This is a genomic window from Geodermatophilus sp. SMS 5-13 (assembly GCF_059428245.1).
Genome location: NZ_CP165729.1, coordinates 5,717,812 through 5,830,174, shown reverse-complemented (window position 1 = coordinate 5,830,174; position 112,363 = coordinate 5,717,812). Strand labels below are relative to the sequence as shown.

Annotated in this window: 111 protein-coding genes, 1 tRNA gene and 1 riboswitch (2 of these 113 running past the window's edge); of the genes, 46 read left to right on the top strand and 66 right to left on the bottom strand. The window is 74.8% G+C overall.

All coding sequences use genetic code 11. The features are described 5' to 3' along the window. Positions 1-493 carry the 3' end of a hydantoinase/oxoprolinase family protein gene (locus AB3388_RS28255; protein WP_495408666.1) on the top strand. The gene continues 1,586 nt to the left of window position 1, outside the view, so the window shows 493 of its 2,079 coding nt (coding positions 1,587-2,079); its start codon lies beyond the left edge, outside the window; it ends in the stop codon at positions 491-493. Beyond that, positions 490-2,367, top strand: a complete 1,878-nt coding sequence (locus AB3388_RS28250) for a hydantoinase B/oxoprolinase family protein (RefSeq protein ID WP_495408665.1) — start codon at positions 490-492, stop codon at positions 2,365-2,367. Before AB3388_RS28255 ends, AB3388_RS28250 begins: the two co-directional genes overlap by 4 nt. A gap of 195 nt (positions 2,368-2,562) precedes the next feature. Here AB3388_RS28250 and AB3388_RS28245 read toward each other — a convergent pair whose 3' ends face one another. Both AB3388_RS28245 and AB3388_RS28240 read right to left on the bottom strand, forming a co-directional pair. After that, positions 2,563-3,045, bottom strand: coding sequence for a DnaJ family domain-containing protein (locus AB3388_RS28245; protein WP_495408664.1), 483 nt, complete (start codon positions 3,043-3,045; stop codon positions 2,563-2,565). Between the two features lie 20 nt (positions 3,046-3,065). Then, entirely contained in the window at positions 3,066-3,203 is a 138-nt protein-coding gene (locus tag AB3388_RS28240) for a hypothetical protein (RefSeq protein ID WP_495408663.1), read from the bottom strand. A 279-nt stretch (positions 3,204-3,482) separates the two neighbouring features. Here AB3388_RS28240 and AB3388_RS28235 point away from each other — a divergent pair, with 279 nt between their 5' ends. After that, positions 3,483-4,496, top strand: a complete 1,014-nt coding sequence (locus tag AB3388_RS28235; RefSeq protein WP_495408662.1) for an ATP-dependent DNA ligase — start codon at positions 3,483-3,485, stop codon at positions 4,494-4,496. A gap of 49 nt (positions 4,497-4,545) precedes the next feature. On the opposite strand, the gene AB3388_RS28230 is transcribed toward AB3388_RS28235, so the two are convergent. The 7 genes from AB3388_RS28230 to AB3388_RS28200 all read right to left on the bottom strand — a co-directional run bounded on the left by AB3388_RS28230 (position 4,546) and on the right by AB3388_RS28200 (position 10,820). After that, positions 4,546-5,454 (bottom strand): ABC transporter permease, encoded by a 909-nt coding sequence (locus AB3388_RS28230; RefSeq protein WP_495408661.1) that lies wholly within the window; start codon positions 5,452-5,454, stop codon positions 4,546-4,548. After that, a complete protein-coding gene (locus AB3388_RS28225; RefSeq protein ID WP_495411486.1) occupies positions 5,444-6,166 on the bottom strand; it encodes an ABC transporter ATP-binding protein in 723 nt (240 codons plus the stop codon). Before AB3388_RS28225 ends, AB3388_RS28230 begins: the two co-directional genes overlap by 11 nt. A gap of 82 nt (positions 6,167-6,248) precedes the next feature. Continuing rightward, positions 6,249-7,322, bottom strand: coding sequence for an ABC transporter substrate-binding protein (locus AB3388_RS28220; RefSeq protein WP_495408660.1), 1,074 nt, complete (start codon positions 7,320-7,322; stop codon positions 6,249-6,251). Positions 7,323-7,637: 315 nt separating this feature from the next. Continuing rightward, entirely contained in the window at positions 7,638-8,150 is a 513-nt protein-coding gene (locus AB3388_RS28215; RefSeq protein WP_495408659.1) for a MarR family winged helix-turn-helix transcriptional regulator, read from the bottom strand. After that, positions 8,147-8,989 carry an SDR family oxidoreductase gene (locus AB3388_RS28210; RefSeq protein WP_495408658.1) on the bottom strand — a complete coding sequence of 281 codons (843 nt, stop codon included), beginning with the start codon at positions 8,987-8,989 and terminating at the stop codon, positions 8,147-8,149. The genes AB3388_RS28215 and AB3388_RS28210 overlap by 4 nt, the downstream gene beginning before the upstream one ends. 51 nt (positions 8,990-9,040) lie before the next feature. Further along, on the bottom strand, positions 9,041-10,060 hold the full coding sequence (locus AB3388_RS28205; RefSeq protein WP_495408657.1) for an anti-sigma factor RsbA family regulatory protein: 1,020 nt from the start codon (positions 10,058-10,060) through the stop codon (positions 9,041-9,043). A 112-nt stretch (positions 10,061-10,172) separates the two neighbouring features. Next, a complete protein-coding gene (locus tag AB3388_RS28200) occupies positions 10,173-10,820 on the bottom strand; it encodes a DUF5701 family protein (protein ID WP_495408656.1) in 648 nt (215 codons plus the stop codon). 180 nt (positions 10,821-11,000) lie between these two features. Between AB3388_RS28200 and AB3388_RS28195 the strand changes: the two genes are divergently transcribed. After that, positions 11,001-11,267 carry a hypothetical protein gene (locus AB3388_RS28195; protein WP_495408655.1) on the top strand — a complete coding sequence of 89 codons (267 nt, stop codon included), beginning with the start codon at positions 11,001-11,003 and terminating at the stop codon, positions 11,265-11,267. Continuing rightward, positions 11,264-11,581 (top strand): hydroxyisourate hydrolase, encoded by a 318-nt coding sequence (uraH, locus tag AB3388_RS28190; protein ID WP_495408654.1) that lies wholly within the window; start codon positions 11,264-11,266, stop codon positions 11,579-11,581. The genes AB3388_RS28195 and uraH overlap by 4 nt, the downstream gene beginning before the upstream one ends. Before the next feature lie 11 nt (positions 11,582-11,592). On the opposite strand, the gene AB3388_RS28185 is transcribed toward uraH, so the two are convergent. Further along, entirely contained in the window at positions 11,593-12,057 is a 465-nt protein-coding gene (locus AB3388_RS28185) for a hypothetical protein (protein WP_495408653.1), read from the bottom strand. A gap of 65 nt (positions 12,058-12,122) precedes the next feature. Between AB3388_RS28185 and AB3388_RS28180 the strand changes: the two genes are divergently transcribed. Further along, entirely contained in the window at positions 12,123-12,605 is a 483-nt protein-coding gene (locus AB3388_RS28180) for a phosphoribosyltransferase (RefSeq protein WP_495408652.1), read from the top strand. Between the two features lie 23 nt (positions 12,606-12,628). On the opposite strand, the gene AB3388_RS28175 is transcribed toward AB3388_RS28180, so the two are convergent. The 3 genes from AB3388_RS28175 to msrA all read right to left on the bottom strand — a co-directional run bounded on the left by AB3388_RS28175 (position 12,629) and on the right by msrA (position 16,125). After that, positions 12,629-14,212, bottom strand: a complete 1,584-nt coding sequence (locus tag AB3388_RS28175; protein WP_495408651.1) for a methyl-accepting chemotaxis protein — start codon at positions 14,210-14,212, stop codon at positions 12,629-12,631. 98 nt (positions 14,213-14,310) lie between these two features. Then, a complete protein-coding gene (locus AB3388_RS28170; protein ID WP_495408650.1) occupies positions 14,311-15,456 on the bottom strand; it encodes a class I SAM-dependent methyltransferase in 1,146 nt (381 codons plus the stop codon). Positions 15,457-15,471: 15 nt separating this feature from the next. After that, a complete protein-coding gene (gene msrA, locus AB3388_RS28165) occupies positions 15,472-16,125 on the bottom strand; it encodes a peptide-methionine (S)-S-oxide reductase MsrA (RefSeq protein WP_495408649.1) in 654 nt (217 codons plus the stop codon). A gap of 98 nt (positions 16,126-16,223) precedes the next feature. Between msrA and AB3388_RS28160 the strand changes: the two genes are divergently transcribed. Together AB3388_RS28160 and AB3388_RS28155 are read left to right on the top strand one after the other, a co-directional pair. Further along, complete coding sequence (locus tag AB3388_RS28160; RefSeq protein WP_495408648.1) at positions 16,224-17,240, top strand: NADP-dependent oxidoreductase; 1,017 nt, start codon at positions 16,224-16,226, stop codon at positions 17,238-17,240. 182 nt (positions 17,241-17,422) lie between these two features. Further along, positions 17,423-18,700: a class I SAM-dependent methyltransferase gene (locus AB3388_RS28155; protein ID WP_495408647.1), complete on the top strand. Its 1,278-nt coding sequence runs from the start codon at positions 17,423-17,425 to the stop codon at positions 18,698-18,700. Positions 18,701-18,736: 36 nt separating this feature from the next. On the opposite strand, the gene AB3388_RS28150 is transcribed toward AB3388_RS28155, so the two are convergent. Both AB3388_RS28150 and AB3388_RS28145 read right to left on the bottom strand, forming a co-directional pair. Continuing rightward, positions 18,737-19,756 (bottom strand): 1-aminocyclopropane-1-carboxylate deaminase, encoded by a 1,020-nt coding sequence (locus tag AB3388_RS28150; protein ID WP_495408646.1) that lies wholly within the window; start codon positions 19,754-19,756, stop codon positions 18,737-18,739. Beyond that, a complete protein-coding gene (locus AB3388_RS28145; protein WP_495408645.1) occupies positions 19,743-20,405 on the bottom strand; it encodes a GntR family transcriptional regulator in 663 nt (220 codons plus the stop codon). Before AB3388_RS28145 ends, AB3388_RS28150 begins: the two co-directional genes overlap by 14 nt. 112 nt (positions 20,406-20,517) lie before the next feature. On the opposite strand from AB3388_RS28145, the gene AB3388_RS28140 reads away from it, so the two are divergent. After that, positions 20,518-20,955 (top strand): rhodanese-like domain-containing protein, encoded by a 438-nt coding sequence (locus tag AB3388_RS28140; RefSeq protein ID WP_495408644.1) that lies wholly within the window; start codon positions 20,518-20,520, stop codon positions 20,953-20,955. A 6-nt stretch (positions 20,956-20,961) separates the two neighbouring features. On the opposite strand, the gene AB3388_RS28135 is transcribed toward AB3388_RS28140, so the two are convergent. Further along, on the bottom strand, positions 20,962-21,303 hold the full coding sequence (locus AB3388_RS28135) for a winged helix-turn-helix transcriptional regulator (RefSeq protein ID WP_495408643.1): 342 nt from the start codon (positions 21,301-21,303) through the stop codon (positions 20,962-20,964). Between the two features lie 98 nt (positions 21,304-21,401). Here AB3388_RS28135 and AB3388_RS28130 point away from each other — a divergent pair, with 98 nt between their 5' ends. Further along, on the top strand, positions 21,402-22,058 hold the full coding sequence (locus tag AB3388_RS28130; RefSeq protein ID WP_495408642.1) for an FMN-dependent NADH-azoreductase: 657 nt from the start codon (positions 21,402-21,404) through the stop codon (positions 22,056-22,058). Between the two features lie 20 nt (positions 22,059-22,078). Here AB3388_RS28130 and AB3388_RS28125 read toward each other — a convergent pair whose 3' ends face one another. Beyond that, on the bottom strand, positions 22,079-22,627 hold the full coding sequence (locus AB3388_RS28125) for a GNAT family N-acetyltransferase (RefSeq protein WP_495408641.1): 549 nt from the start codon (positions 22,625-22,627) through the stop codon (positions 22,079-22,081). 83 nt (positions 22,628-22,710) lie between these two features. On the opposite strand from AB3388_RS28125, the gene AB3388_RS28120 reads away from it, so the two are divergent. Both AB3388_RS28120 and AB3388_RS28115 read left to right on the top strand, forming a co-directional pair. Next, on the top strand, positions 22,711-25,140 hold the full coding sequence (locus tag AB3388_RS28120) for a molybdopterin oxidoreductase family protein (RefSeq protein WP_495408640.1): 2,430 nt from the start codon (positions 22,711-22,713) through the stop codon (positions 25,138-25,140). Then, positions 25,137-25,619: a hypothetical protein gene (locus tag AB3388_RS28115; protein WP_495408639.1), complete on the top strand. Its 483-nt coding sequence runs from the start codon at positions 25,137-25,139 to the stop codon at positions 25,617-25,619. Before AB3388_RS28120 ends, AB3388_RS28115 begins: the two co-directional genes overlap by 4 nt. Here the strand turns inward: AB3388_RS28115 and AB3388_RS28110 are convergent. After that, entirely contained in the window at positions 25,612-26,130 is a 519-nt protein-coding gene (locus AB3388_RS28110; protein WP_495408638.1) for a VOC family protein, read from the bottom strand. The genes AB3388_RS28115 and AB3388_RS28110 overlap by 8 nt on opposite strands. A gap of 94 nt (positions 26,131-26,224) precedes the next feature. On the opposite strand from AB3388_RS28110, the gene AB3388_RS28105 reads away from it, so the two are divergent. Beyond that, positions 26,225-26,929 carry a Mut7-C RNAse domain-containing protein gene (locus AB3388_RS28105; RefSeq protein WP_495408637.1) on the top strand — a complete coding sequence of 235 codons (705 nt, stop codon included), beginning with the start codon at positions 26,225-26,227 and terminating at the stop codon, positions 26,927-26,929. Here AB3388_RS28105 and argG read toward each other — a convergent pair. After that, the gene (argG, locus tag AB3388_RS28100) at positions 26,926-28,374 is read right to left on the bottom strand and encodes an argininosuccinate synthase (RefSeq protein WP_495408636.1); all 1,449 of its coding nucleotides are present in this window, start codon (positions 28,372-28,374) and stop codon (positions 26,926-26,928) included. The genes AB3388_RS28105 and argG overlap by 4 nt on opposite strands. A gap of 122 nt (positions 28,375-28,496) precedes the next feature. Between argG and AB3388_RS28095 the strand changes: the two genes are divergently transcribed. Beyond that, complete coding sequence (locus AB3388_RS28095; protein ID WP_495408635.1) at positions 28,497-29,786, top strand: Nramp family divalent metal transporter; 1,290 nt, start codon at positions 28,497-28,499, stop codon at positions 29,784-29,786. A gap of 48 nt (positions 29,787-29,834) precedes the next feature. Here AB3388_RS28095 and AB3388_RS28090 read toward each other — a convergent pair whose 3' ends face one another. Next, positions 29,835-30,731 (bottom strand): alpha/beta fold hydrolase, encoded by an 897-nt coding sequence (locus AB3388_RS28090; RefSeq protein WP_495408634.1) that lies wholly within the window; start codon positions 30,729-30,731, stop codon positions 29,835-29,837. Between the two features lie 69 nt (positions 30,732-30,800). Between AB3388_RS28090 and AB3388_RS28085 the strand changes: the two genes are divergently transcribed. The 6 genes from AB3388_RS28085 (at position 30,801) to AB3388_RS28060 (ending at position 35,565) form a co-directional block, all read left to right on the top strand. Then, a complete protein-coding gene (locus tag AB3388_RS28085) occupies positions 30,801-31,421 on the top strand; it encodes a TetR/AcrR family transcriptional regulator (protein ID WP_495408633.1) in 621 nt (206 codons plus the stop codon). A gap of 18 nt (positions 31,422-31,439) precedes the next feature. After that, a riboswitch (TPP riboswitch) is annotated at positions 31,440-31,542 on the top strand. Then, on the top strand, positions 31,540-32,151 hold the full coding sequence (locus AB3388_RS28080; protein WP_495408632.1) for an ECF transporter S component: 612 nt from the start codon (positions 31,540-31,542) through the stop codon (positions 32,149-32,151). It overlaps the preceding riboswitch by 3 nt. Positions 32,152-32,240: 89 nt before the next feature. After that, positions 32,241-33,617, top strand: coding sequence for an ABC transporter ATP-binding protein (locus AB3388_RS28075; protein WP_495408631.1), 1,377 nt, complete (start codon positions 32,241-32,243; stop codon positions 33,615-33,617). Beyond that, positions 33,614-34,375, top strand: a complete 762-nt coding sequence (locus tag AB3388_RS28070; protein WP_495408630.1) for an energy-coupling factor transporter transmembrane component T family protein — start codon at positions 33,614-33,616, stop codon at positions 34,373-34,375. Before AB3388_RS28075 ends, AB3388_RS28070 begins: the two co-directional genes overlap by 4 nt. A gap of 17 nt (positions 34,376-34,392) precedes the next feature. Further along, positions 34,393-34,929: a DUF1697 domain-containing protein gene (locus tag AB3388_RS28065; RefSeq protein ID WP_495408629.1), complete on the top strand. Its 537-nt coding sequence runs from the start codon at positions 34,393-34,395 to the stop codon at positions 34,927-34,929. A 186-nt stretch (positions 34,930-35,115) separates the two neighbouring features. Continuing rightward, positions 35,116-35,565, top strand: coding sequence for an ATP-binding protein (locus AB3388_RS28060; RefSeq protein ID WP_495408628.1), 450 nt, complete (start codon positions 35,116-35,118; stop codon positions 35,563-35,565). A gap of 6 nt (positions 35,566-35,571) precedes the next feature. Here AB3388_RS28060 and AB3388_RS28055 read toward each other — a convergent pair whose 3' ends face one another. After that, positions 35,572-38,118 carry a SpoIIE family protein phosphatase gene (locus AB3388_RS28055; RefSeq protein ID WP_495408627.1) on the bottom strand — a complete coding sequence of 849 codons (2,547 nt, stop codon included), beginning with the start codon at positions 38,116-38,118 and terminating at the stop codon, positions 35,572-35,574. 160 nt (positions 38,119-38,278) lie between these two features. Further along, positions 38,279-40,090, bottom strand: a complete 1,812-nt coding sequence (locus AB3388_RS28050; RefSeq protein WP_495408626.1) for a gamma-glutamyltransferase family protein — start codon at positions 40,088-40,090, stop codon at positions 38,279-38,281. 993 nt (positions 40,091-41,083) lie between these two features. Between AB3388_RS28050 and AB3388_RS28045 the strand changes: the two genes are divergently transcribed. Both AB3388_RS28045 and AB3388_RS28040 read left to right on the top strand, forming a co-directional pair. Beyond that, positions 41,084-41,407 carry an ArsR/SmtB family transcription factor gene (locus tag AB3388_RS28045; protein WP_495408625.1) on the top strand — a complete coding sequence of 108 codons (324 nt, stop codon included), beginning with the start codon at positions 41,084-41,086 and terminating at the stop codon, positions 41,405-41,407. Continuing rightward, the gene (locus tag AB3388_RS28040) at positions 41,404-41,766 is read left to right on the top strand and encodes a VOC family protein (protein WP_495408624.1); all 363 of its coding nucleotides are present in this window, start codon (positions 41,404-41,406) and stop codon (positions 41,764-41,766) included. Before AB3388_RS28045 ends, AB3388_RS28040 begins: the two co-directional genes overlap by 4 nt. A 4-nt stretch (positions 41,767-41,770) precedes the next feature. On the opposite strand, the gene AB3388_RS28035 is transcribed toward AB3388_RS28040, so the two are convergent. Next, positions 41,771-42,637, bottom strand: coding sequence for an ATP-grasp domain-containing protein (locus AB3388_RS28035; RefSeq protein WP_495408623.1), 867 nt, complete (start codon positions 42,635-42,637; stop codon positions 41,771-41,773). Between the two features lie 45 nt (positions 42,638-42,682). On the opposite strand from AB3388_RS28035, the gene AB3388_RS28030 reads away from it, so the two are divergent. Both AB3388_RS28030 and AB3388_RS28025 read left to right on the top strand, forming a co-directional pair. Then, on the top strand, positions 42,683-43,378 hold the full coding sequence (locus AB3388_RS28030) for a head GIN domain-containing protein (protein ID WP_495408622.1): 696 nt from the start codon (positions 42,683-42,685) through the stop codon (positions 43,376-43,378). A gap of 35 nt (positions 43,379-43,413) precedes the next feature. Further along, positions 43,414-44,358, top strand: a complete 945-nt coding sequence (locus AB3388_RS28025) for a nucleoside hydrolase (protein ID WP_495408621.1) — start codon at positions 43,414-43,416, stop codon at positions 44,356-44,358. 4 nt (positions 44,359-44,362) lie between these two features. On the opposite strand, the gene AB3388_RS28020 is transcribed toward AB3388_RS28025, so the two are convergent. Together AB3388_RS28020 and AB3388_RS28015 are read right to left on the bottom strand one after the other, a co-directional pair. Continuing rightward, entirely contained in the window at positions 44,363-45,385 is a 1,023-nt protein-coding gene (locus AB3388_RS28020; protein WP_495408620.1) for a fatty acid desaturase family protein, read from the bottom strand. 160 nt (positions 45,386-45,545) lie between these two features. Further along, positions 45,546-46,229, bottom strand: a complete 684-nt coding sequence (locus AB3388_RS28015) for a GAF and ANTAR domain-containing protein (RefSeq protein WP_495408619.1) — start codon at positions 46,227-46,229, stop codon at positions 45,546-45,548. Positions 46,230-46,427: 198 nt separating this feature from the next. Between AB3388_RS28015 and AB3388_RS28010 the strand changes: the two genes are divergently transcribed. Further along, entirely contained in the window at positions 46,428-46,889 is a 462-nt protein-coding gene (locus tag AB3388_RS28010; RefSeq protein WP_495408618.1) for an ATP-binding protein, read from the top strand. A gap of 2 nt (positions 46,890-46,891) precedes the next feature. On the opposite strand, the gene AB3388_RS28005 is transcribed toward AB3388_RS28010, so the two are convergent. Next, on the bottom strand, positions 46,892-47,533 hold the full coding sequence (locus tag AB3388_RS28005; protein ID WP_495408617.1) for a flagellar brake protein: 642 nt from the start codon (positions 47,531-47,533) through the stop codon (positions 46,892-46,894). A gap of 321 nt (positions 47,534-47,854) precedes the next feature. On the opposite strand from AB3388_RS28005, the gene AB3388_RS28000 reads away from it, so the two are divergent. Further along, entirely contained in the window at positions 47,855-49,636 is a 1,782-nt protein-coding gene (locus tag AB3388_RS28000; protein ID WP_495408616.1) for a putative bifunctional diguanylate cyclase/phosphodiesterase, read from the top strand. A gap of 26 nt (positions 49,637-49,662) precedes the next feature. Then, positions 49,663-50,109, top strand: coding sequence for a YdeI/OmpD-associated family protein (locus AB3388_RS27995; protein WP_495408615.1), 447 nt, complete (start codon positions 49,663-49,665; stop codon positions 50,107-50,109). A 41-nt stretch (positions 50,110-50,150) separates the two neighbouring features. Here AB3388_RS27995 and AB3388_RS27990 read toward each other — a convergent pair whose 3' ends face one another. Then, the gene (locus tag AB3388_RS27990; protein ID WP_495408614.1) at positions 50,151-50,387 is read right to left on the bottom strand and encodes a metallothionein; all 237 of its coding nucleotides are present in this window, start codon (positions 50,385-50,387) and stop codon (positions 50,151-50,153) included. A 128-nt stretch (positions 50,388-50,515) separates the two neighbouring features. Between AB3388_RS27990 and AB3388_RS27985 the strand changes: the two genes are divergently transcribed. Then, positions 50,516-51,766: a GGDEF domain-containing protein gene (locus tag AB3388_RS27985; RefSeq protein ID WP_495408613.1), complete on the top strand. Its 1,251-nt coding sequence runs from the start codon at positions 50,516-50,518 to the stop codon at positions 51,764-51,766. 25 nt (positions 51,767-51,791) lie between these two features. On the opposite strand, the gene AB3388_RS27980 is transcribed toward AB3388_RS27985, so the two are convergent. The 6 genes from AB3388_RS27980 to AB3388_RS27955 all read right to left on the bottom strand — a co-directional run bounded on the left by AB3388_RS27980 (position 51,792) and on the right by AB3388_RS27955 (position 61,571). Further along, positions 51,792-52,610, bottom strand: coding sequence for an NYN domain-containing protein (locus AB3388_RS27980; protein WP_495408612.1), 819 nt, complete (start codon positions 52,608-52,610; stop codon positions 51,792-51,794). After that, positions 52,607-54,700: a putative bifunctional diguanylate cyclase/phosphodiesterase gene (locus AB3388_RS27975; RefSeq protein WP_495408611.1), complete on the bottom strand. Its 2,094-nt coding sequence runs from the start codon at positions 54,698-54,700 to the stop codon at positions 52,607-52,609. The genes AB3388_RS27980 and AB3388_RS27975 overlap by 4 nt, the downstream gene beginning before the upstream one ends. A gap of 137 nt (positions 54,701-54,837) precedes the next feature. After that, the gene (locus tag AB3388_RS27970) at positions 54,838-56,457 is read right to left on the bottom strand and encodes an acyl-CoA dehydrogenase family protein (protein WP_495408610.1); all 1,620 of its coding nucleotides are present in this window, start codon (positions 56,455-56,457) and stop codon (positions 54,838-54,840) included. A gap of 384 nt (positions 56,458-56,841) precedes the next feature. Then, entirely contained in the window at positions 56,842-58,914 is a 2,073-nt protein-coding gene (locus AB3388_RS27965) for a hypothetical protein (RefSeq protein WP_495408609.1), read from the bottom strand. Positions 58,915-58,974: 60 nt separating this feature from the next. Next, positions 58,975-60,183, bottom strand: a complete 1,209-nt coding sequence (locus AB3388_RS27960) for an HNH endonuclease signature motif containing protein (RefSeq protein WP_495408608.1) — start codon at positions 60,181-60,183, stop codon at positions 58,975-58,977. A gap of 110 nt (positions 60,184-60,293) precedes the next feature. Further along, the gene (locus AB3388_RS27955; RefSeq protein ID WP_495411485.1) at positions 60,294-61,571 is read right to left on the bottom strand and encodes a competence/damage-inducible protein A; all 1,278 of its coding nucleotides are present in this window, start codon (positions 61,569-61,571) and stop codon (positions 60,294-60,296) included. A 166-nt stretch (positions 61,572-61,737) separates the two neighbouring features. Between AB3388_RS27955 and AB3388_RS27950 the strand changes: the two genes are divergently transcribed. Further along, positions 61,738-62,259: a hypothetical protein gene (locus AB3388_RS27950; RefSeq protein ID WP_495408607.1), complete on the top strand. Its 522-nt coding sequence runs from the start codon at positions 61,738-61,740 to the stop codon at positions 62,257-62,259. A 244-nt stretch (positions 62,260-62,503) separates the two neighbouring features. Then, positions 62,504-63,040, top strand: coding sequence for a cupredoxin domain-containing protein (locus AB3388_RS27945; RefSeq protein WP_495408606.1), 537 nt, complete (start codon positions 62,504-62,506; stop codon positions 63,038-63,040). Positions 63,041-63,068: 28 nt separating this feature from the next. Here the strand turns inward: AB3388_RS27945 and AB3388_RS27940 are convergent, their stop codons facing one another. The 5 genes from AB3388_RS27940 to efeU form a co-directional block, all read right to left on the bottom strand. Continuing rightward, positions 63,069-64,544, bottom strand: coding sequence for a protein kinase domain-containing protein (locus AB3388_RS27940; RefSeq protein ID WP_495408605.1), 1,476 nt, complete (start codon positions 64,542-64,544; stop codon positions 63,069-63,071). A gap of 89 nt (positions 64,545-64,633) precedes the next feature. Beyond that, complete coding sequence (locus AB3388_RS27935; RefSeq protein WP_495408604.1) at positions 64,634-66,289, bottom strand: protein kinase domain-containing protein; 1,656 nt, start codon at positions 66,287-66,289, stop codon at positions 64,634-64,636. A 176-nt stretch (positions 66,290-66,465) separates the two neighbouring features. Continuing rightward, positions 66,466-67,770 carry an iron uptake transporter deferrochelatase/peroxidase subunit gene (gene efeB, locus AB3388_RS27930; RefSeq protein ID WP_495408603.1) on the bottom strand — a complete coding sequence of 435 codons (1,305 nt, stop codon included), beginning with the start codon at positions 67,768-67,770 and terminating at the stop codon, positions 66,466-66,468. A gap of 7 nt (positions 67,771-67,777) precedes the next feature. Continuing rightward, complete coding sequence (efeO, locus tag AB3388_RS27925) at positions 67,778-68,917, bottom strand: iron uptake system protein EfeO (RefSeq protein ID WP_495408602.1); 1,140 nt, start codon at positions 68,915-68,917, stop codon at positions 67,778-67,780. Then, complete coding sequence (gene efeU / locus AB3388_RS27920) at positions 68,910-69,806, bottom strand: iron uptake transporter permease EfeU (protein WP_495408601.1); 897 nt, start codon at positions 69,804-69,806, stop codon at positions 68,910-68,912. Before efeU ends, efeO begins: the two co-directional genes overlap by 8 nt. Before the next feature lie 199 nt (positions 69,807-70,005). Between efeU and AB3388_RS27915 the strand changes: the two genes are divergently transcribed. From AB3388_RS27915 to AB3388_RS27905, 3 genes are all read left to right on the top strand, one after another. Further along, the gene (locus AB3388_RS27915) at positions 70,006-70,968 is read left to right on the top strand and encodes a cyclase family protein (protein ID WP_495408600.1); all 963 of its coding nucleotides are present in this window, start codon (positions 70,006-70,008) and stop codon (positions 70,966-70,968) included. A 116-nt stretch (positions 70,969-71,084) separates the two neighbouring features. Beyond that, complete coding sequence (locus AB3388_RS27910) at positions 71,085-71,861, top strand: enoyl-CoA hydratase-related protein (protein WP_495408599.1); 777 nt, start codon at positions 71,085-71,087, stop codon at positions 71,859-71,861. Between the two features lie 135 nt (positions 71,862-71,996). Next, entirely contained in the window at positions 71,997-72,596 is a 600-nt protein-coding gene (locus AB3388_RS27905) for a hypothetical protein (RefSeq protein WP_495408598.1), read from the top strand. Here the strand turns inward: AB3388_RS27905 and AB3388_RS27900 are convergent. From AB3388_RS27900 to AB3388_RS27890, 3 genes are all read right to left on the bottom strand, one after another. After that, a complete protein-coding gene (locus tag AB3388_RS27900; RefSeq protein ID WP_495408597.1) occupies positions 72,570-74,072 on the bottom strand; it encodes a dynamin family protein in 1,503 nt (500 codons plus the stop codon). The genes AB3388_RS27905 and AB3388_RS27900 overlap by 27 nt on opposite strands. After that, complete coding sequence (locus AB3388_RS27895; protein ID WP_495408596.1) at positions 74,069-75,919, bottom strand: dynamin family protein; 1,851 nt, start codon at positions 75,917-75,919, stop codon at positions 74,069-74,071. Before AB3388_RS27895 ends, AB3388_RS27900 begins: the two co-directional genes overlap by 4 nt. 127 nt (positions 75,920-76,046) lie before the next feature. Further along, the gene (locus tag AB3388_RS27890) at positions 76,047-77,354 is read right to left on the bottom strand and encodes an IniB N-terminal domain-containing protein (protein WP_495408595.1); all 1,308 of its coding nucleotides are present in this window, start codon (positions 77,352-77,354) and stop codon (positions 76,047-76,049) included. A gap of 295 nt (positions 77,355-77,649) precedes the next feature. Between AB3388_RS27890 and AB3388_RS27885 the strand changes: the two genes are divergently transcribed. Next, positions 77,650-79,491 carry an Hsp70 family protein gene (locus AB3388_RS27885; protein WP_495408594.1) on the top strand — a complete coding sequence of 614 codons (1,842 nt, stop codon included), beginning with the start codon at positions 77,650-77,652 and terminating at the stop codon, positions 79,489-79,491. Next, positions 79,488-82,061, top strand: coding sequence for a helix-turn-helix transcriptional regulator (locus AB3388_RS27880; protein ID WP_495408593.1), 2,574 nt, complete (start codon positions 79,488-79,490; stop codon positions 82,059-82,061). The genes AB3388_RS27885 and AB3388_RS27880 overlap by 4 nt, the downstream gene beginning before the upstream one ends. A gap of 107 nt (positions 82,062-82,168) precedes the next feature. Here the strand turns inward: AB3388_RS27880 and AB3388_RS27875 are convergent, their stop codons facing one another. Continuing rightward, positions 82,169-82,423 carry a hypothetical protein gene (locus tag AB3388_RS27875; RefSeq protein WP_495408592.1) on the bottom strand — a complete coding sequence of 85 codons (255 nt, stop codon included), beginning with the start codon at positions 82,421-82,423 and terminating at the stop codon, positions 82,169-82,171. A gap of 117 nt (positions 82,424-82,540) precedes the next feature. Between AB3388_RS27875 and AB3388_RS27870 the strand changes: the two genes are divergently transcribed. Further along, on the top strand, positions 82,541-83,179 hold the full coding sequence (locus AB3388_RS27870) for an MBL fold metallo-hydrolase (protein ID WP_495408591.1): 639 nt from the start codon (positions 82,541-82,543) through the stop codon (positions 83,177-83,179). 22 nt (positions 83,180-83,201) lie between these two features. Here AB3388_RS27870 and AB3388_RS27865 read toward each other — a convergent pair whose 3' ends face one another. The 3 genes from AB3388_RS27865 to AB3388_RS27855 form a co-directional block, all read right to left on the bottom strand. Next, entirely contained in the window at positions 83,202-83,480 is a 279-nt protein-coding gene (locus AB3388_RS27865) for a GlsB/YeaQ/YmgE family stress response membrane protein (protein WP_495408590.1), read from the bottom strand. 135 nt (positions 83,481-83,615) lie between these two features. Then, positions 83,616-84,083: an SRPBCC family protein gene (locus AB3388_RS27860; RefSeq protein WP_495408589.1), complete on the bottom strand. Its 468-nt coding sequence runs from the start codon at positions 84,081-84,083 to the stop codon at positions 83,616-83,618. Then, positions 84,080-84,820 (bottom strand): GntR family transcriptional regulator, encoded by a 741-nt coding sequence (locus AB3388_RS27855; protein WP_495408588.1) that lies wholly within the window; start codon positions 84,818-84,820, stop codon positions 84,080-84,082. Before AB3388_RS27855 ends, AB3388_RS27860 begins: the two co-directional genes overlap by 4 nt. 162 nt (positions 84,821-84,982) lie before the next feature. Between AB3388_RS27855 and AB3388_RS27850 the strand changes: the two genes are divergently transcribed. Both AB3388_RS27850 and AB3388_RS27845 read left to right on the top strand, forming a co-directional pair. Further along, on the top strand, positions 84,983-86,011 hold the full coding sequence (locus AB3388_RS27850; protein WP_495408587.1) for an ATP-dependent 6-phosphofructokinase: 1,029 nt from the start codon (positions 84,983-84,985) through the stop codon (positions 86,009-86,011). Between the two features lie 160 nt (positions 86,012-86,171). Beyond that, positions 86,172-86,753 (top strand): TetR/AcrR family transcriptional regulator, encoded by a 582-nt coding sequence (locus AB3388_RS27845; protein ID WP_495408586.1) that lies wholly within the window; start codon positions 86,172-86,174, stop codon positions 86,751-86,753. Between the two features lie 98 nt (positions 86,754-86,851). Here the strand turns inward: AB3388_RS27845 and AB3388_RS27840 are convergent, their stop codons facing one another. Continuing rightward, on the bottom strand, positions 86,852-88,120 hold the full coding sequence (locus AB3388_RS27840) for a metallophosphoesterase (RefSeq protein WP_495408585.1): 1,269 nt from the start codon (positions 88,118-88,120) through the stop codon (positions 86,852-86,854). Continuing rightward, on the bottom strand, positions 88,069-89,607 hold the full coding sequence (locus AB3388_RS27835) for a CYTH and CHAD domain-containing protein (RefSeq protein ID WP_495408584.1): 1,539 nt from the start codon (positions 89,605-89,607) through the stop codon (positions 88,069-88,071). The genes AB3388_RS27840 and AB3388_RS27835 overlap by 52 nt, the downstream gene beginning before the upstream one ends. Before the next feature lie 153 nt (positions 89,608-89,760). On the opposite strand from AB3388_RS27835, the gene AB3388_RS27830 reads away from it, so the two are divergent. Then, a complete protein-coding gene (locus tag AB3388_RS27830) occupies positions 89,761-90,666 on the top strand; it encodes a DUF2382 domain-containing protein (RefSeq protein ID WP_495408583.1) in 906 nt (301 codons plus the stop codon). Positions 90,667-90,729: 63 nt separating this feature from the next. After that, the gene (locus AB3388_RS27825) at positions 90,730-91,947 is read left to right on the top strand and encodes an acyl-CoA dehydrogenase family protein (RefSeq protein WP_495408582.1); all 1,218 of its coding nucleotides are present in this window, start codon (positions 90,730-90,732) and stop codon (positions 91,945-91,947) included. 49 nt (positions 91,948-91,996) lie between these two features. Here the strand turns inward: AB3388_RS27825 and AB3388_RS27820 are convergent, their stop codons facing one another. From AB3388_RS27820 to AB3388_RS27755, 14 genes are all read right to left on the bottom strand, one after another. Beyond that, a complete protein-coding gene (locus tag AB3388_RS27820) occupies positions 91,997-92,686 on the bottom strand; it encodes a M23 family metallopeptidase (RefSeq protein WP_495408581.1) in 690 nt (229 codons plus the stop codon). 307 nt (positions 92,687-92,993) lie between these two features. Further along, complete coding sequence (locus AB3388_RS27815; RefSeq protein ID WP_495408580.1) at positions 92,994-93,755, bottom strand: nitrilase-related carbon-nitrogen hydrolase; 762 nt, start codon at positions 93,753-93,755, stop codon at positions 92,994-92,996. Further along, a complete protein-coding gene (locus AB3388_RS27810) occupies positions 93,752-94,945 on the bottom strand; it encodes a pyridoxal phosphate-dependent aminotransferase (protein ID WP_495408579.1) in 1,194 nt (397 codons plus the stop codon). Before AB3388_RS27810 ends, AB3388_RS27815 begins: the two co-directional genes overlap by 4 nt. Continuing rightward, positions 94,942-96,387: an RNB domain-containing ribonuclease gene (locus AB3388_RS27805; protein ID WP_495408578.1), complete on the bottom strand. Its 1,446-nt coding sequence runs from the start codon at positions 96,385-96,387 to the stop codon at positions 94,942-94,944. The genes AB3388_RS27810 and AB3388_RS27805 overlap by 4 nt, the downstream gene beginning before the upstream one ends. 80 nt (positions 96,388-96,467) lie before the next feature. Beyond that, positions 96,468-98,132, bottom strand: a complete 1,665-nt coding sequence (locus AB3388_RS27800) for a class I adenylate-forming enzyme family protein (RefSeq protein WP_495408577.1) — start codon at positions 98,130-98,132, stop codon at positions 96,468-96,470. A gap of 74 nt (positions 98,133-98,206) precedes the next feature. Further along, positions 98,207-98,422 (bottom strand): RNA-binding S4 domain-containing protein, encoded by a 216-nt coding sequence (locus AB3388_RS27795; protein ID WP_495408576.1) that lies wholly within the window; start codon positions 98,420-98,422, stop codon positions 98,207-98,209. 5 nt (positions 98,423-98,427) lie between these two features. Next, the gene (locus AB3388_RS27790; RefSeq protein ID WP_495408575.1) at positions 98,428-99,138 is read right to left on the bottom strand and encodes an MOSC domain-containing protein; all 711 of its coding nucleotides are present in this window, start codon (positions 99,136-99,138) and stop codon (positions 98,428-98,430) included. Between the two features lies 1 nt (position 99,139). Then, positions 99,140-100,075: an aldose 1-epimerase family protein gene (locus AB3388_RS27785; protein ID WP_495408574.1), complete on the bottom strand. Its 936-nt coding sequence runs from the start codon at positions 100,073-100,075 to the stop codon at positions 99,140-99,142. Between the two features lie 5 nt (positions 100,076-100,080). Next, a complete protein-coding gene (locus AB3388_RS27780; protein ID WP_495408573.1) occupies positions 100,081-100,497 on the bottom strand; it encodes a DUF3224 domain-containing protein in 417 nt (138 codons plus the stop codon). 54 nt (positions 100,498-100,551) lie between these two features. After that, positions 100,552-101,133, bottom strand: a complete 582-nt coding sequence (locus AB3388_RS27775; RefSeq protein ID WP_495408572.1) for a TMEM175 family protein — start codon at positions 101,131-101,133, stop codon at positions 100,552-100,554. A gap of 59 nt (positions 101,134-101,192) precedes the next feature. Beyond that, positions 101,193-102,206, bottom strand: coding sequence for a hypothetical protein (locus tag AB3388_RS27770; protein WP_495408571.1), 1,014 nt, complete (start codon positions 102,204-102,206; stop codon positions 101,193-101,195). Next, positions 102,203-102,763 carry an RNA polymerase sigma factor gene (locus tag AB3388_RS27765; RefSeq protein WP_495408570.1) on the bottom strand — a complete coding sequence of 187 codons (561 nt, stop codon included), beginning with the start codon at positions 102,761-102,763 and terminating at the stop codon, positions 102,203-102,205. Before AB3388_RS27765 ends, AB3388_RS27770 begins: the two co-directional genes overlap by 4 nt. A gap of 70 nt (positions 102,764-102,833) precedes the next feature. Then, entirely contained in the window at positions 102,834-103,298 is a 465-nt protein-coding gene (locus AB3388_RS27760; RefSeq protein ID WP_495408569.1) for a GNAT family N-acetyltransferase, read from the bottom strand. Further along, positions 103,295-103,891, bottom strand: coding sequence for a TetR/AcrR family transcriptional regulator (locus tag AB3388_RS27755; RefSeq protein ID WP_495408568.1), 597 nt, complete (start codon positions 103,889-103,891; stop codon positions 103,295-103,297). The genes AB3388_RS27760 and AB3388_RS27755 overlap by 4 nt, the downstream gene beginning before the upstream one ends. 92 nt (positions 103,892-103,983) lie before the next feature. On the opposite strand from AB3388_RS27755, the gene AB3388_RS27750 reads away from it, so the two are divergent. From AB3388_RS27750 to AB3388_RS27740, 3 genes are all read left to right on the top strand, one after another. Then, entirely contained in the window at positions 103,984-105,147 is a 1,164-nt protein-coding gene (locus AB3388_RS27750) for an acyl-CoA dehydrogenase family protein (RefSeq protein WP_495408567.1), read from the top strand. A 116-nt stretch (positions 105,148-105,263) separates the two neighbouring features. Continuing rightward, on the top strand, positions 105,264-106,715 hold the full coding sequence (locus AB3388_RS27745) for an HNH endonuclease signature motif containing protein (protein ID WP_495408566.1): 1,452 nt from the start codon (positions 105,264-105,266) through the stop codon (positions 106,713-106,715). Next, positions 106,628-107,095, top strand: a complete 468-nt coding sequence (locus AB3388_RS27740; RefSeq protein ID WP_495408565.1) for a DUF1707 SHOCT-like domain-containing protein — start codon at positions 106,628-106,630, stop codon at positions 107,093-107,095. Before AB3388_RS27745 ends, AB3388_RS27740 begins: the two co-directional genes overlap by 88 nt. Before the next feature lie 51 nt (positions 107,096-107,146). Here AB3388_RS27740 and AB3388_RS27735 read toward each other — a convergent pair whose 3' ends face one another. The 4 genes from AB3388_RS27735 to AB3388_RS27720 all read right to left on the bottom strand — a co-directional run bounded on the left by AB3388_RS27735 (position 107,147) and on the right by AB3388_RS27720 (position 110,855). Continuing rightward, positions 107,147-107,398, bottom strand: a complete 252-nt coding sequence (locus AB3388_RS27735) for a DUF4242 domain-containing protein (RefSeq protein WP_495408564.1) — start codon at positions 107,396-107,398, stop codon at positions 107,147-107,149. 133 nt (positions 107,399-107,531) lie between these two features. Continuing rightward, positions 107,532-107,732 carry a hypothetical protein gene (locus AB3388_RS27730; protein ID WP_495408563.1) on the bottom strand — a complete coding sequence of 67 codons (201 nt, stop codon included), beginning with the start codon at positions 107,730-107,732 and terminating at the stop codon, positions 107,532-107,534. A gap of 129 nt (positions 107,733-107,861) precedes the next feature. Beyond that, positions 107,862-110,450 (bottom strand): AAA family ATPase, encoded by a 2,589-nt coding sequence (locus AB3388_RS27725; RefSeq protein ID WP_495408562.1) that lies wholly within the window; start codon positions 110,448-110,450, stop codon positions 107,862-107,864. A 54-nt stretch (positions 110,451-110,504) separates the two neighbouring features. Then, on the bottom strand, positions 110,505-110,855 hold the full coding sequence (locus AB3388_RS27720; RefSeq protein WP_495408561.1) for a hypothetical protein: 351 nt from the start codon (positions 110,853-110,855) through the stop codon (positions 110,505-110,507). Between AB3388_RS27720 and AB3388_RS27715 the strand changes: the two genes are divergently transcribed. Beyond that, a complete protein-coding gene (locus tag AB3388_RS27715; protein WP_495408560.1) occupies positions 110,854-111,030 on the top strand; it encodes a hypothetical protein in 177 nt (58 codons plus the stop codon). The two genes, AB3388_RS27720 and AB3388_RS27715, sit on opposite strands and share 2 nt — an antisense overlap. A 58-nt stretch (positions 111,031-111,088) precedes the next feature. Here the strand turns inward: AB3388_RS27715 and AB3388_RS27710 are convergent. Beyond that, positions 111,089-111,174: transfer RNA gene (locus AB3388_RS27710), tRNA-Leu, on the bottom strand. Between the two features lie 168 nt (positions 111,175-111,342). Between AB3388_RS27710 and AB3388_RS27705 the strand changes: the two genes are divergently transcribed. Next, positions 111,343-112,164 (top strand): FHA domain-containing protein, encoded by an 822-nt coding sequence (locus AB3388_RS27705; RefSeq protein WP_495408559.1) that lies wholly within the window; start codon positions 111,343-111,345, stop codon positions 112,162-112,164. Between the two features lie 46 nt (positions 112,165-112,210). Beyond that, a protein-coding gene (locus AB3388_RS27700; RefSeq protein ID WP_448626219.1) for an FHA domain-containing protein FhaB/FipA crosses the window boundary here: on the top strand, positions 112,211-112,363 show its start. 309 nt of this gene lie beyond the right edge of the window; only the first 153 of its 462 coding nucleotides appear in the window; its start codon is at positions 112,211-112,213; its stop codon lies beyond the right edge, outside the window.

The following is a 112,363-nucleotide window of genomic DNA, read 5'->3' as shown; positions in this document are numbered from 1 at the left end:
CGAGGGCTTCGGCCGCGACGTGCAGCGCATGCAGCGCACCGCCGACCTGCGCTACGTCGGCCAGGCCTTCGAGGTGCGGGTGCCGGTCGCGGACGGCGCGCTCGACCGCGGTGCCGCCGAGGAGGTCGCCCAGGCGTTCCACGCGGCGCACCGGCAGCTCTACGGCTACGACTTCGCCGACGACCCGCGCCAGGCCGTCGAGTGGGTGAACCTCCGGGTCAGCGGGATCGGGCCGATCCGCCGTCCCGACATGGTGGAGCTCACCCCGAAGGACGGCGGGACGGACCGGGCCGTCACGGGCACCCGGCGGGTGTTCTTCGACGACTGGGTGGACACCCCCACCTACAACCGGCCCGACCTCGGCCCCGGCGACGTGGTCCGCGGCCCGGCGATCATCGAGGAGTTCGGCTCGACCGTGCCCGTGCACCCCGGCTTCCGCGCCACCGTCGACGCCCACGGCAACCTGCTGCTGACCAAGGAGGACGGCCAGTGACCTCGAACGGCCAGAAGGTCGAGGCCGACCCGGTCCTCGTCGAGATCGTCGCGGGCACGCTGGCGGCCATCGAGAAGGAGGTCGAGACGTCGATCGGGCGGACGTCGCGGTCGCCGATGATCCGCGACGCGCACGACTTCCGCGCCGGCATCCACGACCGCAAGCTGCGCAAGCTCACCGGCCGGTCGTACTCGGCGCTGGTGCACCCCGTCGTCCGGGACTACCCGATCGAGACGATGAACGTCGGCGACGTCTTCTTCCACAACGACGTCTACCTCTCCGAGGGCGGGATCGGCCACCTGCCCGACCTGTGCGTGACGGTTCCGGTGTTCGCGCACGACCCCGACACGGGCGAGGTGCGGGTGGTCGCGTTCATCCAGGCGTTCGGCCACCACGACGACATCGGCGGTGCCGTGCCGGGCTCGATGCCGTCGGCGGCCACGTCGGTGTACGAGGAGGGCCTCATGGTCCCCCCGATCAGGCTGTGGGACCGCGGCGTGCCCAACGAGAGCGCGCTGAAGATCATGACCCGCAACTCGCGGATGCCCGACTCGCTGGCCGCCGACCTCGACGCGGAGTGCTCGGCCTGCCTGGCCGGTGCCCGGCGGCTGGGCGAGCTGTTCGACCGGTACGGCGTCGCCGCGGTGGAGGCGTGCTTCGAGGCGATCCTGGCCAACTCCACCGAGGTCTACCGGCGGGAGATCCTGTCGCAGATCCCCGACGGGACCTACGTCTGGGAGGACTACGCCGAGCACGACGGCGTCGAGGAGCCGATGCTGCACCGGCAGCGGATCACGCTGACCATGGACTCCTCGGCCGAGGTGCCCCTGGTCATCGACTTCACCGGCACCGGCCCGCAGGCGAAGGGCCCGATCAACCACTGCGGCGACTACGCCGACGGCAACTTCCTCAAGAAGTGGCTGGCGCCGATCCTGCGCAACCTGGCCGAGACGCCGGAGCGCATGGCGCAGCTGGACGTCAACGAGGGCGTCGTCCCGCTGATCGAGATGCGCTTCCCCGAGAAGGGGACGCTGCTGACGCCGATCTTCCCTGCGCCGACCAACGCGCGGACGTTCGTCATCCTGCGGCTGCTCGGCGTCCTGGCCGGGGTGCTGGCCAAGGCCACCGGCGGCCGGATGCCGGCCGACCAGGAGACGATCCGCTACACCGGCGTCTACGGCACCGACTTCGACGGCCAGCCCTACCTCATGCGCGAGGTGCTCGGCGGCGGGTCGGGCGGCCGGTACTACGCCGACGGCGAGGACACCATCCACGTCGTCCCGGACTCGCGGAACCTGCCGACCGAGTTCACCGAGGGCCGCTTCCCGCTGCGGGTGGAGCGGCTCGGGCTGGCCATCGACTCGGGCGGCCCGGGGCGCTACCGCGGCGGCTGCGGGTACGAGAAGCACATCCGGGTGCTGCGCGACGCGCACTTCATGTCGATCGCCGACCGCTCGATCCTGGCCTGCTGGGGCGTGAAGGTCGGCAAGGCGGGCCGGCCGTTCCAGATCACCGTCGACCCGGGCGGCCCGGACGAGCACGACGTGGACGCGCTGGCCGACGCCGAGCCGCTGACGGCCGGCACGGTCGTCCGGATCCGGACGACGGGCGGCGGTGGCTGGGGTGACCCGCTGGACCGGCCGGTGGACGAGGTGCTGCGCGACATCGCGTGGCGCAAGGTCTCCGTGGCCGGCGCCCGCGACGACTACGGCGTGGTGGTGCTGGAGTCCGGCGAGGCGGACGTCGCCGCGACCGAGGCCCTGCGCGGTGAGATGCGGGCGGCGCGGACCGGAGAGGAGCCGTTCTTCGACCGCGGCCCCGGCTACGCCCAGCTCTCCGGCGGCGCCGCGTTCAACGAGTTCGACGTCCTGTAGCAGTTCCTCTCGGCGCGCTTGTGCTCTGCCCAGCCTGGTGGGCAGAGCACAAGCGTCGCCAGGGAAAGGGTCAGGGGCCCTCGACCCGCCATTCGCCGGGCGCCCGGGGCCAGGTCGATCTCCTTCATCGCGCCGCCCCAATAGCGCAGGATGCGGCCGAGCATCGCATCGGCTCAGTCTGCCGGGTCCGGCCCCTCAGCCGCGGCGCCGCCGCCACCAGCGCGGACGCCGGGCCGGCGGCATCGCGGCGCGCTCGGCCACCGCCGGCTCCGCCGGCCGGACGTCCCGCCAGTGGGCGAGCAGCGCGTCGACGTCGGCCATGCCCGGGACGGCGTCCGCGCGGTCGGCCGGACGGCGCCAGTGCCCGGCCACCCGGGCGTTGAAGTCCTCGACGAGCGCGCGGACCGCCGCCTCCGACGGCAGGTGGACGACGACGTCGGGCAGCCGCTCGCGCTCCTTCCGCAGCGCCAGCCCGGGCGGCAGCATCCCGTCGGTGCCGCCGTTCTCCCGCCGCGCCCACTCCAGGGCCCAGTCGTAGCTGCTCTGCTCGCGGTCTCGGTGGGGCAACGGCTGCCCGGCGCCGGCCAGCCCCTCGAACGCGCCCCTCTCCTGGGCCCGGGCGATCTGCTGATCGACCCAGGTCTCGAAGGACATGCCCGGGGGCTTGCGCTCGGTCATCGCCCCCGTGTGTACCCCGCTCAGGCGGCGGTGCGAAGTGAACGCAGCGCGGGCGTCACGCGGGCCAGCTCGTCGAGCATCGCCTTGGCGCCGGCCTCGAGCTCGACGTTCGGCTCGAACTCGTCGTCCCCGGTGAGGAACTGGGCGAAGAACGGCACGGACACCGCCTCGACGAGGTCGACGAGCTCGACGTCGAAGCCGGCGTGCTGCTCGGCCAGCCGCTGCTCTCAAAGTGGCGTGGCTGATCGATTCCCCGCTCACCCGGAGTGATCGGTCCGGAGTCACGGCTGGGCAACGATCGCCCGTCCCGAGTTGACCGGACGGCCCGCTCCTGCCGCCCGCCGGGACATTCGCGCAGCGTAGGGACCTGCCACGATGGGGTGACCCGACAGCGGAAGGACCAGCCAGGCCCGTAACAGTCCGTGCACGCTGTCCGGGTGCCGTCGTTCGTCCCGGGATTGCCGGACCTGCCGCCGGACCTCGCCGGGCCGGTCGCGGTGGAGCTGTCCAAGCCGGTGCGCGCGATCCCGTCGGCGAACGCGCTCCCGGGCGGCTGCCGGTACGAGCCCAAGTGGGACGGCTACCGGCTGGTGATCGTCCGCGGCGCCGCCTCGACCCGGCTGTGGTCCAAACAGGGCCGCGACCTCACCGACCGCTTCCCCGACATCGCCGCGGCGGCGCTGGCCCAGGTGCCGGCCGGCAGCGTGGTGGACGGCGAGGTCGTCGTGTGGAACGGCTCGCGACTGGACTTCGGCCTGCTGCAGCAGCGCATGGCGACCGCGCCCGGCCGGATGGCCGCCCTCGCGGCCGCGGCGCCGGCGTCCTACGTCGCCTTCGACCTGCTCGCCGCAGGCGGCACGGACCTGCGCCGGCGCACCTTCCGCGCCCGCCGCGAGGAGCTCGAGGCGGTGGCCGCCCGCTGGGCTCCCCCGCTGCAGCTCTCCCCGATCACCGCCGACGTCGAGGAGGCGCGGCAGTGGTTCACCGACTTCCGGCCCGCGGGCGTCGAGGGCCTGGTCGTCAAGGGTGCGTCCACCCGGTACGCGCCCGGCCGCCGGGAGTGGCTGAAGGTCAAGTCCTGGGAGACGACGGAGATCATCGCCGGCGGCGTCATCGGGTCGATCGAGCGGCCGAGCCAGCTCGTCGCGGGGCTCGTGCGCGACGGCGATCTGGTCGTGGTGGGACGGACCAGTCCGCTCTCGCCGCGGCAGGCCGCTGAGCTGGCCGCCGTCCTCACCCCCGCGGGGCACGACCACCCGTGGCCGGACCGGATCGGCACCGGCCGCTTCGGCGGCGGCCGGCTGTCGGTGCCGCTGACCAAGGTCACGCCGGACGTCGTCGTCGAGGTCAGCGCGGACGCCGCGCTGCAGGCCGGCGTCTTCCGCCACCCGATGCGCTACGTCCGCGTCCGACCCGACCTGCGCCCCGCCGACCTCCCCGAGCTCCCCTAGGGACTTTTTCGGGCTCAAGTCCGCGGACTTCAGCCCGAAAAGGTCCCGTTCAGCGGGCGGTGGTGAGGCCGCGGCGGTTGAGGACGCCGCGCTCCAGCGGCGCGAACACCAGCAGCTCGATCGCCACGCCGACCACCAGGATCAGCGCGATCGACGTGATCACCAGCGACATCTGCGAGAGCTCGCGGCCGATGTTGAGCAGCTGCCCCAGGCCCTGGCCCAGCGACGGCGAGTAGGTGATCAGCTCGGCGGCCATGAGCGAGCGCCAGGCGAACGCCCAGCCCTGCCGCAGCCCGCCCAGGTAGCCCGGCAGCGCAGCGGGCAGCAGCACGTGCCGCACCCGGCCCCAGGCCGAGAGCCCCAGCACGCGGCCCACCCGGTCGAACAGCGGCGGCACCTGCTTCATCCCGGAGAGCAGGCCGTTGGCGATCGACGGCACCGCCCCGAGCAGGACGACGGTGTAGATCGCGGCGTCGGTCAGCTGGAACCAGATGATCGCCGCGGGCACCCAGGCCACCGAGGGGAGGCTCTGCAGGCCGCTGACGATCGGCCCGATCGCGGCGCGCAGCCAGCGGCTGCTCCACATGGCCAGGCCGAGCAGCGTGCCGATGACCAGCGACAGCGCGAAGCCGACGGCGCCGCGCGAGACGCTGGTCCAGACCGCCTCGGCCGCCCGCCCGTCCTGCACGGTCTCCCAGAACACCTCGGCCACGTCAGCCGGCCCGGGCAGGGCGTACGAGGGCTTGAGCTTCGCGAGGTAGGCCAGCTGCCAGATCCCGACCAGCGCGACCAGGAAGACGATCGGCGGCAGCACCGACCGGACGAACCGGCGGCCCAGCCCGGGGGGCGCGGGCGGCGCGACCGCGGTCTCCAGCTCGTCGAGGCCGGCGACGACGGCACGGTCCCCGGCCACGTTCGCCGAGCCGCCCCGGAGGTCGCGCTGCAGGTCAGTGGCCATGGCGGCTGATCTCCCGGTGCAGCTCGGTGGTGATCTCGGCGGCCAGCGCGCTGACGGCGGGCGACTCGATGGTGCGCGGATGGCTGATGTCGATCTGCCACTCGCGGACGATCCGGCCGGGGCGCGAGCCCATCAGCACGACCCGCTGGCCCAGCCGTACCGCCTCGCGCACGTTGTGCGTCACGAAGACGATCGAGAGGCCGCGCTCCGCCCACACCCGCGCCAGCTCCTGGTGCAGGACGTCACGGGTGATCGCATCGAGCGCGGCGAACGGCTCGTCCATGAGCAGCACCGAGCTGTCCTGGGCCAGCGCCCGAGCCAGCGCCACGCGCTGGCGCATGCCGCCGGAGAGCTCGTGCACCCGCTTGCCGCCCTGGCCGCCGAGGTCGACCACCTCGAGCAGCCGCGCCGCCTCGGTGCGCCGCTCGGCCCGCCGGACCCCGCGGGCCTGCAGCGCGAGCTCCACGTTGCGCGCCGCGGTCAGCCACGGCAGCAGCGCCGGCTCCTGGAACATCAGCGCCGGCCGCTCGACCGAGACCTCGATGCGGCCCGCCGTCGGCTCCAGCAGCCCGGCGACCAGGTTGAGCAGCGTCGACTTCCCGCAGCCGGAGGCGCCGAGCAGGCAGACGAACTCCCCCGGCGCCACGGTGAGGTCCACGCCCTCCAGCACGGCCGGGGCCCCGCGGCTGAAGACCTGCGAGACCCCCTCCACGCGGACCGCCGCCGGGCCGGCTGCCGCGACTGCGGCCCCCGACCCGGCTGCGACCAGATCCGTCGTCCGGACGCTCACGGCGTCATTCCTCCCCCAGCCCGCCGGCCGAGACCGGCTCCAGGTCCTGGTCCTTCAAGATCGCGTTGAGCGGCCGCAGGTCGTAGATGCCGGCGAGGTCGACCTCCTCCTCGGAGGTGCCGGCGGTGACGGCGTTCTTCGCCGACTGCTCCAGCGCGCTGGCGATCGGGTCGTAGGTGACGGTCAGCTCGCCCCAGGCCCGCTCGAGCACGGCGTCGTCCAGCGACTTGCCGCCGGCGGCGTCGAGGCCGGCGTTGACCGCCTGCTTGGCGCCGTCCGGGTCGTTCTGCGCGAACTCGACGGCCTCGACGTGCCCGCGCAGCAGTGCGGCGACGGTGTCCGGGTACTGCTCCAGGAACTCGGTGCGCACGATCAGGTGGGTCGTGACGAACTCGCCGTTCGGCCACAGGTCCTTCTCGTTGACCAGCACGTGGGCGTTGTGCTCGAGGACGAGCAGGGAGGCGTTCGGCTCGGGCACCCATGCCCCGTCGAGGTCACCGGAGTCGAACAGATTGGGGACGTCGCTGTTCGGCGTCGGCGCGATGGTCACGTCGCCGCCGCCGTCGACGCTGTTCTCCAGCCCCTGGCCGGTCAGCCAGGTGCGCAGCGCGACGTCCTGGGTGTTGCCGAGCTGCGGGCTGGCCAGGGTGGTGCCCTTGAGGTCCTCGGGCGAGTCGATGCCGTCCCGGACGACGAGCTGTGCGCCGCCGGACGCCGCGCCGGCGATGATGCGGATCGCGTCGCCGTCGCTCTGCCCGTAGGCGTTGACCGTCGGGCTGGGACCGATGTACGCGGCGTCCAGGCCGCCGGCGAACAGCGCCTCGACCTCGTCGGGGCCGGCGTTGAACACCTGGGTCTTCAGCTCGGTGTCGCCGAGCTCGTCGGCGAAGAAGCCCTGCTGGACGCCGATCAGTGCCGGGGCGTGCGTGACGTTGGCGAAGTAGCCGAGCCGCAGTTCGGAGGGGGCGCCGGAGGCCTCCTCGTCGGCGGAGCTGGAGCCGCCGCAGGCGGCCAGGCCCAGCGCGAGGGGGACGGCGGCCAGCGCCGCGAGCGAGCGGCGGAGGGCGGTGCGGGACATGGGTGGGGCTCCTCTGGAGGGGCAGAGGGCGCTCGGCGCTCGTGGACGGCGAGGTGTCGGGGCACGCGTCGACGACGCACCGCGCGCCAGGGGATGGAGGTGTGGCGTGCGGTCAGGCGCCCGGACAGAGGGTGCTGCTCAGCCGACCGTGGTCGAGGTGGCGGCAGGCCACGAGCAGCAGCAGAGGCACGCGGGCACAGTAACCGACACTTTCTTCACCGGAAAGGTCGGGTTTGTTACGGCAGTGTGACGCCGCTCACGCCCGAGGACCCGAGCCCGGAGAAGTCCCCGTACTTGATCGCGAGAAAGTCCCGCTCAGGGCGCCTGGGGGAGGCGGCCGAGGGAGACCAGCAGCCGGCGGAGCAGGTCGGCCAGCACGTCCCGGTCGCCGTCGGAGAGCCCATCCAGCAGCCGGCGCTCGGTCTCGAGGTGGTCCGGCAGCGCCGCGTCCAGGGCGGCCCGCCCGGCGTCGGTGAGGGTGACGACGACGGCGCGCCCGTCGGCCTCGCTGCGCTCGCGGGTGATCAGCCCCTTCTCCTCCAGCCGGTCCAGCCGCTGGGTGATCGCTCCGGAGGTGACCAGCGCCGTACGCATCAGCGCGGTGGGGGTCAGCTGGTAGGGGGCGCCGGCGCGGCGCAGCGCGGCCAGGACGTCGAAGGCCGGCGCGTCGAGGCCGTGCCGGGCGAAGGTGGCCCGCTGGGCGAGGTGCACCTCGCGCTGCAGCTGGCTGATCCGGCCGATGATGCCCATGGGCGAGCAGTCGAGGTCGGGGCGTTCCCGGGACCACTGCTCGAGGATCAGGTCGACGGCGTCCCTCCCTTCGCTCACCGCGGCTCGGTTCCGAGCGGCACGTCGGCGAGGTGCTCGGCGAAGGTCCGGGGCGGGCGGCCGAGCAGCGCGGTGAGCACCCGCGGGCTCCCGGCGAATCCGTGCGCCCGGTAGTGGTCGAACATCGTCCGCAGGCAGCGCCCCCGGTAGGACGTCGGCATGTCGCCCTGGGGGACGACGTCCTCGGCGCGCACCTCCCGCCCCAGCCGCTCCCCCATGAGCTCGGCCAGCCGCGGCGCGGTCAGCGCCTCCGGACCGGCGGCCTCGAACGTGCCGCCGTCCAGGCCGTCCTCGGTCAGCAGCACCGCGGCGGCCTCGGCGACGTCGCGCAGGTCGACCAGCGACTGCCCCTGCCGCAGCCCCCACTGGCTGCGCAGCACGCCGCTGCTGGCGGCCTCGGCCAGCGCGGCGTCGAAGTTGTCGGCGTACGCGCAGGGCTGCAGGACGCGCCAGGGGACCCCGCCGGCGTCGAGGGCCTCCTCGGCGCGGTCCTTGGCCGCGTGGTGCGGCATCGAGCGCACCTGGGGGCGCAGCACCGAGTGGTAGACCAGCCGGGGCAGTTCCGCGCGGCGCGCCTCGGCGAACAGGGCCGGTGCGCCCTCGGCCTCGTCGGGGTCGAAGTTGGGCCAGATGAGGTACATCGCGTCGGCGCCGGCGAGCAGGTCGCGCCAGGGCTGCGGCTGGGTCAGCTCGCCGCGCACGACCTCGGCACCGAGCTCCTCCAGCTCCGGCCGGGGGACGCGGCGGGAGACGACGGCCCGGACCGCGTGGCCGCGATCGCGCAGCGCCCGGACGATCGCGGTCCCCGTCGGGCCCCCGGCCGCCGTCACCACGATCACAGCGGATACCTCAGCAGTGAGACATCTGGGGCGTCAAGCGAGCGGCGCCCGTCAGTGCAGCGTGGTGGTCAGCCGGACGGTGAATCCGTGCGCGCCCGGCAGCAGGTCGACGTGGTCGAACAGCTTGCGGGCCAGCCACAGGCCCATACCGCCGCGGCCGAGGTCGAAGCCGTGCGCGGGGAGGAAGCCGGCCAGCGGGTTGTCGAACGACGTCCCGCTGTCGGTGATCTCGCAGACCAGCTTCCGGACGTCGGCCCACAGCCGCGCCGACACCGGCCGCGTGCCGTGCCGGAACGCGTTGGCGGCCACCTCGCTGATGCCCAGCCGCAGGTCCTCGAGCTGCTCCTCGTCGCGGACCAGGGCCGGCAGGGCACCGGTGAGACGGTGGCGGAGGTCGGGGAGCGAGGGCGCATCGATGATGGTGACGACCGGCCGGGCGTCCTCCACCGGCTCACGCGGGGTCGGCAGCCCGCGGACGTAGGCGGCGGGGTCGAGGAACGCCCGGTTCGACGACCACGCCGAGCCGGACACCAGGTGCGGGTGGGTGCGCACCGCGCTCTCGACCAGCTCCGAGGGCAGCCGGCGGCTGTCGTAGACGCAGAGGTTCGTGACCGGCAGCTCCGCCATGGCGTGGTTGGCGGCGGCCTCGATGCGCATCTCCTCGCGCACCTGCCGCGGGTCGTCGGTCGCCGGCACCTCGGCCAGCACCCGAAGCCGGCCGGTGCCGTTGCGGGTCGCCCGGTGCGCGTACTGGCGCAGATGGGTGAAGACGTCCGGCGGACGGGTGTCCTGGGGGATCAGCCCGGGGTCCGACTCGAGGTCGCGTGCAGCGGCGCCGAGCTCGCGGCGGATCAGGTCGGCGGTCTCGGGACTGCAGGCCAGGACGGTGAGCTCACCGACGGCCAGCCCCTCCTCCAGGTAGGGCAGCGCCAGCTCGAGCAGCGCGCTCTCGGAGGCGACGACCGCGGCTCCGTGGTGGAAGTAGCCGGTTCCGCTGAGCGCGGCGGCGTCGAGCGCCGGGCCGGTCGCGGGAACGGTCGAGGGACCGGAGTCCTCAGTCGTCCCGTTCACAGGCCCCTCGACGTCTCCTGGGCGGCAGATTCCGACCGCCGGTGTTCCGTGTTGCTCGCCATTGTCGGCGCATCCGCCCCGAACCTTGACACCGGGGCGGGTGGCCTGCACCTCAAATCCGCGGTGGGGGGACCTCCAGCCGCCCCGCGCAGGACGCCGAGCCGAGCCAGGAGTGCGGTGCTCCCTGGTAGCACCAGCCCAGCCGCGGCCGCCGCGCGCTCACCCAGAGCGCCGGCACGCGCTTGTCGCCGGCGCGCGAACCCAGCAGCGAGAAGCAGTTGCGGGTGCGCAGGATCCCGGGCTCGGAGACGAGGACGGACAGCCCCTCGGCGACGGTCAGCGGGGTGCGGCCGGTGGCGGCGATCTTCTCGGCCGCCTGCGTCGGGGGCATTCCCAGGGTGTCGGGGCCGGTGTCGACGTCGAGCAGCAGGTACGGCGTCGCCGGCACGTCGAGCTCCGGCAGCGGGCGGAACCGGTCGAGGTCGTCGTCCTCCATCGTGGTGAACCCGGTGCCGCCCACCATCTGCACGGTCTCCAACACGTCGGCCACGGGCACGGCGGGGACGACGACCACGAACGGGATGCCGGCGCTCTCCGGCAGCGTGGGGAGCAGGTCCCGCAGCGGCTCCAGCCAGGCGCGGAAGCACTCGTCGGACAGCTCCCGCCAGGCGGGCAGCCCCGCGGTGACCAGGGCGTCGACCTGCCGGTCGAACTCCAGGTCGGCCTCGGTGCGGACGGCGGCCGGCTGCAGAGCGGTCATCAGTTCCCTCTCGTCCGGGGGCGGCACCGCGCCGGTGCGGTGCGGCCGAACAGCGACGATCAGCGGCGCGCCCGGCTCCCCGGGCGCCGGCCGGCCAGCTTAACCATCTCAACTGTGGGCACCGCCTGTCACGGCCCTGACCTCGTTCTCTGCGAGTGCTCCGGCTGGCATCCTCTGACCGTGGCCGCTCTCGACGACTTCAACGCCGAGGCGGCCGACCGGGCGGCCGAGGCGCTGCACGCGTGCAACGCCGCACCGCGGTTCGCCGCCGAGCTCGTGGCGGGCCGGCCGTACCGCGACGTCGACACGCTGGTGGCGCGCGCCGAGGACGACGTCCGGGCCGAGCTGCGCCGCCGGCTGGGCAACGACGAGGCGGCCGAGCGCGCGGAGGTCACCGAGCAGCCGGCCCAGATCACCGCGCTGCGGGTGAGGGGGATGGTGACGTGAGCATTTCCACGCACGTGCTGGACTCGGTGACCGGCCGGGCCGCGGCGGGCATGGTGGTGCGGCTCTACGAGGGCGAGGAACTGCTCGCCGAGGGGCTCACCGACGCCGACGGCCGGGTCCGGCTGGCCGACGGGGCGACGGCGGCCGGCCAGCACCGGCTGGTGTTCGCCACCGGGCCGTGGTTCGCGACGCAGAACCGGGAGACGTTCTACCCGGTCGTGAGCATCACCTTCGCCGTCCACGAGCCCGAGGACCACCACCACGTGCCGCTGCTGCTCGCTCCCTTCGGCTACTCCACCTACCGCGGCAGCTGAGCCGGAGCCGATCAGCCCGCCTCGACGCCGATCCCGCCCATCACCGCCACCGCGTGCACCCGCAGGTCGGCGGCGTGCTGGTCGTGGGTCCGGGTCAGGCCGCCGTCCGTGCCGACCCCGCCGAGCCCGCGGAAGTGGCACCACACCCGCCAGTCCGCGGGCACCTTCACGGCCAGCCCGCCCATGACCGCGCGCACCGTGAGGTCGATGCCTGCGGTCTCCGGGATGGCGGTCAGGTCGATCTCGCCGCCGGCCATGCCGAGGTCCAGGTCGATGCGGGACAGCGCCGGGTTGGTCGGCCGCAGCTCCAGGCCGCCGAGGGTGAGCACCCGCCGGATCTGCGGGGCACCCTCGTCGCCCTCGTCCAGGCGGCGGGCCAGCAGCCGGCCGGCGATCGCCAGGACCCCCTGGAACGCCAGCCACCCGGCCAGCCACGGGAGCAACCGCCTCGCCGTCCGCAGGATCCGCTCAGCCATCCCGCCAGAGTGCCGCGCCCCGGCCCGGCTGCCCAGGGGCCGGACGCCCCTGCCACGATTTCCCGGTGACGGAGCCGCGGGAGACGCTGACCTACGAGGCCTTCGGCACCGCGAGCCGCGAGCTGGCGCAGCTGGTCGCCGACGACGGGTTCGAGCCGGACCTGATCCTGTCGATCGCCCGGGGTGGCCTGTTCCTCGGCGGCGCCCTGGGCTACGCGCTGGACGTGAAGAACCTGTTCGTGATGAACGTGGAGTTCTACACCGGCGTCGACGAGCGCCTCGACCTACCGGTGGTGCTGCCGCCGACGCTCGACGCCGTCGACCTCACCGGCGCGAACGTGCTCGTGGCCGACGACGTCGCCGACACCGGCAAGACGCTGGAGCTGGTCCGCGACTTCTGCGCCGGGTACGTCGCCGCCGTCCGGACGGCGGTGATCTACGAGAAGCCGCGGTCGCTGGTGCGGTGCGACTACGTGTGGCGCCGGACCGACCGCTGGATCGACTTCCCCTGGTCGACGCTGCCGCCGGTGGTCTCGCGGCCGCGGTAGTGGCACCGCCCTCCCGGTTCCCCTCAGTACCGGAAGCGGGAGACCGAGGTGTGCAGCGCGGACGCCATCCGCGCCACCTGCTCGATCGCGGTCTGCGCGTCGCCCATGGCCTGCGTCGTCTCGCCGGTGGCCGAGGCGACGGCGGTGATGTTCTCGGCGATCCGGTCGGAGGACTCGGCGGCCTCGGCGACGTTGCGGTTCATCTCCGTGGTGGTCGCGGTCTGCTCCTCGACCGCGGCGGCGATCGTGGTCTGCGAGTCGTTGATCACGCCGATGATCGAGGAGATCTCCCCGATCGCCCGCACCGCGCCGTCGGTGTCGGTCTGGATGGCCTCGACCCGCCTCGAGATGTCCTCGGTCGCCTTGGCGGTCTCCTGGGCCAGCTCCTTGACCTCGTTGGCGACGACCGCGAAGCCCTTGCCCGCCTCGCCGGCCCGCGCCGCCTCGATCGTGGCGTTGAGAGCCAGCAGGTTGGTCTGCTCGGCGATGCTCGTGATGACCTTGACGACGTCGGCGATCTCGAGCGAGGACTCCCCGAGCTTGGCGACCGTGGCGGTGGTGGCGTCGGCCACGGTGACCGCCTGGGCGGCCACCCGGGCGACCTCCGAGGCGTTCTGCGCGATCTCCCGGATCGAGGCGCCCATCTGCTCGGAGCCGGCGGCCACGGTCTGCACGTTGGTCGACACCTGGCCGGCCGCGGTGGCCACGATCCCGCTCTGGCGGGAGGACTCGCCGGCCAGCCGGGCCATGTCCTGGGCGCTGGCGGAGAGCTCCTCGGTCGCCGACGCCAGCGTGGTGGAGCTGTCCCCGATCGCGGCGACGACCGTGCGCATGTTCGCCATCGAGGTCTCCAGCGCCGCGGCCATCCGGCCGACCTCGTCCCGGCTGGTGACGCCCGTGGCGCCGCGCAGGTCGCCGTCCGCCATGGCCGCCACGACCGTCCCGACCCGGCGCAGCGGGCGGACGACGGACCGGGTGATGACCCAGCCCAGGACGGCGAGCAGCGCGACACCGATCCCGGCGACCAGCACCGCCTGCGTGATGGCCGTCGCGCGCTCGCCGGTCGCCTGCTCCACCGCGTCACCGGCATGCGTCTCGATGGCGGCTCCCACGGAGGGCAGGGACTCCTCCAGCGCGGCGAACTGCTGCGCGAACGCGGGATAGGCCGCGCCCGCGGCGACCGGGTCCTGCCCGGCCAGGGTGACCGTCTGCCCGGCGGCGGCGAGGTAGTCCTCGACGGCCGGAGTGACCTTCGCGACCGCGGCGTCGACGTCGTCGCTCAGGTGCGCGTCGGTGATCCGGCCGAGGATGTCGCGGAAGTTCGCCGCGTGCTCGGCCAGGTCGGCGGCGGCGCCCCGGTACTGCTCGCCGGCCCCGCCGCCGAGCAGCGCCTGGAGCACGTCGGCCCGGACGGCGTCGTGCATCATGTCCGCCTCCAGCGCGAGGCCGGTCGCCTCGTTCGCCTGCAGGAGGGTGTCGGCGCGCTCGCCGGTGGCCTGCAGCGCCTGCACGGTGATGACGGCGAAGACGGCGAGCGCGAGCGCGCCCGCGGCCACCAGCGCCGCGAGCTTGACGCCGAGGGGACGGTCGGACCAGAAGCGCGCCACAGTGCTCTCCACGGAGCCCGGCTGAACCGGTGGTCTCTCCACCGTGCCGTGGTGTTCGGCACATCGTTGGAGTCACTCCAGCGGAAAGGTTGAAATTTTCAGAGACTCCGGATCCGGCGTTCCCCCGCGGTGGAGACGGCGACGCTGAACCGCCGGTCCCGGTCCACGACCCGCGTCGGCCCGACCAGCCGGCGCAGCGCCGCCGGGTGCGGCAGTGGCGAGTTGAACACCGTCCACAGCTCCCCGCCCGGGCGCAGCACCCGGCCGGCGGCGGCGAACAACCGGTCGGCCGCGGAGGCCACCACCGCCGTCCCCACGTGGAACGGTGGGTTGCAGACCACCAGGTCCACGCTCGCGTCGGGCACCGTCGCCGCGGCGTCGTCCCGGACGACGCGGACGGGCACGCCGTTGGCGGCCGCCGTCGCCGTCGCCGAGGCGACCGCCGCGGCGGACTGGTCGGTGGCCAGCACGGTCAGCCCCGGGCGGGCCCGGCCCAGCGCGGCGGCGAGCACGCCGGTGCCGCAGCCGAGGTCGAGCGCGGTGCCGGCGTCCGGCGCCATGCGCGGCAGCGACCGCAGCAGCGCGCGGGTGCCGAGGTCGACCTTGGTGCCGGCGAAAGCGGCGCCGTGCGCGCAGACGGTGAGCCCGACGTCGGGGTGCTCCTGCCGGCGCGGGAAGGACGACGGGCCGGGCCGGGGCCCGCGGGCCACGAGCACCCGGGACTTCTGCCGGGCCAGCGTCGCGCTCACCTCGGTGAACGAGTCGCGCAGGACGTCGTTCATCGCGTGCGTCATGTGCTTGACCCGCCCGCCCACCAGCACGGTGACGTCCGGGGCGGCGACCGCGGCCACCACCTCGGCGATCTCGCGGAGCGCGTCGAGGCCCTTCGGGGCCTTGACCAGGACGACGCGAGCGCCCCGGGCCAGATCGGCGTCCAGGCCGGTGGACCGGTGGCCGCCGGTCAGCCCGGTGCGCTCGGCGTTGCGGGCCAGCGCCTGCTCGGCGACCAGCAGGTCCTGCGTCACCCGGACGTCGGAGGCGCCGTGCAGCGCGACCGCGCCGAGGGTCAGCGCGCCGTAGGAGTCGTCGACGACCGCGAGCTCACCGGGGCCGAGCCCGGCCAGCAGCGGGGCCGCCTCGTCGAGCAGCAGCCGGTCGGTGGCGTCGACCGCGACCAGGTCGGGCGCCTCGACGTCCGGCTCCCGCCGCAGCAGCGCGAACAGTTCGACGGCCAAAGTGGCCACTTTGGCCGCCCCCGGTCAGACGCCGGGGAGGCCGACCGGGCAGGAGACGCCGGTGGAGTGCACGGGGCAGTAGCCGTTGGGCACCTTGTACAGGTACTGCTGGTGGTAGTCCTCGGCGTAGAAGAACTCGCGCAGCGGGGCGATCTCGGTGGTGATCTCCCCGTAGCCGGCCTCCTTCAGCCGCTGCTGGAATGCGTCGCGGCTGGCGCGGGCGGCGGCCTCCTGCTCGGGGCCGTCGTAGTAGATCGCCGAGCGGTACTGGGTGCCGATGTCGTTGCCCTGGCGCATGCCCTGGGTGGGGTCGTGCTCCTCCCAGAACTCCTTGAGCAGCCGCTCATAGGAGATCACCGCCGGGTCGAAGACCACCAGCACGACCTCGGCGTGCCCGGTGCGCGCCGAGCAGACCTCCTCGTAGGTGGGGTTCGGCGTGAAGCCGCCCGCGTAGCCGGCGGCGGTGGAGTAGACGCCCGGGGTCTCCCAGAAGACCTTCTCGACGCCCCAGAAGCAGCCGGCGCCGAAGACGGCGGTCTGCAGGCCGTCCGGGAACGGCGGCTGGATGCGGTTGCCGTTGACCGCGTGCACCTCGGGGATGTGCGGGAGGGGCTCGGAGCGGCCGGGGAGCGCGTCCTCGGCGGTGACCGGCTGCGCCTTGAACCGGGAGAAGACCATGCCCCGAGCGTAGGACTCCGCCGCCACCGCCCGCCGGGGACTTTCGGCGCGGAAAGTCCCCGAGGCGGGCCGGCCGCCGCCCGGGCAGGATCGGGCACGTGATCACGACGCGTGAATGGCAGCTGGCCGCCCGGCCGCACGGCGAGCCGACCCCCGACGACTTCCGGCTGGTCGAGCTCGAGCGGCCCGACCCGGCCGACGGTCAGGTCGTCGTCCGGATGCTCGCGATGTCGGTCGACCCCTACATGCGCGGCCGGATGCGCCCCGGCCCCTCCTACGCGCCGGCCTGGGAGGTCGGCGAGACCATGCAGGGCGGCGCCGTGGGCCGGGTGGTCGCGTCCCGGTCGCCCGACGTGCCCGAGGGTGCGCTGGTCCTCACCAACGCGGCCTGGCGGGACGTCGCCGTCCTCGATGCGGCGCACGTCGGCGTCCTCCCGGACCTCGACGTGCCGCCCAGCTACCACCTCGGCGTGCTGGGCATGCCGGGTCTCACCGCCTACGCCGGGCTGTTCTGGGTCGCGGCGTTCCGCGAGGGCGAGGACGTCTTCGTCTCCGGCGCCGCCGGCGCGGTCGGCAGCCTGGTCGGGCAGTTCGCCCGGCTGCGCGGCGCCGCGCGGGTGGTCGGCAGCGCGGGCAGCCCCGAGAAGGTGCGCTGGCTGACCGAGGAGCTGGGCTTCGACGCGGCGTTCGACTACCACGACGGGAAGGTCGCCGACCTGCTCGCCGGTGTCGCCCCCGAGGGCATCGACGTCTTCTTCGACAACGTCGGCGGCGAGCACCTCGAGGCCGCGATCGGCGCGTTCCGGCTGCACGGGCGGGCGGCGATCTGCGGATCGATCTCGACGTACAACGACGTCGCGCCGGCGCCCGGGCCGCGCAACATGTTCCTGCTCGTGGCGAAGCGGGTCACCCTGCGCGGGTTCCTCGTCGGCGACCACGCCGACCTGCGGCCCGAGTTCGCCGAGACGGTGGGGGGCTGGCTGCGGTCCGGCGAGCTCGTCGTCCGGGAGACCGTGCGGGATGGGCTGGAGGACGCCGTCCCGGCCTTCCTGGACCTCCTGCGCGGCGGCAACACCGGGAAGATGATCGTCCGGCTGGATTCCGATCCGCAGTAGTCCGGTTCTCCGGGCCGCTGAGCGGGGCAGATCTCCCGGCGTGGGAGGCGCACCCGAACGGGGGTCTGGGCCAAGGTCACAGGGCCGAGGTTGTTGCCGTGCGCACCTGCACCGCGCACGATCCGCGCAGCAGCCTCGATCGACATCGTCGTCGGTCCGCTCTCGAGAGGATGACCGGGCCCATGACCACCGTCCACGCCGACCGCACCGACCGGCCCGGCTATCCGGTCCCGCGCCCCGACGAGGCGCACTGGCCCGGCCTGGCGACGCCGCCGCGCGCGCCCCTGCGCGCCCGCGTCGCCGAGGCGGTGTTCCGGCACGCGGTGGCGCCGCTGCCCGTCCGCGTCGTCCTGCCCGACGGGGCCGTGCTGGGGTCGGGCGGCAAGAGCGCCCCGGTCATGAAGCTGGTCCGGCCGTCCGCCGTCTTCGCCCGGCTCGGCGCCGACGTCAAGATCGGCTTCGGCGAGGGCTACATGACCGGCGACTGGACCACCGGGGCCGGCACCGACCTGGCCGATCTGCTCAGCGCGTTCGCCACCCGGCTGACCCGGCTGGTGCACCCGGCGCTGCAGCGGCTGCGGCACGTCGTGGAGCGGACCCAGCCCGCGCACGAGGAGAACTCGAAGGAGAACAGCCGGGCGAACATCTCCCGGCACTACGACCTGTCCAACGAGCTGTTCGAGCAGTTCCTCGACGAGACGATGACCTACAGCTCGGCGTGGTTCGAGCCGGGTGACGACCTCGCGGCCGCGCAGCTGCGCAAGATCGACGGGATCCTCGACCTGGCGCGGGTGCGGTCCGGGATGCGGGTCCTGGAGATCGGCTCCGGCTGGGGCGCCCTGGCCATCCGGGCGGCGGCCGACCGCGGCGCGCACGTGACGACGCTGACCCTCTCCTCGGAGCAGCAGAAGCTGGCCCGGGAGCGCGCGGTGGCCGCCGGCGTGGCCGACCGGGTGGACGTCCGGCTGCAGGACTACCGCGACGCCCGCGGGCAGTTCGACGCCGTCGTCTCGGTGGAGATGATCGAGGCCGTCGGCGAGCAGTACTGGCCGACCTACTTCCGCTCGCTGGACACCCTGCTGGCGCCCGGCGGCCGGGTGGGGCTTCAGTCGATCACCATGCCGCACGACCGGCTGCTGGCGACCCGGCGCAGCTACGGCTGGGTCCACAAGTACGTGTTCCCGGGCGGGATCATCCCGTCGCTGCGGGCCATCGAGGACAACCTCGCCGGGCACACGAGGCTCTCGATCGTCGAGCGGCGCGAGCTCGGCCCGCACTACGCCCACACGCTGGCGCTGTGGCGGGAGCGCTTCCTCGCCAACTGGAGCCGGCTCGAGGGCGCCTTCGACGAGACCTTCCGGCGGATGTGGGAGTTCTACCTGGCCTACTGCGAGGCCGGCTTCCGCGTCGGCTACCTCGGCGTCAGCCAGCTCGGCCTGGCCCGCACCCCCGAGTGGTGAGCGGGACTTTCGGCGCCGAAAGTCCCCCTCCGTCACTCAGCTGAACAGGGCGCTGTAGCCGTTGAGGGCGGGCTGCCCGCCGAGGTGGGCGTAGAGCACGGTGGACGACGGCGCGATCTCGCCGCGCCCGACCAGGTCGATGACCGCGGCCATCGACTTCCCCTCGTAGACCGGGTCGGTGACCATGCCCTCGGTGCGGGCCGCGGTCTCCATCGCGCGGATCGTCGTCTCGTCGGGGATGCCGTAGATCCCGGCGTGGAAGCGCTCGTCGAGCTCGACGTCGTCGGCCGTGAGCTCCCGCTGGACGCCGATCGCCTTCGCCGTCCGCTGGGCGATCCGCAGCACCTGCTCGCGGGTCTCGGCCGGCTTGGCGCTGGCGTCGACGCCGAGCACGCGGCGCCGGCGGCCGCCCGCCTCCTCCAGCTGCGCGAACCCGGCGATCATCCCGGCCTGCGTGGAGCCGGTGACCGAGCAGACGACGACGGTGTCGAAGAAGACGCCCAGCTCGGCCTCCTGGGCGGCCACCTCGTGCGCCCAGTTCGCGAAGCCGTGGCCGCCCAGCGGGTGGTCGCTGGCGCCCGCCGGGATCGCGTAGGGCTTGCCGCCGCGGGCCTCGATCTCGGCGAGGGCGGCCTCCCAGCTCTCCTTGAAGCCGATGCCGAAGCCGGCCTTGACCAGCCGCACGTCGGCGCCGGCGAGCCGGCTGATCAGGATGTTGCCGACCTTGTCGTACACGGCGTCGGGCCAGTCGACCCAGCTCTCCTGCACGAGCACGCACCTCATGCCCACGCGCGCGGCGACGGCGGCGACCTGCCGGGTGTGGTTGCTCTGCACCCCGCCGATCGAGACGAGCGTGTCGCAGCCCTGGGCGAGGGCGTCGGCGACGAGGTACTCCAGCTTGCGGGTCTTGTTGCCGCCGAAGGCGATGCCGGAGTTCACGTCCTCGCGCTTGGCCCAGACGGCGGCGCCGCCGAGGTGCCCGGTCAGCCGGTCGAGCCGGTGCACCGGGGAGGGGCCGAACAGCAGGGGGTACCGGGGGAAGTCAGCGAGGCTCATCGGGGTCGTCCTCCAGTTCGGACAGCAGCGCCGTCCAGATCTCGGTGGTGGTTTCGACGGCGGCGTCGACGTGGTGGTGCGCGCAGGCGGTGATCAGGCGGTCGTGCAGGTCGATCGAGGGGTGCGCGTCGGTGGCGCCGAACCGGAGCCGCTCGAGGCGGCGGATCGTCGGGGTGAAGCGCTCGACGGTCGCGGTGACCGCGGCGTTCCCGCACCGGGCCAGGAGGACGCCGTGCAGGTCGTCGTCGGCGGCGACCGCGGCGTCGACGTCCCCCGCCGCCACCGCCGCGGCGAACCGGTCGTTGGCCGCGCGCATCGCGGCGACGTCGTCGCCGGTCACCCGGCCGGCCGCCTCGCGCGCCGCCAGCTCGTGCATCGCCCGCACGACGACGGTGGCGTCGCGGACCTGCCGCACGACCAGCGGGGTGACCCGGGTGTGGCTCTGCGGCTTGGCCTCGACCAGCCCCTCGTCGGCGAGCCGGGCCAGCGCCGCGCGCACCGGCGCCACGGACAGCCCCAGCCGCGCGGCGAGCTCGGCGTCCTTGATCACTGCGCCCGGCGCCAGGTCGCCCGCCACGATCGCCGCACGGATGCGCTCGAGCGCCTGGTCGCGCAGCAGCACGCGGCCGACGGGCTCGAGGGTGGTCACAACTGACATCTCAGATGTCAACGACGCTGACGTCAAGCCCCGGCCGAGGTGTTGCGGTGGTTGGCAGGGGACGGCCTCGTGCGGACGGCGGACCCACCCGCACAGTGACGGCATGTTCGACACCTGGGCCTCCCCCGCCGACGCCGCCGCCCACTTCGCGCACCGGCTGGCGGTCGAGACCGACGTCAGCGACGTCGCAGCGGCCCTCGACGCGGGCGGGTTCGTGCTGCTCGACAGCCGCAGCGCCGAGGCGTGGGCGCAGGGGCATGTGCCCGGCGCGGTGCACCTGCCCGGCCGCGAGATCCCGGCACGGGCGGCCGCCGAACTCGACCCCGCCGTCCCGGTGGTCACCTACTGCTGGGGTCCGGGCTGCAACGGGGCCACCCGCGCCGCGCTCGCGCTGGCCCGGCTGGGCTACCGGGTGCGGGAGATGATCGGCGGGTTCGAGTACTGGGCCCGCGAGGGCCTGCCGGTGGAGACGGCCGAGGGTGTCCGCCGTCCGGACGCCGACCCGCTCACCGCGCCGGTACCGGTCAGCTGCGGCTGCTGAGCGCCGTCAGCAACCGGGCTCGGGCAGGTTCTCGCTCGCCCAGACCGCCAGCTGGTCGAGGACGGGGCGCAGCCGGGCGCCGGCCTCGGTGAGCTCGTAGCTGACCGCGACCGGAGGACCGTGCTCGACCGCCCGGTGCACCAGGCCGGCGGCGGCGAGCTCGGCGAGCCGATCGGAGAGCACCGAGTCACTGATGCCGCCGACCGCGCGGCGCAGGCCGCTGAAGCTGGCCGGTCCACCGGCCAGGACGCCGACGATCACCCCGTTCCAGCGCTTGCCGAGGAACCCGAACGCGCGGCTGAGCGCGGCGTCGCACGCCTGGGGCGTGTGGGTCACCTCACCGGTCACGCCAGGGATGGTAAGCGCAGGCCCGTTCATGACGTGCTAGCTTTTTCATAGTGCTAGTTTTTTACTAGTACCTATGTCGAAGAGAGCGCGAGGTCGTCATGTCACTGTTCCGCCTGGACGCCAGCATCCGGGTCGAGGGATCGGCCAGCCGCGAGATCGCGGACATCGTCGAGGCCGAGTGGCGCGGGGGAAATCCGGCGGCCCCGGTCACCCGCCGGCACATCGGGACCGAGCCGGTCCCGGCCACCGCCTGGGGGGACTCCGTCTCGGGCGGTTACCTGCCCGACGACCAGCGCACCCCGCAGCAGGCGGCCGCGGTGGCCCTGGCGGCGACCCTGGCCGATGAGCTGGCCGACGCCGAGGCACTGCTGTTCGCCGTCCCCTTGTACAACTTCGGCGTCTCGCAGCACTTCAAGACCTACGTCGACCTGGTCCTCACCGATCCGCGCTTCGCGCCCGGCGGGCAGCCGCCGACCACCGGGAAGCCCGCCGTACTGGTCACCGTCCGCGGGGGCAACTACTCCGCCGGCACCCCGCGCGAGGGCTGGGACCACGCGACCTCCTGGATGCGCCGCATCCTCGCTGACGTGTGGCAGCTGGACCTTCGTGTCGTCGAGCGTGAGTTCACGCTGGTCGGCGTCAACCCCGCGCTCGACTCGTTCACCGAGCTCGCCGCAGAGCTGAAGGCGACCGCGGAGAGCGAGGCCGCCGAGCACGGTCGCCTGCTCAGCGCCACCCCCGCCGCCGCGGCCTGAGCCCGCCGACGGCCCCGCCCTCACCCGAACCGGGGGGCGGGGTCGTCGGAGAGGCGGGACCACAGCAGTTCGTCGTGCTTGACGCCGTCCCCGTAGCGGTAGGCGCGGCGCAGCCGGCCCTCGCAGGTGAACCCGGCCTTCGCGGCCACCCGGCCCGACGCCGCGTTCTCCACCGCGTGGCACAGCTCGATCCGGTCGACCGGCAGCGCGCCGAACGCCCAGCGGCAGGCGGCGTCGACCACCAGCGGCGCCACGCCCCGGCCACGGGCCGCCGGCGCCGTCCAGTAGCCGATCTCCGCGTCGGCCTGGTGGACGTCGATCGAGTGCAGCGACACCGAGCCGAGCAGCTCCCCGGTGCCCGCGGCGACGACGGCCCAGGACGCGTGGTCGCCACCGCTCCAGTCCATCCGGCCGCGGATCATCCGGACGACGTCCTCCCGGGAGGCCGAGCCCGAGCCGTTCCACAACCGGATGTCCGGGTCCCGCAGCGCTGCCCAGGTGGCCTCGGCGTCGTCCTCCCGCCAGGGGCGCAGCAGCACCGGCCCGACCGGCAGTTCGAAGGGCTCCATGCCCGGCATCCTCGCGTGGCAGCGCGCCGTCCGTGGCGAGACACTGCTTGCCCTGGGGCAACAGTTGCTCGGAGGAGGGCGCGATGGGCCGCCTGGACCGGATCGCCGAGCCCTGGGGCAGCCGCACCCCGTACGGGCCGGGGGAGGCGTGGCCGGTCCGGGTGGACAGCTACCTGACAGAGGACGACGTCGACCGGTGGGTGCCGTCGGCGACGATCCTGCACTCCAACGGCGACGGCCTGGAGATCGCCGTCAAGGACGGCCGGATCGTCGGCGTGCGGGGCCGGGCCGACGACCGGGTCAACCACGGCCGGCTCGGCCCCAAGGACCTCTTCGGCTGGCAGGCGAACAACTCCCCCGACCGGCTGACCCGGCCGCTGGTCCGCCGGGACGGCGAGCTGGTGGAGACCGACTGGGACACGGCGATGGAGACCGTCGTCGCCCGCACGAAGGCGCTGCTCGACGAGCACGGCCCCAGCTCGATCGGCTTCTACACCAGCGGCCAGCTGTTCCTCGAGGAGTACTACACGCTGGCGCTGCTCGCGCACGGCGGCCTCGGCACCAACCACCTCGACGGCAATACCCGGCTGTGCACCGCGACGGCGGCCGAGGCGCTCAAGGAGTCCTTCGCCAACGACGGCCAGCCCGGCTCCTACACCGACATCGACACCGCCGACGTCCTCTGCCTGTACGGGCACAACGTCGCCGAGACGCAGACCGTGCTGTGGACCCGCATGCTCGACCGGCTGGCCGGGCCGAACCCGCCGGCGCTCGTCTGCGTCGACCCGCGGCTCACCCCGGTCGCCCGGGAGGCCACCGTCCACCTGGCGCCGTTGCCGGGCACCAACGTGGCCCTGATGAACGGCCTGCTGCACGAGATCATCGGCAACGGCTGGATCGACGGGGCGTACGTGGAGGCGCACGTCGTCGGCTTCGACGAGCTCGAGCGGCGGGTGGCCGAGTACCCGCCGGAGAAGGTGGCGGCGATCTGCGACGTGCCGGTCGGCCGGCTCCGGGAGGCCGCGCGGCTGATCGGCACCGCCGAGCGGCTGTTCTCGACCGTGCTGCAGGGCTTCTACCAGTCGCACCAGGCCACGGCCGCCGCCGTCCAGGTCAACAACGTGCACCTCGTCCGCGGCATGCTCGGCCGGCCCGGCTGCGGCCTCCTGCAGATGAACGGGCAGCCCACGGCCGAGAACACCCGGGAGTGCGGGGCGGACGGCGACATGGCCGGCTTCCGCAACTGGTCCAACGACACGCAGGTCGACGAGCTGGCCCGCCTGTGGAACGTCGACCGGATGCAGATCCCGCACTACGCGCCGCCGACCCACGCCATGCAGATGTTCCGGTACGCCGAGGAGGGCTCGATCCGGATGCTGTGGGTCACCGCGACCAACCCTGCGGTGTCACTGCCCGAGCTGGGCCGGATCCGGTCGATCCTCGGCCAGGAGCGGCTGTTCGTCGTCGTCCAGGACATCTTCCTCACCGAGACCGCGCAGCTCGCCGACGTCGTCCTACCGGCGGCGACCTGGGGCGAGAAGACCGGCACCTTCACCAACGTGGACCGGACCGTCCACCTGTCGGACAAGGCGGTGGACCCGCCGGGCGAGGCGCGGGCCGACCTCGACATCCTGCTCGACTTCGCCCGGCGGATGGACTTCCGGGACAAGGACGGCGGCCCCCTCGTGCCGTGGTCGGACGCCGAGGGGGCGTTCGAGGGCTGGAAGGAGTGCAGCCGCGGCCGGCCCTGCGACTACAGCGGGCTGTCCTACGCCCGGCTGCGCGAGCGGGGCGGCATCCAGTGGCCGTGCACCGACGAACGGCCCGACGGCACCGAGCGGCTGTACGAGGACGGCCGGTTCCTCGCCGCGCCCGACTACTGCGAGAGCTACGGCCGCGACCTGCTCACCGGCGCGCCGCTGGAGGAGACCGAGTACCGGGCGCTCAACCCCGACGGCAAGGCGGTCCTCAAGGCCGCCGCGTGGCTCGAGCCGCACGAGGTGCCCGGCGCCGACTTCCCGTTCTGGCTGATCACCGGACGGACGCTGTACCAGTTCCACACCCGCACCAAGACCGGCCGGGCGCCGCAGCTGCAGGCGGCCGCCCCCGAGGTGTGGGTCGAGCTGTCGGTCGCCGACGCCGCGCGGCTCGGCGCCGGCGAGGGCGATGTGCTGGAGGTGAGCACGCCGCGCGGGAAGGTGCGGGCCCGGCTGCGGGTCAGCGGCATCCGCGACGGCGTCGTCTTCCTGCCGTTCCATTACGGCTACTGGGACGAGCCGGGCGATCCCTCCGGGGAGCGGGCGGCCAACGAGCTGACGGTCACCGACTGGGACCCGGTCTCCAAGCAGCCGCTGTTCAAGACGGCGGCTGCGGCGGTGCGCCTGGTGGCACCGGCCGGGCAGCGGCCGTCGGCGGCGCCCACGACGACCGCCTCGGCTCCGGCCGCGGGCTCGCCGCCACCGACGCGCGGCGGACCGGCCGCGGAGGCGGAGGAGGAGGTGGGCGCCCGGTGAAGATCCACCTCGCGCTCGAGGAGCTGCACCACTCCGAGAACGACCTCGCCGGCCAGCTGCTGGCGCTGTCGGACCGGCACAAGGCCGACCACGAGATCTTCCACGTGGCCCGGGACCTCGCCGTCTGGTCGCAGGAGCACGTCCGCCGGATCTCCGCGATCGGCCGCCGGTTCGGCCTGCACCTGGACCCCGAGCCGGCGGGTGACCCGACGCTGCTGCAGAAGATCCGCCAGGAGGTCGGCGACCGGCTCGGCCGCCGGTCGGCGCCCGCGCTGCTGCTGCTCCGCGACCTGCGCAGCGTCTACATCGACGCCTCGGGCGTCTCGGTGGACTGGGAGCTGATCGCCCAGGCCGCCCAGGGCGCCAAGGACCGCGAGCTGTTCGAGCTCGCGTCGACCTGCCACCCGGACACCCTGCGCCAGGCCCGGTGGGCCAACGCCCAGCTCAAGGAGGCCGCGCCGCAGATCCTGGCTAGCTGACGACCGGGATCGAGACGCCGACGCCGCCGCGGGTCTGCGCGCCGTAGCGCTCGATCTCGCGCTCGAGGTCCAGCGGCCGGATCGCCATGGCCTGGGCCCGGACGTCGTCGGTGATCCGGTCGGCCGGCAGCAGCCAGGAGACCTCGAACTCGAGGCCGTCGGGGTCCTGGGCGTAGAGCGCCTTGGTGGTCGAGTGGTCCGAGGCGCCGACCAGCGCGCCCGCCTGGAGCAGTGCGTCGCGGACCCTGGCCAGCTCGGCGAGGGTGTCGACCTCCCATGCCAGGTGGTACAGCCCGACGGTCCGCCGGCCGGCCTCGCTGGCGGCGGCGCCGGTGCCGATGGCGAACAGCCCGAGGTCGTGGTCGTTGGTCGAGCCCTCGGCCTGCAGGAACACCGCGCGGCCGGGGATCTCCGCCCTGACCCGGAAGCCGAGCACGTCCCGGTAGAAGGCGAGGCTCTGCGCGACGTCCCGGACGTACAGGACGGCGTGGTTCAGGCGCTGGACGGGCATGGCGACCCCCTTCGTCGATCGTTCGGCACCAGTCTGCGCCTCGTTGCTTGAGTCTTCAAGCATTCGCCGCGACTGCGGGGGTAGAGGTGCGGGCGTGGGCACCGACGTCGTCGTCCGGGTGGCCGGGTCGCTGGCCTTCCTGCTACCGCTGCGCGACCGGACGGCCCGGCGGCGGGGGCTCGGCTTCGATCCCGACGCGACGGTCGGCCACGTGGTGCAGGCCGCCGGCGTCCCGCTGACCGAGGTGGGCAAGCTCGCCCTGGACGGCGCCCCCGTCGGCGTCTCCGCCCGGACGGCGCCCGGCGCGACGGTGGACGTCGGGCCGGTGGCCCGGCCGCAGCCGGCGCCGGCCGGCGGGTTCCTGCTCGACGTCGGCCTGGGCGCGCTCGCCCGCCGGCTGCGGCTGCTCGGCCTGGACGTCGCCTACTCCTCGGCGGCCGACGACCCCGAACTGGTCGAGCGCGCCCGCACCGAGGACCGGGTGCTGCTCACCCAGGACCGCGGGCTGCTGATGCGCCGCGCGCTGCCGGCCGGCGCGCTGGTCCGCGGCGCGGGGGCGGAGGAGCAGGCGGCCGACGTCCTCGACCGGTTCGCCCCGCTGCTGGCGCCCCTCACCCGGTGCACCGCGTGCGGTGCGCCCCTGGCCGCCGTCCCCAAGGCCGAGGTCGCCGACCGGCTGCCGCCCGGCACCCGGCGCAGCTACGACGAGTTCTCCCGCTGCACCGCCTGCGGGCGGGTCTACTGGCGCGGCGCCCACGCCCGGCGCATCGACGCGCTGATCCGCCGCGCGCGCCGCTAGTCGGTGCCCGCCTCCATCGCGGCGCGGTCGAGCAGCTCCTCGTCGGCGGAGACCTGGCCGCGCGAGGCGATCGCCTCGGCGCCGCCCTCCCGGGTCACGTCGATCAGCCCGGTCGCGGCCGCCTGGGCGGCACCGATGGCGACCCGCGTCGTCCCGCCGACCATGCCGATCCGGGCGTACTGCTCGAGCCGAGCGCGGGAGTCGGCGATGTCCAGGTTGCGCATGGTGAGCTGGCCGATGCGGTCCACCGGGCCGAACGCGGAGTCCTCGGTGCGCTCCATCGACAGCTTGTCCGGGTGGTAGCTGAACGCGGGCCCCGAGGTGTCGAGGACCGAGTAGTCCTCGCCCCGGCGCAGCCGCACGGTGACCTCGCCGGTGACGGCCATGCCGACCCAGCGCTGCAGCGACTCGCGCAGCATCAGCGCCTGCGGGTCCAGCCAGCGGCCCTCGTACATCAGCCGGCCCAGCCGCCGGCCCTCGGTGTGGTAGGTGGCGAGGGTGTCCTCGTTGTGGATCGCGTTGACCAGCCGCTCGTAGGCCACGTGCAGCAGCGCCATCCCCGGCGCCTCGTAGATGCCCCGGCTCTTGGCCTCGATGATCCGGTTCTCGATCTGGTCGGACATGCCCAGGCCGTGCCGGCCGCCGATCGCGTTGGCCTCCAGCACCAGGTCGACGGCGGAGTCGAACTCCTTGCCGTCGATCGTCACCGGCCGGCCCTGCTCGAAGCCGATGGTCACGTCTTCAGTGGGGATCTCGACCTCGGGGTCCCAGAACCGCACGCCCATGATCGGCTCGACGATCTCGACGTTGGCGCCGAGGTGCTCCAGCTGCTTGGCCTCGTGCGTGGCGCCCCAGATGTTGGCATCGGTGGAGTAGGCCTTCTCGGCGCTGTCCCGGTAGGGCAGCCCGTGGGCGACCAGCCACTCGGACATCTCCTTGCGGCCGCCGAGCTCGGAGACGAAGTCGGCGTCCAGCCACGGCTTGTAGACCCGCAGCCGGGGGTTGGCCAGCAGGCCGTACCGGTAGAAGCGCTCGATGTCGTTGCCCTTGAACGTCGAGCCGTCGCCCCAGATCAGGACGTCGTCCTCGAGCATCGCGCGGACCAGCAGCGTGCCGGTGACCGCCCGGCCCAGCGGGGTGGTGTTGAAGTACGCACGACCGGCGGTGCGGATGTGGAAGGCGCCGCAGGTGAGCGCCGCCAGCCCCTCCTCGACCAGCGCGGCGCGGCAGTCGACCAGCCGGGCGATCTCGGCGCCATAGCTCTCGGCCCGCCCGGGGACCTTCCCGATCTCGGGCTCGTCGTACTGGCCGAGGTCGGCCGTGTAGGTGCACGGCACCGCGCCCTTGTCGCGCATCCACGCGACGGCCACCGAGGTGTCGAGTCCGCCGGAGAAGGCGATCCCGACGCGCTCGCCGATGGGCAGGGAGGTGAGCACCTTGGACATGAGCACAACTATGCACGCTTGTGCATGACTATGCAAAACCGGGGTCGGAGGCCCGGGCGTGACATCCGGGCCGGGCACCGGTAGGAACGACCCTTCACCGGCTCCCTGCTCGCGAGGCCCCCGTGTACCTGTCCAAGACCGAGGCCGCCGTCCTGCCGACCACCCTGATCGGCAGCGGCAACCGGAGCACGGAACCGGCGGGCCGGCGGCGGCTCTGGCCGCTGCTCGGGCCGGCGTTCGTGGCCGCCGTCGCCTACGTCGACCCCGGGAACTTCGCGACCAACTTCTCCGGCGGCGCGGCCTTCGGCTACACGCTGCTGTGGGTGATCGTCGCCGCCAACCTCATGGCGATGCTCATCCAGTCGCTGACCGCCAAGCTCGGGATGGCGACCGGCCGGGATCTCGCCACGCTGTGCCGGGAGCGGCTGCCGCGGCCGGTGACGTGGCTGCTGTGGGTGCAGGCCGAGGCGGTGGCGATCGCGACCGACCTGGCCGAGATCGTCGGCGGCGCGGTGGCGCTGCACCTGCTGTTCGGGGTGCCGCTGCCGGTCGGCGGCTGCATCACCGCGGTGGTGGCCTTCGTCCTGCTCGCCGCCCAGTCGCGCGGGCACCGACCGTTCGAACGCGTCATCGCCGGGCTGCTCCTGGTCATCGGGCTGGGCTTCGGCTACACGCTGATCGGCTCCGGGGTGGACCTCGGCGGGCTGGCCGGCGGGCTGGTGCCCGCCTTCGAGGGGCCGGAGAGCCTGGTGCTCGCCACGGGCATCCTCGGCGCGACGGTGATGCCGCACGTCATCTACGTGCACTCCGCGCTCACCCCGGGCCGCTACGGCGACGTCGTCACCGCCGGTCGCAGCGCCGGGGGACGGCGCCGGCTGCTGCGCGCCCAGCGGCTCGACGTCCTGCTGGCGATGGGCCTGGCCGGCCTGGTCAACGCCTCGATGCTGGTCATCGCGGCGCAGCTGTTCAGCGGCGCGGGCGAGGCCGGCTCGCTCGAGGCGGTGCACGGCGGACTCGGCGACCGGCTCGGCGCCGGCGCGGCGGCCGCGTTCGGGATCGCGCTGCTGGCCTCGGGCTTCGCGTCGTCCTCGGTGGGCACGCACGCCGGGCAGGTGGTGATGGCCGGCTTCCTGCGCCGCACCATCCCGCTCATGGTCCGCCGGGGCATCACGCTGGCGCCGGCGCTCGCCGTCCTCCTGCTCGGCGGGGACCCCACGACCGCACTGGTCTGGTCGCAGGTGGTGCTCTGCTTCGGCATCCCGTTCGCCCTGGTGCCGCTGCTGTGGCTGACCAGCCGGCGCGACCTCATGGGCGGGTGGGTGAACCGGCGGCCCACCACCGCCGCCGGCGCGGTCGTCGCGGCGCTGATCATCGGCCTGAACGCCTACCTGCTCACCGACCTCGTGCTCTGAGCGTGCTTCATCGCGACAAGACACGCGTACTTGATCGCGACAAAGCGCCTAGGAGGCCCGTGTGCGGGCCTCGTCGGCGGTCGCGCGGATCTCGTCGGCGAACGCGGGCCACAGCGCGCGGGGCAGCTCGTGGCCCATGCCGGGGTGGACGACCAGCCGCGCGCCGGGGATCGCCGCGGCGGTGGCCCGCCCGCCCTCGGGGCGGATCATCACGTCGCTGTCGCCGTGGATCACCAGCGCGGGCACGCGGACGGCGCCGAGCTCGGCCCGCAGGTCGCGGGCCGCGCGCTGCGCGGCGTTCTGGCGCTTCGCCCCGGGGCCGGTGAGCCCGGCGTCGTCGCGGGGCATCGCCACGCGGAGCATCGCCAGGTGGCCCTCCCGGTCGGGCGGGTAGCCCGGCGAGCCGGTGACCTCCTGCATGGCGACCATGAAGTCGGCCATCGCCTCCGGGGTCGCGGGCCGGCCGTGCTCCTTCGCCAGCCGGCGCGCGCGGCGTACCAGCGCCAGCAGGGTCCGGGTGCGCATGCGCCCGATCCGCGGCGACGGCGTGGACATGATCGAGGTCAGGGACAGCACCCGGTCGGGGTGCTCGACGGCGAGCAGCTGGGCGATCATCCCGCCCAGCGACGCCCCGACGACGTGCGCGGCGGGCCAGCCGACGTCGTCCAGCACCGCGAGCGCGTCGCCGGCCATGTCCGACAGCGAGTAGGGCGCCGGCCCGCGGCGCGGCGGCGGGACGTCGAGGTGCGTGGACAGCCCGACGTCCCGGTTGTCGAAGCGGACGACGGTGAACCCGCGGCCGGCCAGCTCGCCACACAGGCCGTCGGGCCAGCCGACCATCTGCGCGCCGAGGCCCATGACCAGCAGCAGCGGTTCCCCGCCGGGCTCCCCGAGCACCTCGTAGGCCAGCTCGACCTCGCCGTTGCGCGCCGTCCGAACGGTCATGCCGGCCTCCCCGGTCGTCGTATGGATACATACGTATCACGAAAGCCCCCGGTGCGCGAGGATGGCGGCATGCCCCGGCGCGTGGACCACGACGAGCGGCGGCGCGCGCTCACCGACGCGCTGCTGCGGATCGCCAGCACCCGGGGGCTGCAGGCGGTGACCATGCGGGAGGTGGCCGCCGAGGCCGGCGTCTCGCTGCGGGTCGTGCAGTACTACTTCACCGACAAGCGCACGCTCATGGCGTCCGGCCCGGCCGAGCTCGCCGCCCGGCTGGACCGGCGGGTGCGGGAGCGCGCGGCCGCGCTCGGCACGGGGCTGCCGCCGCGCACGGTCCTCGAGGTGGTCCTCACCGCGATCCTGCCGATGGACGAGCAGAGCCGGGCCGACTCCCTGGCGTGGACGGCGTACTACGCCGCCGGCCTCACCGGCGCGGAGTGGGTGCCGGGGATCGCGGAGGAGGCGCTGGCCCCGCCGAACGCGCTGGAGAACTGGCTCACCGGCGTCCTCACCCGCGCCCGGGAGGACGGCGAGGTGCCGGCCGACCGCGACCCGCGCACCGAGGTGGCGGGCCTGCTCGCGATGGCCAACGGGCTGACCTCGAGCGTGCTGGGCACGCAGCGCACCGCCGAGCAGGCCGCCGAGGTGTTGCGCTACCACCTCGATCGACTCTTCCGGTCCGACGGGGGCTAGGCTTCGCGGCACAACAGAAGAAACCGACAGGGGAGCGCTCAGGCGCTGAGAGTGCGGTCCGCCGCAGACCCTCGAACCTGATCCGGGTAATGCCGGCGCAGGGAGTCTGGAGGAATCCATGGCCGACCAGGCCGTCCGTCCGTCCGCAACCGCGTCCGAGCCCGCGCACCGGCTGCGCTGGCGCACCGTCGACATCGTCGTCGCCGCCGTGCTCGGCGTCGCCTTCGGTGTCGTCTTCTGGGCCTGGAACCTGGTGGCGGCGCTGGCCGTCCCGCCGGTGTCCGGGCTGCTCAACGGCGTCTACCTGATGCCCGGCGTGGTGGCCGGGCTGCTGGTGCGCAAGCCCGGCGCGGCGGTCTTCGCCTCGACCCTGGCCGCGACCGTCAGCATCGTCCTGGGCTCGCCGTACGGCGGGATCATCGTCGTCTACGGCCTGGTGCAGGGCCTCGGTGGCGAGCTGGGCTTCCTGCTGACCCGCTACCGGCACTTCGGCTGGGGCACCGCGGTCCTGGCCGCGGTCACCGCCGGGCTGTCGACGTCGATCCTGGACCTGTCGCTGTACTACCCGGTGTCCTCGGACTACCCGTTCTGGTCCTTCACCGCGCCGTACACGCTGTTCACGGTGCTCTCGAGCGTCGTGCTGGCCGGGATCGTGGGCCTGCTGCTGGTCCGCGCGCTGGCCCGGACCGGCGCGCTGAACGCCTTCGCCTCGGGCCGCCGCCGCGTCTGACCGACCCTTCCCCGATGAAGCGTTCCCCGGACGCTTGTGCTCTGCCCATCCTGGTGGGCAGAGCACAAGCGTCGGCAGGACCGGTCCAGGTGAGGGCGCGCGGACTGGGCGTCCGGCACGCCTCCCGCCACGCCTGGGCGCTCACCGGCGTCGACCTCGTCGTCGAGCCCGGCGAACGCGTGCTGCTGACCGGCGCCTCGGGCGCGGGCAAGTCCACGCTGCTGGCCGCGATCGCCGGGATCCTGGACCCCGAGGGCTCCGAGATCACCGGCGAGTTCACCGTGGACGGCGCCCCACCGCGCGCCGCCCGCGACCGGCTCGGCCTGCTCATGCAGGACCCCGACAGCCAGCTGGTGATGACGCGCGCCGGGGACGACGTCGCCTTCGGCCTGGAGAACGCCGGCCTGCCCGCGGACGTGATCTGGCCGCGGGTCGACGAGGCGCTGGGCGCCGTCGGCTTCCGGTACGGGCGCGAGCGGCCCACCGCGGCGCTCTCCGGCGGGGAGAAGCAGCGGCTGGTGCTGGCCGGCGCGCTGGCCCGCCGGCCGGGTCTGCTGCTGCTCGACGAACCGACGTCCCAGCTCGACGGCCCGGGCGCCGCACTGGTCCGCGAGGCCGTGGCCCGGACGACGGCGGACCGGACGGCGACGGTCCTCGTCGTCGATCACGACGCCGAGCCGTGGCTGCCGCTGGTCGACCGCGTGGTCGAGGTGGTCGACGGCGGCCTGGTCGAGCACGGCGCGGGCTGGCGGCCGGCCCCCCGCGCGGCCGGCCTCGACCTGCCCGCCGCGCCGGACGGACCGGTCCTGCTCGCCGCCGAGGCGGCCGGCTACACCTACCGCGGCGCGGCCGCCCCCGCCCTCCGGCCCACCGACGCCGTCCTGCACGCCGGCCGCGCCCTGGCCGTGACCGGCCCGAACGGCACCGGCAAGTCCACCCTCGCCCTGCTGCTCGCCGGCCTGCGCGGCCCGACGACGGGCCGCGTGCTCGCCGCCGAGGAGCTGGCCGCCGGCGTGCGGCGAGGCCGCCGGGAGCCGCACCGCTGGCGTGCCGCGGAGCTGGTCAGCCGGATCGGCACGGTGTTCCAGCACCCGGAGCAGCAGTTCCTCACCGGGCGGCTGCGCGACGAGCTGGCGCTGGGCCCGCTGCGCTCCGGGGAGCACGCCACCGCGGCCCGGGCGACCGCCGACGCCCTGCTCGAGCGGCTGGGGCTGACCGCCTACGCGGAGGCCAACCCGTACACGCTCTCCGGAGGCCAGCAGCGCCGGCTGTCGGTGGCGACCGCGCTGGCCACCTCGCCCCGCGTGCTGGTGCTGGACGAGCCGACCTTCGGCCAGGACGCAGCCACCTGGCGCGAGCTGGTGACGCTGCTGGCCGAGCAGCGGGCGGCCGGCTGCGCGGTCGCCGTCGTCACCCACGATGCCGACCTGGTCGCCGTCCTCGCCGACGATCGGCTGGCGCTGTGAGCTCCCTGGCCCTGGGGCCGGCGACGGCCGTGCCGCTGTCCCGGATCAACCCCGTCGCGCAGCTCACCGCGCTCGCGGTGGTCACCCTCGTGCTGGTCACCAGCCTGGACCTGGTGACGCCGGCGGTCGTCGTCGCCGCGGAACTGTGCCTGCTGCCCGCGGCCGGACTCGCCCACCCGGGGGTTCTGCTGCGGCGGACCTGGCCACTGCTGCTCGGCGCCGGCGCGGTCGCCGTCGTCAACGTGCTGCTCTCGCCCGTCGCCACCCCGGTCACCGGGCTGGGGCTGGCGCTGCGGGTGGTCGGGCTGGCGCTGCCCGGCGTGCTGCTCGTCTCCTCGACCGACCCCGTGCGCATGGCCGACGCGCTGACGATCCACTGGCGGGTCTCGACCCGGTTCGCCTACGGCGCCCTGGCCGCGCTGCGCCTGGCCCCGCTGCTGGTCACCGAGTTCGAGGCGATCCGGCTGGCCCGGCGGACGCGCGGGGTGGAGGCCGGCCGCAACCCGGTGGCCGCCGTCCGGCTGCTGGCCGGTGCGGCGTTCACGCTGCTCGTCGGCGCGGTGCGGCGCGGCTCGCGGCTGGCCACCGCCATGGACGCCCGCGGCTTCGACTCCGGCGTCCCCCGGTCCAACGCCCGCGGGTCGCGGCTGCACCGCCGGGACGCCGTCGCCGTGGCCGCCACCGTGGCGGTCTGCGCCATCGCGGTGACCCTGAGCGTCGCCACCGGCGCGTGGGACCCGGTGTTCGTCGGCGGGTAGGCGTTACCGTCCCGGCCGTGGCCAGCACCCGGTACGTCGCCCTGCTCCGTGGGATCAACGTGGGCAAGGCCCGGCAGGTCGACATGCCCCGGCTGCGCGACGTCCTCACCGCGGCCGGGCACGGCGACGTGCGCACGCACCTGCGCAGCGGCAACGTGCTGCTCGACAGCCCGCTCGCGGAGGCCGACCTCGCGGCGCAGCTGACGCGGGAGATCGAGAAGGAGTTCGGCTTCGAGGTGCCGGTCGTGATCCGCACCGGCGCCGAGCTCGCCGCGGTGCTGGCGGCCGACCCGCTCGGGGCGGTCGCGACGGACCCGGCCCGGTACTCGGTCACCTTCCTCCCCGAGGCGCCGGCCGAGGCCCGGATCGCCGAGCTCCCCCCGGCGGAGGACGGCGAGTACGTGGTCCGCGGCCGCGAGCTCTACCTGTGGCTGCCCCAGGGCATGGCGGCCGGCCCGATGGCGACGTGGAAGTGGGACCGGCTGCTCGGCGTCGCCGGGACCAACCGCAACTGGAACACGGTGACGAAGCTGGCCGGGCTGGCCGCCGGCTGAGGACCCCGGAGCGACCGGCGGGTGCGGTCCGTGGTGGACTGGCGGCAGGCGTGGACGCAGCGCTTCCCGTGAACCGGCGTCACCCGTCCGAGGTGATGCGCGTCCTATGACGTTTGGACGGCCGCCCCGCGGCCCATACGAGATGGTCGGCCGCAGTTCCGCGCGGCCTCGGTGGCAAGGGGACGCATGGTGGCGGGCACGTCGGCGGGGCCGCTCTGGCCGTCGGCGACCCCGCCCGCGGCCCACGACGGCCTGTTCTGGGAGCTGACCGACGTCGCCGAGCTGCCCGTCGTCCGGTCGCAGGTGCGCCGGCACGCCGACGCCACCGCGCGCCGGCACGACTCCGAGAGCGCGGACCTGCGCGACCAGCTGGTGCTCGCGCTCGACGAGATGGCCAGCAACGCGCTGCGCCACGGCGGTGGTGACCGGGTGACCGCGGCCGTGCGGCTGACCGAGCAGGCCTACCTCGTCGAGGTCACCGATCAGGCGCGGACCTCGCCGCCCGTCCCCGCGGTCGGCCGCGACCCCAGCGAGGGCGGCCTGGGCCTGTACCTGATCGCCGAGCTGGCCACCGCCCACGGCTGGTACGCCACCGACAGCGCCAAGATCGTCTGGGCGCTGCTCCCCCGCGGCTAAGGCCCCCTACTCCTCCGGCGGCACGGTGGGCGGGAGCACGCGCGGCCCGGCCTCCGGTGGGCACGGCCGGTCCTGCCGGTGCAGCCGGATGGCGACGAGGGCGATGTCGTCCTGCAGGCCGTCGGGGCGCAGCCGCTCGATCAGCAGGTCGCAGAGCTCGGCCAGCGGCCGGTCGGCCAGCTCGGCCAGCGCGGCGCGCAGCCGGGCGATCCCGTCGTCGAGCGACAGGTCGCGGCCCTCGACCAGGCCGTCGGTGTAGAGCAGCACCGTCGCGCCGCGCCGGAAGCTCACCACGGACTCGGTGCGGCGCGCGGACGGGTCGACGCCGAGCATCAGCTCCGCGCGCTCGCCGGCCAGCTCGTCGATCCGGCCGTCGGGGTGCAGCAGCAGGGGCGGCGGATGGCCCGCGTTCGACCACCGCAGCCGGGTGAGTCCGGCGGCCCGCTCCTCCGCCGTCTGCTCGACCCGGGCGATGGCCGCGGTCGCCATCGCGCGCATCTGCAGCCCCTCGATGGCACGGTCGAGGTCGGTGAGCACCTCCGCCGGGCCGATGCCGTCGCGGTAGGCCATGCCGCGCAGCAGCCCGCGCAGCTGCCCCATCGTGGCCGCCGCCTCGGTGTCGTGGCCGACGACGTCGCCGATGACCAGCACGGTGGCGCCGCGGGGCTGCAGGAAGGCGTCGTACCAGTCGCCCCCGACCTGGGCGGCCTGCATGGCCGGCTGGTAGCGGACGACGATCTCGGCGTGGTCGGGCTCCGGCGGCGCGGTCAGCAGGCTGCGCTGCAGGCCCTCCGCGAGCCGCCGCTGCTGCTCGTACAGGCGGGCGTTGTCCAGGGCCAGCCCGGCCCGCTCGGCCACCTCGCGGGCGGCGGCGACGTCCTCGTCGTCGGCCGGCCCGCGCCCCACCGAGCGGTAGATGGAGAGCGCTCCCAGCGTGCGGCCGCGCGCGGTCAGCGGCAGGGTGACCGCGCTCTGCGGCACCAGGGCGTCGAAGACCGGCCGCACGGCCGGGTCGAGGCCGGGCCGGACGGCGGCGGGCACGTCCGGGACCACCATGAGCTGGCCCGACCCCAGGGCCTTGAACACCGGCGCGTCCGCGTCGACCGCGGCCAGGCGCAGCTCCGCGTACCGGGCGGTGAGCTCCCGCGCGTCCGCGTCGCGGTGCCAGCTGCCGACGTCCCGGATCCGCCCGTCCTCGTCCAGCAGGCTCACGATGGCCCAGTCGCCGAGCACCGGGACGACGATCTCGGCCAGCTGCTGCAGCGCCGCCCGCTCGTCCCGCCCGTCGCCGACGGAGCCGGCGAGCATGGCGCTGACCTCGGCGACCAGGCGCAGCCGCGCGGCGCTGCGACGGGCCCGCTCCTCGGCGGTGCGCCGCTCGGTGATGTCGAGGAAGTAGACCGACAGCCCGTCGGGGCCGGGCCACGCACGGACCTCGTACCAGGCGTCCAGCGGCGGCGGGTAGTACGCCTCGAAGACCCGCTCCTCGCCGGAGGTCATCGCGCTGCGGTAGTGCGTCTCGAACTCGCTGCCCACCGCGAGGGGGAACAGCTCCCAGATGTCGCCGCCGAGCAGGTCCTCCCGGCAGGACTGCAGCACCCGCTCGGCCTCGGCGTTGACGTAGGTGAAGCGGTAGCCGCGGTCGAGGGCGAAGAACGCCGCGGTCATCGTCTCGAGCACCCGGGCGACGCGGGCGTCGGCGTCCCGCTGCTCTGTGGTGTCGTAGGCGGCGCCCAGGAAGCGGACGGCGGTCCCGCTGTCGTCGGCGACGGCCCGGCCCCGGCCCCGGATCCAGCGGGTCTCGCCGGTGGGCAGCACGATCCGGTACTCGGCGTCGAACCCGCCGCAGGTCTCGACCGCGGTCCGCAGCGCCTCGTCGACCCGGGCGAGGTCGTCCGGGTGCAGCCGGGCGTTGAACGCCTCGATGCTCTCGGTGAAGGTCGCGCGCTCGTAGCCGAACAGCTGGACCAGCCGGTCGTCCCAGATCAGCCGGCCGGTGGTGAGGTCCCAGTCGAAGCTGCCGATCTCGGCCGCGTCGATCGCCAGCTCGAAGCGCACCCGGTGCGCCTCGAACTCGCGGGCCAGGGCGGAGAGCTCGAGCTCGGTGGCGACCGAGTCGGCCATCTGGCGCAGCAGCGCGACGTCGGCGTCGGTCCACGCCCGCGGCTGCGGCCCGAAGACGCACAGCGTCCCGACGACCTGCCCGTCGTGCGCGGCGAGGGGGATGCCGAGGTAGGAGCGGACGGCGCCGGAGGTCACCGGCGGGAGGGCGGCCACCCGCACGTCGGTCTGCGCGTCGCCGACCACCAGCGGCCCCGAGCTGCCCGTGGCCGCCGTGCACAGCACGTCCTCGAGCGAGGAGCGGGCACCGAGCGACCCGGGCGGGAGGCCGGCACCGCCCACGATCAGCTGGGTCTCCCCGAGCAGCGCCACGTGGGCCGCCGGCGCACCGAGCAGCCGGGCGGTGAGCTCGGTGAGCCGTTGCAGCGACCGCGACCCGACGGCGGTCTCCTCCAGCCGGCGGACGGCGGCCAGACGGCCGTCAGTACTCACGCCGGTTCCTTCCAAGCGTGGGGCGAGCGACCCTGGTTTGGATCAGCCGAGCGATGGGGGGACTACGACGATCGCGCCTGTCCGGTCCGGCAATCGACGTTCCTTTGTCTCACGAACATCCCGTCGCGCACAACAAATGTGTCGGAACGAACGCGGCGAGTCACCGTCCGGCGGCGTAGCCCTGCATCCCCCGCGGGTTCGCGGCGGCCCGCAGCACGCCGGTCTCCGGGTCGCGGCTGACCGCGGAGAGCCGGCCCAGCGACCAGGCGTCGGAGACCACGACGTCGTGGCCGCGGCGGCGCAGGTCCGCGACGGCGTCGTCCCCGATCCTGGACTCGACCACGATCTCTCCGGGCGTCATGTCCCGTGGGTAGAACGACGACGGGAAGGCCGTCGTGTGCCAGGCCGGGGCGTCGATGGCCGCCTGGAGGTCGAGCCCCTCGACCAGGTGGCGGATCACGAAGCACAGCTGCCACTGCTCCTGCTGGTCCCCGCCCGGGGTGCCGAAGGCCAGCGCCGGGACGCCGCCACGCAGGGCGAGGGACGGCGTGAGGGTGGTGCGCGGGCGCTTGCCGGGGGCCAGGGAGTTGGGCAGGCCGGGCTCGAGCCAGAACATCTGCGCCCGGGTGCCGAGCGCGAAGCCCAGCTCCGGGATCACCGGCGAGCTCTGCAGCCAGCCGCCGGAGGGGGTGGCGGAGACGAGGTTGCCCCAGCGGTCGACGACGTCGACGTGGCAGGTGTCGCCGCGGGTCGTGCCCAGCGGGTCGACGGTCGGCTCGCCCACACCCGCCCCGGAGTGCACGCGGGGGGCCTCGGAGCCGCCGGCCGTGACGAAGGCCGGCAGCCGGGGCGGGCGCCCGCCCGGGGAGCCGGGCCGCAGGTCGCGGCTCGCGGTCCCCCCGATGAGCGCCCGCCGCTCGGCGGCGTAGGTGGACGAGAGGAGGTCGTCCACCGGCACGTGCTCCACGTCCCCGTACCAGGCCTCGCGGTCGGCCATCGCCAGCTTCGTCGCCTCGACGCTCGCATGCACCACCTCGGCGGTGTCCGCGTCTTCGGCGACGGAGGCGTTGCCTCCCGCAGGGCCCGCCGGCAGTGCGCCGTCCAGCATCGCCAGCGCCTGGAGCAGTGCCGGTCCCTGGGACCACGGCCCGGCCTTCGCGAGCGTCCACCCCCGCCAGTCCAGGGTGACCGGCGGCTCGTACCTCGGGGTCCACGTGGCCAGGTCGTGCGCGGTCAGAAACCCTTCGTGCGGACGACCGGAGTCGTCCATCACCGGGTACCGGCAGAACCTGTCGATCGCCTCGGCGACGAATCCACACGACCAGGCGGCCAGTGCCGCATCGATCTGCGCCTCCCGTGTGGGACCGCGCGCTGCGTCGAGCAGGCGGCGGTAGGTCGAGGCCAGGACCGGATTGCGGAAAAGACTGCCGGCGGCGGGAACTGCTCCGTCGGAGGTGAGCCAGGTGGCGGCCGAGGTCGGCCAGTGGGTGCGGAAGTGCTCGGAGACCGAGGCGCAGGTCGCGACCACCCGCGGGTGCAGGGGGTGGCCGGTCTCGGCGTACTCGATGGCGTAGCGGAGGACGGCGTCCAGCGGCAGGGTGCCGTGGTCGCGCAGCAGGGTCAGCCAGGCGCCGACGGCGCCCGGGACCGTCGCGGCGAGGAGGCCGGTTCCGGGGACCAGGTCGAGGTCCAGCTCCCGGAAGGCGTCGATCGTCGCGGCGGCGGGGGCGACCCCCTGACCGGAAAGGACGACGGGCTCCCCCGAATCCCCTCTGGCGAAGAGGACGGGGACCTCGCCGCCGGGCCCGTTGAGGTGGGGCTCGACGACCTGGAGGGCCAGCCCGGTGGCGACGGCCGCGTCGAACGCGTTGCCGCCGGCCTCGAGGGTGGCCATGCCCGCGGCGGTGGCCAGCCAGTGGGTCGAGGCGACCATGCCGAACGTTCCGGCCAGTTCCGGGCGGGTGGTGAACACTCGGCCACCGTAGAAGCGGCCTCGTGCGATCGCGCGCCGGGATACGAGGCCGGGTGCGCGGGAAGTCGCGCTGCGGCGGGGGAAGACGCCGCAGGCGGGATCGTGGGGGTGCTGGGCAGCTCGCGCAGGACGACGGGGCCGTCGGGGCGCGGCCGCGCGGGCGGGATCGGCTCGGGCGCCAGCGAGATCACCCTGGCCGTGCCGCCCCAGGCGCGGTAGGCGCCGTCGGGGCCGGCGCCCCAGAGGGCCAGCCGGCGGACCAGGCCGCGCAGCCGGCCCGGCCGGAGGGCAGGGGGCGTGCCGGGCGTGGGGACGGCGGCCGGCCGGGCAGCGCGCCAGGCGAGGTACTCACCGTCCGGGCCGGCGCCCCAGAGCGCCGCGCGGCGGGCCAGCCCGCGCAGGCCGCCCGGCAGCGGGGCAAAGGGAGCGGGAACGGGAGCGGGAGCAGGCGTGGGGGCCGGGGCGCGGACGGTCACAGCCGACGCCGACGAGCGCAGCGGCGGCACGGGTCGCAGGGCCACGCCCCGCGTGGCGCGGTAGGCGACCGAGCGCCGAGGGCGCTGCGGCTGGCGCGGCAGCATCGCGTCGGCGCGGTCGAGCACGTCGAGCAGACCGGCCAGGGACCGGTCCGTGTCGGAGGAGGACGGCACGAGCGGTGCTGCGGCCGGAGAGCGCGTCTCGCCGTTCATGCCGTCCTCCTTTCGACGTCCTGACCGCGGCTGGGGAAGGTGTCGCGGACAAGGAGAAAGGTAGGGAGCGGAGCGCGTTTTCTAGGCGCTTTTCCGAGGCTCCTTGACCGCGCGTGACCGAACCGTTGCACCGCCCGGAAAAGGGGGCGATGACCGTTTTCTGCAGCGGTTTCCTTGTCGACACACAGCCGCTTTCCACGCTCGGACCGCCGTTTCGGGGAATGCGGTCACCCCGCCGGCCCGGGGACACCCGTGGCGTGTCGCGGCCCCGTGGTAAGTTTCGACTTACCAACGAGGAGGCGCCGTGGACCTGGACGACGTGCTCGCCGCCGTCGCCGACCGGACCCGGCGTGCGGTGCTGCAGCGCCTGGCGCACGGGCCGGCCACCGTGGGCCAGCTGGCGGCGCTGTTCCCCATCAGCCGCCCGGCGGTCTCCCAGCACCTACGGGTGCTGCGGGAGGCGGGGCTGGTCCGCCCCGTGGCGGCGGGGCGCACGTCGCCCTACGAGCTCGTCCCCGGCCCGCTGTTCCTCGTGGAGTCCTGGGCCCGGGACCTCGCCGACCGCTGGACCGCCGGCCCGACCGCACGCCGGCCCGCCGACACCCGTTCCACGGAGGAGATCCGATGAGCCAGCCGGTGACCTATCTGGAGATCAACAGCCCCGACCTGGCGGCCTCCAGCGCCTTCTTCGCCGCGGCATTCGGCTGGCAGCTGCAGCCGTTCGCGACGCCGGACTACCTCGTGGCACCCGGCGGCGACGCCGGTGGCATCGACACCGCGCTGCTGCCCTCCCGGGACGGCGCGCCCCGGGCGGTCCCGGTGGTCCGCGTCCCGTCGCTCGAGGCGGCCACGGCGCGGGTCCGGGAGCACGGCGGCTCGGTCGTGGTCGAGCCGTTCACCATCCCGGGCGTCGGCCGCGGCTGCTATGTGGTCGACCCGGCCGGCGTCCTCGTCGGCCTGCACGAGTACGACCCCGACGCGCGCTGACGCCTCACCGGCGCGCGGCGATGGCGGCGGCCAGCCGCTCGGCGGCCCCGGGCGCGACCGGCAGGTTCAGGCTCGGCTCGGTCAGCTCGACCTCGAGCACGAGCGGGGCGCCGTCGTCCCCCGGCACGAGGTCGACGCGCGCGTAGAGCGGCACGATCCCGGTCCGCGCGAGGACGGCGGCCAGGACGGCGTCGCCGACGGCGCGCTGTGCGGGGTCGGCGGTGCGGGGGGTGATGGTCTCGGCGGCGAACAGGCCGGGCCCCAGCGGCGCCCCGGCGAGGAGCGCGCCCTTGCCGAACGCGTGGCTGTACTCGCCGTCCAGGTAGACCAGCCCGGTCTCGCCCTCGTCGTCCAGCCGGGCGAGATAGGGCTGCACCATGACCGGCCGCCCGGTGGCGAGGATCCGCCCGGCGAACGGGCGCGGGTCCTCCCCGGCCCGGAAGCGGGCGGTGTCGCGCGCGCCGGCCGACACGACCGGCTTGACGACGACGTCGCCGGCCCAGCGGTCCAGCGCGGCGGCCAGCTGCCCGTCCTCGGCGGCCCACGCCGTCGGGACGACCGGCACGCCCGCCTCGGCCAGCTCCGCCAGGTAGCGCTTGTCGGTGTTCCACGCGAGCACCCCGGCGGGGTTGTGCAGCCCGGTGGCCGCCTCGACCGCCCGGGCCCAGGCGAGGAAGGCGTCGCGGCGCGGCGCGTAGTCCCACGTCGAGCGGACCACCACGAGCTCGGCGGCGGCCCAGTCGACCTCCGGGTCCGCCCAGTCGGCGGCCGCGGCGGTCAGGCCGGCGTCGGCGAGCGCGGCCACGAGCAGCGGCTCGTCGTCGTCCAGACCCCGGGCGTCGGCACAGCTGGCGAGGAGCACGTGCGGCATGCACGAGATCCTCTCCGGCGCCGTCCGGCGGAGGAGCATGCACCCATGCGCGGGACGTGGGTAGCGGCGGCCGTCGTCCTCCTCACCGGGTGCGGGCTGACCTCGTTCACCGGCGATCCCGGCCCGGCGCGCAGCGAGGACCGCCCGGTCGAGGCGGTGTCCGCGGTGGAGCTCGCGACCAGCGGCGAGCTGGTCCTGACCACCGGGGACACGCCGTCCCTGCGGATCACGGCGGGGGAGAACGTGCTCGACCAGCTGACCAGCGAGGTGCGCGACGACCGGCTGGTCCTCGACGCGAAGCGCTCGGTGGGGGGCCTCGGCGACGTCCGCTACGAGCTGGTGCTGCCGGCGGCCGCGACGCTGGAGCTGTCCGGCTCGGGGACCGTGCGGGCGACCTCGCCCAGCGCCCTCCGCGAGATCGAGCTCTCCGGCTCGGGCCAGATGCGCGCCGAGGGCATGGACGTCGACGAGCTGCGCGTGCGGCTCTCCGGCTCGGGCACCGTGACGCTCGACGGCCGCGCCGGCCGGCAGGTCGTGGAGGTCGACGGCTCGGGCCAGTACGACGCCCCGCAGCTCGACAGCGGGACCGCCGACGTGACGATCTCCGGCTCCGGCTCGGCGGACGTCCAGGTCAGCGACTTCCTGGTCGCGGTCGTGACGGGCAGCGGCACGGTCACCTACGGCGGCGGCGCGCAGGTGGAGCGCCACGTGGACGGCAGCGGCAGCGTCGAGGAGCGCTGAGCCGCCGATGAGGGCCCCTCTGGTGGGATGAGCGGGTGGCCGGCACCCCGCTCGTGATCGACACCGACCCCGGCATCGACGACGCCCTGGCGCTGCTGCTCGCGGTCGCGAGCCCGGAGGTGGACCTGCGGCTGGTGACGACGGTGCACGGCAACGTCGAGCTGGCGCAGACGACGGAGAACGCCCGGCGGGTGCTGCACCTGGCCGGGCGGTCCGACGTCCCGGTCGCGGCCGGCGCCCGCTCCTCGCTGGTGCACCCGCAGGCCGAGCGCGCGGGGCACGTGCACGGGACGGCGGGCCTCGGCGGGGTGGAGCTGCCGCCGTCCCCGGCGCCGCTCGACCCCCGCCCCGCCGTGGTGGCGCTGGCCGACCTGCTGCTCTCCTCCCCCGAGCCGGTCACGGTGGCCACCATCGGCCCGATGACCAACCTGGCGCTGCTGCTCGGCGTCTTCCCCGAGGCGGCCGAGCGGATCGGGCGGCTCGTGGTGATGGGCGGGTCCGCGGCGCTCGGCGGCAACGTCACCGCGGCGGCGGAGTTCAACGTCTGGGCCGATCCGGAGGCGGCCCAGGCCGTGCTCACCGCCGGGCTGCCGACGACGATGGTCGGCCTCGACGTCACCGTGCCCACCGTCCTGACCGAGGAGGGCATCGCCCGTTTCGCCGCCGCCGGGCCGGTGGGCGCGACCGCCGCGGCGATCCTGCGGCAGTACCTCGACCACGCCCGGGCCTCCTACGGGACGGCGGGCGTGGTCGTGCACGACGCGCTCGCCCTGACCGAGGCGATCGTCCCGGGCACCCTGAGCACCGTGCGCCGCTCGGTGGTCGTCGACACCACGCTCGGCGCCGCCCGCGGGCAGACCGTCGTGGACCGGCGGACCGTCTCCCGGGCGCCGGGGGCGATCGAGGTCGCCGAGCGCGTCGACAGCGGGGCCGCCGTCGAGTTCCTGGTCGAGCGGCTGATCCGGCTGCAGCGCCGGTGACCGCTCAGGCGGGCGCCGGCGCCGCGATCGCGTGCAGGTGCCGCAGCACCTGGGCGTAGGAGTCGAGCAGCCCGGTCTCGACGTAGCGGACGCCGCGCTCGGCGCAGAACCGCGCGACGATCGGCTGCGCCCGGCGCAGGTTGGGCCGCGGCATGCTCGGGAACAGGTGGTGCTCCACCTGGTAGTTCAGCCCGCCGAGCAGCCAGTCGGTGACCCGCCCGCCCCGGACGTTGCGGGAGGTGAGCACCTGGCGGCGCAGGTAGTCCTGCTCCTCCTCGTCGGTGAGCGGCGGCATCCCCTTGTGGTTGGGCGCGAACGCGCAGCCCATGTAGAAGCCGAACACCGCCTGGTGGACGGCGAGGAAGAGCAGCGCCTGGCCCCAGGTCAGGACGACGAACGGCACCCCGACGAACGCGACGACGTGCAGAGCGAGCAGCGCGCCCTCCCGCCACCGTGCCTTCACCGTGCCGTCGCGCAGCGCGGCGACGCTGCCCACGTGCAGGTTCAGCCCCTCGAGCAGCAGGATCGGGAAGAAGACGACGGCCTGGTGGCGGGTGAGCCAGCCGACCAGGCCGCGCCGTCCCAGGCCCTGCCCCGGCAGGAACACCAGCGGCCCCGCCGGCGCGACGTCCGGGTCGAGCTCCCCGTGGTTGGGGTGCGCGTGGTGCCGGTTGTGCTTGTCGAGCCACCAGCCGAAGCTCAGGCCGGTGAGCAGGTTGCCGAGCAGCACGCCGATCAGGTAGCTGCCGCCCCGGGTGCGGGCGACCTGCTTGTGCCCGGCGTCGTGGCCGAGCATCGCGACCTGGGTGGACAGGACGCCGAGCACGGCCGCGGTGAGCAGCTGCCACCAGCTCGCCCCGACGAACGCGAAGGCCGTCCAGGCGGCGGCGAAGGCCCCGAGCGTCAGGGTGAACTTCGCGGCGTAGTAGGCCGGGCGCCGGCCCAGCAACCCCGCCGCCTTGATCCGCGCGGACAGCTCCGCGTAGTCGCTGCGGGTGCGGCGGGCCAGGGGCTCGGTCGTCGTCACGGCTCTCCTCGGCGCGCGTCGGCACGCCGGGAGGTTCAGCGTGGGGACCGGAACGTCCCGGGGCGACCGGCGGAACGCACCGGGAAGCCCCGGTCACCCATGGCCGCGACGCTAGCCGTGATCACGGTCGGCCGCCGGATGACCTTGGTGGGCTGCGGCCCTACTCCTGGGTGGACTCCACGATGCCCGTGGCGATGTCGCGCAGCTTGCGGTTGTAGCGCTGCGAGGCCTCGCGCAGGATCTCGAAGGCCTGATCGGCGTCCACGTGCCGCTGGGCCATGAGCACGCCCTTGGCCTGCTCGATCACCGCCCGCGACTCCATGGCGACCCGCATGTGGTGTGCCTGCTCGCCCAGCTCGGCGTGCGCGGTCGCGTTGGCGACGGCGACCGCGACGATCTCGGCCACGTCGAGGCCGGCCCGCAGCGACTCCGGCGAGTCGAACGCGCCCGGCACGGTGGAGTAGTTGTTCAGGGCCCCGATGCTGATGCCCTGGTACGGCAGGGGGACCGACAGCGAGCTTCGCACCCCCTGGGCGACCACGCGCGGCACGTAGTGCGGCCAGCGCTTCTCGGTGCGCATGTCGTCGACCCGCAGGACCACCCCGCCGCGGCCGGCGTCGAGGCAGGGCCCGTACCCCTCCTGGTACTGCAGCTCGTCGGCGGCCAGCGCCATCTCCCCCGAGTACGCCGCGGTGAAGCCCTTCTCGTCGCGGATCAGCGTGATGGACGTCGCCTCCGAGCCGGGGATGCCGCGCACCGCGATCGACGTGATCTCGGTGAGGACGTCGCGCAGCGTGCGGTTGGCGAGGACCACCCGGCTGAGGTCACGCAGCAGTTGCTCCACGGTGTCGAGTCTGCCAACACCCCCCCGGATCCGGTCTCTTCTGCGCGTCGTGGTGCGATCGGCGAGGATGGGTGTCGGCCGGCCGTGTCGGGGACCGGCCCGCCTGCGGAGCGGACGCAAGGGGGGAAGGCGATGGCCCTGGAGCCGTGTCGCGAACCCGATCCCCCCGCGACGTGGCCCTGCGTCGCCGTTCCGTCGGTGCCCGGCGACGTCTGGCACTGGCAGCTACCGTCGCTGTCGGTCGTCTCCCGCGTCCGGTCGGACCTGCGCGCCCGGATCGCCCACCCCTCGGTGAGCGCCTCGTCCACGGACGACGCCCGCGACGGGCTGCTGCTGGTCTTCGAGGAGCTGGCCTCCAACGCGATGCGGCACGGCGGGGGCGACGTCCGCGCGCTGGTGATCGCCGGCCCCTACGGCTGGCTGCTCGACCTCAGCGACGAGGCGCCGGACCGGCCGCCGATCCCCGCCGTCGACCGCGACCCCGCGCTCGGCGGCATGGGGCTGCACCTGGTCGCCCAGCTGTCGCTGGACTACGGCTGGGAGCGCCGCCCGGGCCGCAAGCACGTCTGGGCGCGGCTGCCCTCGGGTCGGGAGGAGCTGGAGAGCGCCCGCGACGTGCTGCCCGAGCCGCGCTCCCCCGAGATCCGCTGGCGGGACTGAGCTCAGTCGCTCTGCCGGGCCCGTTCCTCGCGCAGCGCCTGGAACACGCGGCGGCGCATCCGGTCGCCGTCCTTCTCCGGCAGGTCGAGGAACCGGACCGACAGCAGCCAGCGGGCGCCGCGCGCCTGCAGGCGCACGAGCTGGCCCTTGCCGCGGATGGCGGGGCCGTCGCCCAGGTCGACCACCAGGTCCAGGCGCGCGCCCTCCTCCGGCGGGACGCCGAAGCCGTCGCAGGCGACCCGCATGCCGGCCTCGCTGAGGTCGACGGTCTCCCCGGTCAGCTCGACGCTGCTGTAGCCCATCTCGACGGGCAGCGCCACGCGGGCGCGCACGGCCTGGCGGCGCTGGCTGACCTCGGACGGGCCGGTGATCTGCAGCCGCCACCGGGGCGCCGCGCCGACCTCCGCCTGCAGCACCTCGGCGGGCAGCGCGCGGGTCTCCTCGCCGGCCTTCCAGAAGACCTCGACCTTGTCGCCGGTCGCGGCCACGACCTGCTCGACGAACTCGCCGACGGACGGGCGGACGGTGAGGACGCCGTCGCCGACGAACTCCACGCGGGTGCTGACCGAGATCCCGCGCCCGGTGAGCGTGACCTCGGCCTCGCTCTGCTCCTCCGGATGGTCGACGCCGGGTTCGCTGGTCATGGGTCCTCTCCGATCTGCGTTTCCGGGATCCGGGTGCCGCACGCACCGGGCCCCGCGGTGACGAACCGTAGTCCCGCGAGGGCCGCCCGCCTCCGTCACCCGCCCGGCGCGCCGCCCGACCACACCACTCGTGCCCCGCCGGCCCCTGCTGAAGACCTCCGCGCGGATCTCCCTCCGGAGGGGGAGGTCCGCTCCAGCGGTCAAGTACGGAACGAACTCGACCGATAGGACGGCGTGCTCAACGTCCTGCCGACGCGCCTGGCTGCGCTCCTCCCCGAGGGACGGCTGCTGCCCGAACCGGTCTGGCGGCGCCGTCACTCCATGATCGTCCGGATCTCCGCGATCCAGGCGGTGGGTCTCGGCCTGCTGTCGCTGTTGACCGGCGCCACGCCGCTGGTCGCGCTGTGCAGCACGCTGGCGCTGCTGCTGCCGCTGCCCCTCGCCCTGCCGGACGAGTTCGGCCGCAAGCTGCGCGCCGCCGCCACGACGGTGAGCCTGCTCGGCGGCTCCATCCTGCTCGTGCACCTCATGGCCGGCATCACCGAGGCGCACTTCTCCTTCTTCGTCGTCGTCGGCGTCGTCTCGCTCTACCAGGACTGGACGCCCTTCGGCGTGGCGCTGCTGCTGACCATCGCCCACCACGGCGTCATGGGCACCTGGCACCCGCGCGAGGTGTTCGGCACCACGCAGGCCCAGGCGCAGCCGTGGGTCTGGGCCGGCATCCACGGTGCGTTCGTGCTGGCCGCGAGCCTGGCCAACCTCGCCGCGTGGCGGCTCAACGAACAGCAGGGGCTGCGCGACCCGCTCACCGGCCTGGCCAACCGCACGCAGCTGCTGGAGACCACCTCCACGCTGCTGCAGCGCCGCCGCGGGCCGGTCAGCGTGCTGCTGCTCGACGTCGACGACTTCAAGGACGTCAACGACACCCGCGGCCACTCCGCCGGCGACCAGCTGCTGCTGGCCGTGGCCGGTCGCCTGGCCGGCTGCGTGCGGCCGGAGGACCAGGTCGCCCGCCTCGGCGGTGACGAGTTCGCCGTCGTGATGGGCGCCGGGCCGCGCACCGCCCGGACCGTCGCCGCCCGCATCCTGGCCGCCTTCAGCGACCCGGTCTCACTCGACGGGCGCACCGTCGTGGTGCACGTCAGCATCGGCGTCGCGGACACCACGACCGCCGGCGAGCACACCGCCGACGCGCTGCTGCGCAACGCCGACCTGGCGATGTACCTGGCCAAGGCGCAGGGCAAGCACCGCGTCGTCGTCTACGCCGACGGCATGGCGCAGGAGGCGCGGGGCAAGGCGGAGCTGGTCGAGAGCCTCGCGCGGGCCCTGCCCCAGGGCCAGCTCGAGGTGCACTACCAGCCGGTCGTCGGCCTGCCCGCCGGCGAGGTGACCAGCTACGAGGCCCTGGTGCGCTGGCACCACCCGGAGCGCGGCCTGATCTCCCCCGCGGACTTCATCCCGCTGGCCGAGGACACCGGCCTGATCGTGCCCATCGGCGCCTGGGTGCTCACCGAGGCCGCCCGCCAGGCCGTCGTGTGGTCGCGCGAGGCCGGCCGGCCGATCGGCATGGCGGTGAACCTCTCGCCCCGCCAGCTCGCCGACGACGACGTCGTGGCGACCGCCGCGGCCGCTCTCGAGGAGACCGGCCTGCCCGCCGTCCAGCTGACCCTGGAGGTCACCGAGAGCGTGCTCGTGCAGGACATCGAGCGCGTGGTCGACCGGCTGCAGGCCCTGCGCACCCTCGGCGTCCGCATCGCGATCGACGACTTCGGCACCGGCTACTCGAGCCTGTCCTACCTCCGCCGGCTGCCCGCGGACACCATCAAGATCGACCGGAGTTTCGTCACCGACCTGGCCCAGGACGGCGCCTCGCGCACGCTGGTGTCGTCGATCATCGAGCTCGCCCGCAGCCTGGAGCTCGACGTCGTCGCCGAGGGCGTGGAGGACGCCGCCCAGCGCAGCGTGCTGCAGTCGCTGCAGTGCTCGCACGCGCAGGGCTTCCTCTTCGCCCGGCCGCGGCCGGCCGGCCAGCAGCGGCCGGGGCTGCTCGACGGCGCCATCCCCGTGCCGCGGGTCGCCGTGGAGGCAGCCCTTCCGGCCTGACGCCCGCGGCGGCACACTCCCCCGCCATGAGATTCCGGACGACGGTGGAGCTCGGCGGCCGGACGGCGACGGGCATGCGCGTGCCGCCCGAGGTCGTCGAGGCCCTCGGCGCCGGGAAGAAGCCGCCCGTGCGGGTGACCATCGGCGGGCACACCTACCGCAGCACCGTGGCCACGCGGGGCGGCGTGTACCTGCTGCCGATCAGCGCGGAGAACCGGGCCGGCGCGGGCGTCGCCGCCGGGGACGAGGTCGAGGTGGACGTCGAGCTCGACGACGCCCCGCGCGAGGTGACGGTGCCGCCGGACCTCGCGGAGGCCCTGGCCGGCGACCCCGTGGCGAGGGCGGCCTTCGAGGCGCTGCCCTACAGCCACCGGCAGCGGCACGTGCTCGCGATCGACGGCGCGAAGGCGCCCGAGACCCGCGCCCGCCGGATCGACAAGGCGCTGGCCATGCTCCGCGAGGGCGGCCGCTGACCCTCCCGGCCGCTCGGGCCGGGCCGCTCGGGCCGCGCTGCTCAGGCCCGGTCGGCGACCCCGGCCTCGGCGTGCTCGTGCCGGGCGCAGTGGGCGCAGCAGTAGAACTGCCCGTTCACCACCACGCCGTGCCCGATGACCTTGCAGCCGCAGTGCTCGCACACCGGCGCCATCCGGTGGATGGCGCACTCGAAGCTGTCGAAGGTGTGCCGCTCGCCCGCGGCGATCACCTCGAAGCTCATGTCGTAGTCGTTGCCGCAGACCTCGCAGACGGCCATGTCCCCTCCTCGACCCGCTGTGGCCCGGTCCTTCCCCGCCACCGGTCCCGGGACACCCGGCAAGGGGGGCTCACCCGCGAGGGGTGGACGACGCTCAGGCTCGCGGGCCGGCGTGCCGATGGGAAGGTGTGCCTCCCTCCGTCGTCCACCGCGGTTCCGCGGTGCTGCGCCGGGGCGTCGCCGTCCACCCCGACCCGGCCGACGCCCCGGTGCCCGCCGTGCCCCCGGCGGGCCGGCGGGCCGAGGAGGAGCTCTCCGAGCGCGCGTCCCTGCGCGAGTTGATCGCGGCGGCGCCCGAGCTGCGGGCGGAACTGCACCGGCGCGGCCGCGCGTCGGCGCTGCTCATCGTCACCTTCGCCGCCCTCGTGCTGCCCGCCTGGACCGGCTTCGACGTCCTGCTCGAGCCGGAGCTCGTGAGCCGGTTCGCGCTGGTCCGGCTGCTCTGCGCCGCACCGATGGTGGTCGCCTGGTGGCTGCTCTGGCGGCACCCGGTCGGCCGGCGGCATCCGCAGCGCATCACGCTGGCGGTCCTGACGCTGGTCCAGTTCGACATCGTCTGGATGGCCACCCAGGTGACGCACGTGGAGGCCTACGCCATGGGCCTGTCGCTGGCGCTGTACGGCAGCGGGTGCATCCTCTCCGGCCGGCCGCGCTGGACCGGCGCGCTGGTCGCCGTGACCGTGCTCGCCTTCGCCGGGGCGGCTCTGGCCGGGTCGATGTCGCCGCAGACCCTGGCGATCGTCGGCTACTACCTGGCCACGGCGTCTGCGATCTCCGTGGTGGCGCACGTGCTGCGACAGGGGATCGCGGTGCGGGAGCTGCGCGCCCGCGTGCGGCTCGAGCGCGAGCAGGAGCGCACCCGGGGCCTGCTGGCCCGGCTGGACCGGCTCAGCCACGAGGACCCGCTCACCGGCCTGGCCAACCGCCGCCGGTGGGACGCCGAGCTGTCCACCGGATGCGCCGAAGCCCGCGAGCGCGGCACCGGGCTGGCCGTCGTCCTCCTGGACATCGACCACTTCAAGGACATCAACGACCGCCACGGGCACGCCGGCGGGGACGAGGCGCTCCGGCAGGTCGCGGCGCTGCTGCGCCGGTCGGTGCGCGGCACCGACCTCGTGGCGCGGCTCGGCGGCGACGAACTGGCCGTGCTCATGCCGGGGGCCGACCTGGCCCGCGCCGTCGAGCTGGCCGAGGCGGTGCGCGCCGGAGCCGCCGAGCTCCGGCCGGCCGGCTTCGCGCCGGGCGAGGTGAGCCTCTCCCTGGGCGTCGGCGTGGCCGCCGGGTCGCGCGCCTACCCGCTCGAGCTGACGTCGTGCGCGGACGCCCAGCTCTACCGGGCCAAGATCACCCGCAACTGCGTCGGCGCGCCGACGACCTGAGCTCCCCCGCTGACCCGCGCCGCGCTCAGCCGTTGCGGCGGGCGGTGAAGCCGCTGACGAACTCGCGCAGCCCCCGCGTGGGCCGCAGCCACGCGCCGTCCGGCGGGAGCGCGTCCAGCCGCACCCGGTCCAGCGGGGCGGCGAACGCGCCGGGCACGTCCTCGATGTCGATGAACTCCAGCAGGTCGGAGCTGATCGCGTAGCCCGCGACCTCGCTGAAGGCGACGACGACGACCTCGGTGCCCTCCCGCGCCAGCGCCTCGAGCGGCTCGGCGAAGTTGCGCCCGTCGCCGGAGAAGACCACCAGCCGACGCAGCCGGTGGCTGTGCGACCGGACCGCGATGTGGTCGAGCATGTCCTGGTCGATGTCGTCGTCCGGCTGCAGCTTCGGCCGGGCGAAGACGGCGAAGCCGAAGCTGCGCAGCGCCTCCACCCACCGCTGCAGGCTGCCCACGACCGGCGGGATGTTGGCGAACACGCACGCCTCGACCTCGGACGCGTCGGAGGCCGCCGCATCCCCGCCCACCCCACCGGCGCCCTCCACGAACCAGGCGGCGATCGCGTCGAACCGCGGGCGGGTCTCCGCCGTGGGCCGCGCGCCGATCACCGTCGACAGGGTCATGTCGATGTTCGGGGCGTCCCAGATGAGCAGGTCCAGCGGCGGACGGGGCCGGCCGTCGGCGGGCGCGGGCTCCGGCCGGGAAGCAAGATCGGGGGTGTCGAGCACCTCCGCAGTGTGCCCGCCCCCGGTCAGGACGGCGCCGGGCAGGTGGATCGCCGTCCGCGGGGGCCCGGCCGGCGCGCTGGCCCGGCGGACGCGGCGGCGTGCGGGCCGTTCGATCACCGAGCCACGCCCTCCACGAGCGCGCACCGGTCGCCGCCGGCGGCGTGGACGGCGCGCACCCAGCCCGGGACCTCCGCGGCCGGCATGGGCTGACCCAGCAGGTAGCCCTGCGCGAGGTCGCAGCCCGCCGCGCGCACCAGCCGCAGGTGCTCCGGCGTCTCCACGCCCTCGGCCACCGAGCGGATGCCCAGGGTGCGGGTGAGGGCGACGATCGCCTCGAGGACGTCACCGGCCGCCGGGGTGGACACCCGCTGGGCGGCGGTGAGCAGCGAGCGGTCGATCTTGAGCGTGCCGATGGGCAGGGCCAGCAGCTGCGCGAGGGAGGACCAGCCGGTCCCGAAGTCGTCGATGGCCACACGGACGCCGAAGGAGCGCAGCACCGAGAGCTGGTCCTCCGCGCGGGCGGGGTCCTCGGCCAGGCTGGTCTCGGTCAGCTCGAGGGTCAGCTGCTCCGCGGGCAGCCCGGACTCCCGCAGCGCCGAGCGCACGTCGCGGACCAGCGTCTCGGTGGCGAAGTGGCGCGCGCTGATGTTGACCGCGATGCGCAGCGGCAGCCCCTCGGCGGCCCACTGCGCGGCGTTGCGGCTGGTCTCGTGCAGCAGCCAGCGGGTCATCGGGATCAGCTGGCCGGTCTCCTCGGCCACCGAGAGGAAGGAGTCCGGTGGGAGCAGGCCGCGCTCGGGGTGCTGCCAGCGCACGAGGGCCTCGACGCCCTCGATCGCCCCGGAGTCCAGCCGCACCACCGGCTGGTAGTGGACGACGAGCTGGCCGAGGGCGCCGTCCCGCAGGCGGCTGGCCACCTCCAGCCGCCAGCGCGCCGCCTCCCGCAGCCCCGGGGAGAACAGGTGCACCCGGTCGCGGCCGGAGGCCTTGGCGGCGTACATGGCCGAGTCGGCGTCACCGAGCAGGCCGTGGGCTTCGGCGCCGGGGTCGGCCACCGCCACCCCGATGCTGGCCGACAGCGGCACCGCCAGGCCCTCGGCCGGGAAGGGCGCGGCGAACGAGTTCTGCAGCCGGAACGCCAGCGCGGCCGCCTCCGAGCTGTCCACCGCGCGGGCCAGCACCAGGAACTGGTCGCCGGCCAGCCGGCCGACGGCGTCCCCGGGACGCACCTGCTCGACCAGCCGGTAGGCCACCTGGCGCAGCAGCGCGTCGCCGACCTGGTGGCCGAGGGAGTCGTTGATCGTCTTGAACCCGTCGAGGTCCAGGTGCAGCAGCGCGGTCGTCCCGCCCTCGCGGTCGTGCAGCGCGTCGCCGATCAGCTGGAGCATCCGGGAGCGGTTGGGCAGTCCGGTCAGCTCGTCGTGGCCGGCCTGCCAGGCCAGCGCCTGCTCGGTGCACACCTGCTCGGTGACGTCGATGTGGCTGACCACCACGCGGCGGGAGGCGTTCACCCGCGCCGCCTGCAGCCGGTACCAGCTGACGGTGGGTCCCATCCGGTGGGAGTACTCGTGGTCGAAGGTCGGCGGGTCGTCGCGGTCGTCGGCCATGAGCCGACGGAGCCCGACGGTGATCGCCGCGTGGTCCGCCGGCTCCAGGCCCCGGGACAACACCTCGAGGTAGTCGTCGCCGACACCGCCGGGGGTGACACCGTCCCGCTCGAGCACCTCGCCGTCCGCCGTCCAGGCCCGGTTGACGGTGAGGATGCGGCCGTCCTCGCCGACGAGGACGGTGGCCGCGGGCAGGGACTCGAGGATCGCGGTGAGCTGGCCCATCTCGGCCCTGCGCTCCTGGTCGGCGCGGCGCCGCTCGTCGATGTCGCGGACGAACGCCGTGACGCCGACGGCGTCGGCGTTCGCCCGGATCTCGTACCAGCGCTGCGTGCGCTCGTGCAGGTACTCGAAGGCGCGCGGCTGCCCGTCGGCGGCGATCGCGGCCAGCTCGCCGGCCAGCCGGGTGCCGCCGACCTGCGGGAGGCACCGGGTGACCGGCTGCCCGAGGAGCTCGGCGGCCCGTGTGCCGAGCAGCTGCTCGCCGGCGCGGTTGACGTAGGTGAACCGCCAGCGCCGGTCGAGCTGGAAGACCGCGTCGGGGATCGCGAGCAGAGGGTCATGACGGACCGGCGACCGGTCGACGTCCCGAGACTCCACGCTGCCCGCTCTCTCGTTCCCCCTGCGGCGCGTCGGAACCTGTGCCGCGGGAGACCGCGGCACGCCCGACCCGAAGGCGCCGGCGACAGTCGTGTGCGACCGACGCTCCTCCGAGAGTAATGCGACCCCACGCTGTCTCACACGGGTGTGATCCGCGCCCGCCCGAGGATCGCGCGCGTTCCGGTTCCGGGCGGCAGCGTGCCGAGGACGGCACCCCAGTCACCGCCCAGGCGGGTGGCGCAGAAGGCGTCGGCGACGGCGGACGGCGCGAACCGCAGCAGCAGCGAGCCCTGCAGGCACAGGGCCAGCAGACCGGCCACGCGGCGGGCGCGCAGCGGCAGCTGGTCGGGTTCGCCCAGCTCAGCGGCGAGGCGCTTGACCGCCTCGTCGAAGCGGGGGTCGGCGCCGCGGGCGAGCTCGATCTCGGCGGTGACGGCGGCCAGGGAGTCCGTGTGCCGGCCCAGTGCCCGGAGGACGTCGAGGGCGATGACGTTGCCCGAGCCCTCCCAGATGGAGTTCAGCGGCGCCTGCCGGTAGAGCCGCGGCAGCCCGGACTCCTCGACGTAGCCGTTGCCGCCGAGCACCTCGAGGGCCTCGGCCACGACGGCGGGCGTCCGCTTGCAGACCCAGAACTTCGCCGCGGCGCCGGCCAGGCGGAGGAAGTCGGTCTCGCCGCCGTCCAGGGCTGCGGCCAGCCGGATCGCCAGCGCCGTCGCCGCCTCGCTCTCGACGGCGAGGTCGGCGAGGACGTTCTGCATGAGCGGCTGGTTGGCGAGCAGGGCGCCGAACGCGCGCCGGTGGTCGGCGTGGTGGATCGCCTGCGTGAGCGCGGCCCGCACGGTGGCGGCCGAGCCGAGCACGCAGTCCAGCCGGGTCACGTTGACCATCTCGATGATCGTGGGGACGCCGCGGCCCGGGTCGCCGACCAGCCAGCCCGTCGTCCCGTCGAACTCGACCTCGCTGGAGGCGTTGGAGCGGTCGCCGAGCTTGTCCTTCAGACGTTGCACGTGGAACACGTTGCGGCTGCCGTCGGGAAGGACGCGGGGCACGAGGAAGCAGGAGACGCCCTCGTCGAGCTGGGCGAGGACCAGGAACAGGTCGCTCATCGGCGCCGAGGTGAACCACTTGTGCCCGGTGAGGGCGTAGGTGCCGTCGGGCTGCGGGACGGCGCGGGTGGTGTTGGCCCGGACGTCGGAGCCGCCCTGCTTCTCGGTCATGCCCATGCCGGCGACGAGCCCGGCCTTGCCGGTGGGCTCGGCCAGCTCGTAGGCGTACGCCGGCGCGGTCAGGCCCGGCTCGTAGCGTTCGGCCAGGTCGGGCGAGCGGCGCAGCGCCGGGACGGCGGCGTAGGTCATGGTCACCGGGCAGCCGTGGCCCATCTCGACCTGCGTCCAGCCGAGGTAGCCGACGGCGCGGCGGACGTGGGGGTGCTGCTCCCGGCTCGCCCAGGGCGCCCCGGCCAGCCCGTGCTCGAACGCCGTCCGCATGAGCTCGTGCCAGGCCGGGTGGAACTCGACCTCGTCGATCCGGTGGCCGTAGCGGTCGTGGGTGCGCAGCTTCGGCGGGTTCTCGTTGGCCAGCCGGCCCCACTCCTGCGCCTGCTCGCTGCCGGCGAGCCGGCCCAGCGTGGCGAGCGACTGCAAGGCCGGCGCGTCGGCGTGCCGCAGGCAGGCCTCGGCGAGGGCAGCGTCACCCGCGATGGGGTCGTGCCCGACCAGTGGTGGGACCTGGTTGGTGACCTCGTGGGTGGCGCTCATGTGGCGCACGTTACCGGCCGGTAGGCGGGCCGGGTACCGCTCGCCGAGGCTGCTGCGACTGTGGCCGCTCGCTGCCGTCCGGCCCCGTGAAACCCGGGCGGATGCGAGAGGCGGATGGGTCCGCTCCGTGCCCGTCCGGCCCCGTGAAACCCGGGCGGACACGATGCGGGCCGCTCCGGAGGTGGCTGCTCGAGCTGCCCCGTGACAGTTCGCGCAGCCACCGCCGGTTTCCCGGGGAGGAGGGGGCGCTGCGGCGAGCAGGCTCAGGACGGCGTCGGGAGTCCCTCCCCCCGGGCCGTCCGTGTGCGAGCGGACGGCCGTGCGGGGTTGCGGCCGGCCGCCGCGCGTGTCAGATCACGCGGGCAGCGACCGGCCGGAGGGAGGTCAGTCGGGCGAGAAGGACGGCTCAGGATCGGAGCCGGAGACGAGCGCGCGCACCGGTCCGGGCGAGACCAGGTGGCCGGGCTCGGCTGGCCGCGCCACCGAGAGCAGGGCGGCGAGCAGGGCCGGAGCGGTCCAGCCGCCCCCGGATGCGGCCGGCGCGCCGGTCGACGACGGAGCGCCGTCGGGAACGTCGGGTGTCATCGGAGCCGGGACGGCGGGCGCGCCCTCGCGGCTGCCGTCGGGAGCCGTGGCGGGCGTCGTGGCGCCGCCGTGGAGAGCCGTCCGCACGACGGTGGCCGGCACGGTGGCCGGCGGGAAGAAGGTGGCCGAGAAGGCGGCGGCGCTGATCACGGCGGCCGGAGTCGTCACGACGGAAACCAGAGATGCAGCCACCTCGGCCGCGGTCGTCACGACGGAGATCTGAGGAGCGACGACGTCGACGGCCGGCGCCGCGGTCGCTACGACCGGGAGCGGGGCGTCTGTGACGGTTGCGACAACCGGCGCGGCATCTGGGATGACCGGGGCGAGCACTTCGGTCACCGGCGGAACCACGGGGCTGGGGATCTCGGCAATGACCGGCACGACCGGGTCGAGCACCGGCGCGATCGGTGGCACGGTCTCGGGCACCGGCGGCAGCGTCCCCAGCACCGGCGGGATGACCTCTGCAACCGGCGGCAACGCACCGAACACCGGAGGCAAGGTCTCCAGCGCCGGCGGCAGCGTCTCCAGCACCGGCGGCAGCGTCTCCAACGCCGGCGGCAGCGTCGGCAGAACGGGTGGGAGCGCCTCGACCACCGGAGGCAGGGTCTCGACCACCGGCGGCAGGGTTTCCAGCACCGGCGGCAGCGTCTCCAGCACCGGCGGGGCCGTCTCTGGCACCGGCGGCAGCGTCTGCAGCACGGGTGGGAGCGCCTCGACCACCGGCGGCAGCGTCTCGACCACCGGAGGCAGGGTCTCCAGCCCCGGAGGCAGCGTCTCCAGCCCCGGAGGCAGCGTCTCCAGCACCGGAGGCAGCGTCTCCAGCACCGGCGGCAGCGTCTCCAGCACCGGCGGCACGGTTTCCAGCCCCGGCGGCACGGTGCCGTGCCCCGGCGCAGGCGTCCCCAGCCCCGGCGGCACGGTTTCCAGCCCCGGCGGCACGGTGCCGTGCCCCGGCGCAGGCGTCCCCAGCCCCGGCGGCACGGTTTCCAGCCCCGGCGGCACGGTGCCGTGCCCCGGCGCAGGCGTCCCCAGCCCCGGCGGCACGGTTTCCAGCCCCGGCGGCACGGTGCCGTGCCCCGGCGCAGGCGTCCCCAGCCCCGGCGGCACGGTTTCCAGCCCCGGCGGCACGGTGCCGTGCCCCGGCGGAGGCGTACCCAGCCCCGGCGGGATGGCCTCCACGACGGGCGACGCCACGGGAGCAACGGCGTCAACGACCGGTTCGACGGGCTCGACCACCGGGTCGACGGCCGCATCGACGGTCGGGCCGACCGTCTCCACCGCGGGCTCGACCACCGCGTCGACCGGGTCACCGACCGGAGGGACGGCGCCTTCGACCGGCGGAGCCGACGGCGTCTCCGTTGGCGGTGTCACCGTGTCGGCGGGAGGCGCCACGACCTCGTCTGCCACCGGCTCGACCACATCGGCCACCGAGGGCGCAGCGGACTCGACGACCGGCGCCACGACCTCGTCAGCGGCCGGCGGGACAGCCTGGGTGACCCCGACGGGGTCCGTCACAGCCGGGGCGGGCTCAGCCGGCGGAGGCGGCGTCGCCACCGATGGCTCCGCCACGGTCTCCGACACCGTGTCGGTGACCGTGGCGGTCACTTCGGCGGCCTGGTCGGTCACCACATCGGGCGCGGACGCGGACGCGGGAGGTGGCGGGGCCGCGTCAGCCGGGGATGCCGCGTCTGACACGACGCTGACCGCGTCGGACACTCCGGGGATCGGGTCATCAGCCGCGCGGGCGGTACCGCCCGCCGCCAGCAGGATCAGCACACCGCCGACCGCGAAGAACACGAGCAGAAGCACGCGTCGGGCCCAGGGCCAGCGGGACAAAGCCCGCCAGTCGCTGACGCCCGACGGCTTGGGCATGCCAATTGAGTACTCCGGTCGAAGCGCGGGGAAACCCGTGAGGGCTGTTCCTTCGGACGGTCACCCGGCGCGGGAGAGCCCTGGGTCGTCAACCGGTCGTCGGAGGGTGAGGATCTCGGTGCCGTCGCGCCGGTAGGTGTGCCAGCGTCCGCTGCTGTCTCGTTCGACGCGGAAGCCGTGGTGGGCCTGGGTGTGGTGCCGCTCGCACAGCAGCGCGGAGTTCTCCGCGGAGGTCTCGCCGCCGAAGAGCCAATGCACGACGTGATGAACCTCGCACCAGTGGGTCGGGGCATCGCAGCCGGCGAACACGCAGTGCTCGTCCCGGAGTTCGACGGCCTTGCGCAGGCCGGGGGTGACCAGCCGCTGGGCGCGGCCGTAGTCGAGCAGCTCACCGTCGGCGGAGAGCAGATAGCGGCGCAGCTCGGCGTCGCAGGCGACCTGCCGGGCGCGGGCGGCGGAGAGGACCGCGCCGAACCCGGCCCGCGCGGCGCCCCTGCCGGTGGCCGGGTCGGCCAGGTCCTCACTGTTCACCCGGACCGCGACCTGGGGTTTGACGGTGCGCAGCAGCGGCAGCGTGCCGCAGCCCAGGTGGATGTCGGCCAGCTGGACGAGGGCGTCGGCCTGCTGCTGGGGCCGGGTGCGCGCATCGTCGGCCGGCCGGTGGGTCTGCAGGATCGATTGCAGCGCGGCCTGCAGCTTCTCCATGCCCAGCGGGTCGAGGTGGAAGCGGCCGGTGCCCGACCCGTCGGCGTGCTTGGCGAAGGTCAGGAATCGTTCCTCGGTGGGATCGGGTTCGGGGCCGTCGGCGTCGAGGCGGGTGAGCACCTGGTGCACCAGCTTCACCAGGTCCTCGTGCGGCTGGGTGGCGGCGAGGCGGGCCAGCACCGCGGCGACCTCGGTCAGGTCGATGCCCTGGGCGGCGGCCAGCGCGACCGGCCGCGGCCCGGTGATCTTGCCGATGGCATCGACCTGATCGGCGGTGAGCTCCCCGGCCGCGTGCGCGGCGGCGACGGCGGGCAGCTGCTCCAGCGCCCGGCCGTGGCGCACCACGCGCGACGCCGCGTTGCCGGAGAGCCGGCAGTGCCCGCGCAGCCACGACTGCGCCGTGGCCATCCCATCCCCGGCGAACGCCCGCAGGCCGTCCGCGACGCGCACGGTGCGGGCCAGTTCTGCGTCGATCCGGTTGCGCTCGGCGACCAGTGCCCGGGTGCGGTCGAGCAGCTGCGGGCCCGACAGGGCCTGCAGCGCATCCTCCGACGGCACCTCCACGACACCTCCTTCGTACTCGAACGTTTGTACGAAAAATAGCCGTCAAGGAGCCGCCCCGCGACCCGAATTCCCAGGTCAGACGGTTGTCCACAGATGCGACGAGGGTCTTGTCAGGCGGGCGGGCCACCCAGCAGCAGAACCCGCAGGAGGTGCATCGCCATGACCACGGAACGGCCGCGGACGGCGGAGCGAGACCCGGGCAGCCGCAGCGACTTCACCTGTGCGCCGTCAGGCCCGATGGCGCACAGGTGCACCGTGCCGACCGGCTTGTCCGGCGTCCCCCCGCCGGGGCCGGCGATCCCCGTGATGCCGACGCCGATGTCGGCACCGAAGCGGGCACGCGCGCCCTCGGCCAGCGCGGCGGCGACCTCGGGGCTGACCGCCCCGTGCTCGGCCAGCAGCTCGGCGGGGACGTCGGCCAGCCGCTCCTTCGCCGAGTTGGCGTACGCGGTGAGGCCACCGAGGACCCAGGCCGACGACCCGGCCCGCTCGGTCAGCCGCGCGGCGAGCAGGCCGCCGGTGCACGACTCGGCGGTGGCGACGGTCAGCCCGCGCTCGGCGAATCCCTGGGCGACCAGGTCGTCGAGTGACGGCCCGCGGGAGAACAGCGTGTCGCCGAAGTCCTCCTCGACCGCGGCGACCAGCCGCTCGTACGCCGCCTCCGCCTCCGGGGCGTAGCGCGTCACGATCTCCAGCTCGCCGTCCCGCAGGCACGTGGTGACCTCCAGGCCGCCGAGCTCGGCGTCGTGCTCGCGCAGGGTCGCGGCCAGCTGCGACTCCAGCGTCCCCCAGAGCCGCAGCGTCTCCTGGCGCAGCTCCTCGCGGCCGGCCAGCGCCCGCTGGGTCGGCTCGGCGGCCACCGCCGCCCCCCACATGCCCCGCAGCTCGGCGGGCGGGCCGGGCAGCACGAGCACCGTCGGCCCGCCGCGCCCCTCGGCGGGTGGGACGACGAGGCCCGGCGCCGTCCCGACCGGATCCAGCACGGTCGCCCCCGCGGGCACCAGCGCCTGCTTGCGCACGCCGGCCGCGGTCGCCTCCGGATCGGCCCGCCAGCCCCGGCGGGCCATCAGCCGCTCGACGATGCCGCCGATCCGCTGCTCGAGGGCCGGGTCGACCGCCGACGGGCGGCCCTGATGGTCCCCGACCACCTGGGCGGTCAGATCGTCCGCGGTCGGGCCGAGGCCACCGGAGGTGATCACCAGCCCGACACCGGTGCCGGCGAGGAAGTCCAGCGCGGAGCGGACGTCGTCCGGCCGGTCCCCCACGACGACGACGTGGCCTACGTCGACGCCGAGCTCGCGCAGCCGCTCGGCGAGCCACGGCCCGTTCCGGTCGGTCACCCGCCCGGTCAGCACCTCGGTCCCGGTGACGACGACTCCGGCGCGCATGCCCACGCCGCGACCCTAACGGGAACGGTCCGTCCGGATGCGGACAGGAGCGACGCTCCCGACGCGCACACGACGTTCCCCGGGACGACGGCCGCGTCGTGGCTAGCGTCCGCACACGCAGCGGCCCCGGAGGACGGGCCCGTCCCGGAACGCCAGGAGGAACCGCGTGTCCCTGTCCCCACCTCCCTCGCGCACGACGACCCACCGCACGGTCCAGCTGACCCGCAACCACGTCCGGGACGACGCTCCCCCACCCCCCGACGTGCAGCCCACCGGGCCCGTCGACGGCCTGCCGCGCCCGCCCCGGCCGGCGCCCGGTGTCTCGCGGGTCCGGCCGCGGCGGGGCGCCGCCACCGTCCGTGTCCTCGTCGTGGCGTCGGCGGTACTGCTGGAGATCGGGCTGCTGATGAGTGCCGGCCGGGAGGCCCGGCTCTGGACGGCGGCACCGCTCTGGTCGGCCTTCGCCACCGTCGCGGTCCTCCTTGCTGCGCTGGCCGTGGCCCGCTCCCGTCAGCTGCGCAACGACCGGTCGTGGAAGACCGCCGCCGCGGGGCTGACCGGGCTCGCCGTGTTCTGGGTCGTGGTGGTCCTCCCGGAGGTCACCACGAACCGCGGCTTCCTGCTGACCGCGGCGCTGGCCTGCCTCGGCATCGCGCTCTGGCTCGCCCCCGGCGACCGCAAGGCCTGAGCGAAGCCGCCGGCCGACCGTCCGTGTCGGCGCGCTGCGCCGTGCCTGCCCGGCTCCTCCCGGATGACTTGTGACGTTGAAGCGTCATGGACCCCGCCGCTAGCTTGCGCCCGCTCCGGGACGCGATGCGCCATGTCGCACGCCTCGGAGCTGATCCGCGGAGACCACCCGCGGCGCACGGCACACGGCCAGGCACGTCACACCGTCGTGAAGGGGTGTCATGAGACGTCGTAGGAGCATCGTCGTGGGGGCGATCGCCGCCCTCCTGATCCTCGGGTTCACCGGTCCCGCACAGGCCGACAGCGGGCCGGGCCGCAACCAGGCGCAGGTCGTCCAGATGCAGGACCGCTGCGACCCGGCCACGTTCACCGCCAACGGCGTTCCGTGTGTCGGGAACGGGGACACGACTTTCGCGGACTTCCTGGCCGAGGTCGCGGCCAAGGGCTCCGACGGCCACTGGCGGTTCCACCCCGACCACCTGACGATCAACGCCGGTGAGTTGCTGCGGGCCGACAACGTCGGCGGCGAGCTTCACACGTTCACCCGCGTCGACAACTTCCAGCTGGGCTGCATCCCGGTGCTGAACCCGGGCGGCGTCGCCTCCACGGACCCGCGGTGTGCCCTGGTGGACGTCGCGCCGGGCGTGCAGGTGCCTCGCGAGTTCCTGGTGACCGGCGTCCAGCCGGGCGGTTCGGCGACCGAGAACCTGGCCCCGGGCACCTACAAGTTCCAGTGCTTCGTCCACCCGTGGATGCGGACCACCGTCACCGTGCGCCGCTGACCGTTCGCAGATCGAGGACGGCCGCGGCTCAGTTGCCGCGGCCGTTCCCGTTCCCCTTGCCGTTCCCTCCGGCGTGCCCGTTCCCGTTGCCCAGGCCGTTCGCCTTCCCGTTTCCGCGGCCGGGTCGGACGCTGTTCCCGGGGGCGGGCGCCGGCGCGGGCGCCGCGGCCTCCACCGGAGCGGGCGCCGCTGCCTCTACCGGCGCCGCCTCCACCGGGGCGGCCTCCACCGGCGCGGCCGGGGAGGACGCCGGCGGTGCGGTGCTCGACGGCGCGGCAGCGACAGGCGCGACGGCGAAGGACACGGTGACCAGGTCGCCGGGCCGCAGCGCCCCCACCGGGTCCAGCGCGAGGACCGTGCCCGCGGGCGCCGCCGCCGTCTCCACCGGCGCCCTCGCGATCCGGAGCCCCAACGCGGCCAGGTCGGCCTCGACGTCGTCCACCGCCCGGCCGACGTGGTCCGCCGAGCGCAGCACGACCCCGTTCGCGTCCTCCGCGACCACCGGCGCGGTGGGCGCAGACCCCCAGTGCAGCCCGCCGACACCGATCCCCGCGCCCGCGAGCAGGGCCCCCGCGATCAGCGCGCCCACGGGCGCCAGCACCCGCCGGCGGCGGAGCGCCCGCCCGGGCAGCCCCGCGGCCGCGAACCGCCGGGTCGGCGGAGGCACGGGCCGCCCCGCCCGCACGTCGTCGACCGCGTCCCGGAACGCCGCGCCGTCGGCGAACCGCCCGGCCGGGTCCTTGCACAGCGCCCGGGCGACGAGCGCGCGCACGGGGCCGGGGACGTCGTCCGGCAGCGGCGGGGGTTCCTCCCGGATCTGCCGGAGCGCGATCTGCACCGGCGTCCCGCCGTCGAAAGCACGGTGCCCGGCCAGGCACTCGTAGCCGATCAGACCGAGCGCGTAGACGTCGCTGGCCGGGCCGCCCCGGCCGCCCTCGGCCTGCTCGGGCGAGAGGTACTGGGCGGTGCCGACGACCTGCCCGGTCTGGGTCAGCGGGACGTCCGAGGCCGACCAGGCGACGCCGAAGTCGGTGATCCGCACGACGCCGTCCGTGCCCACCAGCAGGTTGCCCGGCTTGACGTCGCGGTGCACGACGCCGGCGCCGTGCGCCGCGGCCAGCCCGGCCGCGGTCTGCCGGAGGACGTCGAGCGTGCGGGGGACGTCGAGGCGCCCCTCCCTCGCGAGGACGGCGGCCAGCGACTCGCCGTCCACCAGCTCCATGACGAGGTAGGCCAGGTGCTCTCCGGTCGACGCCGGGGCCTCGCCGTAGTCGAAGACCGCGGCGATGTTGCGGTGCGCCAGCAGCGCCGCGTGCTGGGCCTCGGCGCGGAAGCGGGCCAGGAACGTCGGGTCACCGGTGTACTCGCTGCGCAGCACCTTCACCGCGACGGGCCGGCCGAGCACGACGTCGCGGCCGCGCCAGACCTGACCCATGCCGCCGCTGGCCAGCAGCCCCAGCAGCTCGTAGCGGCCGCCGAGCGGCGGCCCGCCCGGTGCGACCACGCACGCCTCCCCTCCAGCGACCGGCTCCCACACTGCCCCCGGGCGCCGGAGCCCACACCTGGGGCCCACGGACGGGGGACACGGCGGGTTCAGTCGTCGTCGGTGGCGTCGAGCTGGCTCGTGCTCGGTGTCGAGTTGCCGGCCGGCGGCGCGGACGAGGTGTCACTGCCCGTCCCGGTCCCAGTGCCCGTGCCCGTCCCTGTCCCCGAGCCGGACCCCGAGCCCGCCGAGGACGACGGATCGGTCGGGGACGTGTCATCGGTCGGGGTCGTCGGGTCACCCTCGAGGGAGGACGGCACGGTGGTCGTCGCGGTCGTCGGCGTCGTGGGGGTGGGCTCGGCGGCCTCTGTGGTGACGCTGTCGGACGTGGTCACGTCCGCGGGCGCCGGCGCCTGGTCGCCGAGCACCGCGGACTCCTCCTGCGGCACGCGGGTGTTCGTGTCCTCCCCCGGCGCGCGGGCGTAGGAGACGACGACGACGTCGCCGGCCGACAGCTCCTGCCCCACCGGGCTCACGTCCGTGACGTTGCCGGGCTGCGCGGCGGGATCCACGACGGGCTTGAGCTGCACCTGGAGGCCGCGCCGGGTCAGCTCCGTGACGACGTCGTCGACCGGCCGGCCCACGTACTGGGCCGCGGCGAGGACGATGCCCGGGCTGTCCAGCTTCTTGGTGGCGGCGGCGGGCGCCGAGCCGCCGTCGTCCGACGCCCGCTGCAGGAACAGGAACGCGGTCGCCGCGCCCACCGCCAGGAGGAGGACGGCGGCGAGCACGAGCGCCATCGACCGGCGCCGGCGCGCCGGCGGGCTGATGACGTGCGCGGCGGGCGTGACCTGCGTGGCGGAGTCGACGGCGCCCGGGGCCGGCACCGCGGCGGCCGGCCGGTCGACGGCGATCGTCGGAGGCTCGCGGCCGGCGATGGCCTCCTCGATCGCGTCGACGAACGCCGCGCCGTCGGCGTACCGGGCGTCCGGGTCCTTGTTCAGCGCCTGGCCGATGAGCGTGCGGACGCCCCGCGGCAGCTCCTCCGGCAGCGGGTCGGGGTTCTGCCGCACCTGCTTGAGCGCGATCGTGACCGGGTTGTCGCCCTCGAAGGCGGCGCGGCCGACCAGGCACTCGTAGCCGACCAGGCCGAGCGCGTAGACGTCGCTGGCCGGGGTGGCGTGCTTGCCCTCTGCCTGCTCCGGCGAGAGGTACTGCGCGGTGCCGATCACCTGGCCGGTGCGGGTCAGCGGCACGCTGCCGGCCGACCAGGCGATGCCGAAGTCGGTGATCTTCACGCTGCCGTCGGACCGGACCAGGATGTTCCCCGGCTTGACGTCGCGGTGCACCATGCCGACGCGGTGCGCCTCGGCGAGGGCGGACCCGGTCTGGCGCAGCACGGACAGGGTCGCCGGGATGTCCAGCGGGGCCTCCCGCCGCAGCACCGCCGACAGCGGCTCGCCCTCCACCAGCTCCATGACCAGGTAGGCGAGCGTCTCGCCGCTGCCGTCCTCGGTGACCACCTCGCCGTAGTCGAAGACGGCGGCGATGTTGGGGTGCGAGAGCGAGGCGGCGTGCTGGGCCTCGGCCCGGAACCGGGCGAGGAACGTGGGGTCACCGGTGTACTCGCTGCGGAGGACCTTCACCGCGACCGGCCGGCCGAGCAGGTCGTCGTGGCCGCGCCACACCTGCCCCATGCCGCCGGCCGCGATCAGCTGCTGCAGCTCGTAGCGGTCACCCAGGCAGCGACGTCCTGGTTCGACCACCGTGGGTCACTCCTCGCGCTGTCCGGCCCGACTGTCTGCGGGCCGCCCCCACTGCCGCCCAAGGGCAGACGCTGCGTGCGCCACCCGTGTCACTCGGTGCCCGGACGGCGCAGCACTCACACATGCCCCAGCAGACGATATGTCAGGACGGACCGGTCCGGGGCGTGAAGTACGCGTCACCCCTCGAGCAGGGCGCGGCCCCACCAGTCGTCGTCCCCCCGGACGCCGGGCGGGCAGGCGAAGACTGCCGACGAGGTGTGCTGGATGTACTCGTTCATCGCGTCGTGCCGCAGGTTCCTCTGCACCTGGACGAAGCCGGTGTCGGGGTTGCGCTGGTAGGCGATGAAGAACAGCCCGGCGTCGAGCCGGCCCAGGCCGTCGGAGCCGTCGACGAAGCTGTAGCCGCGGCGCAGGATCGCCGTCCCGGAGTTGTTCGGGTGGGCGAGGAAGACGTGCGAGGTCTCCGGGATGGCGAACTCGCCGTCCACCTGCGTGGTGAAGTCCACCGGGTCGAACTCGGCCTTCTGGCCGAGCGGCGCCCCCGTCCCCTTCGTGCGGCCGATGATCTGCTCCTGCTCGCGCAGCGGCTGCCGGTCCCAGGTCTCGATCTCCATGCGGATCCGGCGGGTGACCAGGTAGGAGCCACCGGTCAGCCAGCCGGGGCCGTCGCCGTCGGCGACCCAGACGAACTTCTCGAGCGCGGAGTCGTTCTCGGCCTTGAGGTTGTCGGTGCCGTCCTTCATCCCGAACAGGTTGCGCGGGGTGGCCTGGCCGGTGGACGTCGACGACGTCCGCCCGAACCCCAGTTGCGACCACCGGATGCTGACCACGCCCTGCCCGATGCGGGCCAGGTTGCGCACGGCGTGCACGGCGACCTGCGGGTCGTTGGCGCAGGCCTGGATGCACAGGTCGCCGCCGCTGATCGCCGGGTCGATCTCCTCGCCCTGGAACGGCGGCAGCTCGCGCAGCGGCTCGGGCCGCTGGGCGGCGATGCCGAACCGGTCGACGCCGTCGGCGGTGGTGAACAGCGTCGGGCCGAAGCCGAGGGTGAGCGTGAGGCCGGAGGCGGGCAGGCCGATCGCCTCCCCGGTGTCGTCCGGCGGGACGTAGGCGTTGTCGGGGAGGGACCCGATCGGCCCGGCGTCGCGGCCGGCGGTCATCCGGCGAGCGGCGGCGGTCCAGTCCTTCAGCAGCCGCGACAGGGTGTCGCGGTCGTCGGCGATGACGTCGAACGCGACGAAGTGCAGCCGGTCCTGCTGGGGCGTGGTGATGCCGGCCTGGTGCGCACCGGTGAAGGCGATCGCGTCGGAAGCCGCGGACGCGGGCGCGGTGGCCGCCTCGTCGCCGGTGGCCCGGCCGACGGCGCCGCCGGCGACGCCGCCGACGGCGACCCCGGCCGCGCCGATGCCCGCCCAGCCGAACAGCCGGCGCCGGGAGATGCCCCGCGCCGGCTGGTCGGTCGCCGCCTCGTGCTGCGTCATGGTGCTCCTACTGCGCGATCACCGCAGGCACCTGGCTGACCTGCGCGGCGAGCGCGTTGATCGAGTCGGACAGCCCGCGCAGCTGGTCCTGCGTCAGGTCTGTGTAGGTCGTCCAGGTGTCCGCGGTGTGGTACTTCTCCAGCTCGGCCGAGGCCGCCTCGAACTGCTCGTCCAGCGCGCCGGCCAGGTCGGCGTCGCGATCGGCGATCACCGGCCGCAGCGACTGGATCGCGGCCTCGGAGCCCTCCAGGTTGGCCGAGAAGTCGTACAGGTCCGTGTGGGAGTAACGGTCCTCCTCGCCCGTGATCTTCCCGGTGGCGATCTCGTCGAGGAGGCCGAGCGCGCCGTTGGCCAGGTCCAGCGGCTGCAGCTCGAGGTCCTGCACGCGGTCGGCGAGGTCGTCGACGTCGGTCATCAGCTGGTCGGCCGTCGGACCGGACCGCGAGATGTCGCCGGTCTGCCACAGGTCGCGCTCGAGGACGTGGAAGCCGGTCCAGGTGTCGCCGGGCTCGACGTCGTTCTCCCGGGCGTCGATCCTGGGGTCGAGGTCGCCGAAGCTCTCGGCCACCGGCTCCACCCGCTCGTAGTAGGACCGGGCGACCGGGAAGAGCGTCTGGGCGGCCGGGATGTCGCCTGCCTTGACCGCGTCGACGAACTCCTGGGTCTTCTCCCGCAGCGCGCCGACCTGGGTCTGCACGTACTTCGTGTAGCTGTCGACAGCGGCGGAGAGCTCCTCGTCGTCGGAGAGCTGGGTGGCCTCGCCGGTGACCTGGAGGTGCTGCCGGATGCCGTCGCCGACCATGCCGGGCTTGCAGGCGGTCTCGTAGTCCCCGGCCGGAAGCTCGACGAGCAGGTCGCGGGCCACGCCGGGGGCGATGTTCTCGACCTCGCCCATGATCCGGTCGCCCTCGGCGTAGACGTAGAACTCGGTCACCTTCGAGCCGGTGTTGGTGACCTCGAAGCTGTGCGTGCCGGCCTCGAGGGTGTCGGCGTCGACGTCGCAGGAACTGTCGGTGGCGGCCACGGCGATGGAGTCCCGGGCCTCCGACGACCCGCCGTCCGAACCGCCGGAGGAGCCGCTGCAGGCGGCGGTCGCCAGCGCCGCGACGGTGCCGACGGCGAAGAGCAGGATGCGACGGTCACGCACGGGACTTCTCCGGGGTGGTCGGGGTGGCCGCAGCCACGTCGGTGAGGGCCTCGGGGGCGGGGGACGGTCCGGTCTTCCTGGCGCGCGACGGCCAGAGGAACAGCGCGAGCACCGGGATCAGGTAGACGACCCAGGCGACCGTCTCGAGCACCGACGGCTGCGGCGTGATGTTGAACAGCCCGGAGATGACGGCGCCGTACCAGCTGCTCGGGTCGAGGACGCCGGAGATGTCGAAGGCGTGGGTGGACAGGCCGGGCAGGACGCCGGCCTCCTGGAAGTCGTGGACGCCGTACTTGAAGATGCCGGCGGCCACGAAGATCAGCAGGACGCCGCTGATCGTGAAGAACTTCGTCAGGTTGATCCGGATGGCGCCCGCGTAGAGCAGCACCCCGAGGACGACGGCGCTGAGCAGGCCGGCGCCGATGCCCAGCAGCGGGGCGGCGGTCGTGGCGCCCTGCGCGGAGGCGAAGAACAGCAGCGTGGTCTCCAGGCCCTCGCGGGCGACGGCGAGGAAGGCGATCCCGACGACCGCGCCGATGCCCATCCCGATGGCGCCGTCGAGCCGGCCGCGCAGCTCGCCGGACAGCCGGCGCGCGGTGCGCCGCATCCAGAAGATCATCCAGGTGACGAGGCCGACCGCGACCACGGAGGTGATCGCGTCGAACAGCTCGTGCTGGGGGCCGTACAGGACCGTCGAGGAGAGGTAGGTGAGCAGCCAGCCGAAGCCCAGGCTCAGCGCCCCGGCCGCGCCCACCCCGGCCCAGACCGGCAGCAGGTGCCGGCGGCGGCCGGTCCTGACCAGGTAGGCCACGAGGACGCTGACGACGAGGACCATCTCCAGGCCCTCGCGCAGGCCGATCAGGTAGCTGGCGAGGAATGCCTGACCCATCGCACGACCACTCTCTGCCCGACTCCGCCCCGACCGGACGGCCTGAGGGAAGGCTTACCTTACTTCAGGTTGTCTGCGCCAACGACATGGCGGCTGCGTGGCCTTGCGACAGGGGCGGTCACCTGTGACGGTGGGCACACCGGCCCGGACCACGTGCGCAGGCCGGGCTCTCAGTGCCGAGACGACGGGAGATCTCTCCATGGCCAACCCGCAGACCGTTCCCGACATGGCCGAAGTCCTGGCCGACGCCCCGACCAACTGGGGCAAGTGGGGCGACGACGACGAGGTCGGCTCGCTGAACTACCTGACCGCCGAGGAGGTCCTGCGCGGCATCCGGCACGTGCAGAAGGGCGAGGTCTTCCCCCTGCAGCGGCTGATCGGCGACCCGAAGGGCGACCCCGTGTGGCCGGGCCGCACGCCGGCCACCCGCACGATGCTGCTGGACGAGTCGACCTGGGACGGCGAGGGCGCGCCGCAGTTCCCCGGCGGCCTGCACTACGCCGACGACAAGATCGAGGCCTTCCTCCAGGGGTCGACGCAGTACGACGCGCTGGGCCACGTCTGGTACGACGGAAAGATCTGGAACGGCTACGACGCCCGGACGACGGTCGGCGGCATGAAGAAGGCCAGCGTCGAGGCGATCGCCCAGCGCGGCGTCGTCGGCCGCGGGATCCTGCTCGACATGGCCCGTTTCCGCGGGAAGACCACCCTGGACAAGGGCGAGACGTTCAGCCACGAGGACCTGCTGGAGTGCGCGCGGGCGCAGGGCGTCCAGATCGAGAAGCACGACATCCTCGTCATCCGGACCAACTTCCTGCAGCTGTTCCACGACCAGGGCGACGCGTTCTACGAGGGCTTCAACGAGCCCGGCCTGGTCTACAGCCCCGAGCTCGTGCGCTGGTTCCAGGACATGGAGATCCCCAACCTGGTCACCGACACGATCGCCAACGAGGTCACCTACGACCCCAACAACGGCACCGCCCTGCCGCTGCACTGCGCGCTCATGCGCAACCTCGGGGTGACCCTCACCGAGATCGCGGACCTGGAGAAGCTGGCCGCCAGCTGCGCCGACGACAAGCAGTACACGTTCCTCTACGCCGCCGCGCCGCTGAAGGTGCACGAGGCGACCGGCTCCCCGGTGAACCCGCTCGCCATCAAGTGACCTGACCGGCCCGGGGCCACACAGGCGATGGAAGCCTTGCATGCATTCTGACCGCGAAGACGCATGCAAGGCTTCCATTGCCTGAACCCCAGCGACAGGAAGGCGGGACGACGACGATGTCCGACACCGTGACCCGGGAGGACGCCGACGGCGTCGCGACGATCACCCTGCAGCGGCCGGGCCTCTCGCACGCGCTGCGCACCGATCTGCTCGGCGTGGTCCAGGACGTCGCCGCCGACCCGTCGGTGCGGGCGGTGCTGCTCACCGGCAGCGGGCGCGCCTTCTGCGTGGGCCAGGACCTCGCCGAGCACGTGGAGTCCCTCCGCGGCGACGCGGCGAGCTCGCTGGGCGTCGTCGAGCAGGAGTACAACCCGCTGATCCTGGCGCTGGCCGGGCTGCGGGTGCCCGTCGTCGTCGGCATCAACGGCGCCGCGGCCGGCGCCGGGCTCGGCATCGCGCTGGCCGGCGACCTGCGGGTGGCCGCCGCCGGCGCGAAGTTCACGACGGCGTTCACCGGCATCGGCCTGTCCAGCGACTCGGCGCTGGCCACCCGGCTGGTGCACTCCGTCGGCCTCTCGCGGGCCACCGAGCTGCTGCTGCTGCCCGAGCCCTTCCTCGCCGAGACGGCGGCGCAGTGGGGGCTGGTGCACCGGGTGGTCGAGGCCGAGCGCGTGCTGCCCGAGGCGCAGGCGCTGGCCACGCGGCTGGCGAGCGGCCCGACGGCGGCCTACGCGGCCGTGAAGACGGTGCTCGCGACGGCGGCGACCGACCCGCTGGAGGACACCCTCGCGCTGGAGGCCCGGCTGCAGACCGAGCTCGGCAGCACCGCCGACCACCGCGAGGCCGTCGAGGCCTTCCTGGAGAAGCGCCCCGCCCGGTTCACCGGCCGCTGAGTCACGCAGCGCACCCTCGTCGCCGCGCGCGGTACCGACCGGCTGAGTACCGCGCCGTACCAGCGGAGCCGCCCGCCGGTCGCGGCGCGCGGCGGAGCGGGGGTGCGAGTCTGCGCGGCAGGAAGGGAGGCGTTCGTGACCCTCGCCCAGGACCGCCCCGTGACACCGGCCGCCGAGCCCGGCCCCCCGACCCGGCCGCCCCTCCGGCCGGCCGGGCCGCCGCCGCGACCACGGGTCACCAGCGACCTGCCGCTGCCCGGCACGGTGGCCACCCGCGCCCGGGCACCATGGCCGGTGCGGGCGGGCGGAGCGCTCTGGGTGCTCGCGCTGCTCGCCGGCGTGGTCGGGGTCGTCATCGCCGCCATCGACTCCACCGGCCTGCGCAGCGACCTGCTCGAGTCGGCGCGCGCCGCCGACCCCGACCGGGCGGCCTCGGTCCTGCAGGACGGCGCCGACGTCGTCCTCGCCGGCGCTGCCGCGTTCACCGGGGTGGCGCTGCTGGCCCTGCTCGCCGGGGTCCTGCTGCTGCGCGGTCGGCGGCCGGCCGCGCTGTGGGTGCTGCCGGTGGCGGGTGTGCTCGTGCTCGCCGCCGCCGGCATCGACCAGGGCCTGGTGGACGGCGGCGCGACCGGACTGGACCGCGCAGCCTTCCTCGTCTCCGGCGTCCTCGTCGTCGGGGCGCTCGGCCTGGTGCCGATCGCCCGGTCCTCACGCGCCTGGCTGCGCCGCCGCTGACCCCGCCAGGGCGCCGTCGAGCCCGGCGAGCACGCCCTCCACGGTCCGGACCACGACGCGGCACGCGTCCGCGGCGGCGCGCGAGGTCGCCGCGTCGGCCGCCCGCTCGCGCCACCGGCGCAACTCCTCCAGCGCGGCGGCCCGCAGGCCCTCCTCGGGGACGTCGGGCGCCAGCCCGAGCCGCTCCGCGGGCCCGGTGCCTTCGGCCCCGAGCAGCCGCTCGGCCGGCGCGCGGAGCGCCGGGGGCAGCGGCGGGTCCGCGGCCGCCAGCCGGCCCATCAGCTCGAGCTCCGCGACGTCGTGGCGGGCCAGGCGGACCCGCTCCAGGTGCGCCCACAGCGCGCCGTCCCCGGGGACGGGCGCGGTGCGCAGCACCTGCTCCACGGTCCGCAGCGCCGTCCCGGCCTTGACCGACGCCGCGCGCTGGACGAAGCGGACGGCGAGCAGCCGCTGCAGCTCGGCCAGGCCGCTGCGCCGGATCAGCTCGTCGGCGAGCGCGTCGGCGTGCTGCGCGCCGCCGCGGATCAGCGCGACCGACAGCCGGATGCCGAAGAGCCCCAGCCGCTCGGCGAGCGACGCCCGGATCTCGGCCGACACGGGGATCGGCGCCTCCGGCCGGCAGAACCGGTCGACGCTGAGCAGCATGCGCTCGGCATCGGCGCGGTCGGCGTCGGCCAGGCTCTTGAGGGCGACGAAGTCGCGGTGCCGCAGCGTGCGCCCGGCCAGCCCGAGCAGGCCGGACACGGGCAGCACCCCGGCGCCCAGCGCGCGGACGGCGGGGTCCTCGGCGGTGCGCCGGGCCAGGTCTTCGGCGGTGATGAGCGCGTCGAGCCGCCCGGACGCGGCCTCGTCGGCCCGTGACAGGACCAGCAGCGTGGTGGTGGCCAGGCCGGCGCCGCCGGTGGCCGACCGGAACGCGGTGAGGACGGCGAGGTCCTCGGGCTGCACCTGCCGGGTGAGGTAGACCAGGGCGTCCGGCGCGGGGACCTCGTCGGTGGCGACGAAGGCGCGGGTGCGCGCGCCCGCCTCGGCGGTCACCGAGGCGACCCCGGGGGTGTCCACGAGGGTCATGGGGACCAGCGCGGCCGTGGGCCAGTCGACCGCCAGCCGGTCCACCTCGGCGACCGGCGTGCCACCGAGGTCCAGCCGCAGCGCCCCCTCCGCCCGGTGCACCGGCAGCACCCGCGGCGAGCCGGTGACCGGGTGCAGCACCACCCGGGGGATCGGGCCGTTGCGGTACCAGGTGACGACGCGGGTGCACTCGCCGGCGTCGGTGGGCGCCAGCCGTTCCCCCACCAGCGCGTTGAGCAGCGTCGACTTGCCCGCCTTCACCCGGCCGACCAGCCCCACCCGCAGCGGCTCGTCGAGCCGGTCGCGCTGCGCCCGGAGCCGGGCCGCGGCCGCCGGCACGCCGGCGTAGTGGTCCAGTGCGGCGTCGAGGAGGTCGCGGACGCCGCCGCCGTCCGGGCCGGTCATCGGACCGCCGCCGTCCCGGGCAGCCGGCGCACCTCGTCGGTGAGCCGGTCGAGCTGCTCGAGCCGCCGGCGTACCTCGCGCAGCCGCGCCTCGCGCTCGACGGCGGCCGTGCGGGTGGCCTGCTGCGCTGCGCGCTGCGCCTCGGCCAGCGTGCGGGACAGTTCCGTCACCGTCTCGGCGATCAGGTCGCGCAGCGTGCGCTGGACCACCCGCAGCCGGTCCTTGAGGTGCTTGCCGGCCTGGAAGACGACCTCGTCGAGATGCCGGCGGACGATGCCGTTGGCCTCGTTCTGGCGGCGCTGCCGGCGGGTGGCGGCGTCGTCCTTGTAGGCCTTGCGGCCGAGTACCAGGCCGGCGACCACCGAGACCGGGTTGAGCAGCGGCAGCCCGGCCAGGCTGGTGACCAGGCCGGTCATGAGGACGCCGCTGTACGAGCCGCGCATGCCCACGAGCAGCCGCTCGCGGACCGTCGTCGCCCCGCTGTCCAGCGCGGCGAGCTCCACCAGCGAGTCCAGCACCTGCCCGGCCTCGCCGATCCCCAGCTCGGGGACGACGGCCGCGCGGTCCAGGGCGAACTGCTCGACGACCCGGGCGGCCAGCCACTCCGAGCGCTGGGTCGCCCAGACGAAGCTGTCGGTGACCGCGCCGGCCACCCGCTCCTCCAGCCAGTCGGCGATCTCGTCCCACATCGGCCCCGGGTCGTTGGCGTCGATCGTCTCCTCGGCCTCGCGGCCGATCACCCGCGACCGGTCCCGCAGGTCGAAGTCGATGTCGGCCATCAGGTCGGTGACCCCGTCGGCGAGCAGCTGCTGCCAGCGCGCCGAGCGGCGGTTGAGGTCCTCCAGGCGGGCGCGGACGGCCTCCAGCTCGCGCGCGGTCTCGGCCAGGGTCGCCGGGTCCTGCAGCGCGGCGAGCTCGGCCCGCGTGGCCAGCGCCAGTTGCTCGGTGACCGAGGCGACGTCGCGGGCCACCGACGTGCGCGCCCGCGCGGCCGCGGCCTCGCCCACCTCGCCGGAGAGGTGCGCCCGGAGGACGCCGATCCCGGACTCCTCGTGCAGCTCGGCGTCCCGCTGCGCCATCGCCATGATCTCCAGGACGGCGGAGACGGGGAGCACCGGCGCGTCGATCCCGGCCCGCGCGAGGTGCCCGCGGTCGAGGTCGGCCACCTCGCGCCAGTGCGGGTGCAGGTCGGTCTTGGTCAGGGCCACGACGACGTGCTCGCACAGCGCGGCCGCCTGGCCGAGGAAGGCCAGCTCGGGCGCGGTGAACTCCTGGGAGCCGTCGCTGACGACGACCACCGCGTGCGCGCCCGGCAGCAGGCCCACGGTCCGCATCGTCAGCGCCGCGTTCACGCTGTCGACGGCGGGGGTGTCGACGATCTCGAGGCCGCCGGAGAGCCACTGCCGGGGCAGCTGCGCCTCGGCCTGGACCAGCCGGCCCCCCGCGCCCTCCGCCGCGCGGGCCACCTGCGCGACGAGCGTCTCGACCGGCACCGCCGTCCGCTCCACGGCCGCGTCGTCGAGGAGGCCGGTCCCGCCGCCGTCCGGCCGGCCGAGGACGAGCGCCGCCGCGGGGGCCGGGCCGCCGCGCACCGCCGTCGGCACCGTCGTGGTGACCCCGGACCGGCCGATCGGCACGCCCTCCCCCGCCACCCCGCACACCGGCGCGCCCACCAGTGCGTTGACCAGGGCGCTCTTGCCCTGCCCCGCCTCGCCGGCGACCAGCACCCGGATCCCGGGGCGGGCGAGCCGCTGCCGCACCTGGGCGAGCCGGTGCTCCAGGTCCGTGCGGCCGCAGGCGGCGGCCAGGCCCTGCGCCCGGTCCAGCAGACCCGTGGGTGCGCTCACGCTTCCCCTTCCGACGACGGTGACGGCGGACGTGAGTCCGCCCGCATCCCATCAGTTCAGGATGCGGGCGGACAGCAGCCCGGCCCCGATCCCCCCGAGATCGAGGCCGGACTGGGCCGGTGGCCGGTCAGGCCGACGGGTAGTCCGCGCCGTCCGCGGGCAGCTCGACCTCGTTGCCCGAGAAGTTGTCGGAGAAGTTGTCCGAGAAGTTGTCGGACAGCGTGTCGTCGATCTCCTCGCCCGCCTGGACGACGCCGAGGCTCTCGTTGGCCGTGTTGGTGTCCTCGGTGCCGGCGTTGGCGACGTCCCCGGCGATGGCCACGTTCACGTCATCGACCTCGATGTCGGTGTCGACCTCGGTGTTGAAGGAGTCCTCGGTGTTGAAGGAGTCCTCGGTGTTGAACGAGTCCTCGGCGCCCGCGATCGAGCCGTCACCGAGGGCCACGTTCACGTCGTCGACGTCGATGTCGGTCTCGGTGTTGAACGAGTCCTCCGTGTTGAAGGAGTCGTTGGCGACGGCCCCGTTCTCGCCGGCGTTGGCGCCGTGGTCGGCGACGTTGCCGGAGTCGTCGACGTCGATGATGCCGGAGTTGTCGTTGCTCAGGACGTTGCCGCCGCCGTCGCCGAACTCGTTGCCGTTGTTGTTGAACGAGTCGTCGATGGAGACGTCGTTGTCGGTCGAGGCGCCCGACCCGGTGGCGTTGCCGTCGCCGTCGATGTCGTTGAAGCTGCCGTCGTTGTCCACGTCGTTGCCGAAGCCGACCGCGGCGCCGTCGCCGCTGTTCTCGATGGTCGTGACGGGGGAGTCGTCGACGTCGTCGCCGGCCGCGATCCCGCCGTCGCCGGCGATCGCCACGGTCGAGTCCTCGGCGAAGATGTTGAACTGGTCGCCCCAGACGCTGTGCGAGAAGTCCACCGTGGTGGTCGTGTTGTACGTGTAGTTCTGCGACACGTACTTGATGTGCTCGATGGCCAGGTAACCACTGTCGTGCTCGTGGCCGCCGTTGTGGTCCGGCCGGGACCCGTGGTCGGGCTTGTGCCCGTGGTGGTCGTCCTCGCGGTCGTGGCCGTAACCGCCGTGGTGGTCACGCTCGTCGTCGTCGTCGCGGTCGTGGCCGTAGCCGCCGTGGCCGCCGGAGCCGCCGTGGTTCCCGTAACCGCCGGAGTCCCCGTGGCCCCCGTAACCGCCGTGGCCACCGTGGGCCGCGGAGACGCCGTGGCCGCCGTAGCCCCCGTGGTCGGCGAAGGACCGCACGCCGGACGGCGCGTAGTCGGCCAGCATCGGCGCGATCGCCTCGACGTCGGCTGCGCACACGTCACCGAGCCCGGCATCGTCGAGCTCACCCTGGGGGTCCTCCGAGAACCGCGCCGCGGCCTCGGGGTCCTTCAGCAGCGAGATGATGAACTCGAGCAGGGTGCTCGTGAGAGTGGACATGATCACCTGATCCTCGATACGCGCCGTCCGCCGTCGTCCGGCTGCTGGCGGGAAGTCTTCGGTCGGGCGCCCGGCCGGGCATCGGGAGCCGGCCCGCGACCGGACGACCCCGTACTAGGGGGTCCCCCCTGACGCAGCGTTAGGGGATACGGGGTGTCGCCCCCCACTTCCGCCCCAGGGGACCCCACTGCGCGCACAGGTCACACAAAGCCACTGCGCACCGTTAGCGTCCGGAAGCCGGACGCCCCTCAGCCCACCGGGTCGTCCTAGGTCGAAGGAGACCAGGGGGAACTGGATGCGTTCGGACAGCTTCGGGCTGGGCCTGGACATCGGCGACTCGACCGTCACGGTGGCCGTGTGCCACTCCGGCGAGGAGCGGATCCCGGACGAGCCCCAGCTCCTGCGCCTCTCCCTCCCGGGAGCGGACGACGCACCGGCCGGGCAAGCGATGGCGCGGATCGGCGACCCGGTCCCGCTCTACGTCGGCGGGCGCGCGGTGCCGGCCGCCGAGGCGGTCGCCGAGGTCGTGACCGCGGTCGTCGACCGGATCGCCGAGGAGCGCGGCCGGCGCCCCGACCGGACGGTCCTCACCGTGCCGCCCTCCTGGGGGGAGCACCGCCGCCGGCTGCTCGAGGACGCCCTCGCCGGGGTGGCCCCGGACGCGGACGGTCCCGGTGTGGTCCTCGTGTCCGGCGCCGTGGCCGTCACCCGGCACACCCGCGCGAGCGGGGCGCTGCCGGCCGAGGCCACCGTCGCCGTGTACGACCTCGGCGCGAGCACCCTGGACACGGCCGTCGTCCGCAGCCGCGAGGACGGCGTAATCGAGCACGTCGCCACGCCCCCACCGCCGGTGCCCTGGGGCGGCCGGGACGTCGACGACGCCGTCGTCGCCCACGTGACCGGCTTCCTGCCCCCGCCCGTCCGGCGCCGCGGTCTCCCGCCGCTGCCGTCCGTCGCGCCGGCGGCCCTGCGCAGCGCCTGCGTCGCGGCCAAGGAGGCGCTCTGCACCGAGACCGACGTCCGCGTGGAGGTCGGCCCGGCGGAGGAGACGCGGCCGATCCGGCTGGTCCGCGAGGACCTCGACGAGCTGGTCGGCGAGGCCGTCGCCGCGTCGGTGGAGACCGTCCGCGCCGCCGTCACCGAGGCCGGCCTCGAGCCGGCGGATCTCGACGGGATCGTCCTGGCGGGCGGCGGTGCCCGGCTGCCGGTGGTGGCCGAGGCGCTCTCCGCCGCGCTCGGCCGCCCGGTCCTCGTCACCGCCGAGCCGGAGCTCGCGGCCGCCCGCGGCGCCGCCGAGCTCGCCGTCGACCTGATCACCGCGCCGGTGCCGGCCGCGTCCGAGGTCGTGGAGCCGGAGTCCCCGGAGGAGGACGACGAGCTGTCCCGGGCCCGGGTGCGCCGCGCGGCCCGGATCGAGAGCGGGCGCGGTCTCGGCACCGCGACCCGACGACTCGGCCGGGTCGGGATCGTCGCCGCGTTCTTCGTCGCCCTGCTGGTGGCCCCCGTGGTGCTGCTCGCCGCCCTCGACGACGACGTCCTGACCACCCAGAGCAGCACGGCCGCCGCGGCCGACGAGCCGGCTCCGCCGTCGCCCGCACCGGCGCCCTCACCGGCGGCCGCGGTGGCGCCCGCGCCGGCGCAGGCGGCGGACGGCGGCGCGGTCGAGCAGGCCGCGCAGACCTCGGTCCGGACCGGCAGCAGCTCCGCGGTGGGCGGCCCCCGCTCGACCCGGCGCCCGACGACGAGCGGCACCACGACGAGCGGCACGAGGACGAGCGGCACGACGGCGCAGGCACCGACGTCCAGCCAGTCGGCGGCCCCGGCCCCCGTCGGGACGACGCCGCCGCCCTCGCCCACCGGCAGCCCCGTGGGCCCGGGCACCGGCATGCAGCCGCCGACCGGTACCGGCACCGGCACCGGCACCGGGACCGGCACCTCCACTCCCCCGGGGACCGGCACCTCGACCCCGCCGGACACCGGGACTCCCACGCCTCCGGACACCGGCACGCCGACCCCGCCCGACCCGGGCACGGAGACCCCGCCGCCTCCGCCGGTGGAGGACCCCCCATCGGACGGCACGACCGCCCCCGAGACCGGTGGCACGACGGCCCCGGCCCCCCTGGAGGCGGCGGCATGACGCTCCTCGACGGCTGGTCCCTCGACGCCGCGCCCACCGAGGGCGGCACCGATCTGCCGGCGACCGCGGAGCGGCTGCTCGGCGACCTCGGCGGCCCCAACGCCGGCGGGACGGTCGTGGCCGTCCGCGGGGCCGGCGGCACGGGCAAGACCGCCCTGCTCGCGGAGCTGGGCGCGCTGTACGCGGCGGCCGGCCTGCCGGTGCTCGACCTGCGCCGGGCCCCGGCGGAGCTGCCCGGTGACGCCTCGCGGCGGGGCATCGCCGTCCTGGTCGACGACGCGCACCGGCTGGCCGGCCCACAGCTGGCGAAGGTCCGGCGGCTGGCCGGCGACCCCGGCGTCCGCATCGCGCTGGCCTACCGGCCGTGGCCCTGCCCCCCGGAGCTGACCGAGGTCGTGCGCGCGGGCGACGCCGGCGCGGCCGTGCTCGGCTACCTGACCCGGCCGGCGCTGCAGCGCTGGGCCACCCGGGAGCTGGGCACCTCCGTCGCCCCGTCAATGGTGGACGCCGTCCTGCAGCAGACCGCCGGCCTGCCGGCGCTCGCGCTGCCGCTGCTGCGCTGGCTGGCGCGGACGGCGCGGGCGGCGCCGTCCCAGCCGGGCCGGATGGACGTCCCACCCGAGGTCACCGGCCGGATCCGGGGCGATCTCGCGGCCATGGACGACGGCGGGCGCGGGGTTCTCTGCGCCCTCGCCGTCGGCGCCCCGCTGGACACCGACCTCCTCGGCGACGCGCTCGAGGTGCCGACGCGGCAGGCCGCCGAGCTGGTCAGCTGCGCACGGGCCAGCGGCTACCTGCTGCCGTCGGGGCAGGTCATCCCGCTGGTCCGCCGCGTGCTGCTGGCCGGGGCCCCGCGGGAGACGGTCCGCGGGCTGCGCCGGCGGCTGCTCGGCCTGCTGCTCGACCGCGGGGACCAGCCGGTGGAGCTGGCCCGCGCGCTGGCCGCCGAGGGTGACCGCGACGCCCGCGCCGGGCGGCTGCTGGAGGAGCTCGGCAGCGCGGCCCTGACCACGGACCCGAGGCTGGCCGGGGAGCTGCTCGCCGACGCCGCCGCGGTCGGCCGCCCGGCCGTCGCGCTGGCCGCCCGGCGGGCGCAGGCCGCGGCCCTGCTCGGCGACTTCGACCCGGCCCTGCAGTGGGCCGACACGGCGCTGCAGGACGACGCGGTGCCCGACCGGCCGCGGGCCGCGAGCGTGGCCGCCGCCGTCCTCGCCCAGCGGGGGCTGCTCACCCGCAGCGCGGACCTGCTGCGGTTGGCCGGGCCCGACGCCGCCGGTGCCCGGGCGCTGGTGCTGCTCGCCGGCGGCGCCCGGGCCGAGGCGGAGGCGGTGCTGGCGGACGGCGGGTCGGCCGCGGCGGGCCTGCTCGCCGCCGGGCAGACGCTCACCGCGCAGGGCGTGCTGGCCTCCCTGGGCACGGCAGGCTCGGCCGACGTCGCGGGCACGCTGTCGCTGCTCGCCCGGGCGACGGCGCTGCTGGAGCCGATCGGCCGAAGCGTGCTGCTGACCGACACCCCCGCCGCGCTCGCGGCCCTGGTGGCGCTGCACAACGGGGAGCCGGCCATCGCCGAGTCGGTGCTGCGGCGGGCGCTGACCACCGACCTCGGCGGCCGGCCCGCGCGCTCGCGGCACCTGCTGCTGCTGGCGTGGGCGGCGATGCTGCGCGGCCGGCTGCACGCGGCACGCGGCCACCTGACCGAGGCCGCGGGGGACCGCGACGGCCGGCTCGAGCCGCGCGACGAGCTCTTCCTGCGGGCGCTCGAGGTCGGCCTCGCCCGCCGGACCAGCGACCTCCCGGCCCTGACCCAGGCCTGGGAGCGGGCCCGCGAGGCGCTGCTGCGTCAGCCGGTCGACCTGTTCGCGCTGCTGCCGCTGGGTGAGCTGGTCGTGGCCGGGTCCCGGCTCGGCGCCGCCGAGGTGCTGGCGCCGCACCGGGCCGCCGCGGCGGAGCTGCTCGCCCGGCTCGGGGGCGCGCCGCTGTGGGCGACCGCGCTGCACTGGAGCGGTGTCCAGGCCGCGATCCTGACCGGTGACCCCGCTGCCCTCGGCCCGCACGCGACGGCGCTGGTCAGCGCCGCGCGCACCAACCGGTTCGCGGCCGCGCTGGTGCCGGCCGGCCGGTCGTGGCTGCGGGTGCTCACCGACGACGTGGACGCCGCCGCGGTCGTCGCGGCGGCGGAGGGCCTCGGCGGGGTGGGGCTGGCGTGGGACGGCTCGCGGCTGGCCGGCCAGGCCGCGGCCCGGGCGGCCGATCCCCGCGACCGGACGGCGCTGCTGCAGTGCGCGCGGGCGCTGGCGGAGGACGACGGGGCCGAGCCTGCGGCCCGGCCGGGCGCGGCACCGCCGGAGGCGGGACCGGAAGCGGGCCGGGGCTGCCAGCTCAGCTCGCGCGAGCGGGAGGTCGCCGAGTTGCTCGTCGCCGGGCAGACCTACCGCGAGGTCGGCGGCCGGTTGTTCATCTCGGCCAAGACCGTCGAGCACCACGTCGCACGGATCCGGCAGCGGCTCGGCGCCAGCAACCGGTCGGACCTGCTGGCCCGCCTACGCGCCGAGCTCGCGCTCGACACCTGAAGTCGGCGACCCCGCTGCACGGCCGTGCAGCGGGGTGCCGAAGAGTGCGCCGGCCGCCGGGGCTCCCCCACCCCACCCGGCGACCGGGCGTCCTGGTGCCGCGGGCGTCAGCGGGCGAGGGTGACGCAGGCGGGGCAGACGTCGCGGGCGGCGATGGGCCAGGAGACGTCGGTCATGATCCGGGCCAGCGAACCGCAGAGGGTGAGCTCGCAGGCGCCGTCGAACTCGACGGACGGGCGGTGCACCTCGACGGCGTGCCACAGGGCGGTGGTCGGGCCGTGCGCGCGGCTGCGGGCGGCGGCGTAGACGGTGGTGGCGACGGTGGTGGAGCGGAAGGCCGGGGCGACGGTCGAGGTGGTCATGCCCCGATCGGTCGGCAGGTCGCCGTCCTGCGGTTACGGCCCCCGGCGGTCCCCTCCCCCCGAAGGGTGAGACCGCACCGCTGCGCGCGGTGCCGGGACGGGGTGCAGGATGCGCTCATGGAGCTCACCAAGCACGGTCACGCGTGCGTCGCCCTCGAGCAGGACGGCCGCCGGCTGGTCATCGACCCCGGGGCCTTCACCGACCCGGCGGGCCTGGACGGCGCCAGCGCCGTCCTGGTGACCCACGAGCACTTCGACCACTTCGCGCCGGATCGGCTGCGCGCGGCCATGGACGCCGACCCGGCGCTGGAGGTCTGGACCAACGCCTCGGTCGCGAAGCAGCTGGAGGGCCTGGGCTCGCGGGTGCACGTCGTCGGCAACGGCGACGCGCTCACGGTGGCCGGGTTCGACGTGCACGTCCACGGCGAGCTGCACGCCGAGATCCACCCCGACATCCCGCGGATCCCCAACGTCGGGTTCCTCGTCGAGGGCCAGGTGTTCCACCCGGGCGACGCGTTCACGGTGCCCGGTGAGCCCGTGACGACGCTCCTCCTGCCGCTGCACGCACCGTGGTCGAAGGCGGCCGAGGTGATCGACTACGTGCGCGAGGTCCGCGCCGACCAGGCGTACGCCGTGCACGACGGCCTGCTCAACGAGACCGGTCTCGGTGTGCTGACCGGGCTGCTCGGCGAGCGGGGGCCGGGCACCCCCACCCCGTTCAGCCGGCTGGCCCCCGGGGACTCGGTCGACGTCTGAGCCGAGCCCCCGGGGTCCCTGCTCAGCGAACGGCGCGCCGGCGGCCGCCGGAGAGCCCCTCGGCGACGCCGACCAGCAGGACGGCGGCGATCACCGCGATGATGAAGCCGAGGACGTTCAGCTCGAAGATGTTCGTGCTGTCGTTGATCAGGCCGCCGATGAGGCCGCCGATGATCGCGCCGACGACGCCGAGCAGCAGGGTCGCCAGCACGCTCATGTGCTGCTTACCCGGCTTGATGAGGCGGGCGAGCGCACCGATGATCAGGCCGACGACGATCAGGCCGAGGATCTGGAAGATCACGGTTCTCCTCCTGGGTGAGGACCGGCGCTCGCGCCCCCGCCCGGCGGGATGCCGGGTGCACGGCACCGGTGCGTGCGGCGCACATACCCCTGACGACCGGCGAAGATTCGCAGTTCCCCCGAACGGGGAGCAAGGTCACTCCGCGTCGGCGACCTGGGCGACGTGCGCCGGCAGCTTGTCGAGCTCGGCGTCCACGGTGCGGCGGACCAGGCCGGTCAGGGCGCGGCGCTGCACCCGCTGCACGACCCGGTTGCCGCCCTTCGCCTCGTGCGTGAGCGTGATCGTCACCCGCGTGGCGCCGGGGCCGGCGTCGGCCAGCTCGATCCGGGTCGTCCAGGTCTCCGGGGTCAGGTCCAGCCGGGTGGCGACCACCGTCTGCGGTGCCCACTCGACGATCTCGCCGCGGGTCGCGTTGTCCGCGGGCGGGCGGCCGTCGAGCCGGCCGGGCACGCACACGAACGTCGTCCCGGCGCCGCCGGTCGCCGACCCGTCGACTACGTACGAGACGTCGCACACCGCGCAGTAGGGCTCGAGGACGGCGAGGGCCTGCCACACCCGCGCCCGCGGGAAGGGGACCTCCCGGCTGCCGCTGGCCGTGGTCATCGGCCGCTGACCGAGACCTCGAACTCGACCTGGCTGACGTCGGGCCGCAGCCGGGAGAAGCTGTGCACCAGCGGGTGGCCGCCGCTGTCGTGCACGGTCGTCCGCACCACCAGCAGCGGCGAGCCGGCGACGACGTCGAGCAGGTCGGCCTCGTCCGGGGCGGCCATGCCGACGTCGACGACGATCCGGGCGTGCGCCAGGTCGGCGGCGTACTCGCGGCGCAGGTACTCGTAGAGCGAGCCCTGGCTCAGGTCGGCCTCGGCGGCCTTGGGGTAGAGCGCGGCGGGCAGGAAGCTGTGCGCCACGTGGTTGGGCGCGCCGTCCACGCTGCGCAGCCGGACCAGCTCCACGACGTCGTCGGCCACCTGGAGCGTCAGCTCCCCCGCCACGGACGATGGCGCCGGCACGATCCGCTGGGTGAGCACCGTGGTGCCCACGTGCGCGCCCTGCTCGGTCATCACCGACGTGAAGCCCGCGATGCGGTGCACGAAGCTCTCGCGGTACTCGTGCCGGATCGCCGGCCGGGTGACGAACGTGCCACGGCCCTGCTCGCGCACCAGGTGCCCGTCGGCCACGAGCCCGTCGACGGCCCGGCGCAGCGTGATCCGGCTGACCCCGTACTCGGCGCACAGCTGCGGCTCGGGGGGGAGCAGGGTCTGCTCGGGCAGCGCCGCGACGCGGCGGCGCAGGTGCTCGCGGACCGAGAGGTACTTCGGTCCCGCCGGCGTGGTCGTCACGGGTCAAAGGTACTGGACGGAAAGACGTCTGGTCGTCATGTCGTATGGGACGTCCGCCCTTGTGCAGATTTCCCGCCGCGACGCGCCGACGGGACCCGACACGTCTAGACGTCATGACGTACTGTCGCCTTCGACCCGGCCCCGACTCGAGGAGAGCTGCCGGTGCGCATCGGCATCCTGACCGGCGGGGGCGACTGCCCCGGCCTGAACGCCGTCATCCGCTCCGTCGTCCGCTCGGCGACGATCCACTACGACAGCGAGGTGCTCGGCTTCCGCGACGGGTGGCGCGGCCTGCTCGAGGACCGGACGACGCCCCTGGACATCGGCGACGTCGACGGCCTGCTGACCCGCGGGGGGACGACGCTCGGCTCGGCCCGGGTCGCCCCCGAGAAGCTGCACGCGGGCGTCGCGCAGATGAAGGGCGTGCTGGCCGCGCACGGCGTCGACGTCCTCATCCCGATCGGCGGCGAGGGGACGCTCACCGCGGCGAACCTGCTCTCGCAGGCCGGCGTCCCGGTGATCGGCATCCCCAAGACCATCGACAACGACATCGACGGCACCGACCTGACCTTCGGCTTCGACACCGCGGTCAGCATCGCCACCGAGATGATCGACCGGCTGCACACCACGGCCGAGTCGCACCAGCGGGTGCTGCTGGTCGAGGTGATGGGCCGGCACGCCGGCTGGATCGCCCTGCACGCGGGCCTGGCCGCCGGTGCCCACGTCACCCTCGTGCCCGAGGAGCCGTTCGACGTGGCCGAGGTCGCCAAGATCGTGGAGGCGCGGTTCGACCGCGGCGACTCGCACGTCATCGGCGTCGTCGCCGAGGGCGCCCGGCCCGTGCCCGGCACGATGCCGCTGCGCGACGGCGGGGTCGACGAGTACGGCCACCGCCGGTTCACCGGCGTGGCCCAGCAGCTCGGCGAGGAGCTGGAGCGGCGCACCGGCAAGGAGGTGCGCACCACCGTCCTCGGGCACGTCCAGCGCGGCGGCACACCGACCTCGTTCGACCGCGTGCTGGCCACCCGCTTCGGGCTGCACGCCACCATCGCGGCGCACGAGGGCCGGACCGGCTGCATGGTGGCGCTGCGCGGCACCGAGATCGAGCTGGTCCCGCTGGACCAGGCCGTCGCCCGGCTCAAGACCGTGACGCCGTCCCGGCTGGCCGAGACCGGCGCCTTCACCGGTTGAGCAGCTCCGCGATCCGCGCGCGCTCCTGCGTGAGGCGCGGCGTGGATGGGTACACGAGACCCGTGCGCACAGGTATCCACCCCGGGCGGGCGGCAGCGTCGCCGCGCCGGCTCGGAGAGGCGCCTGGCCAGACCCGTGTGCGGCAGAGCACGATCTGAGCGTGACCGTGACGTCGGACTGGCGCGCCCGCAAGCGCGACGAGACCCACCAGCGGCTCTACGAGACGGGCATGCGCCTGTTCCGTGAGCGCGGCTACGACCGGGTGAGCGTGGGCGACATCGCGTCGGCGGCGAAGGTGTCGGTACCGACCTTCTACGCGCACTTCCAGAGCAAAGAGCACATCGTGATGCCGATGCCCACCCAGGGCGAGGTGGACCGGGTGCTCGCCGCGCAACCGGCCGAGCTGCCCCTGGCCGAGCGGGTCCGCCGCGGCATCCTCGCCTGGCTGGCGCACTACGGCCCCGAGGAGCGCGCCCAGCTGCTCGACCGGTGGCGGATCGTGGTCTCGACGCCGGGGCTGCGCAACCGCGCCGCGGAGTTCGAGCGGGCGACCGCCGGGCTGGTGTCGGACACGCTCAAGGCCGACGCGGAGCCGGACAGCTCACCGGTCGCGATGGAGGTCGTGGTGAACGCGAGCCTGTCCGCGTACACCCAGATCCTGCTGCGGTGGGCCGAGGCCGACGGGCGGCAGCCGCTGGAGCAGGTCGCCGAGGACGTGCTCGAGGCCCTCCGCGGGCTCTGAACGCCTGAGTCCGAGCTCCGGCCCTTCGACGCCTCGGACGGTGTGCGCCGGTGGCGCACCGTCGCGCCGACAATGCGCCGCAGGCGCTCACTCTTGCGCTACCTGGAGGCCTTCAGCTCGATCACAGTGACCTCGGGGCGGGCGCCGATCCGCATGGGCGGCCCCCAGAAGCCGACGCCCGAGGTCACGTAGAGCTGGGTGTCGCCGTGCCGGGAGAGGCCCTCCACGGCGGGCTGGTCGGCGCGGATGACGTAGTCGAAGGGCCACAGCTGGCCGCCGTGGGTGTGCCCCGACAGCTGCAGGTCCACCCCGGCGGCCTGGGCCTGCGGCAGCATGAACGGCTGGTGGGCGAGCAGCACCACCGGCCGGTCGTCGTCGCGGCCGTCGAGCGCGGCGTCGAGGTCCGCGCCCTGGCCCGGGATCCCGGAGGACGCCGCCGTCCGGTCGTCGATGCCGGCGAGGTCGAACGCCGCCGTCCCCCGGCTGATCTGCACCCGCTCGTTGCGCAGGACGTCGATGCCGAGGGTGGGCAGGTGCCGCAGCCACGCCCGCGTGTCGACGAAGTACTCGTGGTTGCCGGTCACGAAGTACACGCCCTGCTCGCTGACCAGGTCGGCCAGCGGGGCCACCTCGCGGCGCAGCTGGTCGACGTCGCCGTCGACCAGGTCACCGACGATCGCGACCACGTCCGGGCGCTGCTCGTTGACCAGCTCGACCACCCGCTCGAAGCGCCGTCCGCCGTAGGTGGGCGACAGATGGACGTCGGAGAAGGTGACGATCCGCAGGCCGTCGAGCGCCGGGTCCAGCCGGGGCAGGGTCACCGGCACCCGCCGCACGACCGGAGCGGAGTTGGCCAGCCACGCGCCGGTGCCGGCCGTGCCGACGGCGACCACGCCGGCGGTGAGCGCGAGCCCGCGGCCCAGCAGCAGCCGGCGGGACGGATCGGCGACGGTCCGCTCGGCGACCGCCGCACCCGGCGCGTCGCGGCGCGGCCGGCGGGTCCACCGGCGCAGCGCCAGCCGGACCGGCTCCAGGGCCAGCAGGGTGAGGAAGAGGTAGAAGGCCAGGCCCAGCCAGGTGTAGGCGATCCAGTCCAGCGGCGCGGCGACCGCCAGGGGGAGGCTGCGGCGGGTGAGCACCGCCACCGGCACCAGCAGGGCCAGGACGACGGTGAGCAGCGTCAGCCGGCGGCGCAGCCGGCCCGGCGACGTGGTGCCGCGGGCCAGCCGCCACCACAGATAGGTGTTCAGGAGGACGACGGCGAGCGCGAGGACGGTGCCGAACCCGAGCAGGCGGATGACGGACAGGGCGGACCTCAGCTCCTCGTCGCCGCGCGGATCGCCCGCCGCAGCTGGGGTTCGAGGCACCAGAACTCGGCCTCGGCGGCCGCCGCCCGCGCCTCCTCCAGCGCGTGCAGCCGGCCGTAGCTCCACGCGTTCTCCCCGGCCGCGGCGGCGGCCAGGCCGATCCGGCGGCAGTGCTCGCGGGTCACGACGGTGTCCTGCCGGTCGCCCAGCACGTCCTGGACCTGCTTCATGCAGTCGACCAGCGCGTCGGCGCCTCCGCCGAGCACCGGTGCGGCCACCTCGGCGGTGTAGCGGACGCGCTTGGCCGCCTTGCGCACCTCGTGCAGGGCGCCCCCGGCCCCCCCGTCGCGGGCCGCGGCGGTCCGGCGGCGTAGCCGCTTGCCGGTGCGGTGGACGGCGTCGACGAGCACCGGGCCGGCCGGGGTGTCCGCGGCCTCGGTGAACGGCGGGTCGGCGAGCACGCCGTGCAGGTCGTCGAGCAGGCGGAGGTAGCGGGCGTCGGCCAGCGTCCGCTCGGCCCGCTGGCGACCCTCCTCGGCGTCCTTGAGGAAGGCCTGCTGCAGCCGCGCGGCGACCGGCCCGAGCAGCAGCTCGTCCGGCTGGGCGGCCGCGAGCTCGCGCAGGTGGCCGAGCGCGACCTGGCCGTCGCGGGCGGCGGACAGCTCGGCGCCCACCCAGCGCAGCTCGTCGCGCAGCGGCTCGGTGCGCTCCCGGTCGAGCAGCGGCCGGTACGCGGCGAGGATGCTGCGCAGCCGCCGGCAGGCGACCCGCACGTCGTGCACGCCGTCGGGCTGGTCGGTGCGCACGAGCAGGTCGGCGTCCTGCAGGGCGGTCACCTGCGCCGCCAGCGCGGCCAGCACGACCTGGCCCGCGGTCACCTTCCTCCGCTTCTTCTTCCCCGCCGGCAGCTCGGGGACGCCGTCGAGGGCGGCGAGCCGCTCGCCGAGCACCCGCACCAGCTTGGACGGCGACGGCGAGGGGCTGGCCCCGGCCGCGACCAGCCGCTCGGCGACGGCGGCCAGCAGCGGCTCGTCGCCGTCCACCAACTCGACCTCGAGCTCGCGCCAGACCTGCACGGCGGCCGGCTGCGCCGGATCCGCGGCCAGCGCCGTCCCGGTGACGGTGTCGTCGGCGACCTCGGCCAGCACCCGGCCGTCCTCGCCGCGCAGCAGGGTGACCAGCCGCCGGGTCCTCAGCGTGGCCACGGGCCCCAGCCGCGCGTCCCGGACGATGCCGCGCACCGGCGCCGCCACCGCCTTCGGGGGGACGCGGCCGGCCCGCCCGAGCGGGGAGTGCAGCTCCCGCCGGGCCCCGGCCGTGGCCGGCAGCTTGACGTGCCAGCCCGCATCGGGGCCGCCGGTCCGCCGGCGCATCGTCACGCGGGCGCGGGCCAGCCGCAGGTCCGGGGTGTCGTGGTAGACCGCCTCGAGCTGCCGCTCCTCCGGCGCGTCCACGGCGGCCACCCCGTCGACGTCGTCCAGCCCGGGGACGACGAAGTCCGGGTCGACGTCGAACTTCCGCTCGATCTCCACGTGGCCTGCGGACATCTCGGGCTCCTCGCTGCTGGGGCTACCCCGGACGATCCCACGTGCGCGGTCCCGACGCCGCGAGGATGTTCGCCGGTCGCGTGCGCTGGGCACCGTCCCCGCACGTCGCCCGGCGTCGTGCTCGCCGGGGAGCCGCCAGAGGGGAGCCCACCCATGTTGAGCGAACGCGAGGTGTCCGCCGCCGTCGGCACCACCGCCTACGACGCGCAGGGCGGCAAGCTGGGCGCGGTCGAGCACTTCTTCGTCGACGACCGGACGGGCACGCCGACCTGGGTGGCGTTGATGACCGGCCTGTTCGGCACGCGCACCTCGATCGTGCCGGTGCAGAGCGCCACGCTCGACGACGGGCGCCTGGTCCTGCCGGTGACCCGGGACGCGGTGCGCTCCGCCCCGCACTTCGGCGGCAGCGAGCACCTCGGCCCGGACGAGGAGGCCCAGCTGCGGCGGCACTACGGCATGGACGTGGCCGGCACGGGGGAGCCCGCGTGGACCGGGGACGGCACCGGCCTGACACCGGCCGGCGCGGCGCCGTCCGACGACGAGGCGCGCGACCACACGCGCCCGATCGGGGAGACGGTGCCGCAGCACGCGACGCGGTCCGACGACGGGTCGATGGTCCGCAGCGAGGAGCGGCTGCGGGTGGACACCGAGCAGGCCCCGGCCCGGCGCGTGCGGCTGGTGAAGTACGTCGTCACCGAGGAGGTGCAGATCACCGTCCCGCTGCGCCGGGAGGAGATCCGCGTCGAGGAGGTGCCGCTGGACGCCCCGGACGCCGGCGCCGGCGAGTCGCTGGTGCCGGACTCGGGCGGACTTCCGGCCGGCGGCGGGCTGCCCGACGAGATCGTCCTGCACGCCGAACGGCCGGTGGTCTCCGTCCAGGTCCTGCCGACCGAGCGGGTGCGGCTGCGCACCGAGATCGTCGAGGGCCAGGAGCGGGTCAGCGGGCAGGTGCAGCGCGAGCAGATCGTCGTCGACCAGGACGGCGGCCCGGGCCGGGACGGCGGCGCGAGCCAGGACGGCGGCCGGGGCCGGGACGGCGCCGCGGGCCGGGGCCGGTGAGCGCGGGGCGGTCCCGATAGCGTCGGGGACGGACACCGCCGTCCCGAGCCCGAGGAGCGCACCGTGGACTTCGCCCCCGACCCCCGCACCACCGAGCTGGCCGAGCAGCTGCAGGCCTTCTTGGACGAGCGGGTGATCCCGGCCGAGGCGGAGTTCGACAAGCAGGTGCAGGAGTCCGGCTGGGCGCGGCCGCCGGTGATCGAGGAGCTGAAGGCCGAGGCGCGCTCGCGCGGCCTGTGGAACCTGTTCCTGCCGAAGGAGCACCACGAGCGGCACGGCTACGGAGCCGGGCTGACCAACCTGCAGTACGCGCCGCTGGCCGAGCTCACCGGCCGGAGCCCCGCGCTGGCCCCCGAGGCGGTGAACTCCGCGGCGCCGGACACCGGCAACATGGAGCTGCTCTCGCTGTTCGGCACCGAGCAGCAGCGCACCGAGTGGCTGGAGCCGCTGCTGGCCGGCGAGATCCGCTCGGTGTTCTCGATGACCGAGCCCGCCGTCGCCTCCTCCGACGCGACCAACATCCGCACCGAGATCCGCCGCGACGGCGACGACTACGTGATCCAGGGCCGCAAGTGGTGGTCCTCCGGCGCGATGAACCCGAACTGCCGGATCGCCATCGTCATGGGGGTCACCGATCCGGACGCCGACCCCCACCGGCGGCAGTCGATGATCCTCGTGCCGACGGACACGCCCGGGGTCAACGTCGAGCGCTCGACCAGCGTGTTCGGCTACTCCGACGCCGCGCACGGCGGGCACGCGATCATCCACTACGACGACGTCCGCGTGCCGGCGTCGAACCTGCTGGGCGAGCCGGGGTCCGGGTTCGCGCTGGCCCAGGCCCGCCTCGGCCCCGGCCGCATCCACCACTGCATGCGGCTGCTGGGCATGGCCGAGCGGGCGCTCGAGCTGATGATCGACCGCGCGAAGCAGCGGGTGGCGTTCGGCAAGCCGGTCGCCGAGCAGGGCGTCGTCCAGCACTGGATCGCCCAGTCGCGGATCCGGATCGAGCAGGCGCGGCTGCTGGTCCTCAAGACCGCCTGGCTGATCGACACCGTCGGCAACCAGGGGGCGCGCACCGAGATCGCGGCGATCAAGGTCGCCGTCCCCGAGGTGACGAAGTACGTCGTCGACCGGGCGATCCAGGCGCACGGGGGCATGGGGGTCAGCCAGGACACCCCGCTGGCCGGGCTCTACGCCCAGGCGCGGCTGCTGCAGATCGCCGACGGCCCCGACGAGGTGCACGAGATGGTCATCGCCCGCCGGGAGCTGCGCGCCCGCTGAGCTCTGCGGGCGCGGATACGTCGGCGTGACGCCGACTGATCCACTCCGCTCAGACGGTGACGCCGCGCGCGGCCAGCCACGGCACGGGGTCGACCTTCTCCCCGTCGATGCCGCCGAGATGCACCTCGAGGTGAAGGTGCGGGCCGGTGGAGTGGCCCTCCGACCCGAGCTCGGCGATGACGTCGCCGGCGTGCACCTGCTGCCCGGTGGTGACCAGGATCTTGCGCATGTGGCCGTAGACGGTCACGTCGCCGTTGTCGTGCTGGATGTAGACCGCCTCACCGAAGCCGCTGGCCGCTCCGGCCTTGACGACGGTGCCGTCCATGATCGCCTTCTCGGGCGTGCCCAGCGGGGCGGCGAAGTCGATGCCCGCGTGCAGGCGACCCCAGCGGGGACCGAACCCGCTGCTCAGCCGGTACTCGTCGACCGGACGGACGGCGGCGGGGGCGGGCGGGGGAGCGGGCGCCGGAGCGGGGGCGGGCGCGGGCGCCGGGGCCGGCGCCTCGGCCGTGTTCCGCGCCGCGGCGAGGCTGACCGTCGCGCCCTGCGCGGAGGACTCGGTCGCCGCGGCCGCGACGCGCTCGTCGCCGTCGGCCGGGATCAGGGCGAAGCCGGCGACGCCCGCGGCGACGGCCGTCGCGGCGAGGGCGGTGACGGGCCGCCGGAAGGCCCGGACGAGCCCGGACGCGAACTCGGTCCGGAGCGAGGGCGAGGAGGGGGCGAGGTGACGCGGAGGCATGTACCTGTTCCTGGAGGGGCGGCTGGTGCGCACTCCATGGAACAGAAGGTCACGAAAAGGTCACAGAGGATCGCGGCGCACGGGCACGCGGCGGACGTGAGGTGCACCACGCCGGACAGAGCGGTTCGTCACGCAGCGCGACGTGAACCCGCGACGGACGCCGCCCGGATCGACGGTCCGTGAACGGCGGGGGCGAGACCGACGTCACTGTGACCTGCGTCGCTTCGGCTCCGGAATACGGCGTGTCGGCTGGACGAGCTCGTGAGCGGAGTGCCACGGGAGCGATTTCCGCGCCCCGGCACGCGACTCAGGAACGGCGGTCGGGGAGGAAGGCGAACCGCTCGCGGGTGCCAGCCACCTCGGCGGCGTCGACATCGGCCAGCAGGATCGTCTCGATGCCCGCGGCGGTGGCCAGCAGCTCCCCCATCGGGCTGACGATCCGGCTGTCGCCGACGTGCTCCAGCCCGTTCCCGTCCGCACCGACGCGGTTGACGCCGACGACGTAGGCCTGGTTCTCGATCGCGCGGGCCTGCAGCAGCGTCTGCCAGTGGTGGCGGCGCGGGCTCGGCCAGTTCGCCGGCACCAGGTAGACGTCCGTGGCGGGCGCGGCGTCCCAGAAGACGTTCGCGAAGCGCAGGTCGTAGCAGATGAACGGCGTGATGCGCAGGCCGCCGATCTCCACCGTCGTCGGCTTCTCCCCCGCACGGAACCGCTCGTGCTCGCCGGCGTGGGTGAACGGGTGCAGTTTCCGGTAGCGGTGCGCCGTCCCGTCGGGGCCGGCGAGGACGAAGCAGTTGTACGGCAGCTCGCCGTCTGCGGCGACCTCCGGGCAGGTGCCGCCGACCCAGACCCCGTGCTCGGCGGCCTGCGCGGCGAGGAACTGCGACGACGGCCCGCCCTCGGGCTCGCCGATCCCCGGCGTCATGGAGAAGCCGGTGGAGAACGTCTCGGTGAGCAGCACGAGCTCCGCGCCCGCGCCGACCGCCCGCGCCACCTGCGGGGCGAGCCGCGCGAAGTTGGCGTCGCGGTCCTCCCACACGATGTCGTGCTGCACCGCCGCGATCCTCATGCCATCTCCCTCAACCGCTTCACCGCTTCGCCCAGCACCTCGTCGCGCTTGCAGAACGCGAACCGGACCAGGTGCCGGCCCAGGTGCGCGTGCGCCGGGTCGTAGAAGACCACAGTGGGGACGGCGACCACACCCGCCCGCTCCGGCAGCGACCGGCAGAACGCCAGCCCGTCGCCATCCGGCTGCACCGGGCGGACGTCGACCGTGGCGAAGTACGTCGCCTCCGGGCTGATCACCGGCAGCCCGGCCTCCCGCAAGCCCTGCACCAGCACGTCGCGGCGGTACTCGAGGTCGCGCGCGACGCCGCTGAAGTACGCGTCGGGCAGCGCCAGCCCGGCCGCGACCGCCGGCTGGAAGGGCCCGCCGTTGACGTAGGTGAGGAACTGCTTCGCCGTCCGGACGGCGGTGACCAGCGGCGCCGGCCCGCAGACCCAGCCGATCTTCCAGCCGGTGGTGTTGAACGTCTTGCCGGCGCTGCTCACCACCAGCGTGCGCTCGCGCATGCCGGGCAGCGTGGCGATCGACCGGTGCTCGCTGCCTGCGAAGACCAGATGCTCGTAGACCTCGTCGGTGAGCACCAGGAGCTCCGCCTCCATCGCCAGGGCGGCGAGCAGGCCCAGCTCCTCGGCCGTGAAGACCTTGCCGGTCGGGTTGTGCGGGGTGTTGAGCAGCAGCAGCCGCGCGCGCGGGGTGATCGCGGCCCGCAGCTCGGCGGGGTCGAAGGTCCACGCGCCCTCGCCGTCGGCCAGGGCCGGCGGCCGCAGCGGCACCGGCCGGAGCACGCCGCCGGCCATGGCGACCGCGGCGGCGTAGCTGTCGTACATCGGCTCGAACAGCACGACCTCGTCGCCGGGCTCCAGCAGCGCGATCAGGGCCGCGGTCAGCGCCTCGGTGGCCCCCGCGGTCACCAGCACCTCGCCGGCCGGGTCGTAGGCGTGGCCGCGGAACCGCGCCACGTGCGCGGCGATCGCCGTCCGCAGCTCCGGGATCCCAGGGCCTGGCGGGTACTGGTCGTGGCCGGTGCCGATCGCGGCACGGGCAGCGTCGAGGACCTCCGGCGGGCCGGGGTAGTCGGGGAAGCCCTGGCCGAGGTTGACCGCGCCGGTGGCCACCGCCAGCGCGCTCATCTCGGCGAAGATCGTCGTCCCGAAGCCCTGCAGCCGGGCCGACAGGTACGGCACGCGCGTCATGGCTCCACCTTCTCGAACCGGACCCGGCGCGCGACGACGTCGGCCTCCGCGAGCCGGACCTCGACCCGGGTGCCGGGCCGCAGGCCCGTCCCGCTGCAGCGGGCGCGCACGGCCAGCCCGTCGAGGACGACGGTGCCCGACTCACCGTTGGCGTCGAGCACGACGGCGGGGAAGACCGTCCCCTCACGGCCGTGCAGCAGCCACGCCTCCGTGGCGTCGACGACGGCCCGCTCCACCTCCCGGGTCCGGCGGTCGGAGGTGGCCATGAGCTCAGGTGTCGCGGTCAGCGCCGCGCGCAGCTCGTCGTCCGGGCTGCGCCCGGCGGCCAGCGCGAGGCAGACCTCGGTGGCGAACCGGTCGACCAGCCGGCGCAGCGGGGCGGTGACGTGCGCGTACGGCGCGCCGACCCCGGCGTGCACCGGCTGCTCGGGTGGCGGCCCGTCGAAGGCGGTGTAGCCGGAGCCGCGCAGCAGGGTGGCGGCCTCCTCCAGGAAGGCGGCGTGCCGCGGATCGCCGGCGTCCAGGCCCCTGATCACCGCACCGGGCCCGGCGCCGTCCGGCCAGTCGACGCCCAGCGCGGGCGCCAGCAGCCGCAGCCGCTCGACGTCCTGCGCCCGCGCGGGCGGCAGCGTGCGCAGGACGCCGACGCCGCCGTCGAGCATCAGTCCGGCCGCGCAGCGCCCGGTGAGCAGCGAGATCTGCGCGTTCCACGTCTCCACCGCCAGGTCGCCGCGGAAGGCGAGGGTCCACCCGCCGTCGGGCGCCGGGCGGACCTCCTGCTCGGGCGTGCCCAGCTCGATGGCGCCGCGGTCGGCGGCACGGGCCAGCAGCAGCCGGCCGATCCGCGGCAGGAGCGCCAGCGGCCCGGGCAGCGCGCCGGCGTCGGCCTGCCGCTGCACTGACGGGTAGTCCAGCTGCGCGCGGCTGCGCACCCGCGCCCGGCGGACGTCGGAGGAGCGCAGCTCGCCGTCGGCGTCCAGGTCGAGGGTCCAGACGACGGCCGGGGTGACCTGCCCCGGCAGCAGGCTGGCCGCGCCCTCGCTGAGCACCGGCGGGTGCAGCGGCGTGCGCCGGTCGGGGCAGTAGACCGTCTGCCCGCGCCGGCGGGTGTCCGCGTCCAGCGCCCCGCCCAGCCGGACGAACGCGCCGACGTCGGCGATCGCATACGTGACGCGGTAGCCGTCGCCCGCAGCGGCCAGCTGCACCGCCTGGTCGAGGTCGCGGCTGCCCGGCGGGTCGACGGTGACCAGCTCGAGGTCGGTGGCGTCCAGCTCGGGCAGCGGCGGGCGGGCGGCGACCCGCTCGGCCTCGGCCAGCGCCGCCGGGTCGAACGCCTCGGGGACGCCGGCCTCGGCGCGGATCGCGGCGAAGTCCGGCGGCGCGGGCGACGGGACGGCCGGCCAGCGGGGGACACGCAGGGGGTGCCGGGCCGGCCGCTGCATCCGTGCCCGCCCTTCGTCGTCCTCCGCCGTCGGCCGTGATCCTCACCCTCGGCGGTTCCACGTGGAACCGCCGGGGCGACTCAGCCGCCCTGCACCGGTTCGCGCAGCTCGCGGCGGAGGATCTTGCCGGTCACCGTCTTCGGCAGCTCGGCGACCAGGTCGATCGACCGCGGGTACTTGTAGGCGGCCATCCGCTCCTTGCAGAACGCGATGAGTTCCTCGGGCGTGGCCTCGGAGCCCGGCTTGAGCGAGACGAAGGCCTTCACCGTCTCGCCGCGGTACGGGTCCGCGACACCGACCACGGCGGCCTCGCGCACTGCCGGGTGCCCGTAGAGGACGTCCTCGACCTCCCGCGGCCACACCTTGTAGCCGGAGGCGTTGATCATGTCCTTCTTGCGGTCGACGATGAAGATCCAGCCCTCGGGGTTCATGAACCCGACGTCGCCGGAGCGCAGCTCCCGGCCGGGCAGCGTCTTCTGCGTCTCCTCCGGCTTGTTCCAGTAGCCGAGGACCACCTGCGGACCGGTCGGGCAGATCTCCCCGACCTCGCCCAGCGGGACCGGGTTCCCCTCCTCGTCGAGCACCCGCACGATCGTGTTGTTCACCGGCACGCCCACCGAGAAGGCGCCCGAGGTCGGGTCGATCGGGGACGCGACGCCGCGCGGGGTCAGGGTCATCGGCGAGGTCGTCTCGGTCAGGCCGTAGGCGTTGTGGATCGGCAGGCCGGTCGCCTTCTCGAACGCCTCGGCGGTGGACGGCGCGATCGGCGCCCCGCCGGAGTACACGTTCTCGAACGACGAGAAGTCGTCCCGCTCGAAGCCGGGGGCGTTCATCAGGGCGATGAAGACCGTGATCGAGCCGATCGTGAAGGTCGGCCGGTGCTCGCGGATCGCCTCGAGAACGACCTGGGGCTCGAAGCGGTAGGCGAGGATCAGCGGCGAGCCGGACAGCAGGCACACGGCGATGTGCCCGATCAGGCCGGTGATGTGGAACAGCGGCGCGACCCCGAAGACGGCGCCCTGGGTGCCGACCCCGGCGTAGTCCCGGTAGACCTGGGCGGTGAAGCAGACGTTGCCGTGGGTGTTCATCGCGCCCTTGGGCACGCCCGTCGTCCCGGAGGTGTAGGTCAGGAACGCGACGTCGTCCACCCCGTAGGAGACGTCCGGGACCGACTCGCCGCGGTGCTGCTCGATGAACTCGGCGAGGTCGGTGGTGCCCTCGTGCCGGGCCCGGCTGATCTTCTCGAACAGCCGCGGGTCGTTCCGGCTCTGGTAGTCGAGCTCGGAGGTGGTCAGCACGAGCGAGACGTCGGTGTCGGGGACGACCTTCTTGGCCACGGAGTCGTAGAGGGACTCCAGGCAGAGCAGCACCTTCGCGCCGGAGTCCTTGAGCTGGTAGTCCAGCTCCCGCTCCCGGTTCATCGGGTTGATCGAGACCATGATCCCGCCGGCCTTCCACGTGGCCACCATCGCGACGACGAACTGCGGGACGTTCTGCAGGTAGACGGCCAGCCGGTCGCCGCGCTGGAACCCGTTCGCCAGGAGGCCGGCGGCCACGGCGGTGGACTGCTCATCGAGCTCACGCCAGGTGAGCGTGCCGTCGAAGTACTTGACGGCGGGGTCGTCCGGCCGGGCGGCGATGGTCGCGCGGGTCATCGCGAGCGCGTCGTCGAACTCCACGGCGACGTCCGGGGACTGGTCAGGGGTGTAGAGGGCGAGCCAGGGACGGTCGTCGTACGTGGTCATGTGGCGCTCCTCGCGACGGTTGCGGGATGCACCCCATACAAGCCGAGACCCGGGTCACAGTCCACCTGAGCCGCTCAGCCGATGCGGACCTCGTCCATGCCCTCGATCGAGACCACGTCGCCCGTGCGCAGCTGGCGGCCGCGGCGCTCCTCGGGCTCGCCGTTGACCCGCACCGCACCGGTCAGCAGGACGTCCTTGACCTGGGCTCCGGTGGGGACGGCGTCGACCAGCTTGAGCAGCTGGCCGAGGCGGATGCTGTCCTCGCCGGGGCGCAGGGAGACGGTGCGCACGCCGCTCAGCCTCCCGCCGGCACGAGCTCGTCGCCGACCGCGACCGTGCCCGGCTCCAGCACCGACGCCGCGACCGCCAGCAGGCCGCCGCGCTCGCGGTGCACCGCCTTCAGCACGGCCGTCTCGCGGCCGATGCCGCCGGGCTGCGGGCGGGTCACCATCACGCACCGCGGCACCGGCCCCCAGACGTCGAGCGTCGCGCCGCCGAGGCGCACCCGCGTGCCGATCAGGTCGTCCTCCCCCGCACCGTCGAGGACGACGTTGGCCCGGAACCGCCGGCGGTCCCAGGTGCCGAGGGTGCCGGTGGAGACCAGCGTGACGCGCGCCTGGCCGTTGTCGTGGAAGGTCCCGGCGCCGCCCTCGAAGGGGTGCCAGCCCCCGGACTCCTCGTCGTCGTCGGGCGCCTCGAACGTGGGGACCGCCGGCCCGGCCGCCCGGCGCAGGCTCAGCCGCCGGCCGGCCCAGTCGGAGAGGACGGCGTCGTCGGCCGTCGCCGTGCCGTCGGGCAGCACGACCTCGACGCCGCCGTCGCGGATGCGGGCGCCGGCGAACAGCAGGTCGGGCGCCCGCCGGGCGGTCAGTCCGAAGCCGGTGTCGACGTCGAACAGCGCCCACTGCCGGTCGCCGGGGAGGCCGAGCGGTCCGATCTCCGCCGTCCGCAGCCGCTCGCCCTGGAGCGACTTGACCGGGTAGCGCCAGAGCTCGGCGACCCGCACGTCAGCCCGCCGGGGTCCAGGACAGCGACCAACTGCCCTGCCACTGCCGGCCGGGCTCGAGGACGACGAGGTCGACCTTGTCGGCCAGCGCGTTCGGCGGGCAGGTCATCGGCTCCACGGCGAGGCTGCGCCGGCGCTCACCGGCGGGCAGGGTGTCCCCGCTGTAGACCTGCAGCCACGGCCAGGCCTCGTCGACGGCGAGCTCCAGGGCGCCGGCCGGGCCGGAGAGCCGCACCCGCGCCCAGCCGTCGTCGCCGCGGGCGAGGTCGGTGAGCGGGTCGTCGAAGGAGCGCTCGCCGATCGTGCCGACGGCGCCGTCGAACGGCCGCGTCTCCCCGGTCGGCAGCCCGTCGGCGCCGACCACCACGAGGGTGCGGGCCGGGATGTCGAGCTCCGCCTGGCCCAGGCCGTCCTCCCCCGTGCCCACCCCCAGGTACGGGTGCATGCCGACGCCGAACGGCGCCGCCGTGTGCCCCGCGTTGCCGACCCGGACGGTGACGTCCAGCCTGTCCGCCGACAGGGCGTAGTCGATCGCGACGGCCAGCCGGAACGGGTAGCCCGACCGCGGCTCGACGATCGTGCCGACGGTCAGCACGCCCTCGGTGCGGTCGAGCACCGACCAGGGCTGCCAGGAGACCAGGCCGTGGATGGCGACCGGCCGCTCCGGGGAGGTGATGTCCAGCTGGTGCTGCTCGTCCTCCCACTCCCAGCGCCCGCCGCGCAGCCGGTTCGGCCACGGCAGGAGCACGTGCCCCCGGCGGCCGTTCGGCACCGCGCCGGACGGGTAACCGTCGATGACGTCCCAGCCGTCGACGACGAGCCGGCGCAGCCCACCGCCGCGCAGGTCGACGTCCAGCCGCGCGTCACCGGACAGCAGCCGGGCCTCGGCCGGTTCCGTGGCCGGCCACTCGGGAGAGGTCCGCGGGTGGATCGACACGGCGCTCAGCTCACCACATCGGTCAACGGCAGCTCGTAGTCGAGGGTGAGGACGGCGCCGGATTCCTCGTGCGCGATGGTGAGCGTGCCGCGCAGGCCCTCCAGCGCGCCGGTGCCGGTTCCGGGCAGGACGACGCCGCTGGAGCTCGACCACTCGCCGTCGACGACGCCGGTGTGCTGGAGCACGAACGAGCCCTCGCGGCCCTCCAGCGAGCCGGTGACCAGCTCGATCGCGGTGTAACCGGCCGGGGTCTCGCCCACGGCCGCGCTGGTCATCGCGACGACGCCGGTGCCGGTGAGCGGGCCGGAGAACGTCTTGCGCAGCGTCACCCGGCCGAAGACGACCGGCCCGGGCTCCTTCCCCAGCGCCAGCGGCTCCGGCTCCCAGCCGGTGACCTCGAACGGGATCTTCACCTGCGGCATGTGACGGCCTCCTCGTGGATGGGACGGCGAGTCTGCCCGAGGGCACCGACAACGTCAGTCCTGGTGCTGGACCGTCCGCTCGAGTCGGCGATCGGGGACCAGCCAGAGCAGCGCGACGGCCGCGTAGATGGCGACCGAGAGCCAGGGCGCCACGAAGGACAGTGCGATGCCGATCGCATAGACCAGCGGCGAGAGCTTGCCTTTCAGGTCCCGGCCCACCGCCCGTGCGACGACGGAGCCGGAATCCTGATCCCGGATGATCACCGTCTGCAGCAGGTAGTACGCCAGCGCGGCGGCCAGCAGCACGATGCCGTAGGAAGCCGCGGGAGCCGGGGCGAGGCCGTTGTCGCCGAGCCAGGCGGTGGTGAACGGGATCAGCGACAGCCAGAACAACAGGTGCAGGTTCGCCCACAGCATCCGGCCGCTCACCCGCTCGGTGGCCTGGAGCATGTGGTGGTGGTTGTTCCAGTAGATGCCCAGGTAGACGAAGCTGAGGACGTAGCCGAGCAGCACCGGCAGGTCGTCGTGCAGCGCCGACCAGCTCGTCCCCTCCGGCTTGGGCAGCTCCAGGACCATCACGGTGATGGCGATGGCGATGACGGCGTCGCTGAAGGCTTCCACCCGGCCGGTCGACATGCGCGGGAACGCTAGCGGCCCCGGGGCCGGCGCATCCGGGTGCGCCGGCCCGGGCGCCGTCACGGGTTGTGCGTCACCTGCTCGGCGAAGGCGAGCACCTGGTCCTCGGTGAACGCCTCCGGGGCCTGGACCACGAACGTCGTCCCGTCGGCGAACTGAGCCTGCAGGTACCAGCCCGTGTCGATGCGGACGAGCTGCGCCGGGCGGCCCTGGACGGTCACCGTCAGCAGCGGGCCGACCGGCCCCATCAGCGAGCCGCGGAGCTGGTCGGGCGGTACGACGTCCTCGGGCAGCGGCACGTGCACGCTGAGCGTCTGCTGCTCGTCGGCGTCGTTCACCAGCGTGAGCACCCGGCCCATCGTGAAGAACTGCACCGACCAGCCGGCCGGGGCCAGGCCCACCTGCAGCGTCGCCGGCTGGGGGCGATCGACCAGCGACTCGGCGAGCGCGACGATGCGCGCCGACGAGCGGTAGCGGCCGTAGGCGAGGATGGTCACCCACTGGTCGTCCGCGCGTTCCCAGCTCAGCCGCGTGAAGGAGCGCCGCCCGCAGTCGGTCGCGTCGTCCCCGGTGCACCAGCCCCGCGAGTAGCGGACGAGATCGGCCTCCGCATCGCCCACGGAGACCTCGCTCTCCCCCTCGGAGCGGTAGTCCGGCGCGCCCTGGTCCGGTGCCGCGGGGCCGTCGTCCCCGACGTAGAGGGTGAACCCGTTCTCCTCCGTCGCGTCGTCGTAGGAGGCGATCCCGCTGCCGGTCCCGTCCCCGTCGAACGCCGGCCGGAGGCCGTCGGGCACCGGGTCGAGCGAGAGCGGGAACGTCGGTGTGTCGAAGTCCACCAGCGTGACCGTGTCGGCCGCCCCGTCCGGCTCGGCGATGACGACGGCGGCGGTCCAGGCGGCCGCGGCGGCGACGACGGCCACGCCGATCCGCAGCGTCGTCCTCGGGCTCGGACGGCGGCGGGCCGGCCGGCCCTCGATCTCCGCCAGCAAGGCTGCGCGGGCGGCATCACGGGCGGCAGGGCGCAGCGGCGGCGCGTCGGGGCCGGCCTCGCGGAGCAGGGTGATCTCGTTCATCGGGTCTCCTCCGGGCGCAGCGCGGCGCGGGTCAGGCGGCGGGCGCGATTGAGGCGGGAGCGGACGGTGCCCACGGGGACGTCGAGGACGGCGGCGATCTCCTCGTAGCCGAGCTGTCCCCAGGCGAAGAGCAGCAGGACGTCGCGGTCGCGCGGCTTCAGCCCGGCCAGGGCCGCGGCGAGCGGACCGCGGAACGCCTCGGCGTCCAGCCGGTCCGCGGCGTCGCCGGGCTCCTCCGGCCGTTGCTCCGGCTCGGCGGCCGCCCGTGCCAGCGCCCGGTAGCGGCGCTGCTCGGCGCGGACGTGGCCGCGGACGACGTTGGTCGCGATGCCGATCAGCCAGGGCCGGACCTCGACGTGCAGCGCGCGGTAGGCCGCACGGCGGCGGAACGCGACGAGGAAGGTCTCGCTGAGCAGGTCGTCGGCGAGCTCACCCACCCGGCGGCCGAGATAGCGGTGCACCGTGGTCGCGTGCCGGTCGAACAGGACGGCGAAGCACTCCGGCTCATCGACCGAGCGCTCGATCAGCTCCCCGTCCGGCAGGCCGGGAGGGTGCACGGCGCGTAGGCCTTCAGGTGCGGTGGGTGAGATGGTCACACCCTGACATGTCCGGTCGCCCGGATCGGGTTCACGCGCGGTCGAGCAGCCGCTCGAAGAAGAGGGAGTCCGCGGCGTCCGGGTCGTCGCGGTACGCGCCGAACGCGCCGATCGCCCGGTAGCCGGCGCCGGTGTAGAGGCCGACCGCCTCGGGCTGGCGCGGTCCGGTCTCCAGCCGCAGCGTCGTCCAGCCGCGCTCGCGGGCCGCCGCCTCGAGCCCGCGCAGCACCGCCTTGGACACGCCCCGCCCGCGCGCCTCCGGGACCACGTACATGCGCTTGACCTCCGCGACGCCGTCCCCGAGCTCGCGGAGGGCGCCGCAGCCGAGCGCCGTCCCGTCGTGGTCCCGGACCAGCAGGACGACGCTGACGTCGGACGCCGACGGCGGCGTCCCCGGCTCGCCCTTGCCGTCGTACCGGGCGCGGATCTCCCCCTGCTGGGCGGCGGTGAGCCGCTGGAGGTCGGGGTCGTCCCAGGACACCGGCGTCGGCGTCACAGGCTGATCCCGTGCAGCAGCAGGGCGGCCAGCTCGCGGTAGGCGGTGGCGTCGTCCAGGCCGGTGGCCCGGGCGGTGTCGCCGCGGCCGATCCGGAACATCAGCGTGGTGACCGTGTCGGCGACCAGCGTCGGGTGCACCTCGCGGAACCGGCCCTGACTCACGCCGTCGTCGATCAGCCGCCGCACCCGCTCGGCGGCCGCGGCCGTGTTCTGCTCGTAGACGGCGCGGCCAGGGGCGAAGGAGTCGAGATCGCGGTGGAAGGCCGGTGTGGCCGGCGCGAGCGCGCGGGCAACGGCATTCAGGTACGCGGTGACCCGCAGGGCGGGGTCGGCCTCGGTCACGGTCTGCGCCTCGACCGCCTCGGTCGCCTTGCGGAAGAAGTGCCGCACCACCCGGAGCGCCAGCTGCTCCTTGCTGCCGGCGAGCGTGTAGAGCGTGCTCTTGGAGCAGTGCAGGCGGACGGCGAGGTCCTCGAGGGTGAACCGCGAGAACCCCTCTGCGAGGAACAGCGCCTCGAGCTCGTCGAGCAGCTGTGCCTGGCGGCGGGTCATCCGGCCCTCGTCGGGTACGGAGACGGCGGACGTCGTCATGGCACCTCCTCTGCACCCAGGATGACGTCTGGACTAGAGACAGTACTGCGGTACGGTTCTCAGTACTGTTTCCGTGGGTGGGAGAAGGCACTGTGCTGGTCGACCGAGAGCTACCGACCGACGAGGCGCGCGACCTGCTGGCGCTGACCCGCGAGATCGCCGACGGCGAGCTCGCGCCGCGCGCGGCGCAGTACGAGCGCGAGGAACGCTTCCCCCGTGAGGTCTTCCGCACTCTGGGCGAGGCCGGCCTGCTGGGCCTCCCCTTCCCCGAGGAGGCCGGCGGCGGCGGTCAGCCGTACGAGGTCTACCTGCAGGTGCTCGAGGAGCTCTCCGCCCGCTGGGCCAGCGTGGCCCTGGGCATCAGCGTGCACACGCTGGCCTGCTCGCCCATCGCCTGGTTCGGCACCGAGGCGCAGCGGCGGGACCTGCTCCCCGAGATGGTCGGCGGCTCGCTGCTGGGCGCCTACTGCCTCTCCGAGGCGCACGCCGGCTCGGACCCCGCCGCCATGCGGGCGTCGGCGGCCGCCACCGAGGACGGCTGGACCGCCCGCGGCGAGAAGGCATGGGTCACCCACGGCGGCCACGCCGACTTCTACTCGACGTTCCTGCGCACGCCGGACGACGGTCCGCGCGCCATCTCCTGCTTCCACCTGACGCCGGACCTGCCGGGCTTCAGCCCCGCCAAGCCCGAGGAGAAGATGGGGCTGACCGGCTCCACCACGGCGGCGATCCGGCTGGACGACGTCCCCATCCCGGCCGACCGGCTGGTCGGCGAGCCCGGCCGCGGGCTGGCGATCGCCCTCTCCGCCCTCGACTCCGGCCGCCTCGGGGTCTCGGCGGTGGCCGTCGGGCTCGCGCAGGCGGCACTGAACGTCGCCGTCGACTACGCCGTCGAGCGGGAGGCCTTCGGCCGGCCCATCGCCGAGCACCAGGGCGTGCAGTTCCTGCTCGCCGACATGGCCGCCGCGGTCGAGTCGGCCCGCGCCACGTACCTGGTGGCGGCCCGCCGCCGCGACGCCGGCAAGCCGTACTCGCGGCAGGCATCCATCGCGAAGCTGGTGGCGACCGACGCGGCGATGAAGGTCACCACGGACGCCGTCCAGGTCCTCGGCGGCGCCGGCTACACCCGCGACCACCCGGCCGAGCGCTACATGCGCGAGGCGAAGGTGTTCCAGATCTTCGAGGGCACCAACCAGATCCAGCGCATGGTGATCGGCCGGCACCTGACCAAGGAGGCCGTGCCCGCCACCGCGTGAGCGATCCGCGCGGACTGGACGACGCCGTCCGTCAAGGGCGCGTCTTCATCTGTGGACAACCGCTTGACCTGGGGATTCAGGTCGCCGCGTGGTCCCTTTGGCACTATTCTTCGTACATGTGTTCGACAACCCTCGAGGACGGCGACGTGCGCGGGTTGACCGCGCCGGAGCTGCTCGACCGCACCCGGGCACTGGTCGCCGAGCGCAACCGGATCGACGCCGAGCTGGCCCGCACCGTGCGCGTCGCGGACGGCAAGCGGGCGTTCGCCGGGGACGGGATGGCCACGGCGCTGTCGTGGCTGCGCGGGCACTGCCGGTTGTCCAGGGCGGCGGCCGCGCAGGTGGTGCGCACCGGCCGGGCGCTGGAACAGCTCCCGGCGGTGGAGGAGCAGCACGCCGCCGGGGGGCTGACCGCCGATCACGTGGACCTGATCGGCAAGATCACCGGCCCCCGGTACGCCGGGCTGATCGAGGCCCAGGGCGGCACCGTGGCCGGCGTCGGCGAGGTGCTCGCCCGCTTCACCGCCGGACATCGGCACGACGAGCTGGTCCGCCTCGTGCACACCGTGCTCGAGCGGCTCGACGCCGACGGCCCCGAACCCGATCCCACCGAGGAACGGTTCCTGTCCTTCGCCAAGCACGCCGACGGCTCGGGCGCCGGCCGCTTCCACCTCGACCCGGTCGGCATGGAGAAGCTGCAGGCCGCGATCGAGTCACTGCTGCAGGCCCACCGGCCGGCCGGCGATGCGCGCACCCGGCCCCAGCAGCAGGCCGACGCCCTCGTCCAGCTGGCCGACATCCACCTCGGCTGCGGCACCCTGCCGCTGCTGCGCACCGTCAAACCCCAGGTCGCGGTCCGGGTGAACAGCGAGGACCTGGCCGACCCGGCCACCGGCAGGGGCACCGCCCGGGCCGGGTTCGGCGCCATCCTCTCCGCCGCCCGCGCCCGCCAGCCGGCCTGCGACGCCGAGCTGCGCCGCTATCTGCTCTCCGCCGACGGCGAGCCGCTCGACTACAGCCGCGCCCAGCGGCTGGTCACCCCCGGCCTGCGCAAGGCCGTCGAACTCCGGGACGAGCACTGCGTGTTCGCCGGCTGCGATGCCCCGACCCACTGGTGCGAGGTCCATCACGTCATTCATTGGCTCTTCGGCGGCCAGACCAACCCGGAGAACTCCGCGCTGCTGTGCGAGCGGCACCACACCCAGGCCCACCACGGCTTCCGCGTCGAACGAGACAGCAACGGACGCTGGCACACCTACCGCCGCGACGGCACCGAGAACCTGGTGATCCGGCCGCCCACCGACGAACCGGGTCTGGCACGGGCCCGGTTGACCCGTCGGTGGTCGGAAGCACCATCACCGGCACGTCGCGTCCGAAGGACGGGCGAGGTTCCACGTGGAACTGATGACGTTCGTCAGTGGTCGAACGCGCTGGTGAGGACGAAGACTGGTGCTCCCCGGACCAGGAGAGAGCAGCCGTCATGCCCCAGCCTCAGATGCGTGCCGCCGACGACGACCGCGAGGCCGTCGCCCGCCGCCTCGGCGAGCACATGGCCGCCGGCCGGCTGACCCCGCCCGAGTACGAGGACCGGGTCACCCGCGCCTACGCCGCCAAGACCTACGGCGAGCTGGACGAGCTGACCGCCGACCTGCCCGCCACCCGGCCCTCGACGCCGGCGCCCCGGACGCAGCCGGAGCACTCCGGCGTCTGCAGCCAGCCGAACGGAGCGAACCGACCCTGGGTTCGTGGGATCTGGGCGAGCTGGGCCACGACCGCCCTCATCGTGACCACGATCTGGCTGATCACGTCCCTGTCCTCGGGCACGTTCCTCTACTTCTGGCCGATCTGGGTGATCGGCCCCTGGGGCGCCGTCCTGCTGGCCCAGACCCTCACCGGGCCGCGCCCGCACCACGACCGGGAGCAGCGCCACCGCGATCGGCGTCGGTAGCGCGGCCGACCGCGCGTCGCCGCACCAGGCAGACAGAGGGGCGTGGCCATCTCACGCCCCTTCCCGGACCTGGTGGATCTCGTCGGCGACCAGCCCGTGGGCCACGCGGTGGACGGTGGCCGCCGCCTCGGCCGACGGCGCCTCGACGAGGCAGAAGATCGTGCCCTGCGGCTCGTCGACCCAGTAGCGCAGGTACGACACCTCGTGCTGGTCCTGCACCTTCAGGTCGGCCAGGTGCGCCTGCGTGACGGCGTCCAGCGTGGCCCCGCCGTCCAGGCGGTGGATGTCCATGTAGAGCGGCATCTCGTGCTCCTCGATCTCGTGGCGACCTCGACGCGAGGGACGCTAGGAATGCGATGCCCCTGCTCGGATCGGCGACGGATGCCCAGATCGCACATGCCGGGTGCCTACTTTTCCCGGCGGGGAACAGGCCGGCTCAGCAGGGCTTGTCGCGGCTGATCCCGGTGCAGTGGTTCTCGATCGTCGTCGTCTGCTGCACCGGCGTCGGCTCCGCGGCCGACTGCGGACGGGTGACGAGCAGCGCCACCAGGACACCGGCCAGGACGAGCAGGACGATCCCTGTCGCGACGAACGCACGGTGCGCGGCTGCCCACGACACCCGGGTCGGGGTGGTCATGTCGGGCCCTCGGTCTCTCGCGTCGGAACGGAACGCGAGCGACGGTAGGAACGGCAGGCACCCGCCCGGATCGGCGAGAGATGCCCACCTTGCGCGGGCGGCTGCCCAGCTTCGGGCGGCTGCCCGGCTTCAGGCGTCGAGCAGCCCCAGCCGCTCCGCCTCCCGGGCCGCGGCCGTGCGCGACGGGACGCCCATCTTCGCCAGCAGGGCGGAGACGTGGTGGTCGACGGTGCGCCGCGAGATGAACAGCCGGCGGGAGATGTCCGCGTTCGGCAAGCCGGCGGCCACCAGCGACAGCACCTCCTGCTCACGACGGGTCAGCCCGAGCCGGTGCGAGCGGGTCGCCGCCCTCGGGCCGGCCGGCACGCGGGTCAGGCCACGACGGCGCATGAGGCGGCGCGTCCGCCGGGCCGGGACCACCGCCCCCAGCTCGTCGAGGACGGCGAGCGCCTCGCGCAGCGCCGCTTCGTCGTCCGACTCCGCCAGGGCCAGCGCCGCCTCGTACGGACAGCCCACCGAGCTCCACGCGGCCGCCGCGGCACGCGGATCGCCGGCCAGCTCGAGCGCGCGCGGCTCGGGCAGGTCCACCGGCGTCCCGCCCGGCCGGCCCAGCCGGCGTCGCCAGACCGCGACCGCACCCCGCACCCAGGGGTCGCACCGGTCGGCCACCGCGACGACTCGGGCCAGCTCGTCCGCGGCCCCCTGCGGCCGGTCGGTCAGCCAGGCCGCCTCCACCAGGGCGAGCCGTGCCTGGGCGATCCAGTCCGGCTCGCCGGTGCCGTCGGCCAGCCGCGCCGCCTCATCGAGCACCACCTGCGCCTCCGGATCGCCCCGGCGCGACCGGATCCGGCCCAGCGAGATCAGCGGGTTGATCCGGTTGACCGGGGAGATGCCCCTGTCGCCCAGCATCGCGCCGGCCAGCTCGACCGCCTCGTCCCAGCGACCTCGCTGGTCCAGCCAGTTGGTCCGCTCACCGCGAAGGCACGTGCCGAAGGTGGCGACGTCGTGGTCGTCGCAGTACGCCACACCCTCGGTGAACCACCGGTCGGCGTCGTCGTAGCGCCGCTCGCTGCACGAGAGGCCGTGCAGGTTGGCGTAGGCCCGGCCGGCCGACTCCTCGCGGTCGGCCGCGACGGCGACGTCGAGGGCGCGGAGCATGACCGGCAACCACTCCCGCCCGGAGAACGACCCCGCGCAGGCCTCGGAGTTGAGCGCGTCGCTGAGGATCGTCGGGTCCCCGAGCCGCTCGGCCAGGGCCTGCCCCTGCCGGGCGAGCGTGGTCGACGACTCCAGCCGGCGGTGCAGCATCCGCTGCACCGCCAGGTTGGCGTAGGCCCAGGCCAGCTCCGGACCGGGCGGCTGCTGCGCCGAGAGCACCTCCAGCGCCTGCTGCGCCGCCTCCTCCGCCTCCGCTCCCCGGCACAGCCGGTAGAACGCGCGGGACAGCGCGCGCAGGCTGTCGCCCTCTCGCGTCCGGTCCCCGACCGACCGCCACAACGGCAGCGCCGCCTGGCGGGCCGAAGCCGCATCCGCCCAGCGGTCGACCAGCGACGTCTCGTAGCCGAGGCCGTCCCACAGCGCCGCCCGCGCGGCCGGGTCCAGGTGGGTCGCGAAGCGCAGCGCCCGCTCGTACTGCGCGACCGCCTCCCGGTGGGAGGCCAGGGCGGCCGCCTTCCGCGCGGCCCGTGGCGCGTGCAGGACGACGGCGACGGCGTCCCCGGCGCCCTCGGCGTGGTGGGCGAGCCGGGCCTCGTCCTGGGACCCGGTCGCGTGCAGCGCCGCCAGCAGGTCGGCGTGCATCCGGCTCCGCCGGTGCGCCGGGACGGCGTCGGCCACGGCCAGCCGCGAGATCTCGTGCCGGAACCGCAGGCCGGTCTCGTCGGTCGTGAGCACGCCGCTGGCCAGGCAGGCCTCCAGCCCGGCCGCGGCGTCGGGCACGACCCGCTCGAGCAGGGGCGGGTCCACGCGCGACCCGGCCAGCGCGGCGTACTCGAGCAGCCGCCGGGAGCCGGTGTCCAGCGGGACCAGGCGGGCCAGCACCGCCTCCCGCGCCGACACGGGCAGCACCCCGCCGCCGGCGGCCAGCACCTCGGTGACGAAGAACGGGTTACCGCCGGTGAGCCGGAACAGGTCGTCCGCCTCCACCGGGGAGGTCGCGGCGAGCTCGCGGACGGCGGACTCCGAGAGCACCGGCAGGGCCAGGCGCCGGGTCGTGCGCAGCGAGCCGAGAGAGCCCAGCACGACCCGCAGCGGGTGGTCCGGCGGCAGGCCGTCGTCCCGGAACGTGGCGATCAGCAGGACCCGCAGACCCCGCAGCCGCCGACTGAGGAACCGCAGCAGGTCCAGCGTCGCCTCGTCGGCCCAGTGCAGGTCCTCGACGACGACGACCTGCAGACCCGACCCGGCGCCCAGCCGGCGCAGTAGCGCCGCGAACAGCGTGTCGCGGTCCGCGCCGGCGTCGCACGCCTCCTGCAGCTCACCGCCCAGGCGCTCGGCGAGGTCGAACAGCGGGCCGAGCGGGCGCGGGGTGAACAGGCCGTCGCAGGCGCTCCAGGTCCAGGTCGCGGCGCGCAGCTCGGCCTCGAGGCGCTCCAGCAGGGCGGTCTTGCCGACGCCGGCCTCGCCGGAGACCAGCACCAGCCGCCCCTCGCCGGCGCGCGCCTCGTCGGCCAGCCGCGTCAGCGACAGGAGCAGGCCGTCGCGCTCGAGCAGCCGCACGGCGGCATTGTTCGCCGCCCGTGCAGCGGGGGGAACCCCCGCGGGGCGCGTGCGTCAGGCGGCCAGGCGGTGGTGGTGGCACCGGCCACCGGCGGCCGCACGGGCGCCGCACGGCGCACCGGCCTTGGTCCGGCCGCCCGCATCCCCGCAGCGCACCGGCGCCGCGGGCCGCTCCTCGACCGCGGCCGCGACGGGACGGGCGAACGGCAGGATGACGGCGTCCGGACCGCTCTCCGGCGCCACGGGCGCAACGGCGACGGGCGCAACCGCCACGGGCGCAACGGCCACGGGCGCAACGGCCACGGGCGTGGCGGTCCGGCGGCTGCGGAGCCGGCGAAGGGCGGCCGAGACGGTCAGCCCGGCGGCGGTGACGACGAGAGCGGTGACGACCCGACGAGAGCGCATGCCCTTCTCATCGGCGGTCCCGCGGCCGGTCGGCACCGCGCGTCCTCACCGGCGCCGGGATCCATGCCGGCTCAGCGGCCTCGGCGTGTCGCCGGAGACGATCGAGGCGATCGGCGCGCGGCTCGCCCCGCTGCGAGGGCAGGTCGTCACGGAGGAGCGCGCCGTCGCCGGCTGACCACCCCACAACGCAGCGAGCCGGCCCCCACGGGGACCGGCTCGCTGCGCATCGTGCGTGGTGGGCAAGGGGGGAGTTGAACCCCCACGTCCTTCCGGACACACGGACCTGAACCGTGCGCGTCTGCCATTCCGCCACTTGCCCTGGCGAGGCAGAACAGTATCAGGACGCCCGCGGCAGCCGGGACGACCCCCGTCGAGCACTCGCCGGGACGACGTCCTCCGGGGCGTCGCGGGTTCCTGGCCGGTCCGGCGCGGTACGCACGGCTACGATCACGTGTCAGACGTCCGATGCGAGCGCAAGGGAGCGACTGTGGGTGTGCTGCAGCGCTTCGAGCGACGACTCGAGGGCATGGTGGGTCTCGCTTTCGCCCGCATCTTCAAGGGCAAGGTGCATCCCGCCGAGATCGCCAAGGCGCTGCAGCGCGAGGCCGACGAGCAGCGCAGCGTGATGGGCGAGGGCCGGGTGCTGGCCCCGAACATGTACGTCGTCCGGCTGGGTGAGGTCGACTACGCCAACCTGGCCGAGTGGTCCGACCAGCTGGCCGGCGAGCTCGCCGACATGGTCACCGAGCACATCAACGACGAGGGCTACCAGATCTTCGACGCCGTCCAGGTGACCCTCGAGCGCGACGACGACCTGCCGACCGGCGTGTTCGAGGTCAGCTCGCACGTCGCCGACCCGGCGCGGCCGCCGTCCCAGGAGTCCTCGCTCGCCCCGCCGCCGGTGAACGGCTTCCCGAGCGCGGCGCACCCCTCCCTGCCGCCGCTGCCGCCGCTGCGCGGCCGGGTGGCGACCGACACCGGCCGGCAGTCGCCGTCGATGGTCGGCCGGGCCGGCTCGCGGATCCAGCACATGCTCGTCGTCGACGGCCCCGGCACGCGGCACACGCTGTCCACCGGGCGCAACGTCATCGGCCGGGGCACCGAGGCCGACATCCGGCTGCCCGACACCGGGGTGAGCCGCAAGCACGTCGACGTCGTCCTCGACAACGGCACCGCGGTCGCCGAGGACCTCGGGTCGACCAACGGCACGCTGGTCAACGGCCGCCGGATCAGCCGCCAGCCGCTGTCGGACGGCGACGTCATCCGGATCGGCCACTCCGTGCTGGTCTACCGGCAGGACGGCGCGTGACGTCGGTTCGGCGCTCGGATGCGGTCGCCACCGGAGGGGTGGTCGCATGACCGCCGAGATCGTCCTGCAGATCTTCCGCTTCGGCTTCCTGCTGCTGCTGTGGCTGTTCATCTTCGCGGCGTTCCGCGTGGTCCGGGCCGACCTCTTCGGTGGCCGCGCCGGCCGGGTGGCCTCGGTGCCGCCGCGGGCGGCCGCGAAC

Excerpts from the sequence above, each read along its gene's own strand:
- AB3388_RS28245 (WP_495408664.1), bottom strand. The coding sequence starts at position 3,045 with ATGACCGAGCGCAAGCCCCCGGGCATGTCCTTCGAGACCTGGGTCGAT.
- AB3388_RS28230 (WP_495408661.1), bottom strand. The coding sequence starts at position 5,454 with ATGGCCACTGACCTGCAGCGCGACCTCCGGGGCGGCTCGGCGAACGTG.
- AB3388_RS28220 (WP_495408660.1), bottom strand. The coding sequence starts at position 7,322 with ATGTCCCGCACCGCCCTCCGCCGCTCGCTCGCGGCGCTGGCCGCCGTC.
- AB3388_RS28200 (WP_495408656.1), bottom strand. The coding sequence starts at position 10,820 with ATGACCGCTCTGCAGCCGGCCGCCGTCCGCACCGAGGCCGACCTGGAG.
- AB3388_RS28185 (WP_495408653.1), bottom strand. The coding sequence starts at position 12,057 with ATGGCTGAGCGGATCCTGCGGACGGCGAGGCGGTTGCTCCCGTGGCTG.
- msrA (WP_495408649.1), bottom strand. The coding sequence starts at position 16,125 with ATGGTCTTCTCCCGGTTCAAGGCGCAGCCGGTCACCGCCGAGGACGCG.
- AB3388_RS28155 (WP_495408647.1), top strand. The coding sequence starts at position 17,423 with ATGACCACCGTCCACGCCGACCGCACCGACCGGCCCGGCTATCCGGTC.
- AB3388_RS28150 (WP_495408646.1), bottom strand. The coding sequence starts at position 19,756 with ATGAGCCTCGCTGACTTCCCCCGGTACCCCCTGCTGTTCGGCCCCTCC.
- AB3388_RS28140 (WP_495408644.1), top strand. The coding sequence starts at position 20,518 with ATGTTCGACACCTGGGCCTCCCCCGCCGACGCCGCCGCCCACTTCGCG.
- AB3388_RS28130 (WP_495408642.1), top strand. The coding sequence starts at position 21,402 with ATGTCACTGTTCCGCCTGGACGCCAGCATCCGGGTCGAGGGATCGGCC.
- AB3388_RS28125 (WP_495408641.1), bottom strand. The coding sequence starts at position 22,627 with ATGGAGCCCTTCGAACTGCCGGTCGGGCCGGTGCTGCTGCGCCCCTGG.
- AB3388_RS28120 (WP_495408640.1), top strand. The coding sequence starts at position 22,711 with ATGGGCCGCCTGGACCGGATCGCCGAGCCCTGGGGCAGCCGCACCCCG.
- AB3388_RS28110 (WP_495408638.1), bottom strand. The coding sequence starts at position 26,130 with ATGCCCGTCCAGCGCCTGAACCACGCCGTCCTGTACGTCCGGGACGTC.
- argG (WP_495408636.1), bottom strand. The coding sequence starts at position 28,374 with ATGTCCAAGGTGCTCACCTCCCTGCCCATCGGCGAGCGCGTCGGGATC.
- AB3388_RS28090 (WP_495408634.1), bottom strand. The coding sequence starts at position 30,731 with ATGACCGTTCGGACGGCGCGCAACGGCGAGGTCGAGCTGGCCTACGAG.
- AB3388_RS28085 (WP_495408633.1), top strand. The coding sequence starts at position 30,801 with ATGCCCCGGCGCGTGGACCACGACGAGCGGCGGCGCGCGCTCACCGAC.
- AB3388_RS28080 (WP_495408632.1), top strand. The coding sequence starts at position 31,540 with ATGGCCGACCAGGCCGTCCGTCCGTCCGCAACCGCGTCCGAGCCCGCG.
- AB3388_RS28060 (WP_495408628.1), top strand. The coding sequence starts at position 35,116 with ATGGTGGCGGGCACGTCGGCGGGGCCGCTCTGGCCGTCGGCGACCCCG.
- AB3388_RS28040 (WP_495408624.1), top strand. The coding sequence starts at position 41,404 with ATGAGCCAGCCGGTGACCTATCTGGAGATCAACAGCCCCGACCTGGCG.
- AB3388_RS28035 (WP_495408623.1), bottom strand. The coding sequence starts at position 42,637 with ATGCCGCACGTGCTCCTCGCCAGCTGTGCCGACGCCCGGGGTCTGGAC.
- AB3388_RS28030 (WP_495408622.1), top strand. The coding sequence starts at position 42,683 with ATGCGCGGGACGTGGGTAGCGGCGGCCGTCGTCCTCCTCACCGGGTGC.
- AB3388_RS28005 (WP_495408617.1), bottom strand. The coding sequence starts at position 47,533 with ATGACCAGCGAACCCGGCGTCGACCATCCGGAGGAGCAGAGCGAGGCC.
- AB3388_RS28000 (WP_495408616.1), top strand. The coding sequence starts at position 47,855 with ATGATCGTCCGGATCTCCGCGATCCAGGCGGTGGGTCTCGGCCTGCTG.
- AB3388_RS27995 (WP_495408615.1), top strand. The coding sequence starts at position 49,663 with ATGAGATTCCGGACGACGGTGGAGCTCGGCGGCCGGACGGCGACGGGC.
- AB3388_RS27990 (WP_495408614.1), bottom strand. The coding sequence starts at position 50,387 with ATGGCCGTCTGCGAGGTCTGCGGCAACGACTACGACATGAGCTTCGAG.
- AB3388_RS27970 (WP_495408610.1), bottom strand. The coding sequence starts at position 56,457 with ATGAGCGCCACCCACGAGGTCACCAACCAGGTCCCACCACTGGTCGGG.
- AB3388_RS27965 (WP_495408609.1), bottom strand. The coding sequence starts at position 58,914 with ATGCCCAAGCCGTCGGGCGTCAGCGACTGGCGGGCTTTGTCCCGCTGG.
- AB3388_RS27955 (WP_495411485.1), bottom strand. The coding sequence starts at position 61,571 with ATGCGCGCCGGAGTCGTCGTCACCGGGACCGAGGTGCTGACCGGGCGG.
- efeB (WP_495408603.1), bottom strand. The coding sequence starts at position 67,770 with ATGACGCAGCACGAGGCGGCGACCGACCAGCCGGCGCGGGGCATCTCC.
- efeU (WP_495408601.1), bottom strand. The coding sequence starts at position 69,806 with ATGGGTCAGGCATTCCTCGCCAGCTACCTGATCGGCCTGCGCGAGGGC.
- AB3388_RS27915 (WP_495408600.1), top strand. The coding sequence starts at position 70,006 with ATGGCCAACCCGCAGACCGTTCCCGACATGGCCGAAGTCCTGGCCGAC.
- AB3388_RS27910 (WP_495408599.1), top strand. The coding sequence starts at position 71,085 with ATGTCCGACACCGTGACCCGGGAGGACGCCGACGGCGTCGCGACGATC.
- AB3388_RS27900 (WP_495408597.1), bottom strand. The coding sequence starts at position 74,072 with ATGACCGGCCCGGACGGCGGCGGCGTCCGCGACCTCCTCGACGCCGCA.
- AB3388_RS27890 (WP_495408595.1), bottom strand. The coding sequence starts at position 77,354 with ATGTCCACTCTCACGAGCACCCTGCTCGAGTTCATCATCTCGCTGCTG.
- AB3388_RS27885 (WP_495408594.1), top strand. The coding sequence starts at position 77,650 with ATGCGTTCGGACAGCTTCGGGCTGGGCCTGGACATCGGCGACTCGACC.
- AB3388_RS27880 (WP_495408593.1), top strand. The coding sequence starts at position 79,488 with ATGACGCTCCTCGACGGCTGGTCCCTCGACGCCGCGCCCACCGAGGGC.
- AB3388_RS27875 (WP_495408592.1), bottom strand. The coding sequence starts at position 82,423 with ATGACCACCTCGACCGTCGCCCCGGCCTTCCGCTCCACCACCGTCGCC.
- AB3388_RS27870 (WP_495408591.1), top strand. The coding sequence starts at position 82,541 with ATGGAGCTCACCAAGCACGGTCACGCGTGCGTCGCCCTCGAGCAGGAC.
- AB3388_RS27860 (WP_495408589.1), bottom strand. The coding sequence starts at position 84,083 with ATGACCACGGCCAGCGGCAGCCGGGAGGTCCCCTTCCCGCGGGCGCGG.
- AB3388_RS27835 (WP_495408584.1), bottom strand. The coding sequence starts at position 89,607 with ATGTCCGCAGGCCACGTGGAGATCGAGCGGAAGTTCGACGTCGACCCG.
- AB3388_RS27830 (WP_495408583.1), top strand. The coding sequence starts at position 89,761 with ATGTTGAGCGAACGCGAGGTGTCCGCCGCCGTCGGCACCACCGCCTAC.
- AB3388_RS27820 (WP_495408581.1), bottom strand. The coding sequence starts at position 92,686 with ATGCCTCCGCGTCACCTCGCCCCCTCCTCGCCCTCGCTCCGGACCGAG.
- AB3388_RS27815 (WP_495408580.1), bottom strand. The coding sequence starts at position 93,755 with ATGAGGATCGCGGCGGTGCAGCACGACATCGTGTGGGAGGACCGCGAC.
- AB3388_RS27810 (WP_495408579.1), bottom strand. The coding sequence starts at position 94,945 with ATGACGCGCGTGCCGTACCTGTCGGCCCGGCTGCAGGGCTTCGGGACG.
- AB3388_RS27805 (WP_495408578.1), bottom strand. The coding sequence starts at position 96,387 with ATGCAGCGGCCGGCCCGGCACCCCCTGCGTGTCCCCCGCTGGCCGGCC.
- AB3388_RS27800 (WP_495408577.1), bottom strand. The coding sequence starts at position 98,132 with ATGACCACGTACGACGACCGTCCCTGGCTCGCCCTCTACACCCCTGAC.
- AB3388_RS27780 (WP_495408573.1), bottom strand. The coding sequence starts at position 100,497 with ATGCCGCAGGTGAAGATCCCGTTCGAGGTCACCGGCTGGGAGCCGGAG.
- AB3388_RS27775 (WP_495408572.1), bottom strand. The coding sequence starts at position 101,133 with ATGTCGACCGGCCGGGTGGAAGCCTTCAGCGACGCCGTCATCGCCATC.
- AB3388_RS27770 (WP_495408571.1), bottom strand. The coding sequence starts at position 102,206 with ATGAACGAGATCACCCTGCTCCGCGAGGCCGGCCCCGACGCGCCGCCG.
- AB3388_RS27755 (WP_495408568.1), bottom strand. The coding sequence starts at position 103,891 with ATGACGACGTCCGCCGTCTCCGTACCCGACGAGGGCCGGATGACCCGC.
- AB3388_RS27745 (WP_495408566.1), top strand. The coding sequence starts at position 105,264 with ATGTGTTCGACAACCCTCGAGGACGGCGACGTGCGCGGGTTGACCGCG.
- AB3388_RS27740 (WP_495408565.1), top strand. The coding sequence starts at position 106,628 with ATGCCCCAGCCTCAGATGCGTGCCGCCGACGACGACCGCGAGGCCGTC.
- AB3388_RS27735 (WP_495408564.1), bottom strand. The coding sequence starts at position 107,398 with ATGCCGCTCTACATGGACATCCACCGCCTGGACGGCGGGGCCACGCTG.
- AB3388_RS27730 (WP_495408563.1), bottom strand. The coding sequence starts at position 107,732 with ATGACCACCCCGACCCGGGTGTCGTGGGCAGCCGCGCACCGTGCGTTC.
- AB3388_RS27715 (WP_495408560.1), top strand. The coding sequence starts at position 110,854 with ATGCCCTTCTCATCGGCGGTCCCGCGGCCGGTCGGCACCGCGCGTCCT.
- AB3388_RS27720 (WP_495408561.1), bottom strand. The coding sequence starts at position 110,855 with ATGCGCTCTCGTCGGGTCGTCACCGCTCTCGTCGTCACCGCCGCCGGG.